The following is a 115343-nucleotide window of genomic DNA, read 5'->3' as shown; positions in this document are numbered from 1 at the left end:
CGTACCAAGTGGTATCGCAAGTACAGCGTAGCAATGCGCTATCACAAGAACGAACCCAACGCTTAAACGAAATTCAGCGTGCCATGGTGATGATGGATAACGATTTTCGTCAAATGGCGATGCGTCAAACACGTACTAATGGTGAAGAGCCTGCTAGCCGGCTAATTTTTTGGTCCGATTACCTGTTGGACTCCGATACCAAAGGACTGATGTTTGCCCGTTTAGGTTGGCACAACCCTCAGCAGCAGTTCCCTCGTGGAGAAGTAACCAAGGTTGGCTATCGCTTAAAAGAAGAAACACTGCAGCGAGTATGGTGGCGCTATCCTGATACGCCGGTTGGGCAACAAGGTACTGTTACTCCATTGCTAACGCAGGTCGAGTCATTTGATATGCGTTTCTATGATGGTAAGCAATGGAAAAAAGAGTGGGCTGAAGAAAAAGCGCTGCCGAAAGCGGTTTCTGTTGTTCTCACTCTCAAAGACTATGGAGAAATTGCCCGCACTTATCTCACTCCTGATGGCACATTGAGTCAGAAAGAGGAAAGTTCAGGAGACAGCAATAATGGTTAACCGTCAGCGCGGTGTTGCTTTGATTATAGTGTTGATGTTGCTGGCGATTATGGCGACGGTTGCCGCCAGCATGTCGGAACGTTTGTTCTTACAGTTTCAGCGAGGCGCTAATCAAATCAATTACCAGCAAGCGTACTGGTACAGCCTTGGCGTCGAGGCGCTAGCAAAAGTGGGTATCGAACAAAGTTATAAAGACACCGACACGATTAATATGAGTCAACCGTGGGCGATAAAAGAGCAAGTCTATCCGTTAGATTATGGTCAAGCGGCGGGACGAATTAGAGACAAGCAAGCGTGCTTTAATCTAAATGTATTGAGTCGTGTGCAACCAACGGGTCAGCAAATTACAAGACCATATTTAGTGAATGTATTGCAGCGCCTATTAGAAGAGTTGGATGTCGAGCCATATCAAGCAGAAATCATTGCAGACTCTACTTGGGAATACATTGATGCTGATGACTCTGTCCGTTCGACTACTGGGGTTGAAGACAGCACATATGAAGCGATGAAACCTTCCTATTTGGCATCAAATGGTTGGATGGCAGATGCTTCCGAGTTACGGGCTGTCTATCAGGTGAGTGGTGAAATTTTCCAAAAATTGGAGCCGTTGGTCTGTGCATTGCCAAGTGATGACTGGCGTTTAAACGTGAATACGATTGATGTTGAGCAAACTCCGATTTTGGTGGCAATGTTCTCACCAAACTTAAGCAGTAGTGATGCGATTCAGCTAATTGAAAAACGCCCATTTGATGGGTGGGATAGCATTGATGAATTTTTAGCAGAGTCAGAAATGGCTGGCTTAAGTGAAGATGTAAAGAAAAACGCCAAAGGCTATTTGGGTGTGGATAGCGCCTTTTTTGAATTGGATGCACAAGTGTTGGTGGATGAATCACGTGTACGTATCCGAAGCCTTTTGCAAAGTACAAATAGAGAAACGGTGACCGTAGTTCGCCGTCGTTTTGGAGGGATCAGTGAGCGAGTTTCTGACCGTTCGGCTGAGTAGCGAACAACAAAGTACCATTCCTTGGGTGGTGTGGTCGACAGATCAACAGGAAGTGATTGCTAGCGGTGAAATCGCCGGGTGGGAACACTTAGATGAATTGGTCTCATATGCTGGTCAGCGCCAAGTTGTGGCGCTGTTGGCGAGTAATGATGTGGTCCTGACGCAAGTGGATATACCGCCTGGTGCAACACGCCAATTCGAGGCGATGTTACCGTACTTAGTGGAAGACGAAGTTGCTCAGGACGTTGATGGCCTGCACTTTAGCGTGTTGGGTAAACAAGCGGATAAAGCGCAGATTTGCGCAGTTGAACGTGCTTGGATTCAGACTGTACTGCAACGTTTCTCAAGCCAAGGTATCGCTATTAAACGCATTTTACCCGATGTGCTTGCGTTACCGGTTCGTGGAGATCACAGCTGTGCTGCAATGATTGGCGAGCAATGGCTAATTCGTCACTCTGCGACAGAGGGCGCGGTTGTCGACGCTTCTTGGTTAGACCTTTACCTCTCTTCTTATCTACAAAATCATGAAGGTTGGAAGCTCGATTGCTATAGCTCGGTCCCGGAATCTGCGTTACCTGAAATATGGGAGCCGCAACCAGAAGAAATGACGATGGCTTTACTGGCGAAGGGGGTGACAGAAAGCAAAGTCAATTTGCTGACCGGGATCTTCAAGCCGAAATCTTCTTGGGGTAAATACTGGAAGCTCTGGCAAAAAGCCACCATTGCTGCGGGGGGGCTTATCGTCGTCATGGTTGCGCAGCAGTTGCTCGTGGTCCACAAGTACGAAGCACAAGCTCAAGCGTATCGTGAGGAGAGTGAGCGTATTTTCCGCCAGGTGTTCCCAAATAAACGACGCATTCCTACCGTTAGTTACCTCAAACGACAAATGAATGATGAAGAGCGCCGCTTATCTGGTGGAAGTGGTCAGCAGGCAATGTTGTCATGGTTGGCGGCATTACCCGCGACGCTTGGTCAGGTCAGTGACTTGGAGATCACTAGCTTTAAATACGACGGGCAACGTGGCGAAGTACGTATTCAGGCTCGTAGTTCAGACTTCCAACCTTTTGAGCAGGCTCGTGTGAAATTGGCAGAGAAGTTTAATGTTGAGCAAGGTCAGTTGAACCGTAGCGATAACGTTGTGGTTGGCAGCTTTGTTTTGAAGCGTTTGTGAGGTGATGATGAAAAATTTAATTTCTCAAGCTCAGGTTTGGTGGAGCAGCATCTCGCAGCGTGAGCAGCGTTTGGTCATGGGATGTGGCGCTATTGCCGTTATCGGTATTATTTATTGGGGTTTATTACAGCCAATGAGTCAACGTGCGGAGCTAGCTCAGTCACGTATTCAAAGTGAAAAGCAGTTGCTAGCTTGGGTACAAGATAAAGCGGATGGCATCACTGCACTGCGAAAAAGCAGCGGTGTGAGCTACTCTAGTCAACCGTTGAATCAGTTGGTTTCTTCTTCAGCTCGTCGTTATAAAGTTGAGTTGATTCGAGTACAACCTCGTAATGAGAGCGTTCAAGTGTGGATCAAACCACTCGCGTTTAATCAACTAGTGGATTGGTTACGTTACTTGAAAGAGCAACAGGGTATTGAAGTCGAATTTTTAGATATCGACCGAACAGAGCAAGCGGGCATGATCGATGTAAACCGCCTTCAGTTTAAGCGAGGTTAAGGTGAAGCGAGCAGTACTTTACGTTGTTATCTTTATCGTCTTTTTTTCAGTCAGTCTTTTAATGGGATTACCAGTCTCTTGGGTGTTACAACAAGCACCAACAGTGAGAGGCCTGGACATTCAAGGAGCCAACGGTTCGGTATGGCAAGGTCAAGCTTCTAGTATTCGTTGGCAGCGCCAGAACCTTGGAGAAGTTAATTGGGATTTCCAATGGTCGAGTCTACTGACAGGTAAAGCTGAGTTTGCTGTGCGCTTTGGTCGTGGTAGTGAAATAGACGTCCGTGGGCGCGGTTTTGTCGGCTATAGCTTAAGTGATGGCCCTTATGCCAAAAACTTAGTTGCCTCGATTCCGGCGGTAAAAGTTGTTGAGCAAGCGCGCCTCCCTGTGCCTGTTGGTGTTGATGGGCAGCTTGAGCTGAATATTCGTCATGCGACTTATGCTGCGCCTTGGTGTAAGGACGGTGAAGGCACTTTAGTATGGAATGCCAGTGGTATTCAAAGCCCCGTTGGCAGCTTAGATCTCGGTCCTGTGATTGCCGATATAAACTGTCAGGATAGTGTATTGACGGCAACTGGTGAGCAGAGCAGCAAACAAGTCTCTGCGGCGTTTTCCGCTGAACTGATGCCTAATCAACGGTACTCAACCAAAGCGTGGTTCAAACCTGGTGCAGAGTTCCCATCCAGCATGGGGGAGCAACTGAAATGGTTGGGTAAGCCGAATGCTCAAGGTCAATATGAGTTTAACTACCAAGGGCGCTTCTAACCTATCGTGACAAAATCCAATATCTTAAAAGAGCTGCTATTGTGCAGCTCTTTTTGCTTTTGGATCATCGTAAGCTAAAACCTCTATTCGCTGTACATTCGATCTTGATTGGGAGTGAATGAAAGTTTAAAGTCATGATTTTTAATCGATTTGTTTCTTTTGTTCAGCTTTGCAAGTAACTGGAACATGGTAGGCCAAATACTCCAAGTGCTGTACATAAGGTCAAAAAGAAAAGGCCACGAAGATATTCGTGGCCTTTCTATTACTAGAATTTTGTGCTCTAAATTTTACCGATAGGGCGCTTAATCTTTGCGTTGTAAAATCTCATTCCAAGGTAAATCCGCATCACCAAGAACAATAAAGTTCGGGTTTTCTAGTGTTTCCCGCTCGTTATATGACAGCGGTTCTAATTGCGTGCTGAGAATACGTCCGCCAGCTTCTTCAACAATGCATTGTGTCGCAGCGGTGTCCCACTCACCTGTTGGACCTAGTCGGAGATAGCAATCTACCGCCCCTTCCGCGACGAGGCATGCTTTCAATGCCGCAGAACCGAGCGGTATTAAGTCGTAATTCCAGGCGCTGCTCATACGGTTAGTAATACGATTGATGTCTTGGCGACGACTAATAGCAATTGCGATGCTTTGCTCTGGCTGTTCGTGTTTGTGTGTATGGATTTTGACGCTGTCCGACATGTCGGGAATTTTCCAGGCGCCTTTGCCATTATAAGCGTAGTAAGTCACGCCAGATACAGGACCGTAAACGACGCCCATGGTTGGTCGATTGTTGTCGACCAACGCGATAATAGTGGCAAAGTCACCACTGCGAGCGATGAATTCTTGAGTACCATCAAGAGGGTCGACTAACCAATAACGTTCCCACTGAGCGCGTTGCTCTAAGCTTATGTCTGCGTCTTCTTCTGACAACACGGGAATGTCAGGCGTCAGATCACTCAAGCGTTCAGTGATGAACTTGTGAGCTGCAATATCCGCACTTGTTACGGGAGTTTCGTCACTTTTGGTGTAGGCCTCATATTGCTTCTTTTCATATATTTCGAGGATCATTTGTCCAGCACTGCGGGCAATCTCGATGACTTGAGGAAGTAGGTGAGATAGATCTTTTGTCATTGGCATAAGTGATAGTCCTTACTCACAGTGTTATTCGGTTCTAATGACCGTTATTGGTTATGCTTGTGAGTGGTGTTTGGTAAGTGTTTCAGTGCCAACATTAGCGCTGTGATGCTTCGTGCTTCACAGAAATCCATGTGAGTTAATAACTCTTCGGCTTGCGCAAGTGGCCAACGCACAATTTCCAGTGGTTCAGGCTCATCGCCTTCTTGCTTCTCTGGATAAAGCGCCTGTCCTAAAAATAGAGTCATTTTGCTCGAAAAGTAAGATGGCGCGAGGATAACTTGTTTCAACGGGGTTAACTGATTACAGCCAAAGCCGATTTCTTCTTTTAACTCACGATCCGCAGCTTGGTGTGGTGTTTCTCCTGGGTCAATCAGCCCTTTTGGGAAACCTAGCTCGTAACGTTCAGTTCCAGCGGCGTATTCACGCACCAGTAATAAATCGCCTTGTTCTGTTACAGGAACCACCATTACAGCATCTCGTCCACTTGGCTTCATACGCTCATAAGTACGATGCTCACCATTGGAAAAACGAAGGTCGAGCGCTTCCACAGCAAACAGTTTGGATTTTGCAACCGTCTGGCATGAGAGTATCTCTGGTGGGGTTCGTTTCGGCATGACGCTGGCTCCTTGGTGTCGTTGGCGTTTACGAGATGCGTAAGATTCTTAATATATGAGAACTCCGCCTGAGTTTCTAGCGGATTTTACGAGTCGAGCTAAGCATCTCAGCATCACCTCAGTATCGATACAAAAATGGGAGACCGAAGCCTCCCATTTTCTGACAGTGTTTACTCTTAGTAGTAAGAGTGATCACCACGGTCATGTTCTGTTGCATCACGAACTGCGGTTAGTTCACCAATGAACTGGTTTAGCAGTTCTTTCTCGATGCCTTCTTTTAGTGTTACGTCAACCATAGAACAGCCATTACAACCGCCACCAAATGCAACAATTGCAACACCGTCTTCAGTGATCTCAACCAAGTTTACGTGACCACCGTGGCCAGCAAGCTGTGGGTTGACTTGGGTTTGGATAACGTACTCAACGCGCTCAACCAGTGGTGCGTCGTCCGCAACTTTACGCATTTTAGCGTTAGGTGCTTTTAGCGTTAGCTGAGAGCCCATTTTATCGGTAACAAAATCGATTTCAGCGTCTTCAAGGAATGGCAGGCTTAGCTCATCCACGTAAGCTGAAAAACCGCTGTAAGAGAGTTCAGTGTCGGTCGATTCTACTGCTTCTGGTGGACAGTAAGACACGCCACACTCAGCGTTTTGTGTACCTGGGTTCACAACGAAAATACGAATGTTAGTGCCTTCAGGTTGTTGACCTAAAAGGTTAGCGAAATGCGTTTGCGCAGTTTCTGTAATAGTAATATTTGACACGACGAATACCCGAGTAAATTTGTAGGTTACTGCTGCTATTCTACTCTTGTTGACGTATGGGTCTAGTCTTTTTGATGCTAAGGCATGGCGAAGCGATCTAGAGAGAACGAGGAGCAGGTGTTCTGCAGATGCAGTAAATATCGATGCTTTCTACGCCAACTTCAAGTAGTAAATGACATAATTGTCGGACGGTACTGCCTGTGGTGACTACATCATCGACGATGGCAACATGGGAAGAGTGAGGGCGCTTATTGAGAATAAACGCGCCTTTTAAGTTTTGTTCACGGCTTGTTTTGGTATTACCACGCTGTGATTGGGCGAGCCTTACTCGACGAAAGACCTTCGCATCAAAATTAGTCTGCAATTGCTTGGCGAGGTGTCGGGCTAAAACATCACTTTGATTAAAACCCCGGCGCAGGTAACGCTGCCAGTGCAATGGCACACTGGTAATGATTGGAGCTGGCGTGGTGATGCGCTGTGCCAGTTGCTCGGTTAATGCTTTTACATGCCAAGACTCTCCGTGATCTTTAAAGCGTTGTACTTCCCGTGAAAGGGGAAAGTCGTAATCGCCTAACGTGTATAGCCTTTGCCATGGCGGTGGCTTTGAAAGACATTCACCACAAATACTATCCGTACTCATTTCTTCTTTCTGTAATGATAAACCGCAGCGTTGACATCGTTTTACCGGAGTTAGGTATTTTAAACAGTGCTCGCACCAGCGCAGAGTATTTGTGTGGCTTGGTGTTTGAATAGGGAACCGACACAGGCCGCATTGACTGCTCAATACGCGATGCATGATGTTTTGCCAGTGATGAGATAACATAGCGTTTATTCATGGTGATATTTTACTCAGCCTAACGCTTGGCTGAAGCCGTAGGGAATAAAATAAGTGGGAGAGATTGAGAGCATGAGCACGAAATTACACTGGCAGTCATTTGGTCAGGGACCAGATTTGGTGTTACTTCATGGTTGGGGCATGAATGGTGCGGTATGGCAGCAGACAGTCGAGTCTCTTCAACCTTATTTCCGAGTTCATGTGGTTGACCTTCCGGGGTACGGACATAGCGCCGAATCTCATGCTGAAGATTTAGACCATATTGCTAACTTGGTGGTGCAAGGTGCGCCAGAGAAAGCGATTTGGCTTGGTTGGTCCCTCGGAGGTTTAGTGGCGACGCATGTGGCATTAAATATGCCCGAGCGCGTGGCTAAGTTGATTACGGTTGCCAGCTCACCTAAATTTGCCGCAGAAAAACCGTGGCGTGGCATTCAACCGAATGTACTGAGTGCGTTCACCTCTCAGTTGCTAGAAGATTTCTCACTGACCATTGAGCGCTTTATGGCGTTGCAAGCGATGGGCAGCCCATCAGCGCGTAAAGACGTTAAACAGCTCAAGCAAGCGGTACTATCGCGCCCTCAGCCAAACCCTGAATCGCTGTTGGTTGGGCTAAACATCCTTGCTGATGTGGATCTGCGCGATGCGTTGACGTCTCTTTCTGTTCCAATGTTGCGTCTTTATGGCCGTTTAGATGGGTTGGTGCCAATTAAAGTAGCTAACGATTTAAGTGAACAGTTGCCTCATACCCAGCAGTTTGTTTTTAATCAGTCCTCTCATGCGCCTTTTATCACCGAACATGACGAATTTTGTGTTCAAATCCGAGAGTTTGCTCACGATTGAGCAAGTGCGAGCGGAAACACCTCAAGTTGTTTAAAAAGTGGTCGATATAAAGGCTGGTGAGGTTTTATTAGCCAATAAAGCTAAGCCATATTGACGAGTTGGGCGACTCTGAGGAGGGTTCGCAATGATTGTGTCACCGACCAACGTAAGTGTGCCACTGATCGCCCCATCCGTGAATGTGCAGACGGAACAAGCAGCTCGCGACAATAAAGTCCGAGAGCCTGTAACGCCAACGGTCGCATTGGCCAAAACCAATGCAGAGCGAAAAGTAAAAGGTGACGACAAGCGCCGACGTCAGTCTTCTTGGGATCCTTCAGAGCATCCTGATTATGATATGGAAACGGAAGTCGACACGCGTTATCAAGAAGAGCCGGAAGATACACTAGAACGGCTTTTTAGTTTGCTTGCGCTCAAATCGTATAGTGAAGACCAGGGGAAAGGCTACGCGATCCGCTTTCGCTTACCAAAGCGCATTTTGGATGCTGCGATCAATGAAGGATTAATGGAAAAGCGCAGGAAGGTGATCAAGTTTCATTATGGTCATGCAGTCGCTCCCCATACCCCGTCAGAAGTGATAGCAGTATTATGACGACTCAATATCCTACTCAAACAAAAACGCTCCAAGCAGGTTGACTGATTGGAGCGTTTTCTTTTTAGTTATGAAAGCTCGTTAGCGGTGAAGCCTAGGTAAGGTTACTTTTTCGCTTTAGCAAACGCTGCAGCAAACGCACCGCCCATCGCGCTGTTCGATGACGAATCATCACGGCGAGGCTGACGACGCTGCGCTGCTGATGAGCGTTGGCTGCGGTTGTCTTGACCCGGTTCGTCGTTCATACGCATCGATAGACCAATACGCTTACGCTGCACGTCAACTTCCATCACTTTCACTTTGACGATGTCGCCAGCTTTCACCACTTCACGTGGGTCAGACACATAACGATCTGTCAGTGCAGAAATATGCACAAGACCATCTTGGTGAACGCCGATATCAACGAAGGCACCGAAGTTGGCTACGTTTGATACCACACCTTCTAGAATCATGCCCGGTTCCAAGTCAGATACCGAGTTTACACCTTCTGCAAAGGTCGCCGTTTTGAATTCTGGACGTGGGTCACGACCCGGCTTGTCTAACTCTTTGATGATGTCTGTAATGGTTGGAACGCCGAAGTTATCGTCGGTGTAATCGACCGCATGCAGACCTTTAAGGAAGCTTGAATCACCAATCAGTGCTTTGATGTCTTTGTTGTTCTTCTCAGAAATTGCTTTGACCACCGGGTACGCTTCTGGGTGAACCGCAGACGCATCAAGTGGGTTCTTACCATCCATGATTCGTAGGAAGCCCGCACACTGCTCGAACGCCTTAGGACCTAAACGAGGTACTTTCTTCAAGGTTGTACGTGCTTCAAAGCGACCGTTTTCATCGCGGAAGTCGACAATGTTCTGCGCGATGGTGCTTGATAAGCCTGCTACGCGTGTTAATAGTGCGGCAGAAGCGGTGTTCACATCAACACCAACCGCATTTACACAGTCTTCCACAATCGCATCTAGGCGTTTTGCCAACATAGATTGGCTTACATCGTGCTGGTATTGACCCACACCAATAGATTTCGGATCAATTTTCACGAGTTCAGCCAATGGATCTTGCAAACGACGTGCAATCGACACTGCACCACGCAGTGATACGTCCATATTCGGGAACTCTTTTGCTGCAAGCTCAGACGCTGAGTAAACCGAAGCCCCCGCTTCACTTACTATGATCTTCTGAACTTTCAGGTTGCCACGTTTGATGACGTCTGCGACAAAGCTGTCGGTTTCACGTGAAGCCGTACCGTTACCAATCGCAATCAAATCCACGTTGTACTTACGCACCAACTGCTCAACGATTTGTGCTGACTTGTCGTATTGTTTTTGTGGTGGGTGAGGGTAGATGGTTTCGGTTGCAAGCACTTTACCTGTTGAGTCGACAACCGCGATTTTTGAACCTGTACGCAGACCCGGATCGAGACCAAGTGTTGCACGAGGGCCAGCCGGTGCTGCCATCAACAAGTCTTTTAGGTTAGTGGCGAATACTTCAATCGCTTCGATTTCAGCGCGCTCTTTCATTGCGCCCATTAGCTCGGTTTCCATGTGCATCGATACTTTGATGCGCCATGCCCAGCTGATCACTTGCTTACGCCAGGTATCCGCAGGTGCGCTGCTTAGCGTTACGCCATAATGGTCGGCGATAATCGTTTCGCAGTAAGACTGACGAGCGCCTTCTTCCTGTTCTGGATCAGCGTTCATCGCCAATGTCAGGAAGCCTTCGTTACGGCCACGCAACATCGCCAGTGCTCGGTGCGATGGCACTTTGCTTAGGGGCTCGTTGTGGTTGAAGTAATCTTTAAACTTCTCGCCTTCTTGCTCTTTGCCTTCAACGACTCGTGAGACCAGTTCCGCATTGCGATTTAAGTGGTTGCGAATTTTTTCCAGTAAGTTTGCGTCTTCTGCGATGCGCTCCATGATGATCGCGCGAGCGCCATCCAATGCAGCTTTGGTGTCTGCGATGCCTTTGTCTGCATCAAGGTATTTGCTTGCTTCGCTTTCTGGCTCGGTTTGTGGGTGATTCCAAAGCTGATCTGCGAGCGGCTCAAGACCAGCCTCAATCGCGATCTGACCTTTCGTACGACGCTTGGGTTTGTAAGGTAGGTATAAGTCTTCAAGACGAGTTTTGCTGTCTGCCTGCGCGATCTCTTGTTCTAGCTCTGGCGTCAGTTTGCCTTGCTCTTGGATTGATTTGAGGATGGTTTGACGGCGATCATCCATTTCACGAAGGTAAGACAGACGGCTGTCCAAAGTACGAAGCTGGGTATCATCAAGGCCCCCCGTCACCTCTTTGCGGTAACGTGCAATAAAAGGGACAGTGTTGCCATCATCAATTAGGGTGACAGCGGCGTTGACTTGCTCTGGGCGAACATTCAGTTCTTGAGCAATCATGCGACAGATAGCTTGGCTCATCCGTGTTTTCTCTTTTAATTCGGTTTTGGTTGTATAGAACATTGGGGTCGTTCGAAGAATTTGCAATGTTTTAAATTAACGAGGCAAAAATTTACCGGGCGCTGGTGGACATCAGTCAGATTTATGTCAAAACTGTAATTAAATTGAGAACTTATATCCGCAGTTATCGACTAACCTAATTCCACGGTTGTTGATATCACTAAATGTACCTCTGCTTATACGGATAATCATGATGAAAAAAATGTCTTTGGCGTTAGCGCTTACGAGTGCCTTACTTGTCGCCCCGCTTAGTTGGGCGCAGTCTATCTCAGGAACCACACAAGCTCCCGTTTATCAGCTCGATAACAAATTGGTACTAGGGCGTGTGGAGAGCGTCTACTACAGTGACATTCCGGAACTAAAAGCGGTGCCATTTATTGGCAAGATTGATACTGGTGCAGATACGACATCGATGCATGCGGAGAATATCCATGTCAGTAGCTCACACCCAGATTACCAAGATTTGAAAGATAACGAGTTACTTTGGGCGATTGTCGATGACTTAGGTGGTACGAAGGCAAAGTGGGACGCCGACAGCTTTAAGCCATATCAAGTAAAGGTTAGCTTTACGGTTCCTCACCCTTATACAGGGAAGGAAATACAGATTACCGATGATCTGGAAAGAGTGAGCGCGATTCGCAGTCGAACAAGCAAAAAGCCCATCCTACGCCCGACAATAAAAATGCCGATGACAATCGCTGGTCACACCGTTGATACGGAAGTGAACCTGACCAAGCGTACGCAATTCTCTTCTCCTATCTTGATTGGTAAAACCTATCTCGATGATAACGCATGGGTCTTCGCTGGTTACGATTACCTTCAAGAACAGCCACGCGCAAAAATGATTGGCAAAAAAGAGACGGTTGAAGTCGAAGGTGTGCCATATAAGATCAGCATCTCAACTTCTAGCCGTTATACCAACGTCCATGCACTGGACATCAAGGTAGACAAAAAGCATAACGAAGTCTCTTTTATGTTAGAGGGCGAGAATGGCAAGCGTCATCCAATGACATTACCCTTGGTACGAATGCTGAAAACGACCAAAAGCGAGCGCCCTTTAGTCTATTTACCCGTCAAAGTCGGCGAAAATGAAACTCAACGTTGGTTGGTGTATCTGCGTGATCGCAGTAAGTTCAGTTCGCAAATTCGCTTAGGTCGGGACGTCGCGAGTCAGCACTTTGTTATTGATACGGACAGAGAAAATCTACTGGGTGGCGTAGAAAAAACGTTCAAAAGCGCACTCAAATCAAAACCTCTTGTCGTTTCACCAGAAGAACAGGTCACCATTGATGGTTATACCGTCCCTGCTTACCCCACTTTTACTGTGAAAACGCCATTACTGCGTGTAAATGGGTTTGAAGTAACAGAAAAAGGTAAGGATGAATCCGTCACGTTTTATTTAATGAACGATGAGGGGAAAGAAGAAAAAATCACCAAACCAGTGTTGAAAAAGCTCAAGGTTGGCAGCGCGGTTCGCCCTGTTGTCGAAGGAGACTTTCTTCTCGGTAGAAAAGACACATCAATGAAGTTTGCGCTCGATGTGCTTGATGAGGGTGACACTCAACCTTTTTTCGTCTTTGGTCATGACATAGCCAAGGGTGGTGTGTTGCTGAACACTCGCGCAGACCATCTACTAGATGCAAGGCCACTTTTCAAAGCTGGCCATATCGAAGTAGCTGAAGTTGAGGGGATGTCTTTCCCTGTGAAGTTAGACACGGGTGCAGATGTAAGCTCAATCAATGCTAAGAACATCAAGCAGTTTAAGAAAGACGGCAAAGACATGGTGAGCTTTACCTATGAGAACGATCTTGGCATGAAACAGGCGTTTACCAAGCCTGTTGTTGATGTCATGCGTATTAAAGCGAAGAAAGGCGAGAAAGCGAACGTACGCCCTGTGGTTGAAATGCATGTTAAGCTTGGTGAATTAGAGAAGAAGATCCGAGTCAACTTACAGGACCGAGGTCGCTTCCATTACAGCATGATTTTAGGTAAAAACTTCCTAAAACATGGCGCGGTTGTTTCGAGTGATACGAATTACATCGTGACGCAAAAACCGGATTACGAAAAGTAACACTCTGGCCGCCTTATCACCTTGATACCCAAAGCCTGAACAACATTGGATCTTTGGGTATATCATCTCCTTAATGCTGCCAAAGAGCAGCATTTTTTAGTTGAGATAGGAGTTAATTTGAAAACTAAGCTGATTACACGAGAAGGTTACAACAAACTCAAACAAGAGCATGATTACCTTTGGAATGAAAAGCGCCCGGAAATCACCAAGATCGTCACTTGGGCTGCGAGCCTGGGCGATCGCTCAGAAAATGCGGATTACACCTTCAATAAACGTTTACTCCGTCAGATCGACCGTCGTGTCCGCTTCCTTCGTAAATTCCTGCCAGAAGTCACGATCGTTGACTATTCTCCGCAACAAGAAGGCAAAGTCTTTTTTGGTGCATGGGTGGAAATAGAAAATGAGGCAGGAGAAGTGAAAAAGTTTCGTATAGTCGGGCCTGAAGAGATTTATGGCGATGCGAAAGACTACATCTCTATCGATTCACCTATGGCGCGAGCGATGTTGAAAAAACAAGTGGATGAAGAGTTCACGGTACGCACCCCAGAAGGTGAAAAAGAGTGGTTCATCAACTCAATTGAATACACTCAACCGGCCTCGGAAGACTGAGGCTTTATCACTGATTCAAGTCTCATGAAGTTCACTAGAAGTGACTTGGGTCTCAACGTCAGAATATTTGGTATAAAGGCATGGTGCCTTTCTCGGAGAAGTAAAATGAACAAAGCAGTCATGTGTAGTGCTGCACTAACAATAGGATTCTCACTTTCAGTTTTTGCTCAAGATGAAGTGAAAGGCTGTGACGCTAAAGAGTTAGCGGTAGAGCAGCAGCTTGAGTATGCAAAAGCGCAAGGTAATGAGCATCGCATTAAAGGCTTGGAGCAAGCACTTTCCGCTATCCAGAATGAATGCTCGGAAGGTGAGCTGCGCCAAGAGCTGCAAGCAGAAGTGGAAGAAAAGACTAAAGAAGTTGAGGAGCGAGAGGAAGAATTAGTCGAAGCTCAGCATTCAGGTAAAGCAGACAAAATTGAGAAAAAACGTCACAAGCTGGCTGAGGCACAGCAAGAGCTGCTTGAGGCCAAACGTGAACTGGAATGGAATTATGGTCAATAGTAGGTGCTGAAAATACCTGCTAGAGAGAGAATAAAGCGCTTAAGATAAAAAGAGTAACAATTTGCTTGAGCACGTTAGGAAAAACAGTGATACATTTTCGACAATAGACGCTTCTGAAAGGATGTTTCAATGCAAGAAAATCATAAAATTTTAGTGGTTGATGACGATGCTCGTTTACGTGCTCTATTGGAGCGTTACCTTTCTGAGCAAGGTTTTCAGGTACGAAGTGTCGCCAATGGCGAACAGATGGATCGCCTACTAACGCGCGAAAACTTTCACTTAATGGTGCTGGACCTAATGTTGCCAGGTGAAGACGGTTTGTCAATTTGTCGTCGTCTACGCCACGCGAACAATATGTTGCCAATCTTAATGCTCACCGCGAAAGGTGATGAAGTGGACCGCATCGTAGGTCTTGAGGTAGGGGCGGATGATTATTTGCCAAAACCGTTTAACCCACGCGAATTGTTGGCTCGCATCAAGGCAGTATTACGCCGCCAAACTGTAGAGTTGCCGGGTGCACCAAGCACGGAAGAAAAAGTGGTGGAGTTCGGGGAGTTCCGACTCAATCTAGGCACTCGCGAGATGTTCCGCGGTGACGAGGCAATGCCACTCACCTCTGGAGAGTTTGCTGTCCTAAAGGCGCTCGTGATGAATGCGCGTGAGCCAATGTCACGAGATAAATTGATGAACATGGCGCGTGGCCGTGAATATTCTGCAATGGAACGCTCTATTGACGTACAAATCTCACGTTTACGTCGCATGTTAGAAGACGATCCGAGCAAGCCGCGCTACATTCAAACCGTATGGGGCCTAGGTTATGTTTTCGTCCCAGACGGCAAAGAGGTGTAACCTCTTCACTCCATAGCCAGCACTTGGCTATAGCAACTTCAGCCTTCATTACCTTCCCTTTGAAGGCTGAAATTTCGCGATTAGGACCACTAGGAACGTTCCATGCGCATCCGAAGTTCACTGACACAATCTATTCTGCTGTTCATCTCTTTGCTTCTCGCGAGCCAAGTTTTCTCTTATTACGCCGTTTTTAACTACGCGTTGATGCCGAGTTTGCAGCAGTTCAATAAAATTCTCGCCCATGAGCTCAATTTGGTGCTTGATGATGAAGGACCTTTAAAGTCTGATGCACCGTTAAGGCGTCAATTGTTAGAAAGATTAGGGGTGACGGTTCATAGTCTCGATAGCGATAAGGCGATTGAATTTCATCACGCAATGTCGATTGATTTGATGTCTGAAGAAATGAGCCAAGAGCTGGGTTCGCCCACAGAAGTGCGCTTATTGCTTGGCGATGAAAGTTACATTTTGTGGATGCACATCGAAAAGTTGCCGAACTCCATCATTCGTATTCCGTTATCTGAGCTGCAAGAAGAAGATTTTGCCCCGCTGTTTCGTAACAGCTTGATTATGGCGCTGCTGATCATTGCAGGTGGTTGGTTGTTTATTCGTTTGCAAAACCGTCCACTTTTGGCTTTAGAGAGAGCCGCGAAAGACGTCGGTCGAGGTGAGATCCCGCCCCCCTTAGCAGAGAAAGGCGCATCGGAGATTCGCTCTGTAACTCGAGCCTTTAATCAAATGTCGAAAGGTATTCAAGAGCTAGAAGAAGACCGAGCCTTATTAATGGCAGGGATTAGCCATGACTTACGAACACCTCTGACGCGTATTCGCCTAGCGACAGAAATGATGTCTCCTGAGGACAGCTATCTTGCGGAGGGGATCATTAGCGATACGGAAGAATGTAATGAGATCATCAGTCAGTTTATGGATTACCTCAAACCGGTGAACCAAGAATCGTTTGAAGCGGTTGATATCAGTACGATTGCCAGTGACGTCGCCAGTTCTGAAGGTGGTTATGAGGTTGAAATTGAAACAGATCTTAATCTTAACTTGCCGCCAGCCAAAGGAAGCGCGATTGCGATTAAGCGGGCGATCAGTAACTTAGTTGTGAATGCGCTACGCTATGGCAATGGCTGGGTCAAAATCAGCACTGGTGTGACAGCAGATAAGCAGCTAGTGTGGATTTCAGTAGAGGACAACGGACCGGGTATCGAGCATTCTCAAATCGCGAGGTTATTTGAACCCTTTACGCGTGGTGACACCGCTCGCGGTAGTGAAGGCACTGGGCTAGGGTTGGCGATTGTGAAGCGTATAATCAGCCAACATTCAGGTTCTGTGGTGATGCGTAATCGCAGTGAAGGCGGTTTAATCGCTCAAATCAGCTTTCCTACCAAGTAAGTCGATGGCCCGCACCCTTTAAAACAAAAAGCCCAACCTAATTAGGTTGGGCTTTTCTTATTCTCAATAATCTTAAGACTCTTTCACTTCCTGAGGAAGTTCATCTTCGTCTTCCAGTTTCTCTGGCAGAAGTAGATTTAAAATGATCGCTGTGATGCCACCTGCTGCAACACCAGTTGAGAAAATACTCTTAATAAATTCTGGCATAAATTGCAGGATCTCTGGTTTTTGTGCGATACCAAGTCCCATTGAGAAGGATAAGGCCATGATCAGAATTGCGCGGCGATCGAGCTCAACACGAGAGATAATACGCACACCAGCGGCAGCAATCGTACCAAACATGACAATCGTTGCGCCGCCAAGTACTGGCTCAGGAATCAGCTGAACAAAGCTAGCGACGCCAGGAAACAAGCCAAGAATCACTAACATGCCAGAAATAAAGTAACCCACGTAGCGGCTCGCGACTCCTGTTAGCATGATGATGCCGTTATTCTGGCTAAACGTTGAGTTCGGGAAGCTGTTGAAAACGGCTGCGATTGCGGAGTTTAAGCCGTCTGCTAACACACCGCCCTTAATGCGTTTCATGTACACTGGGCCTTTTACTGGCTCACCAGACACTTCAGATGTTGCGGTAATATCACCGATGGCCTCTAGTGCGGTAATAAAGAAAATCAGTACCAGCGGAATGAACAGAGACCAGTCAAACGATAAGCCATATTGCATTGGTACGGGCAGTGCTACGATCTCGGTTGCGCCTAGCTGAGAAGTATCTACCATCCCCATAAAATACGCCATGATGTAGCCCACTAGCATCGCAATCACGATTGAAGCCACACGGATGTATGGGTTTTTCGAGCGGTTTAAAATCACAATTAATCCAAGTACCGTTCCAGCCAGAGCAAGTTTGTCTAAGCTGCCGAAGGTTCCTTCATTTAATGCTGCGTAGCCACCGCCCATTGATACTAAGCCGACTTGAATCAGTGTGAGACCGATAAGAGTGACGACGATGCCTGAAACGAGCGGAGTGATGATTCGGCGGGCATGCTCCAATACGCGAGATAGAAAAATTTCTGCAAATGATGCGACTAAAATCGTACCAAAAATGGCAGCCATCATGGTGCTGATGTCTGCTCCACCGGCTTTCAGCGATAGGCCTGCACCAATAATAGGACCTAAAAAGTTAAAGCTGGTGCCTTGAACAGAGAGCAAACCAGAGCCAATTGGGCCAACGGTGCGAATTTGAATAAACGAAGACACGCCTGACGCAAATAAAGACATGCTGATGATGGTGTTCGTTTGGTCTGCAGGTACACCCAAAGACTGACAGATGATCAGTGACGGAGTGATAACCGCGACGAACATCGCCAATAAGTGCTGAAGTGCGGCAAAAATGGTTTGAGGCAAAGGTGGTCGATCGTTGAGTTGATAGACCAGTTCCGAAGATCGGTTTGAAGTTGTCATTGTTTGTCTCGCTAGTCGCAATATTTCCCTAGTTCTCGCTGAATGGGAGAGCAGGGTGGAGTTGACGTCGTTACCTGTGATTGCTGTTAATCAGAGTCAACTCAGGTTGGTGGAGTGTGATCTAACACACTTAAAAATTTGTGCGCGATTATAGAGAGATTTACTCAAAAAGCAAACGTTTGCTTTGTTTTTGGCGTATTAAAAAACGAGCCATTTGGCTCGCTTTCAATCATTACGCTTTGGAGTAAATATCCCGCTCACCCAACCAGCGATCGATAATCGCTGTTGCGTTAGTCGGGTAATTGTCATGAATATGACGCGCAATACGCTGAACTTCGGGAATCAGGCGTTGATCTCGAACTAAGTCTGCGATTTTGAAATCAGCAAGACCTGTCTGCTTTGTACCCAATAGTTCTCCAGGGCCACGAATTTCTAGGTCTTTCTGCGCAATGACGAAGCCATCGTTACTTTCACGTAGTACTCCGAGACGTTTTTGCGCGGTTTTTGACAGCGGAGAGTGGTACAGCAGCACACAATGGCTAGCAACGGAACCTCGGCCCACGCGACCTCTTAACTGGTGTAATTGTGCCAAACCAAGACGTTCAGGGTTTTCTATGATCATCAAGCTAGAGTTTGGCACATCCACACCAACTTCAATCACTGTCGTTGCGACCAGCAAATGCAGTTTATTGTCTTTGAAATCTTGCATCACCGCTTGTTTCTCTGCCGGCTTCATTCGTCCGTGTACTAGACCAATTTTTACGTCCGGTAGCTTACGTTGAAGCTCTTCTGCGGTATCTGCCGCGGCTTGCGCTTCTAATACTTCCGACTCATCAATCAGGGTACACACCCAATATGCCTGCTTGCCTTCGTTTAAGCAGGCATTTCGGACACGTTCGACGATATCATTGCGTTTGGTGTCTGGAATCGCGACAGTCTGGATTGGTGTTCGACCTGGCGGTAACTCGTCAATCACCGACGTTTCTAAGTCAGCATAAGCAGTCATGGCTAACGTTCGCGGAATCGGCGTTGCTGTCATGATGAGCTGATGTGGATAAGCGCCTTGTTTTGCACCTTTTTCACGCAATTCTAATCGCTGATGGACACCGAAGCGGTGCTGTTCATCAATGATGACCAAAGCAAGGTGATGAAATTCAACGTGCTCTTGGAATAGCGCGTGAGTACCCACTACCATTTGCGCTTCACCACTGGCAATACGAGCCAGCTCGGCTTCCTTTGCCTTACCTTTGAGTTTGCCCGCTAACCAACCGACTTGAATGCCCATTCTCTCAAACCAGTTTGCGAAGTTGATAGCGTGTTGCTCGGCCAATAGTTCGGTTGGCGCCATGAGTGCCACCTGATGGCCATGCTCAATGGCTCTAACAGCGGCCAAGGCGGCAACCAATGTTTTCCCCGAACCAACATCGCCTTGCACTAATCGCATCATTGGGTGCGGTTTTTCTAGATCGGCTTCAATCTCTTGTACGACTCGGGTTTGAGCGTTTGTAGGAGAGAAAGGCAGTTGGGCTAAAAGCTGCGTTTTTAGTTTATTACAAGGACCGAGAGGTAGCGCTGAATCCTTCTGACCTTTGCTACGCACCGCCAGCATCGATAAGTTTTGTGCGAGCAATTCTTCCATGATCAAGCGGATTTGGGCAGGATGTTTGCCTTCGTCAAACTCATCTAAATTAATGGTTGGTGGTGGGCGATGAATGGTGTGCAGTGCTTGCGACATCGTGATTTGATGGTCATACAACCCCGCTGGAAGTAATTCCTGCACTGCGGTTTTATCAAGCAGGGCTAAAGCTTGTTCGGTAAGGTTGCGCAATGTGATTTGACGCAATCCATCGGTGGTGGGATAAACAGGGGTTAAGCTCTGTTCTACATCGGGCTTTTGCTCGCTGACGTAAAACTTGTAGTCAGGATGAACAATTTCCAAACCCATGCCACCGCGCTTAATTTCACCGTAAGCATGTACTAACTTACCTTGCGTGAAATTGTTCTTCATGGCTGCGGTAAAGTTGAAAAAGCGCAGCGTGATAGTGCCATTACCGTCGCTGATTTTTACCGTTAGCATTTTGCGCTTACCGAAGATGGTGTCGACTGCCATGACCTTACCTTGCACGGCCGCCCAAAGGCCAGCATGCAGTTTGGCAATAGGGTAAATACGAGTACGATCTTCGTAGCGTAACGGAAGGTGAAACAGCAAATCTTGAACGCTATGTAAGCCAACTTTGGCGAGTTTTTCTGCGACTTTCGCGCCAACTCCAGAAAGGGAGGTTAATGGGACGCCAGATAACATTTGGGCGGACATAGAGGGCTCAAGAAAATGGTTAACATAGCAGTATGTTAACCATGGAGCTGTGTTTTTGTACAGGAAAAAATAGTCATGCTTTAGTTAGTGTCATGATTTGACTGATAACCTATCATTCCGAGGAGCTTTAGCGACATCAGGATTCTATTTTCAACAAGTATGTCGCTGAAGTTAACACTATCAGCATCTGTATATTTGAGAATTAGATCCTGAACCACGCTCCTTCGCCGCCGTTCAGGATGACGAAAGTCTGTTACTTGCTTTGCATCTCTTGCCACCACGCGTCATCGGCGATGATTTGACCTTCTTCATCGAGTGGTGGGTAAACGAGCCCTTTTCGTTTCGCGACCTTTGCCAGCACTGGGTGACCACGTTCAAAGAGAATACGGTTGATTGTCTCTTTAGGCAGAGCGCTTTCTTCTCGGTCGTACATGCCTGCGGCTTCACGTTGACGTTGCGCTTCATACAAAATTACGGCACTGGCAACCGATACGTTTAGTGACTGCACCATGCCCACCATTGGGATAATAATGTCTTGATCGGCAAGCTGTTTGGCTTGCTCCGAAGCGCCAACTTTTTCACTGCCTAAAATGATTGCCGTTGGTCTGGTGTAGTCGATCTCGCGAAAATCGACGGCGGTGTCCGAAAGATTGGTCACCAAAACCTGCATACCTTGCGCTTTGAGTTCGGTAATCGCAGTTTCAATCGAATCGTGAGTATCCACTTCAACCCAGTTACGCGCGCCAGCTGAGGTATGGCTCAGCGTACGCATTTTGTCTGGCCAAATTGCGTGAACTTTGTGTAAGCCTGTCGCGTCAGCGGTGCGGATCACAGCAGAGACGTTGTTTGGCTTATGTACTTCTTCGAGACAAAGTGTCAGATCAGTTTGGCGAGTTTTTAGGACTTGGTGAATACGGTTGTAACGTTCTAGGTTCATATTTATTGAGGTATAAAAAATCGCCACCTAACAGAGTAGGTGGCGATAGAGGTTAGTTCTTTCTGCGTCTGACTCGGGTTGCTTGAGGCATTGCCTTAATCTTACGCATGATACCAGCAAGGTGGACACGATCTTTCGTCGTCAACAGCACAGTCACAGTGTATAGACGACCATCACGTTCTTCCGTTGAAAGGCCATGAATGTTTGATCCTGTTTTCGAGATCACGTTGGTAAGTTCTGCAAGAGCACCTTGGTTGTTAAGCATGTCGACTTTAAGTTCAGCAATGAACTCTTTATCGTAGTCTTCAGACCAAGCGACAGCCATATAACGGTCTGGCTCTTTCTGATAACCACGAACGTTCGGACATGTTTCTCGGTGAACAACCAAACCACGACCAGGCGATACGTGAGCAATAATGTGATCATCTGGGATAGGATGACAACAATTTGCAAACGTCAGCAATAAGCCTTCTGCGCCACGAATCGGAAGCTTCTTCTTCGAGTCCGTTGGGATTGAACTTGTTGTCGTGAGCTCTTCGGTGTCACCAAGGAGACGACGTGCGATCACAATGCTCATCAACTCACCCAATCCAATAGCAGCCAATAAATCATCGATGCTTTCTAGGCGAAGATCATTCAAGACTTCTTGGATATTTTCTGGATAAATTGAATCAATCGAGTGACGGCCAAGTGCGTGATTAAGTAGGCGACGACCTAAAGTAATCGACTCTTCACGACGCATCGTTTTCAGTACTTGTCGAATCTTAGTGCGGGCACGAGAAGTCACGACATAGTTCAGCCATGCCGCATTCGGACGCGCACCAGGGGCACTGATAATTTCCACTGTCTGACCGTTTTTCAATGCCTTACTCAATGGGTAAGGGTTACGATCAACACGAGCACCAACACAAGAGTTGCCTACATCGGTATGTACGGCATAGGCAAAGTCGACAGCCGTTGCGCCTAAAGGTAGTTCAACGATACGACCTTTTGGTGTGAAGACGTAAATCTCATCTGGGAAAAGATCGGATTTTACGTTTTCAATGAATTCGAATGAGTTACCCGCGCTTTGTTGTAGCTCTAACAGGCTTTGCATCCAACGCTGAGCTTTCACTTGCGCAGTGGTGCCAGACTTGTCGCCTTTGTCTTTATAAGACCAGTGTGCCGCGACACCTTTGTCCGCCATTTGATCCATATCTTCAGTACGGATCTGAACTTCAACAGGTACACCGTGTGGACCAACCATGGAAGTGTGTAGCGATTGGTAGCCGTTCGCCTTTGGTACCGCGATGTAATCTTTCATGCGACCAGGACGTGGCTTATACAAGCTGTGTACTTGGCCTAAAACGCGATAACAAGTATCAGCGGTATCAACAACGACTCGGAACGCATAGATATCCATGATGGTGTGAAAGCGCTGTTCTTTGGTTTTCATCTTGTTATAGATAGAGAACAGGTTTTTCTCACGACCAACGACGCGAGCATTCAAGCCAAAATCTTGCAGACGGCCTTCTATTTCGCTGTGAATGCGTTGGATCATCTCTTTACGGTTACCACGTGCGGCTTTAACCACTTCTTTCAGTACGCGGTAGCGGTTGGGATATAGCGCCTCAAAGCCCAACTCTTCGAGTTCGGTTTTGATATTGTGAATACCAAGACGATGAGCGAGGGGTGCGTAAATTTCTAACGTTTCACGAGCGATACGACGCTTTTTATCTGGTCGAAGCGCGCCAAGCGTACGCATGTTGTGCGTGCGGTCAGCCAGTTTGATCAGAATGACGCGGATATCTTGCACCATGGCCAGAACCATCTTACGAAAGTTCTCAGCCTGAGCCTCTTTCCTATCGCGGAATTTGAGTTTGTCCAGTTTAGATACACCATCAACCAATTCTGCGACAGTGTTGCCGAATTTCTCTTCGAGATCTTCTTTAGTTACATCACAGTCTTCAATGACGTCATGCAGCAAAGCAGCTTGGAGGGTTTCGATATCAAGGCGCATTTCGGCCAAGATACGAGCCACTGCGACAGGGTGGATGATGTATGGTTCACCGCTAGAGCGGGTTTGCCCTTCATGGGCATCTCTCGCTACCACATAAGATTGACGCAGAGCCTCAATCTGAGGCTCTGTTAGGTATTCTTGGGCAACGTCTTTGAGGCTATCGAATAGATACAAATTATAGGCCCGGGAGGTTGTTGAATTCTAAAGTCAGAATTAACGGTTGTGAGCGATGCTGCTTACTGCCGCTAGCTCTGCCGCTTCTTGCTCTTGCTGTTCTTGACGTTCACGAGCGTCTAGAACTTCTTTAGTAATTAAACCTTCTTCGATTTCGCGTAGAGCGATAACCGTTGGCTTATCGTTCTCTTCTGGCACTAGTGCATCTTTACCGCCAGTTTGCATTTGACGAGCGCGGCGAGCCGCAATCAGTACTAGGTCGAAACGGTTGCCAACTTTTTCAACAGCGTCTTGAACAGTTACGCGTGCCATGAGGACTCCAAATAGTTAACTAAAATTTTAGAATGACGAGAAAGTATACAACCTAACTACTTTATTTACTAGCAATTAGACAAGCCACCGTTTGTGGACTTTCTCAGGTAGTTTATTGTGTTTTTCGCACTGGGCAAAAAACGGGAAATTCTTTATGTTTTACAGCGTGACTTTTTTGAAGTTACTCTGCTAACAACGCGTCAAGCATACCTTTATATTTAGCAGCTTGCTTTTCTTCCTTCAATCTTTCAGCACGCAAGATAGCTTTAAAATCCATCAAAGCGGTATCAAAATCGTCGTTTACGATCACGTAGTCGTACTCGTTGTAATGAGAGATTTCCGACTTGGCTTCAGCCATACGCTTTGCGATCACTTCATCGCTATCTTGACCACGAGTGTTCAAGCGACGCTCTAACTCACCGTTTGATGGTGGCAGGATGAAGATGCTTTTGGCTTCTGGCATTTGTTCACGGATTTGGCGTGCGCCTTGCCAGTCGATATCTAGAAAAACGTCGATACCTTTATTTAGTGTTTCTTCAATCCATACACGAGATGTGCCGTAATAATTACCAAACACTTCTGCGTATTCTAGGAAGTCACCTTTAGCGATCAGGGCTTCAAACTCATCTTTCGCTACAAAATGGTAGTGGACACCATTTTCTTCACCAGGTCGCATGTTGCGCGTGGTGTGAGACACAGACACTTTCATTGCGTAGGTTGGGTTGCGTTCCAACATCGCTGAGATCAAGCTAGATTTACCTGCGCCGCTAGGTGCAGATACGATATAGAGAGTACCTTTGCCCATTGTACTGTTCCACTTTTGATTGGATTGATTGAGTGCCGAAGGAAAGTTCGACATTCTTATAACGATAGCACTGGCATTGAGAAATCAACCACCAAAGGGGTGGATATTGGTGATAATCCCGCCAGAAAAATGGAGGCGAAGAGTATCATGATCTCTATTTTGTTACCAGTTGATCTTTCTGTCTGTGATCGTCCCAGATGAAATAGTTACTTACGGCAGAGTGTTCCTAAACAGCGAAGAAGGAGCGTGGTACAGGACTTACCATCCGCGCACTCTGTTATTAAAACCATTTCTACAACCGTTTAGTGTGCTGATTTTAGGTTTAGAGTCCCGATTTGGCTTGCGTGAGTGACTCTGGTTAAAAATAGGGGTTAATAAAGATAAAACGGAAAAAAGGGGAAGCTTTCACTTCCCCAGGCGTGCGACTGACTCACACTTAATCTTCGAATTATCCTTGAGACTCTAGGAAATTTATCCAAGGGCTAACAGTTGACCTGAATTTTGGCGATTGAGCAGCGCCTTTCATTGCCTGCAAGGCCTTTTGTGGTTGCTTAAGCTCGAAATAGGCCATCCCGCGAATGTATTCAAGTTCTGCCTTTTGCTCTTTAGAGGCACTGGATGCCGCGCTTTCTACAAAACGAGTTGCTTCAGAATACTGCTTGTCTTGTATCATTAAGCGAGCAATCTGAATTTGCGTTTTAGCAGAAGGAGCGAGGTTATATGACTTTTTATAAGCGAGAATTGATTTATCTAGCTCTTTAGCTTGCTGCCAGAAACTGGCTAGGCGGTCATAGTTTTCCTTCGTCTTTTCAATGTTTCCAGCTGCCATTTCCTTTTCAAGAGTTTTGGCTGCTTTATATGGAATACCTTGATAAGCCAAGAAGTTTACAAAGCGTAAATATTCCTTCTCTCCTTCTAGTTTCCCCATTTTGTAAACCATTTCTAGGGTGGCTAGAGAGTTGCGCTCTTGACCTAGCTCCATGTAGACACCAGAAAGTTGCATCCAGTAACGCTTTTTCTGAGGGTACTTTGAAGTCAGAGTTTTGAGTACACTGGCAACGCTTTTCAGCTGGCCTAACTCGTAGTGAGATGCAACGAGAATTAAGTACCAAGACTCACTTGGGCTCTTGCTCATCGCGATGGCTTTTTTGGTTGGCGGGATTGCATTTCTGTAATCTTCCAACTGAACATAAGCGCTCGCTAACGTGATATAAGCATGAGCTTGAGGCTTCTCTTTGGTTGTTTCTGCAACCTTGAACCATTCCTTCATCGTTTTTACAGACAACGTATACTTTTCTTCAGCTAGGTAAAGCTGAGCCAAGCTGTAGCGAACTTGTTGAGCAACAGGAACGGGAAGTGCGTCGAGCTGTAATGCTTCGGCAAAGTATTTTGCTGCTTGCACATAATTGTCTTGTAGCGAATACAAAAAGCCAGTCTGCTGAAGTAAAACTGCTCGGTCGTATTTTTTCGAACTTGTGCTTTCTAAAGCGCTTGCTAGTTTTTCTTTCGCTGCTGAATATTTTTCAGTTGCGATCAACTCTTGCACTTTGTTAACGGTTCGAAATGTCCGATCTGATAACTGAGGAGCTTCTTTTGCCATCGTAGGAGCGGCAATTGCCACTCCTACGAAGAGAATTAAAGAAGCCACTTTGCTTTTCCATAAACTTTTCATCGTGACTCCTTAATTGGTTGAGAACTCTATTTCTTGCGATAGGCGCGAGCTAACAGGTTTCCCGTCAACCAATTTTGGTTTAAATGTCCATTTAGAGACTGTTTTTCTTGCCGCTCGACCGAGGCCTAAGCGTCGTGGTTGCTCTTTAAGAACTTTGATGTCCTCTACGGCACCACGTGCGTTGACAGTAAACTCTAATAAGACGACCCCTTTTTCTATTCCTGCTTTCGCAGCCTTCCTAGGCATTTGAGGTTGGAATGTCGCTAGAGGTGTTGGACCTCCGCTACCCGCGAGTTGCGCACCTCCACCCTGGCTATAATGTCCAAGCACCGAACCACCTGTAACATTTACGGGTAGGTCAAGCTTTGGCATATCCATTGGGGTCTGCTCCATCACCGGTTTTACTGTCGCTGTCACTTTCATTTCTGGCGGCGGCGGCGGACGCTTAGGCGGTGGTGGCTTTGGAAGTTCGCGTTTTTTCTCCTGTATTTTTTCGTCTGGTTTAATGCGAATAAACTCGACCATACGCAGGTCATCATTCGACACTAACTCGTGGCGCTCTTTGTTTACTAGCTTGTCCATCCCCCAGAACAACCCGAGGGAGACAATGAGCGCCAGTGCAATTGAGGCCAGATACCGCATAAGCTTAATCCTTATTGGTTGCGGCAATGGAGATGCTTTCTACACCTGCCATTTTGATCTGGTCCATAACCTTCACGACTACGCCAGCATTTGCTTCAGTGTCGGCTTGGATAACTACTGCGCCATCAGGGCTTTCTGCACGAAGACGTTCAATATTCGCGCGAACCGCGTCCACTTCGATGCGGCGTTTATCAACCCAAACATCACCCGCCGCACCAACTGCGACCATGATGTTACCTTTTTTCACGGTTTGCGCAGAGCTTGCTGTCGGGCGGTTTACTTCCAGACCAGCTTCTTTTACGAACGATGTTGTTACGATAAAGAAGATCAACATGATGAATACGATGTCGAGCATCGGTGTCATATCGATAGCGGTTTCATCACTGCTATCACTGCTATAGCGTCTTTTCATGACCTATACCTCTAATTCCATTTACTCAGGCAATATGCTTTAGCTTATCTTCCAGCTTTTGCGTTGTGACTTTGGCTAAATGATCAAGACGTGAACTAAAGAACAGTCCTGATAGAGAAGCCACCATCCCGGCTAAAGTTGGGATTGTTGCCTTTGAGATCCCCGAGGCCATTGCTCGAGGGCTTCCTGTTCCTGTTACCGCTAAGATGTCGAATACTTGGATCATGCCAACAACGGTGCCGAGCAAACCCAGTAAGGGACAAAGCGCAATCAACACTTTCACGATTGGCAGGCCCTTTTTATTCTCAATGTCCTGACGAGAAACAATTTCTTGTCGGATCATCTTAGCGTTCCAGCTCTGGTGCTCTGATCGCCCCTGCCATGAGCCAACGGCTTTTTTCATGGCTTTTGGAGCGACGGCAGCAAAATAGAACCAACGTTCTAACAATACTGCCCAAAGCATAAAGCTGAGGATGAAGATGGCGACGAGTACATCGCCACCCATTCCCAAGAAGCGCCTAATTGATTCAAGTTCTCCAACTAACCACCACATAACGCCTCCTTAGCTTTCGGCTTTATGTAGTTTTTCCTGATAGCGAGCGATGAAGCCTGCACTCTGTTCTTCAAGAGTTTGAACCAAACGACGACCTTTACTGTGTACGATGGTGTACAGGAACAGTAGAGGAATTGCGACAACCAGACCAAGCATCGTAGTAACAAGTGCTTCAGAGATACCGCCAGCCATTAGCTTAGGATCACCTGTACCAAATAGTGTGATTGCTTGGAACGTACCGATCATACCCATTACCGTACCCAGTAGACCTAGAAGTGGTGCTACAGAAGCGAACAGTTTGATTGAGCTGATAAAGCGTTCAATGCTCGGTGCGTTACGTAGGATGATTTCGTCCAGTTTCGCTTCAAGATCTTCAAGGTTGTCACCTTTGTGTTCTTGGTAAGCTTGGATAACTTCACCCAGAGGGTTACCAGGAATCACGGTTTCTGATTTCGCTTGCTTACGCATTTTACCGCCAATCACTTGAAGGCGTAGGAAGCAAACTAGAGCAATGATAGCGCCAACTGCACCCATACCAAGGATGACGTAACCTACAATGCCACCTTGATCAATACGTTCTTGAACGGTAGGGCTTTGTACAAGTAGAGACAGAATTACACCACGGGATGGGTCAATAAACAGTGGCTCATAGCTGTTTGACGCTGACTCAAAGCCCGCAACATGACGTGTAATATTGGTGCGAGGCTGTCGAGAGAGTTCTTCGAACTTACCTGTTTGAGGTACATAAGTAACGTACTTACCATCGGCAATCGCGTTAAATTCACCGACAAGAGTAACATCGCGAACCGCTTCTTTACCTTCGCCATAAACAACCGTTGCTTGGGTTGTTGCAGTCTCGCCTGAGGCAACCACTTGTTGAAGAATGGTATGCCAGAAAGCTTCTAGCTCTTGTGTTGATGGCAGTTCTTTACTTTCAGCCAGTTTCGTTAGTAGAGCGTCACGCTCTGGGAACTGAACAGCGTTTTGAGAGGCTGCAAATAAGCCCTTAAACTCGCCCGCATACTGGCGGACCACACCAAACATTTCGCCCAAAGTACCAGAGCGAACACGTAGGGTTTCTGTTAGTTCAGTTAGCTGCTTATCGTTTTCATCAAATGTTGCTTTAAGTTGATCGCCCAGTGCTTGCTGCGCAGCTAACTCTTCGCGAGCTTGTTGCAATAATGCCGCTTGCTTATCGCGATTGTTCTTGAACTCAGCTTCACGGGCTTTGTTCTCTTTTGACTCAACGATGCTTTCTGATTTTACGTTTTTAAGTAGTTCAGATAGGTTTTTAGGCGTTTCTGCTTGTACGCCTGAAGCCATAAATAAGCTCGCTAGTAGACCAGCGGCTAGAGTTTTGAATCCTTTCATCTCTTATTCCTCCCCAGCATATACAGGCAATTTGATTAGCGCTGGTGGCGCTTGCTTCTTCGCGATACGAAGGCCTTGCTGTACCGCTATGCGGTAGCTTTCCGGTAATGTTTCCCATTGACGTGTTTGTTGGTTCCACATACCTGTCTCACCACCGTCTGGAGATTGGAATAAAAGCGCCGTGCGACCAATACGTAGGAAATCGTAAGTCACGGTTTCCCCATTTCTATCTAGGCTAGCTTTGTAAGATTCAATTGAGCGAGAGAAGCCTTCTTCAATTTGGTAGGCTTCCATCACTTTACGGAATTTCTCAGAAGTCGTTACGTCGGCGCGATCCATGAGACGACGCAGTTCTTGGACACGTTTATTACGTTCTTTTTTCTGGAAAGGCAGATCGAGAGTCACAAACTCATCGAGTGCATCGATCATTTTAAGTGTTAGTGGCACTACTTCTGTTGCCGTTTGATCGATCTGAGCAATTTGGTTATTTAATGAGTCCAATTCACCTTGCTGTGATTGAACCATACGGTTAATTTGCTCGTTGTAGACTTTCATGCTGTCGATTTGACGTAGTAAGCCTTTGTATTCTGCCAACATGCCTTCAGTACTTTCGGCATAATTGTCGATTTTTTGTTGCGAAGCTTCTGAAGATTGATTTGCTTTTGCTTGTGTGGAAACGACAGCACCAGAGTTGGCCGCTATAGAGCTACTACTGATAGTAAGCAATGCTGCAGCTATGGCACTGAGACCAAATTCCTTGAATTTCATGGTTGCATCCTTGTCAGTGTTTTAGTCAGTCGAAAAGGGCGCGGAAAACCCGCGCCAAATATTTTTTAGAAGTCGTATGATGCCTCGACGTATAGTTGACGTCCGATTGGATCGTCATACCCAGTTGCATAGAATGGAGAGGTATCGCTTAGAGGATCTGCAGGCGGTACTTTGTCAAACATGTTGATAGCACCAAGAGTTACACGACCACTCTCGTTGAATTGGTAAGAAGCCGTTAGGTTCCACGTTGTCATACTAGCGATTTCTGCTTTGTAACCCGCTTTTTTAGCAGAATCACAGTCATCAAAGTAGTAACGGTTTGCGTAGCTTGAACACATACGGTCGCGGTATTTACCAAATAGGTTGATAGCGACATCTTCATATGCCCAGCCAAGATTTAACGTTGCGGTGTATTCAGGCATGAAATCTCTTTCATCCGTTACAGGCTCGCTGTCGTTTTCTTGATATTCAGCAATCAAGATCTTCGTTACAGCAACACGCGTGTTAAATGAGCCGAACTCATTAGTGTCGTATGCGTATTTGATCGCTAGGTCAATACCAGAACGCTCTTCATACGACTGGTTCACTGGACCATAGGATACCGACTTGATGGTGCCATCTGGGTTACGAACGACTTCAGTACCTGGGTATTTACCTGGATCGTTAATTACGTCTTGGTAAGTTGGTGCTGTTACGACGTCTTCCATCTTGATGTGGTACCAGTCAACGGTTACACCAAGATCATCCACAGGCTCCCACGCTAGACCCAAGTTAATGTTTGTACTTGTTTCTTCTTTCAGCTCTGAGTTAGGTCCATTAAGCGTATCGAAGTACTGAGTATCACACTCTGGGTACTTGTCTTTATCTTGTGGGCCGCTACCACCAGCGTTGGCACAAAGCACAGGGTCAAAACCAGAACCAAAGCCTCGAGTTTGATCACCAAATAGTCGCTTCAAGTCTGGAGCTCGGAAGCCTAGACCGTAGCTACCACGTAGCAATAGGGTGTCAGTAGGACGGTATGCTAGGGCTACTTTAGGAGTGAATGCGCCACCAGTTGCCGAGTCGTCGAAGTAGTGGTCGTAACGACCAGCGACAGTCATTTCTAAATCTTCAATGATAGGAATAAGAGCTTCAACACCAAGACCAATCTGATCACGGTCACCGCCGCCTGATGTTCCACCTAGGCCAGAGAAACCACCAGCTGCTGTTGTAGCATCAATCGTCTCATTGTAGTCAGTACGGTTCCATTCACCATAAACAGCAAAGCCAGACATACCTGCAGGAAGTTCAACCAAATCACCAGCCAGTGAGCCGTTAACAGAGTAAAGCTTTGAGTAGGCTTCTTTGCTTGAAGTGCCGCTGTATTTGTCTACAACGTCTTGAGAGATAGGCCCTAGAAGATCGACATCACCATTTTGTACAGCTTGGTCGAGAGTTAGGAAGATTGCTGGGTTGCTTGTTTCAACGCTTTGCTCAGAGTAACCAGCGGATAGGTCCCAATCATACGTATCAGCAAGCAGGCCGTTCAAGCCTAAGGTTAAGCCAAAAGAATCGGCTTCAGTGTTACTTTCGCGTGGTCCAAATTCGACCATACGGCGAGTGTATTCGCCTTCGCCGCGGAAGTGAGTGGCATCAACTTCAACGCTGTAAGGGTTAGGTTCGAATTCAGATTCTGTAGACTTGTAGCCAAAACGGGCTTCTGCCATGGCAGTGACATTGTCGTTAATGTCCATTTCACCACGTAAAAGTAGGTCTACTTGTTTGTTTTCTGGTTTTAATGTTCGGTATGCAGAGCGGTTAACACCACACTTTCCATCCGCTCGTTCAATCGCGGCATCACCAACGACTTCTTTACATGAAGAACCAGCATCAGCTGGTGTTAGAAGTGTTCCGTTGGCGCCTTCAAAGTTTGCACCGTAGCTAGAGTAGCCACTTAGCTGAGAACGGCTAGAACCGTCATCGCCAGCCCAATCATCTCGGTCAGATTGCTTTAGCATTTCGTTGCCCGCAAATTGGCCAACGAAGAGAATACGTTTGTCGTCAAAGTTTTTGCCAGCTACAACGTCTAAACGACCATTTTGGTAACCACCATCCGTCGCGTCACCCGCGCGTACTTTTACAGAAACGCCATCAAAGTCTTTCTTTAAAATGAAGTTTACGACACCACCGATTGCGTCGGAGCCGTAGATAGCAGAACCTGAGTCGGTCATTACTTCAACACGCTCAATAGCGGCGACAGGGATTTGGCCGATATCTTGGAAGTTAGATGTACCATCTTGTGCTAGCGGGTATTGAGGAAGACGACGGCCATCAATAAGAATCAATGTGCGTGACGCGCCAAGGCCACGTAAGTTGACTGACTGCGCTGCTGGTGTAAACGAGAAAGAGTCTGTTTGAGCCATTACACCACCTGTGTTTTGGGTCAAACTGTTCAATACGTCTTGCGCGCTGTTAAAGCCTTTAGACTCAATGTCTTTACTATTAATAACAGTAACTGGTGATGGACCTTCCATATCCGTCGTGGAGATACGCGAACCAGTAACTTTCATCTTTTGAAGTTTTTCAACTTGCTGCTCTTCTGCCAGTGCTGTTGCTGGGGCTGCAACTGCTGCTGTCCCCAAAGCAAGGCTTATCGCAACAGATAAAGCGGTTGTGTTTTTATACATCCTTGTTGCTCCGATTATTATTATTTCCTATGTCTGGCCGCATAGCGGCCAAATGTGACGTTAATATTTCGTTAACGTTCGGCCAATGTATAACCGAGATGAAAAAAGGAAGTCAAACCAGTGGTAAACGGGGATGCTTAAATGTAAAAAAGATGTAAATAACCAGGCTTTGTTTAAAAGGCGGAATAAAAAACCGAATAAGGTTTATGCATCGAGATTAAATTTCAATAAAACACCGTATTTTGTGTTTCTTATAAACTTTAATGACTTATCTTGCCTATGGTTTTTTAGTGGGTAATTGAATCTGGAAAAAGATATTTTTCCAGTGAATTGTTCTGAGATGAGTTTTATATCGAATCCATACTTTGTTAGCTCGAACTTATTAGGTGGTATCAAAATATGATACCCATTGCTGTTAAAGGGCTCACTCGTATTTTTAGGTCAAATATAACCTTGGATTATGTGTCTATTTATGTGTGTAGGGTGCATTTTTATGTAGGGTTTTGGCTCTAAACAGCCTAGATTGATATTCTGTATGAATTATTTTTGTGGTTTTTTATAATTTTTTACAAAAACATTTCTGTTTTTCGACATCGAAGGAAGTTTGTCATGTTTTGGTTTCAAACACTTGAAGCTGATGTGGATTCAAGATAAATATGACGCTGAAATTATTGCAGTAGTAGAAAAGTCTAGCTCTTGAGGCGCAGGGAGTGTGCTTCAACAGTTTTAGTTACTACGAGATAAATATGCACCATTTTGGGCGGAAAATATCCTCTTTCACTCCGTTTGAACTGGACAGTAGACAAGGAGCAAGTTGTATATGCTGTCGTACTTTTTACGCCGTTTGGCGTTGGTTATCCCAACGTTTCTAGGGATAACTATTCTCATCTTTGCTATCACTCGTTTCGTGCCTGGCGGACCTGTTGAACGCATGTTGTCACAAATGCAGTCTCAGGGAGATGGCGCCGCATCAATGACGTCTGCGGGTGGTAATACGGCCCTTTCTGACGATCAAATCGCGGAGCTGAATGCGTTTTATGGCCTGGATAAACCTGTAACGGAAGCGTACGTCGAGTGGTTAAGTCGTTTGGTAATGCTAGATCTTGGCGAGTCGACGCGTTACTACGAGCCTGTCTCGGACATGATCGCAGAGCGTTTGCCAGTGTCGTTGTTTTATGGCGGCATGACCTTCTTTATTAGTTATTTTATCTCGATTCCTCTTGGTTACTATAAGGCACTCAAGCACGGTTCTGTGTTTGATTCCGCTTCTTCAGTACTCATTTTCGTAGGCTACGCGCTACCAGGTTATGTGGTGGGTGTATTGCTGATCACGTTATTTAGTTATCACTTGGAATGGTTTCCGATGGGAGGTTTTGTCGGCGATGACTTCGACGATTACGAAACCTTCTTTGAACGCGCTAAAGACATTATGTGGCATGCGGTGTTGCCTTTGATCTGTTACCTCATTGGTGATTTTGCCACGCTGACGATGACAATGAAAAATAACCTGATGGAAAACCTTTCCTCAGATTACATCCGCACCGCAATTGCGAAAGGATTACCTTTCAAAAAAGCAGTTCGTAAGCACGCGTTGCGTAACAGCTTAATTCCAATCGCGAGTCACTTTGGTAACTCTTTGTTGTTCTTCATGACCGGTGCCTTCCTGATTGAAGTTATCTTCAATATTGATGGCATTGGCTTATTGGGTTACGAATCAATCATGGAGCGTGATTACCCTGTTGTTATGGGTATTGTTGCCATTAATGCGTTGTTACTGCTCATTGGTAACATCATTTCAGATATTTGTGTTGCTTTAGTCGACCCTCGTGTGAAGTTTGGAGCGTAACATGATTAAAGTTAGTCCATTAACTCAAAAGAAAATTCGTCACTTTAAAGAGATCAAACGAGGCTATTGGTCGTTTGTTGCTCTTTCTATCATGTTGCTCCTTTCTCTATTCGCCGAACTTTTGATCAACAGTAAAGCGCTAGTCGTCAAGTACGATGGTAGCTACTATTTTCCTGTTGTCAGTGACGTACGTTTAGGTAGCGAATTCGGCCAAGAGTCATCCAGTGAAGCCGATTATCGTGTACTGCAAAAAGCGTTTGAGGCTGAAGGGGGCGACAACTTTGTTATTTTGCCGCTTGTGCCGTGGAACCCATATGAACAAGATTTTAGTGGTGATTTCCCGCCAACAGCACCTAGTGCCGAAAATAAGCATTATTTAGGTACAGATGTGATAGGTCGCGATATTTTGGCGCGACTCGTCTACGGATTCAGAACTGCGATGGGATTTGCGTTGCTTACGATGGCCATTTCCTACGCGATCGGTACTGCAGTCGGTTGTGCTATGGGTTTTTGGGGCGGTAAATTTGACTTGTTTGTACAGCGACTTATCGAAATCTGGTCAATGGTACCGTTTTTGTACGTCATAATGATTCTTGTTTCAATCGTTCAACCGACGTTTGCTCTCTTTGTCGCTATTAACGTGCTTTTCACTTGGATGGGGATGACATGGTACATGCGGACCATGACCTATAAAGAAGCGGCACGAGAATACGTAATGGCGGCACGTGCTTTAGGGGCATCGACTGGACGTATCTTGTTTAATCACATCTTGCCAAATACGATGGTGATGATTGTAACCCTAGCACCTTTCACTATTGCAGCTAACATCACAGCATTGACTGCTCTCGATTACCTAGGCTTAGGCTTGATGCCACCAACACCAAGTTGGGGTGAACTACTGCAACAAGGTAAGTCAAACTTAGATTCGCCATGGATTGTTGCGTCAGTAGTGACTTCTATTGTTCTGGTTCTGGTAATGGTGACCTTTATTGGTGAAGCCATTCGAGCGGCTTTCGACCCGAAAAAATTCACACGCTATGTTTAAGCGAGCATTGTGAGCAAAACATAAAAAGGGAAGTTTTATGAAGAAATTATTTTTAGCGTCCACGCTGAGCGCCCTGAGTTTTGGTGCAATGTCAGCAACGCTTCCGACCGACTTAAACTGGCAAACAAACTGGGATGAGCCTCAATATGGTTCGCCAGAAGCGAAACGTGGAGGGACTTATCGCACCTTTATGTCAAGTTTCCCGCAGACGTTACGTAGTGTTGGTCCAGACGCTAATGCAGGGCTACGTTCTTTTATCTTAGATGAAACACCAGGCTTGGTGGTCCGCCACCCAGATACTTTAGAGTTCATCCCTGAGCTTGCTAACGAGTGGGCGTTAGCAGGTGACAACAAAACGGTCTATTTCAAACTCAACCCTGAAGCCAAATGGTCGGACGGCAAACCTGTGACTGCCGACGATTTCGTGTTCATGCTGAAGTTTTATCGTTCCAAAGACATCTTGGAACCTTGGTACAACGATTACTACAACAAAACGATTGCGGATGTTATCAAGTACGACACTCATACGTTTGCTGTTAAGGCGGCGAAAGAGTTTAATCCGGAAGAATTGCTGTTACGAATGGGGGCTCTGCGCCCACGTCCCGCACATTTTTATGCTAACCCTTCAAAAGATGAAAATGGTGACGGTATACATGACAACTTTGTCCGCTACTACAATTTTAAAAGTGAACCAACGACCAGTGCATACTACCTAGATGACATTAAAAAAGGTAAAAGTGTGACCTTCAAACATGTCGGTGAAGACTGGTGGGGTTACAGCAATAAGTATTATCAACATCGCTATAATGTCGACAAAATCCGCATCACAGTGATTCGCGACAGTGATATCGCGATGAAGCACTTTGAGAAAGGGAAGCTGGACGCATTTGGTCTTGTTTTACCAAGCTTATGGCATGATAAATCGAATACGGAACCTTACCAAAAGGGATACATTCAAAAGTTCTGGGGTTACAACCAATTTCCAGTTGGGGCTGGTGGTGTATGGATGAACACCGCGATGCCTTTGCTGGATGATTTAAACATTCGCAAGGGCATTACTTACGCGATTGACTTTGATGGCATGATAGAGAATGTCATGCGTGGCGACTACTCCCGTAAACCGAACCCGACCGGTTATGGTCATGGTAAATACACCCTACCAGATGCTAAGGCACCGAAGTTTGATCCCGCAAAAGCGGCCGAGGCATTCGAAGCCGCAGGTTTTAACAAAATTGGTTCTGATGGTATTCGTGTTAATGATAAAGGTGAGCGCTTAAGCTTCGAGCTGACCTACGGAACACCTGTTCATACTCCTCGTATTGCATTTTTGCGTGAGCAAGCCAAGCTAGCAGGGCTGGATATTGAGCTCAAGTTAGTTGATGGCTCATCTATGTTCAAATACGTACGTGAGAAAAAGCACGATTTGGCTTTCTTAGATATGGGTACGTCTGAGATCCCAACGTATTGGGAGTACTTCCATTCAGTCAATGCGAACAAGCCGCAAACTAACTCTTTCACAAACTACAGCACGCCTGAACTGGATGAAAAGATCATCGAGTATCGTTTTGGCATGGATATGGATAAAAAGATCCAGCTAGGTCATGAGATTCAGCGTGACATCATTGATGCTCACGTTATCGTCCCAGGCTACATGGTTCCTTATGTCCGCTATGGTCACTGGCGCTGGTTAAAGTTTCCAGATAAGCCAATGAATCGCATGACAGAGGCGCTGTTCAGTGGTGCAATCATAGGCGATGGCACTTACTGGATTGATAGTGATATCAAAAAAGAAACGAAACAAGCGATGAAGTCAGACAAAGCTTTTGAACCTGTCGTTGTCGTAGATGACACTTATAAGCTGTAAGGATTGGTTATGGAAAACGATGTAATCCTAAGTGTTAAAGATCTCGAAGTTGAATTTACCACCGATGATGGGCCAGTGAAGGTTCTGCATGGTGTGAACTTTGATGTGCGAGCTGGACGTACACTCGGCCTGGTGGGAGAGTCAGGTAGTGGTAAGAGCGTAACCTCAATGTCGATCATGGGGCTATTACCTAAGCCATATGGCAACATCATTAAAGGTGAAGTGAATTATCGCGGCACCAACCTAGTTGATTTGCCTGCGGAAGAGATGTACGCCATGCGTGGCGATCGCATTTCGATCATCTTCCAAGACCCGATGACGGCGCTCAACCCAGTGCACACCATTGGTCGTCAAATATGTGAAGTGCTTGAGCTCCATCGACCTGAGCTCGACAAAAAGGAGCGGGAGGCGTACTCGATTGAAATGCTGGCAAAAGTAAAAATTCCAATGCCAGAGAAGCGATTGAATGAGTATCCCCATAACCTATCTGGTGGTATGCGCCAGCGTGTCATGATCGCGATGGCATTGGCCTGTAAGCCGGATATTCTGATTTGTGATGAACCGACTACAGCGTTGGATGTTACGGTTCAGGCGTCTATCCTTGAACTGATGAACGAGCTTCAGGAAGAAACGGGCATGGCGATGATCTTCATCACTCACGATCTCGGGGTTGTGGCAGAAGTGTGTGATGATGTTGCCGTGATGTATGGCGGACGTATTGTCGAAAAAGCAGAAATTTTTGAGTTGTTTGATAACCCGCAGCACCCATACACAGAGCGTTTAATGGGATTGATGCCGAGCTTAGATAATGAGCCGAAGCAGATGATCGATATCAAGCCTATTGATGCCAGTATGTTTGCCAGTTAACTGGGCAAAGTGAACCAGTCATAAAAGAGGATGTTATGGCAAAAGAAGTATTAAGAATTGAAAATCTTAAGCAGCACTTTGTTTCTGGTAAAGGGCTGTTCAAGAAAGGCTACACCATCAAAGCGGTAGACGGGGTTTCACTGTCTGTTTCTGAAGGTGAAACACTGGGGCTAGTTGGTGAGTCAGGTTGTGGTAAAAGCACCCTTGGTCGCACGATCTTAAAGTTATACGAGCCAACAGAAGGTAAGATTTTCTTTGAAGGTAAAGACATCACTAAATTGTCTGTGAAAGAGATGCGATCGCTGCGTAAAGACATGCAAATCGTCTTTCAAGACCCAATGGAGTCACTCAATCAGCGTCATACCATCGGTATGATTCTGGAAGAACCGTTTGTTATTCATAAAATTGGCACGCCAACAGAGCGTAAACAATGGGTAAAAGAGCTTTTAATCAAAGTGGGATTACCAGAAACGGCAGTAAACCGTTATCCACATGAATTTTCAGGCGGGCAACGGCAGCGTATCGGTATCGCTCGCGCGATTGCATTGAAGCCTAAACTGCTGATTTGTGATGAATCGGTATCTGCGTTAGATGTGTCGGTACAGGCGCAAATCTTGAACCTATTGCTACAACTGCAACAAGAAATGAACTTGGCGATCATATTTATCTCTCACGATCTCTCGGTGGTGAAACATGTTTCTGACAAAGTTGCCGTGATGTATTTTGGTAAAGTGGTAGAAGCAGGCAGTGCTAAAGAAATTTATGCAAACCCGCAAAACGAATACACCAAAAAACTCCTATCTGCGATTCCGATCACTCACCCTAAATATCGGAAGAAAAAGCGCGTAGCTGAAAAAAAGCAGCAAGTGGCGTAAGTGATGCCACAGGTCCTATAACACAAAAGCGCTCCGCCAAATAAGCGGAGCGTTTTTATAAGCAAATGCCAGGACTTGGAGTCGATTTGCACTGATGTTTATTCTGATTGATTGAAGATCGTTGCATGCTAAACTCAAGGCCTATTTTCTTTGTTTGGATAATGGACCATGCCGTCGAATTTACCGAAATCCTTTAGTCGACCTTTCCTGAAAATCTTCCATATTTTGGAGGCGGTGTTATTAGTCTCTATTACCTTGGCGACGTTGTACGCCATGATGCAAGAGTTTGTGCACGTATTTGTAGAGAAGCGTGTCTTACTCACGGATATTCTGTTGATGTTTATCTATCTGGAAGTGCTCGCTATGGTGCAGCAGTTCGTGATGAACGGTAAAATTCCGGTACGCTATCCTATCTACATCGCGATGATGGCCATCGCCCGCTACATCACACTCGGAATGAAAGAGCTGGATGCAGTTTTGGTTGTGTGGTTATCTCTGGCTGCGTTTATTTTGGCTGCGGCTACTTTGCTGATCAGAATTGGACACCATTATTGGCCCTACGTTGATAACAGAACCTTGGAAAAAGATGAGTAAAAGAAAGCCCCGCACTAGCGGGGCTTTTTTGTTTCAATACTCGATGACTTTTAGATCATTCAATGTTTTGGATCTGCTCACGCATCTGTTCAATCAGAACTTTCAGTTCAACGCCCGATGCGGTGATGTCGGTGCTGATGGATTTCGACGCTAGCGTGTTCGATTCGCGGTTGAACTCTTGCATCATGAAATCTAGACGACGACCCACTGCGCCACCTTTTTTCAGAATGTTCGTGGTTTCTTTTACGTGAGAATCAAGACGGTCTAGCTCTTCTGCTACGTCTGATTTCTGTGCCAGAAGGATAAGCTCTTGCTCGATACGAGATGGATCCAGTTCCACTTTAGCGTCTTCGAACTTCGAGAATAGTCGTTCACGTTGCCACTCTAGTATTTCTGGCATGCGTGCGCGCACTTTCACAACTTCTGATGTGATCGCTTCTAGGCGTTGCTCAATCAGCGCCTTCATGTTCTCGCCTTCACGAGCGCGCGCTTCAATAAATTCATCCATTGCGCCATCAAACGCTTCTAGTAGCACTTTATTTACCGCATCCATGTCTTGCTCTGGCGTTTCCATTACCCCCGGCCATTGCATGACTTGAAATGGATTGATTCGGCTCAGTTCACCAGTCATGTGCATGACTTGTTCAGCGGCTTTAATTACCTGGCTAGCAAGCGCTTCATTGATGCTAAGCTCACCTTTTGCGGCAGGGTTTGCTTCAAAACGCAGATTACATTCTACTTTGCCTCGCGCTAAGCGCTTACGAAAGCGCTCACGTAAAACGGGCTCTAACCCGCGAAATTGTTCTGGCATGCGGAAGTATGTTTCTAAATAACGCTGGTTCACGCTGCGGATTTCCCATACCGCAGAGCCCCAATCGCCTTTTACTTCTTTGCGTGCATACGCTGTCATACTGTAAATCATCGAATTTTCCTGTCTTCATTTTTTGAAAATTACTTCAAGAGTGTATCATGCTGCGTCGATAGGTGCGCGGGATGTATGGATTGTTTATGTTGTGCCAGCGGCGTAACCTATGAATCCGGAATCGATTCCGTTATAATCTTCGCCCAACCAAATCGTCTTCTCCTCATATTTAAGGTAGATGCCCATGCGTCCAAACGATCGCAAGGCGGATCAAGTTCGCCCTATCAAAATTACTCGTAACTACACAGCTTACGCTGAAGGGTCAGTGCTAGTTGAGTTCGGTAACACCAAAGTGTTGTGTAATGCGACCGTCGAAGAATCTGTGCCACGTTGGCTAAAAGGTCAAGGTAAAGGCTGGGTTACAGCTGAATACGGCATGCTACCTCGAGCAACACATTCTCGTACTCGTCGTGAAGCGGCAAGTGGCAAACAAGGCGGCCGTACGATGGAAATTCAGCGTCTTATCGCGCGAAGCCTACGCGCTGTGGTCGATCTAAAAGCCATGGGTGAGTTCATGATCACCGTTGACTGTGACGTTATCCAAGCAGACGGCGGCACTCGCACTGCATCTATCAGCGGCGCAAGTGTTGCAATGGCCGATGCATTCCAACACCTAGTGGATAGCGGCAAGCTAAAAGCGAATCCAATGAAAGGCCACGTAGCGGCAGTTTCTGTCGGCTTACTAGGCGACGAAGTATTGTGTGATCTTGAATACGTTGAAGATTCAGCGGCAGACACAGACATGAACGTAGTAATGACCGAAGAAGGCAAGATGATTGAAATTCAGGGCACCGCAGAAGGTGAACCGTTCAGTCACGAACAGCTGATGGCATTGCTCGAGTCGGCGAAAGTCGGCATTACAGAAATTGTCGCAGCGCAGAAGGCGGCGTTAGCCAATTGATTTAGATAGCTCCCATTATGGGGGCTATTTTTTTATCTCGACAATAGAGAAATGAATGATTGTCGAGAAGAGACACAAGAAACCAAGGACATAGAGAGAAAATAATGAAAGCATACCAGCGTGAATTTATTGAGTTTGCACTTGAGAAAGAAGTTCTTAAGTTTGGTGAGTTTACTTTGAAATCTGGCCGTAAAAGCCCGTACTTCTTTAACGCTGGTCTTTTCAATACTGGTCGTGACCTAGCGCGTCTTGGTCGTTTTTACGCAGCCGCGCTCGCTGATTCAGGCATTGAGTTTGATGTGCTGTTTGGCCCTGCGTACAAAGGGATTCCAATCGCGACGACAACAGCAGTCGCGCTGGCGGATCATCATGACGTCGACACGCCTTACTGCTTCAACCGTAAAGAAGCGAAAGATCACGGCGAAGGCGGTAACCTTGTAGGCTCTGCGCTTGAAGGTCGTATCATGCTAGTAGATGACGTAATCACAGCAGGTACTGCGATTCGTGAATCGATGGAAATCATTCAAGCAAATGGCGCAGACCTTGCTGGTGTGTTGGTTGCGATTGACCGCCAAGAAAAAGGCAAAGGTGAGTTGTCTGCGATTCAAGAAGTGGAGCGTGACTTTGGTTGTGCAATCATCTCGATCGTTAGCTTGACTGACCTTGTGACTTTCCTTGAAGAGAAAGGCACAGACAAAGAGCATCTAGAAGCAGTCAAAGCATACCGCGCAGAATACGGCATTTAATTGGTTACTTTTTCTGAAAAAGTAAAAAGGGCAGATGGATATTCATCTGCCCTTTTTTGTTTTTGGATTCATCGCCTTGACCACTTACTTATAGCGAATGCCTTTCTCGACATGCTCATCTTGCATGGTTTTATAGCGTTTATGGAGCCACATCCATTGCTCTGGAGCGCGTAGAATGACTTCTTCCACATACTTGTTCATATAAGCGGCAGCGGCGACTTCGTCTTTTTGTGGATAGTCGGCTTCAATGCACTTATCGGCGATGATGTCGTATTTTCCTTCGTCATTGCGAAACCCTGAGCCTGGGATGATCGCACATTTTGAGGTATACGCCAGAATGCTCGTGCCTGTTGTTGTACACGCATCGTCTACGGCAAAGAAGGGCACAAATACTGATTTTTTGCGACCGTAATCGTGATCCGGTAAATAGAACAGACGCTCACCACTGCGTAATACACGAATCATCTTTTTTACATCTTTACGATCAATCAGTTTATTGCCGTTATGTGTCCGTCCCCAATACTGGATAAAGTTATAAGCAGGATTATTATGCGGACGAAACGCGCCGTACCCGGCCACGCCTAACACGGCGAAAGCACGCGCAGTGATCTCTAGATTAAGAGCGTGGACACAACAAAGTAGGACGCCTTTACCTTCTTTGGCTTTTTCACGCAGTGCGCCGAGATCTTTCTCGACGATCAGGTTTTTAAAGCGCCAAGTCGGCCAGAACCAAGTGATTCCGGTTTCTATCAGTGCCATACCGGTATTTTTGAAGTTCTCTTCAACAATATGTTGAATCTCTTCAGGTGTTTTGTCTGGAAAGGCCAATTCTAAGTTACGCTGAGCAACGTGGACACGCTTTTTACCGTAGCGCATGCCAAGTTTACCGAGTGAACGACCTAATGAAAGCAGCAGCCGATAAGGAAGAATATTGACGAGGATGGCCAACAGACCAAAACCAAGCCATACGCCCCAGTTACGAGGGTGAAGAAGTGAAAGAGAAAACTCGGGCTGCGTGTATTTGTCTTTACTCATAGTCTTTTACTTTATTTGTGCACTCAAAAGCGCCCAGTACTCGTCAAAGTTTGCAGTCGGCTGGTATTTAAAGTCGCTACGCACAAAGCGGTTTAGGCTCCCCTCAACTTGTCCCAGAATTTGCGCGGCTAGGATGCGCTCTTCGACAGGGAAAGACTTCCCTTCACGAATCTTACGTTCACGCAGGATTTGGCGCAATTGTGTTTCTATACGCTCAAAGAGTTGATTGATGCGTTCACGTAGACGTTCATTTTCAAACATTAGAGCATGACCCGACAAAATGCGTGTCAGACCTGGGTTACGTTCAGAGAACGCCAAAATAAGGTGCATCACCATACGAATACGCTCTAATGTATCTTTTTCGTCGTCTAGAATACGGTTGATACGTGTCATCAAGGCTTCTTCAATGAACTCAATCAACCCTTCGAACATGCGCGCTTTACTTGGGAAATGACGATACAGCGCGGCTTCTGAAACGCCGACTTGCTTGGCCAGTTTTGCCGTAGTAATGCGTGAAGCGCCATCTGTTGATTCAAGCATTTCTGCCAATGCTTGTAAGATCTCTTCACGACGGTTGGATTTTTTACTGCCGGCCATTAGTTACTTCCTTTCAAAATACAAAGTTGAGCGGAGGGGATTATAAGACGCTATTTCGCCTCAAACTAGACCACTAAAGGTGGAATGGGAGATTTAACACCCTTAGTTGTCATTTTTGTACCAAATTTATGCCAGCTTTTGTAAAAAATTGGCAGGGTTTTCAAACGTTAGTTACATCAATTGATGCATTTTTTCGAGAATTTTAAAGCTCAATGCTTCTTTTGATTCTAAAGCGAGCGCAAGTTCACCTTCAGGCCAGTAAAGGGTAATTGCGTTGTCGTTGCTATTAAATCCTTGCCCTGCAACCGAAACGTCGTTTGCACAGATCATATCGAGGTTTTTCTTTGTTAACTTGCCTCGAGCGTAGGTCTCTACATCATTGGTTTCAGCCGCAAAACCGACGGTAAACGGACGCTTCTCCGTCATTGCTGCCACAGATGCAACAATATCAGGATTTTTAACCATATTAATGACCATTTCGTCGTTGTCTTCTGTCTTTTTCAACTTTTGAGACGCGATCGTTTGTGGGCGGTAGTCGGCAACGGCAGCGCAGCTAATAAAGGAATCATGCTGGTTTGCATGTGTCATAACGGCTTCGTGCATCTCTTGTGCACTGGAAACATTTATGCGCTCAACACCTACGGGCGTATTTAAACTGACAGGACCGCTCACGAGGGTGACTTTTGCTCCCATCTGCGCTGCGGCGCTCGCCAATGCATAGCCCATTTTCCCGGAGCTATGGTTCGTAATGTAACGCACTGGATCAATCGCTTCGCGAGTTGGTCCGGCGGTAATGAGTATCGACCTACCTTCTAGCAATTTTGGTTGAAAGAACTGTTCACATAGATGTACTAGCTGCATTGGTTCCAGCATTCGACCTGGTCCTACATCACCACAGGCTTGCTCTCCTGCCGCAGGGCCCCAGATGTGCATACCACGACGCGCTAACGTAGCGATGTTCTCTTGGGTTGCGATATTGCGATACATCTGTTGATTCATCGCAGGAGAAACAGCAACAGGGGAATCCGTCGCGAGCACGAGCGTGGTAAGTAAATCGTTCCCCATGCCTGCGGACATGCGCGCGATTAAGTCCGCGGTCGCTGGCGCTAATAGCACTAAATCTGCCCATTTGGCCAATTCAATATGGCCCATAGAGGCTTCCGCTGCTGGGTCTAGTAAACTGTCCGAGACAGGACGGCCCGAAACGGCTTGCATGGTTAAAGGGGTAATGAACTCTTTTGCGGCTTTCGTCATTACAACTTGAACTTGCGCTCCTCTCTCTATGAGGCGACGGGTTAGCTCCGCACATTTATACGCGGCAATACCGCCACTGATGCCGAGTAGAATTTTCTTTCCTGCTAGTGTTTGCATGTGAGATCTCCAATTTGATGACCGGATTTTAACACAATTCAAAGTCTGACCGCCCGAGCATATATAACGAGAAGATAATTCACATCAAACTCCAGAGTATTAATCTGACCGAGGAAGGGAAAATTCTCGCCTACCTCACAGACAAGTTGCGCGGAGTTTGCAAGTCTGAAAAGAAAAAGAGGTAGTGGAAACCATGGTGTTGAAAAGTCGAAACAAATTGCTGCTGATAACCCTAATTCCGCTGTTGTTGATCACTACGTTGATCTCAGTGGTGTATTACATCAACAGCAGTAAAAGTTTGGAAGCGGAGCTGGCAAGAGACAGGCAAGAGCTCATCGAAACGAAAAAGAAAGAGTTACAAGCCTACATGATGATGGGCGTGACGGCGATAAAACCGTTATACGACGCGGATGTAAATGGAAGTAATAAAGAGGCAGCAAAAGAAATTCTGAAAGCCATGCGCTTTGAAAGCGATGGTTACTTTTTTGCCTACGACTCTCAAGGTGTGAATACGTTGCACGCTATCAAACCTGCATTAGAGGGTAAAAACCTTTACGACTTAAAAGATGAAAATGGGGTCGCAGTTATTGCGGGCTTGATTGACGCTTCTCAAAAAGGGGATGGGTTCCTCTATTTCTCGTGGCACAAACCGACCATTGACGCACAAGCTCCTAAGTTGGGCTATGCAGAATATCTATCGAAATGGGACTGGGTTTTAGGTACTGGCGTTTATATTGATGACATCGACCAGCAAGTTGCGATGCACAGAGAGTTAAAGACTCAAGAGCTAAAAGAGCATACATTATCTGCCGTGTTGATTTCCGCTATTGGATTGATCATTACCAGTGTTCTCACCAGTATCGTGGTGTCTAAAGGTATTCAGCCATTACAACATGTCGCGGCTTCATTAAAAGATGTTGCCGCAGGCGGCGGTGACTTAACGGCTCGTTTAAAAGTCGAAAGTCAGGATGAAGTCGGTGAAGTGGCGGCCGCGTTTAATGAGTTTATGGATAAGCTGCACCCACTGATGCAGGACATTCATCGCTCTGCGACGACAGTACAGACCGTTTCCCAAAGCCTGAACACTCAGACCAGCCAAGCGAGCGGTCAAATGCAGGATCACTGTTTAGAGACGGACAAAGCCGTGACGGCAGTGACGCAAATGAGCATGACTGCCAAAGAAGTAGCCAGCAATACTAATGCGACCGCGCAGGCAATTGACGATGCCAACAGTCAAGTCACCGCCGCTCAGCATGAGGTCGAGCAAGCAATAGAAGGCATTACCGAACTCGTGACGGAGATAGACAGCACGTCAGATGCAATTTCTGAGTTGAGTTTACAGACCGAAAAAATAACCAAAGTGCTGGATGTTATTGGCGAGATAGCCGAGCAAACGAATTTGTTGGCCCTAAATGCGGCGATTGAAGCGGCTAGAGCCGGTGAGCAAGGTCGAGGGTTTGCCGTCGTTGCGGATGAAGTGCGCTCGTTAGCCAGTCGTACGCAAAATAGTACTCATGAAATTGGCGACATGCTCAAGCAGCTACAAAATGGTGTATCAAGAGCGGTCAGTACGATGTCGGTGAGCCAAAAACGAGGTGTCAAAACGGCGGAAGAATCTGCGCTCATTCAGCAATCTCTTTCTGGTGTTCATCATTCTATCGGAACAATTCGAGATATGGGTATTCAAACCGCGTCTGCCGCCGAAGAGCAAAGTGCGGTTGCAGAAGACATCAACCAAAACTTAGTGGCTATTCAACAGATCGTGAACAACATTAATGAGACGTTGCAGCATGCCGAGTCAATCAGCACGCAGCTATCACAGTCTGGAACGGAAATTCACGGCTTGGTTGGCAACTTTAAACTCTGATGAACTGTTAAGTTGCATGGAAAGCACTGATGGTACGAAGAAAGCGAAAGTCATACTCGACTTTCGCTTTTTGTTTTGTGGAATAGGGACACTTTCCATATAAAGAGACATCAGATGATACTGAAAGCTTTGCCAAATGAGTCCATGCCCAGAGAGAAGCTACTGCAACGAGGGCCGCAAGCTTTGACCGATGCCGAACTGCTGGCCATCTTCTTGCGCACAGGCACCCGCGGAATGAACGTGATTGAGCTTGCAGACTTCCTTATTCAAGACTTTGGTTCGCTCAGACAACTATTTTCAGCATCAGAAGAAGAGTTTTGTCGTCACAAAGGATTAGGGCAAGCCAAGTATGTTCAGTTGCAAGCGGTACTAGAAATGACACAACGTTACTTGGCGGAGACGCTAAAGCGTGGTGATGCCTTAACCAGCCCCGACCAAACTAAGTTATATCTGTCTTCTATTTTAAGGGATCGGCAAAGAGAGGCTTTTTATATTCTTTTTCTCGATAACCAGCACCGAGTGATAAAAGATGAAATTTTATTTGAAGGAACGTTGGATGCCGCGTCGGTGTATCCGAGAGAAGTCGTCAAGCGTGCTCTGCATCATAACGCGGCGGCTTTGATTCTAGCGCACAATCATCCTTCAGGCGTCGCTGAGCCGAGCCAAGCTGACAGAAGGATTACAAGGCGTCTCACCGACGCATTAGCATTGGTGGATATTCGTATTTTGGACCATTTCGTCATCGGAGATGGGGAAAGTGTCTCTTTTGCTGAAAGAGGCTGGATATAACTGTGCGTTTTTTAGGTTGTTAGTTGCTAAAAATCTGCTATCATCCACGCCACTAAATTTTTAACTGAATTCAGCTTGGACTGCTAAAAAAATCTGCTGTCTAAAAAAAGATCACGAAAACCTGTAAAAAGGATCTGTTCGGGTCTTGAGCAATGCATATCAAGTTAGTATAATGCGCGACCTTTGATAGCCTTGTATGGATTTTCCATAGCGGTTCTTAACCTCTAACTTCTTTTCGAGAGATAGAGAGGTTCGGCCACCAAGGTTGATATCGAGCTGAAACGATTTTGGAGAAGACATTCATGTCACGAGTATGCCAAGTAACTGGTAAGCGTCCAGTAACGGGTAACAACCGTTCACACGCACGAAATGCTACTAAGCGTCGTTTTCTGCCGAACCTACAAACTCATCGTTTCTGGGTAGAGAGCGAAAAACGTTTTGTTAAACTACGTCTATCTGCTAAAGGTATGCGCATCATCGACAAGAAAGGTATTGATACTGTTCTTGCAGACATGCGTGCACGTGGCGAAAACGTTTAAGAGGAAATAAGCAATGGCAAAGAAAGGCGTTCGTGAGAAAATCCGTCTAGTATCTTCTGCAGGTACAGGCCACTTCTACACAACTGATAAGAACAAGCGTAATATGCCAGGCAAATTTGAGATCAAAAAGTTTGATCCAGTAGTTCGCCAGCACGTTATGTACAAAGAAGCAAAAATCAAATAATTGGTTTCAGTCTCTTTGATGAATTGAAAAACCCAACTTTCGAGTTGGGTTTTTTATTACCTGAATAAAAGTGCTGAAGAAAAGGTTCAGTACGTCATCGGGTTATAAGGCACTGCTGAAGTTATTCTACTGGTCCGACTCTATACTCGAATTTTTAATTTATCGTCCTATACCGCTTGGTCACCTCTTCTCTACATACTTGCACACCATTGTTCTAGTCAACCTCAATACTCTTTGGTAGTTTACTCATAACTATAAGAGAGTAGAGATGGTTATGCGTGTGAGTCCGGCTCGTCGCCGCCGATGGAACAATATTCTTATTCTGGGCATTATCGCGTTTATAGTGATCTTAAATGCGCCGATGTGGATCAAAACTTACCTATTAACAGACCAAGCAGACCCTTACCCAAATGTACTTCGCTCCGACTATACGGTGGAGTCTTTGTACTATAGTGGCTGGGAGTTTGAACTGCATGATGGACGATGGCAATCCAACATCAAAGTTGATGCACCGATCAGTGAACTTGTATCACGCTGGCAATCATTGGAAGGGACCGAGCTCACCTCAGAACAGTACGATCATTTAAAACCTAACCTGACGGTACCTGAAACGGTAGAAGTTTGGTATCAGGATCTCGAAGAGCCGCAGCGGGTGACTTTATTTCGTTTACCTGATTTTTGGCTATTTAAAACCTGGCAAGACAAATGGGTCGCTATCTCCGTCGATGAAAACTACCTTATGCCAGAGTAGAGCCTTTTTGCGCCTATACCCCTAATAAGCTTCCCTATTTATCGTTTTTCTTTTCGATTATGCTAGCAGCGAGAACTATTAGCCGGTGAATTGGAGAATCTAATGCCTGAGTTGCCAGAAGTTGAAGTGAGCCGTATGGGGATTAGCCCCCACATGGTTGGACAAACGATCCAGTCGTTTACTTTTCGAACGCCTAAATTGCGCTGGGATATTCCTACAGAGCTTAAAAAATTGGAAGGGCAGGTGATCCGTGCGATTAGCCGTCGTGCGAAATACTTACTGATCGAGACAAACACAGGTACAGCCATTGTTCACTTGGGCATGTCTGGGTCTTTACGTGTCCTAGATGCCGACTTTCCGCCAGCAAAGCACGATCATGTGGATCTCAAACTAAGCAGTGGAAAAATACTGCGTTATAACGATCCGCGTCGTTTTGGGGCATGGCTGTGGTGTGCTCCTGGTGAGTCACATGCTGTACTAGCAAACATGGGGCCTGAACCATTAACTAAAGAGTTCAATGCGGAATATGTAGCGGAGAAAGCTAAAAATAAGCGTGTTGCCGTCAAGCAGTTCATCATGGACAACAAAGTCGTGGTTGGTGTCGGGAACATCTACGCGAATGAGTCGTTGTTTAAATCTCGAATTCACCCTTCAAGGCCCGCAGGTAAGCTTACTTCTCAAGAGTGGGGGGTACTTGTTGAAAATATCAAAATGACACTTGAGATTGCCATTACGCAAGGTGGGACTACGCTGAAAGACTTTGCGCAAGCCGATGGAAAGCCGGGTTACTTCGCACAAGAGTTATTAGTTTACGGAAAAGCCGGAGAGCCATGCCCAGCATGCGGCGAACGACTTCAAGAGCTAAAAATAGGGCAGCGTAATACCTTCTTTTGTAGTGAGTGTCAGAAGTAAGACGAGCTAATATCGAGCTTAAGTTGTTGTAATCTTGCGTTCGAGCCTCAATAATTCAATCAGTTTCGAATAACTTAGTAAATTATATGAAAGTCATTTATCCGGGCACTTTTGATCCAGTGACTAATGGTCACCTCAATCTAATAGAACGTACTCACGAAATGTTTGATGAGGTTGTGATTGGCGTAGCCGCAAGCCCATCGAAGAACACTATGTTTTCATTGGAAGAGCGCGTTGCACTGATGCAGGACGTTGTAGCGCATTTACCTGGTGTGACGGTAAAAGGGTTCTCCGGGTTATTAGTGGATTTCGCGAGAAATGAGAAAGCTAAGGTTCTTATTCGTGGTTTACGAACAACGGTAGACTTTGAATACGAGTTTGGACTGACCAACATGTACCGAAAGCTATTACCAGGAATCGAGAGCGTATTTTTAACTCCTGAAGAAGAGTTTGCGTTTTTATCGTCGACTATCGTGAGAGAAGTAGCGATTCATGGCGGAAGTATCGAACAATTCGTTCCCAAGCCAGTAGCCATCGCGATTGGGGAAAAACTCAATGAAAGACAGTAAGTTCCCTTATTATTTCTCAAACGCTCTCTCGATACTTATCCCTCGCTTTGTATATCGAGCACAAGCCAAGCGTTTACTTTCGAATCTGACCGAAGCAGAGCAGCAACGCTGTATTGAGCGGGTGAACTATTACAATAAGTGTGAAACGCCGTTTTCAGTTGATAGCCGAGAACAAAGTTACTCGACCATCGATACATTCAAAAAAACGAAAGGCTGGACGTATTTTTTCGATCTTCGCCAAGTTGTACGCTATTTCCCTTCCAGTTTTGCGTTTAACTACATCAACGGCGATGTTACACACATCCCCAATGTACCGAGCTTTATAAAAAGCCGCCCTATTTTTGGTAACAACCAAAATTCAGTGGTGTTGAAACTTAATCAAGTTCGTCATTTTAAATTTATTGACGATCCTGTTCGCTATCAAGATAAAAAGGACATGGTAGCGTGGCGTGGCGTGGGTTTTCAGCCGCATCGTAAAAAGGTGATTCATGCGTTTTACAACCATCCGCAATGCAATATTGGCCAGACCCGCCCGGTAGAAGGGAAACCATGGGAAAAGGGCTTTATGAGTATTGAAGAGCAACTGCAGTATAAGTTTTTGCTCTGTATAGAAGGCAATGATGTGGCCACCAACCTTAAGTGGGCTATGTCGTCTAACTCCTTGGTTATTATGTCAAAGCCAAAATATGAGACTTGGTTTATGGAAGGTAAGTTAGAGGCAGGCGTCCACTATGTTGAAGTGAAGGATGACTATTCGGATTTGCCCGAAAAGATGGATTATTACCTAGCGAATGAGCAAGAAGCATTAGCGATCATTGAAAATGCGCACCAGTGGGTTGAGCAGTTCAAAGATAAACGTAAAGAGCGTTTGATCTCATTGATGGTTGCCGATAAGTACTTCGCTTTATCTCAGCAACAATAAAAAAGGGGCGAAACGCCCCTTTTTATAATCTTAAGCTTCTAGAAATTGATCAACACCATTCTTACAGCGTTTAAGCTTGTTTTTAATGGTGTTTTCTAAAATCTCGTCATTTTGTCCGAGTGACGCACGAGAGTTTTCTACGTGGTACAAGTGGTAGCCTACACCTGCGAATTTTAGGTAAAGACGTGACTTACCCGCATTCAACATGCGATGAACAAACTCGCTGTCTTCGCGTCCCCATCCAACAAAATCTTGGTTGAAGCCATTCACCTCGATGACATCTTGTCGCCAAAACGCCATGTTGCAGCCGCGAGTGGCTTTATCGTTATTACGCTCGTAAGAGAACCATTTCGATAGCAAGGCGTTGGTGATGCAGTTTTTACGATTACGAATGCCTTTGCTGAAAATGGAAGGCACTAAGCCGTTTTCCATGATGGCCTTGCTGCAGCTTTCATCCGTTAACACACGTCCACCCTGCACAAACCAATTTGGTTTTGCGACTTGCTTATGTGATTCAATAAACGTTTGGGACAGCACCATGTCGCCATCAATCATGATGAGGTAGTCACCTGATGCTTTGGCGATCGCACGGTTGCGGCTCATTGAAAGCTGAAAGCCATTATCCTCGTGCCAACTATGAATCAGTGGAACTGGAAAACCTTCACGCATTTGGTCAACCATTGCTTTGGTGTCTTCTCGAGAGCCATCATCTGCAACAATTACTTCGTCAGGCAAAACGGTTTGACGTTTCACGCTTTCTAACACCGCTTTTAATGCTTCTTTCCAGTTGTAAGTGGTGATAATTAAAGTCGTTTTCATGATTTTTTTGCCTGTTCACGTAAGTAGAGATCGATATATTTTACAAAAGTAGAGTGCATGCTTAGCCAAGCTAGAATGAAGCCATGCTTGCCATCAAGGAAACCTCGTTTGAGCACATACATCTTCAAAAAGCTCGCAAGAGCGTGAACGATAGCGGTCGTTAAACCCGCTTTCTTTTTACCTTCACGTTCATCCGTCCAGGCCTTGAGGTAGCCAGTGGTTTTATTGATGTAATGATGAAGGTGCTCGTAAGTGTAGTGATGCAGTCGACCATCCAGCTTTTCAGTTTGATAGTTTTTCTCATCAACTTTTTCATGAACGAGCGAATCATTATATTGTGTATATTCGGTGCGATATAAGCGCACAATCCAGTCTGGAGACCAACCAGAATGGTAGATGAACTTACCAAACGCTGAGCTTAGTCGATTAAGTTTGTATAAAACGTTCGGCTTATTGGCTGACACCGCGTGTAAGATACTTTCTTTTAGCTCTGGAGTGACTTGTTCGTCCGCATCAAGCCACAAAACGTAGTCTGCCGTAACGTATTGCTGCGCCAGTTGGCGCTGTTTACCGAATCCTGGCCAATCTAGGTTGGTGTAAAACTTATTTGTGTATTGTCGGGCGATTTCTTCAGTGCGATCAGTGCTGCCCGAGTCTAGAAGGACAATCTCATCGACCCAATCTTTTACTGTGTCTAGACAAGCTTGTAAGTGCTTCTCTTCATTTTTTACAATTAAGGCAACGGCTAAGGTTGGTTTGGACAAGGTCATTTCCTTCTTAACAAATCAAGACAGTAAGTTTACTGGTATTGAGGATACAAATCTTCTAAGACTTGATCGAACATGCTCATTACTTGAGTGCTGGTAATGCGGTTCATTGCCGTTTCATCTTTAGCGCGAGTTCGCCAGCTTAACTCGTGACTGTTTTTACCTGTTTCCGCAAAGATCGTTTCTTCATACACTGAGACAACGTATTTTAGATAACGGTAAGGTCCCACTCGCAGCGGATTATGGTGTGCATAGAGCCCGATGATTGGCGTTTTCATGGCATTCGCCATGTGTGCTGGTCCGGTATCGGGGGCGATGACCATTTCAACCTTATCTATTAACGCAAGCATTTGCAGAATTGAGCTTTGTCCAACTAAATTTAGACACGGTTCTTCCAAGCGAGATTGAATGGCCTCTGCCAGGTCCAATTCTACCTGAGCAGGGCTGCCTGCCAGAATCACGTTCCAGCCTTTTTCTCTGGCGTGATGAATCACATCCACATAACCTTCCGAGTTCCAGTTTTTATAAGCTTTGCTCGCACCAGGCACAATCAGCAGGTTAGGTTTACTACGAGAAATATGAGACTCTGCCCAAGCTTGGTCGTGGTCTGAATAAGAAAGTACCCAGTCTAGTTCTGCCTTTGGTACCCCAATTTGATGGGCAAAGGCCATTAAGCCATCTGCGACATGCAGAGATTGCGGGGAAGGCACTTTGACATTGGTAAATAGTGTTTGAAAGTCCTGGCTTCTATCAGAAGAGAAACCAAGTTTGTATTTTGCTTTAATGCCCAACGTTGCGACACTCGCTCGAATCGCGTACTGCATATGCAATAGCGCATCAAACTCTCTGCCTTTCAGCTGTCGCCAAAGTGATTTGTAGCCATCAAGTCCCGCTTTTTTATCAAAAACAATCACTTCTACACCATCGATGGCGGCTAATAACTGGGCTTCAAGTTTACCCGTTATCCAAGTAATCTGGGTCGAAGGCCAGTGTTTCTGAATAGCTTGAATTGTGGCGATAGTATTGCAAACGTCTCCGATAGCGGATAAACGCAAGACGCATAGTGACGATGGGGCAGAAGTGAACATAATTATTGTCTGATTCGATGAATAGAGGCAGGTAAATTATGCAGACATCCCCAATAAATGTAAAATACACGGCTCGAATATAGCTAAGTACTGATAAGTGTTCTGCAATGTCAAAGACAACACCACATCAATCGCAAGAATCTGGCAAGCCGGGTAATACCGGACTAAAGCGCATCGTTAAAGCGACGGGTTATTCGATCCAAGGATTAAAAGCGGCTTTTAAGCATGAAGCTGCCATTCGACAAGAGTTGGCTCTTTTGAGTATTGCTGTGATTTTGGCTTGGCTAGTGGATGTCGGCATGGTTGAGCGTATCTTAATGATCGGGGTCGTGGTATTAGTCTTGATTGTAGAGCTTGTAAACTCAGCGATTGAGGCGGTAGTGGATCGTATCGGTATTGAACGGCATGAACTCAGTGGTCGAGCTAAAGATATAGGCTCTGCTGCCGTTATGGTTGCTTTGGCGTTTGCTGCATTTACTTGGTTGTATATATTAGCCAGCCGGTATTTAGGCTAGAGGGTGAGCGTATGACTCAACAGTATAAAAACAACAACCAAGTGATCTGGTTTGATGACGAGATCATTACAGACCCTAGCCAACCGATATTTGATGCGGAATACTGGCAGTCCTCCGACAAGGTGGTTGGCAGTGCGACGGGGCGAGGCACGACATGGTTTATCCAACTAGAGAACATGCAAGCGGCACTACGTCATTACCGTCGTGGCGGTTTGTTTGGGAAGTTAGTTAACGATCATTATTGGTTCTCTGGCTGGGATAACACCCGTTGTGCGCAAGAGTTTCAGCTTTTGTTGGCGCTAATTGAGGCTGGGGTACACGTTCCTCGTCCTATTGCAGCAAGAGCCGTAAAGTCAGGACTCTTCTATCAAGCTGATTTATTAAGTGAGCGAATCCCAAACGCCAGAGATCTGGTTAGTATCTTGCAAGAACAGTCTTTATCGGTAGAAATGTATCAGAAAATAGGGCAAGAAATTGCCAAGATGCATCAGGTTGGCGTTAACCATACCGATTTGAATATCCACAATATCTTGATCGACGACAAAGATAAGGTATGGATTATCGATTTTGATAAGTGCCGCTTTGAAGCTTCTGGTGACTGGAAAGACCAAAATCTAAATAGACTCCTGCGTTCATTTAATAAAGAGCGTTTAAAGCGACAGATTATTTGGCAAGAATCCGATTTTGAGCATTTGCAGGACGGTTACGCTTCTCAAATTTAATTGGGTTTTTTATCATTTTATAATTGATTGCCCTAAGTAAGCCTTTCTTGTGTCCAACGACGCTCGAGTGAGTCCATAAACTACAATCATAAGTATTCATGTGTATCTGATGACACACAAATTAACGTAGGTAACATTCGTGAAGAAAATATTAGTAACCGGTGGAGCTGGCTTCATTGGGTCAGCTGTTGTCCGACATATCATTCGTGACACTCAAGATACTGTTATCAATTTAGATAAACTGACCTACGCAGGGAATCTAGAATCACTGGTTGATGTTTCAGATAGTGAACGTTACTACTTCGAGCAAGTAGATATCTGTGACCGAGCTGAACTAGATCGCGTGTTTTCAGAGCATCAACCCGATAGGGTGATGCATTTGGCCGCCGAGTCTCATGTCGATCGCTCTATTGATGGTCCTGCTGCTTTTATTGAGACCAACGTGATGGGCACTTACCATTTGCTTGAAGCGGCTCGTCAATATTGGTCGGGCTTAGATGAAGCGCGCCAATCGGCATTCCGTTTTCATCATATTTCTACGGATGAAGTGTATGGCGATCTAGAGGGAACGGATGATTTGTTTACTGAAACTACATCCTATGCGCCGAGTAGCCCGTACTCCGCTTCTAAAGCGTCCAGCGATCATCTTGTTCGAGCGTGGCAACGCACTTACGGTTTTCCTACGTTGGTGACCAACTGCTCGAACAACTATGGACCTTACCATTTCCCAGAGAAACTGATCCCACTGATGATTTTGAATGCCTTGGATGGCAAGCCGTTGCCTGTGTACGGTGATGGTATGCAAATCCGAGATTGGCTGTTTGTGGAAGACCATGCTCGCGCGCTTTACAAAGTGGTCAACGAAGGTGAAGTCGGTGAGACCTACAACATCGGTGGTCATAACGAAAAAGCCAACATCGAAGTGGTGAAAACCATTTGTGCTTTGCTTGAAGAGTTGCGACCAGACAAGCCGGCCGGGGTCGAGTCTTATGAATCTTTGATCACGTATGTGAAAGATCGCCCAGGTCATGATGTGCGTTACGCAATTGATGCGACCAAGATCGCTCAAGAGCTTGGCTGGACGCCAGAAGAAACGTTTGAAAGCGGCATTCGCAAAACCGTCGAATGGTACCTAAGCAATCCACAATGGTGGCAACGTGTGCTTGATGGTTCATACAGTCTTGAGAGATTAGGAGCGGGCGAATAATGAAAGGCATTATTTTAGCAGGTGGCTCGGGCACTCGACTTTACCCTATTACACGCGGTGTCTCTAAGCAGTTACTGCCGGTTTATGACAAACCAATGATTTACTACCCGTTGTCAGTACTCATGCTTGCGGGCATTCGTGAAATCTTGATCATCACCACGCCAGAAGACCAGGAGGGTTTTCAGCGCCTATTAGGTGATGGCTCAGAGTTTGGCATTGAGTTGCAATACGCGATTCAACCAAGTCCAGATGGCTTAGCTCAAGCGTTCATCATTGGCGAAGAATTCATTGGCGATGACTCAGTATGTTTAGTGCTGGGTGACAACATCTTTTATGGGCAGGGGTTCACTCCAAAGTTAAAGAAAGCGGTTGAGACGGCAGAGAGTGGCAATGGGGCTACGGTGTTTGGCTACCAAGTGAAAGACCCTGAGCGCTTTGGTGTGGTTGAGTTTGACGCCGACAGAAAAGCTATCTCTATTGAAGAAAAACCAGCTAAGCCAAAGAGCCACTATGCTGTGACGGGGCTGTACTTCTTTGACAACCAAGTCGTGAGTAGAGCTAAGCAAGTCGAACCATCAGAGCGAGGTGAGCTGGAAATTACCACATTAAATCAAATGTACCTAACAGCAAACGAGCTCAATGTTGAAATGTTAGGGCGTGGTTTTGCCTGGTTAGACACAGGTACTTACGAAAGCTTGCTCGAAGCTGCTCAATTTGTTTCGACGATAGAGAAACGACAAGGTTATAAGATTGCATGTTTGGAAGAAATTGCCTTTAACAATGGTTGGATTAGCAAACAGAAGTTAATGGCGGCAGCTGATGCCCTTAAGAAGAACAATTATGGTATCTACCTATCAAGCATTGTGAGCGAAGATGACAATTAAACTTAACAGTCCATTAGCCCCAGACTTAACTAAGCTTTCTAACTATTTATCTCAAGTAAATGAGAGTGGTTGGTATACTAACTTTGGGCCATTGCATGAAAAGCTTACTAGACGACTTGAAACGTTTTTGGGTGTTAAAAACTTATTGTTAGTTTCTAATGGTACGCTGGCACTTCAGGTGGCATGTAAAGTTTTAGGAATTGAATCCGCGATCTCTACACCATTTAGCTTTGTTGCAACTTCATCAGCGTTGATGTGGCAAGGTATTGATGTGAGCTATTGCGATATCGATTCAAAATCTTATAACTTATCTCCAGATGCTTTGAAAGTAGCTCTTGAAGCAAATTCTCAAGTAGATGGGGTTGTTGCAACACATGTATATGGAAATCCTTGTGAAGTTGAGAGTTTCAAAGAAATTGCAGAGCAATATAAGGTCAAAGTTCTATACGACGCTGCTCATGCATTTGGAGTTAAGGTTGGTCAGGAGTCTCTCTTAAACTTTGGCGATGCTAGTACATTGAGTTTTCATGCTACTAAGATATTCCATACAGTCGAAGGTGGTGCAATTGTATTCAAGCGTCATGAAGATTATTTATGTGCGAAAGAGTTAATTAACTTTGGTCTTCAAGCGAATGGACAATTAGGCGAGCCAGGTATTAATGCAAAGTTGAATGAGTACCAATGCGCAGTAGGATTAACACTACTTGACCAGATTGGAGAGGTGCTTGAGCATCGATCTCACCTATTTAGTTTGTACCGGGCGCTTTTAGAACCTTACGTTGAATTACCTCTTTGGCTACCAGAAGCGTCATACAATGGTTCTTACATGCCGATTTATATAGAAGATGCAGCTCAGCAGCAAACGCTTCTTGATGCTTTGTCGAAGCATGACATTCAACACCGACGATATTTCACTCCGTCTTTGGATGTTGCTTACCCCAACAGAAAAAGCTTTGGTTGCCCCGTAAGTCAAAAAATTTCTGAAGGCGCGATTTGTTTGCCACTTCATGCGAATATGACTGAGTCTGAGCTATTAACTGTAGTAAATGTTGTTAAGGAAGTAATGTCATGAAGTTAGCTTTAATGCAGCCATATTTGTTTCCATATATTGGATATTATCAATTAGCATACCATAGTGACTTTTTTTTGTTTTATGATGATGTTACATATATCAAGGGTGGTTACATCAATCGTAATAACATTTTGACGAAAAATGGCAAGCACTTGTTTACATTGCCGATTCATAAAGCTTCGAGTTTTACGCTAATAAAGGATTTAGAATACACTGATAAGACGGGAAAGTTATTATCAACGATATGTCAAAACTACTCTAAAGCACCATTTTTTGATGAGGTTTTTCCTATAATAGAAAAGGTTATTTGTTATAAAGATCGAAGTGTATCAAAAATATCAGCTCTTTCTATCATTGAAGTGTTTAAATATCTAGGTTTAGATTTTAAATTTGACTTTACCTCAAACATTGATTACGAAAGAGATAAGTCAGCAAAAGAAAAAATTTATAATCTTTGTCATATTTATAATTGTAATAACTACGTGAATACCCTTGGAGGGGTTAGTTTATATGATAAAGAAGAGTTTAAAAATGAAGGGATATCATTAAACTTTATAGAGTTTTGCGCAGATGAGTATTATCAGTTTAATAACAAGGATAGTTTTATTAGTCATTTGTCTATTATTGATGTGATGATGAATGAAAGTAAAGAAAATATAATAAGCATGATTGAAAAAAATATATTGAAATAGGTGTTTTATGAAAGTTCTTATTTTTGGTGTTACAGGAAACTCTGGAAGATATACAGCTAAGTTTTACTTAAATAAAGGTTATGAAGTGTTTGGTGTAGGTCGTTCAAGCACTATACCAAAGGAAGTTGAGGGAGTTAATTATATTCAAGGTGATATACAGGATATTCATTTTTATAATTCTTTACCTACAGATATAGACCTTGTTGTGAATTTTGCTGGCATTCAACCAAGTATAATTACAACTTCTGAGAATACCGATTTAGATACAACGCTAAGAAGTTATGTTGACGTAAATATTAGTGGTGTTTTTAATATATTAGAATTTGTGAGAAAAAATAAGATACCAACATATATTTATACCACGACACATAGGGATTATGAATTACATTGGGAGAATAATAAGCTTTTAGGTAATGATCTACCTTTAGCAATTAATTATCAAGGTGATCATACAATGTATGCGATTTCAAAGACCAGTGCTAAAATGATGGGCGATTACTATGGTGAGCGCTTCGGAATACGGGTATTTAACCTACGTTTACCAATGATGTTCATGGTTCCTGATGATCCTCATTACCTCGTAGATGGAAGAGAGGTAATTATGCCATTCTTGAAAATTATTAAGAATGCTATGTTTAGTAATGAGTTAGAAATCTGGGGAGATCCTGAAATGAAGCGTGATTATGTCCATATTGATAATTTGGTTTCTTTAATTGATCTTTGTTCTCGCTCAAGCTTAGATAGAGGCACATTCAATGTAGGCACTGGAGAAGCGGTGACAACAGAAGAATTTGTAAAATCTATAGGGCATACTTTTGGGCGAGAGCCAGATAAAATTAATTATAAATATTGTAATAGTAAGCGTACTTACAAATGTGCCATCTATGATATTGAAGAGCAAAAGCGCTTGTTAGGTTATGAGCCAGTCTTATTAAAAGAGATGTTGGAAAAATTGAAAAAAGAAATGGATGAGCGTGAGTCTGTGAAGTCTTGGGGATGGGTGTAGATTCATGCGAGCTAACATCCCTTATTGTTTCATCGATAATGACTTATCCTCCGTGGCAAGAGAATTTATCTGGAGCTTGAGGTATTCAACGCACTGTATTTATAGTGCATCAAATCTACACTTTGATACTGACAAATACATGTTTTGGACAACCGAAACACGAGAATATACCGAACTATCTATTACTGTAAAAGATAACAAGGTATTTTTTGGTGATTCGCTAAGTAATTACCAAGAATCTAGGTATAGAATTACATGCGAAAAACTGGAAGAGTTAGTTCCAAATTTCGAATCAATATCATTATATATATTAAGTGACTTTTCCGGTGAGAAAAAAATAGTTGGTATGGTTGGAAAAGATCATGGAGAGTGTCGTTGTTTGGATCATAACTCTGCCCAATATGCATATTTGATAAAGCAATTAGAAGATTCAATACGGACTATTCCTTGCAACCAGTTGGTACGAGTTGAGGTAAAAAAAGATAGTTTCGAATTTGATGTTTCTCAAGAGCTTGAGGCTAACGAGTTGCGTATTTTACGAGCGTGTGGAATAAACCTGGCTCTCGTTATAATTCAAAACCTCTATGAGCGGAAGGTAAGTACGTTTAAGTTTGTTGATGCTAAATATCTTGACGAGTACAAAGATTTTGATCGTATATATTTTGATCTCGATGAAACCTTGATTTGGGAAGAAGAAGCAATTACAGAAACAATTTCATTACTTGAGCGGTTGAATGAAAAAAACGCAGAACTGTATCTTATTACTCGACATAAGAAGGTAGTAAAAGATACCCTGAAAAAAATTAATGTGAACTTTAATCTTTTTAAAGAAATAATTGTTGTTCAGGATGGAGATAAAAAATCATCTTTTGTTGAGGGGAGTGGGATATTTATTGATAATGAGTTCCCTGAAAGGTTAGATGTAATGAAAAATACAAATTTGATTGCTCTCGATATTGATCAGATCGAATTTCTTAATGTTTAATAGCATATTATTCCAATAATTAAGTATAGTTGAGATTATCGATGAATAATAAAGTGTCAGTGTTGTGTATTTGTTATAACCACCAGGAGTACATAAGAACCTCTATCGAAAGTATTTTGAGCCAAGAGTCAGACTTTGATATTGAGCTGATTATTTATGATGATTGTTCAACTGACAATAGTAGAGAAATTATCGATGAAATAGTAGCGAATTATAAAGGTAAAATTAAAATAAAGTGCTGGTTTCCAAAGGAAAATCAATACTCTAAAGGCATAACAGTAGTATCATTTCTATTTCCATTAATAGAAGGTGATTATATTTCTATATGTGAAGGTGATGATTATTGGATTGATAATAAAAAATTGCAAAAGCAGTATGATCTACTAGAGGAAAATCGTGATATTGATGCCTGTTTTCACCCCGCTTTAACTCTTATTGACGATAGGTTAGAGGATAAGCGATACGGTTATGTTGGAGACTCAGTTTACAGAGTAAGTGACAAAGATGTTGTCATGAAGGGTGGTTCTATGATGCCTTTAGCGTCTATTTTGTTTAGGGCGAAGCCTTTTCTTGATATCGTATCTAAGAATCGAGAATTCTTTCACTATGAATGCTACCACTCAATTCTACAAGCAGTAATTACTCTAGGTCGAGGTGCTTTGTATACTCCTGATAAGATGTCTGTATATAGAAGTATGCATGAAGGTTCTTGGTCCTTACAGCAAAGTCTTGATCAAAAAAAACGAGATAGAGAATTTAAAGCAGCGAACCAAAGAATATGGAAACTGAACAAAATATATAATAATAAGTATTTTGGTCTATTTCTAAAATTATACTACAAAAGGAACATTAAGTTTTATAAAGATAAACTTAAGTGCATCTATAAGTAGGAGATAAGGTGAAAAACTATAAAGGCTTTCGGGGTTTTCTAAAACGTTTGTCATATAAATATGATAAATCTCAAGAAGTTGATGCAACAAAAGAAATAGCACTACATTGGTGGAATGGACGAGTTAATTTTGGCGATGTCGTAAATAAGTTTATCGTAGAGCAGTTGTCAGGGAAGAGCGCTATTTGGTCATCAGATAAATCGGATAAAGAGCATTATTTAGTCATTGGTTCTGTCTTACAATCCTCGAACGATAATGCGATTGTTTGGGGGAGTGGTATTATTTCGGATAGAAAAACGCCACTTTTCAAACCTAAAAAAGTGCATGCAGTTCGTGGTCCTAAAACCAGAGATATCTTAATCGCTCGAGGAATTGAATGCCCAGAAATTTATGGTGATCCTGCTTTAGTTCTTCCAACATTAATACAGCCCAACGAAGCAGAGTCAGCATACAAGTTAGGTATTATTCCGCACTACAACAATAAGAATGACGCGTTCTTCAAGCAAAATTTTCCTGATGATGTAAAGGTCATTGATATTGAAACTGATGATGTGCAGGCATTTATTGATGATATTGCATCTTGTGAGCTAATCGTTTCAAGCTCGTTACACGGAATTATTATTGCTGACGCTTATGGCGTACCCGCTCACCATATTTCTTTTGATGACACGGTGGAAGGAGGAGAGTTTAAATTCTTCGATTACTACCTTTCAGTGGGGCGAGAGTGTAATTTACCTATCAAAGTATCGTCTTCCACTAGTATCGAAGAGCTCTGTGAGTTGCCAAAGAGCTATGACATAAAGATAGATATTCAACCTCTTTTAGATAGCTGTCCTTTTAAACAATAAGATATGCCCCGAAACTAAAATATCGGGGCATGTTTTTCGTCATTTATCTCGGTGAACTACAAGCCTGTCTTGAATTTGTTCGTAGAGTCTAAAAAGTTCAATGTATATCTTATTGCAGAGGTTTATATCAGATTTATCTTTTCGAGAACTGCCAATTGTTGATGGAATATCGGCTCTTTTGACAATATCTGGCCTTAAAACATACGTGGATACACCATGTTTATACGGCTTTTCCATGTAGTCATCTACAGGTTCTATAAACTGAGTTGCGTTTTTTATGAATTTCGAAGCTGCATGCGGAGTTAGAATATATCCCATAATACCGCATGTGCGTTTGTTGAAGCGTACAATATTAAGTTTGTTATTAACTGAAGATATAACTTTAAATGACTTAGGCTTGGTTGCAGCAAGTTTTAGAAAGTCGTATTGCTCCGCTAATGTGTCGAAATGTGAAAACACGTCAAAAAACTTAGGCAGTAAGTCGCAGTTATCTTCTAGAACCAGTATTGGTTCGTTTACCTCCAAGCACTTTTCCCAGGCTAGGTGGTGACTAGAGAAGCAAGCAATTTCGTTCTCAACTAGCCTATAGCCAAATCGTTTTCGAGTAAGGTCATCATTGCTACGTTCAGAGTATAGAAAGTTTGGCGCAGAGGAATCTATCGCTTGTATAAATTCGAATGGTATGTTGGCTTTGTTGAGTGCATTTTCCATGCGAACTCTTCTATCAACTGAGCGTTTCAAGTTAATAACAAAAACTTTCATTTTATACTCTCAATACATCTAATTGTCTTAGTTAGCGCACCAACATTATCTTTGACAAAGCTAAGGAGGTTTTCTTGAACTACACTTTTTGCTAGCGCATCTTGAAACATAGCTTCAACCTTTAGACTCATCTCGTTAGGTGACTTAATCAGTTTGATAACTTTCTTATGAAGCATCTTCGCAACCAGATCCTGGAAGTTGTAATAGCTTGGTCCCGTGATTACAGGGACTCCCAGTGCTGCGGGTTCTAATACATTGTGCCCTCCAACCTTATCTCCAACTAGGCTACCGCCCATAAAGCAGATATCCGCTGCGCCTATCAAAGTTAGCATCTCACCCATAGTATCACCGAGATATACTTGAGTATTTATCTCGACTGCATGCGTTGAAGTACGACGCACAGTGTTAAAGCCTTGCTGTTGGCAAAGCGTGAACACATCATCAAATCGTTCTGGATGGCGAGGAACCAAAATAAGTAATGCATTTGGATGAGATTTTAAAACTTGTCTATGTGCATCTAATACCTGTTCGTCCTCGCCTTTGTGGGTGCTAGCTGCAATCCAAATCGGACGATCGTTTCCAAGTTGGGCTCGAAGCTGCTGTCCTTGCTGTTTCACTTGCTCTGATATTTGAATATCGAACTTAATCGAGCCAGTAACGGATAGTTTCTTTTTCTCAACGCCTAAGCGTTCGAAGCGCTCTGCATCTGAATCCGTTTGGCAGAGTACTTGAGTTAGGCATGGATGAAGCTGGTTAAAAAGCCGCTGTATTTTGGCGTAGTTCTGACACGATTTTTCAGATAGGCGCGCATTCACGACTGTTATAGGGATACCCGCTTTGTAAACATGGTGAAGCGTGTTTGGCCACAGCTCAGTCTCAATGATCAACATCTGTTTTGGTTGCACTGCTTTAAGAAAACCTTTGATAGCGAAACCAAAGTCAATTGGCATATAGCGGTGTTCAATTAAATCACCCAACTTAGCAATCTGTTCAGCTCCGGTACTTGTTGTTGTTGTAACTAGAATAGATTGTTCGGGGTTTTGTTCCTTAAGGGCTTTGATTAAAGGTGTTGCTGCTATGCTTTCACCAACAGATACGGCATGTATCCAAATAGGTTTGTCGTTGCTTTTTAGCTTGGGAGTGGTACCAAAGTGCTCTTTCCAGCGAGAGCCGAACTTAGGCTTATTTGGTTTGCTCTTGTACAAACCAAATAAAAGCAGCGGTGACGCTAGAGCGAGTAGTAAGGTATAAACAATACGAACTAACATGAGCTTATCGTAATGGCGTCAAGTTTTTGGATACTATCTAGCACTTGCTTAGGCGAAAGTTCTGTCAAGCACTTAAGGTGTTTGTACTGACATTCACGCTGGAAACAAGGGCGACAATCAATATCGGTATGAACAATCTCCACTTTTTCTGCGAGTGGGGGGGTGTACTTCGGTGAAGTTGAGCCATACACGGCAACAACATTACAACCAACCGCAGCTGCCACATGCATTAAGCCTGAGTCATTCGCGACAACAGTCTTACATGCAGCAAGTAAGTCGACCGCTTCAATTAAGCTGGTTTGACCTGCTAGAACGTGAATGTCCTCATGGAATTGCGTCGGAACAAGTGCGCGGATATTGTTACAAGTCTCTAAGTCTTTTTGAGAACCAAACAACCAGATTTGATGCCCAGATCGAGCCATTTGCGTCGCAACTTCAGCGTAATGTGTTTCGGGCCATTTTTTGGCAGGACCAAACTCTGCTCCTGGGCACAGTCCAATGATTGGTTGGTCTTGCGTTAAGTTGAACTTTTTGAGCGTGGCTTGTTGCTCAGCCGCGTTGATTGCAAGGCGTGGGCGAGGTAAGGTTTCAAACCCGCCAAGAGAATTAGAGTCCACCATTTCTGCTTTTGGATAAGCTAACGCTACATAGCGCTCTACCATGTACCGAAAAGACTTCATGTTAGGGCGTAAGTCATTCAATAAACCATAGCGCATTTCTCCCTTCCAGCCAGTACGAAGAGGAATGTTGGCAAACCATGGGATCAGTGCTGATTTCGCTGATTTAGGCAAGATATAGGCGTGGTCATATTGCTTTTCACGTAATGATTTACCAATTTCCCTGCGGCCTAATAAGTTAAATTCACCATGACCGATAGGCATTTCAATCGCTTGGTGGATTTCTGGCATACGCTCAAGAATCGGTTTACACCATCCTGGAGCGATAACGTCAATTTGGCTATCTGGATGACGTTGCTTTAATACGATATATAACGATTGCGACATTACCATATCGCCAACCCACGCAGGGCCAATAATTAAAATCTTTTTCATTTATTTACTTGCCAATCAGTATCATATCTAGGCTTAAAGATATTGTAATAGTTATTGCCGTCTTCTTGAGAGTGCAGCAACTGTAGTACCCACATATATTGTTCGGGTTTATCACCGACAAAATATTCAATGGCTTCATTACAGGTACGAGCGTCTTGCTCTTCGCCTTTATCCAGCTCAAACGCTGGTAAAATCTCAATATCAAACGTACCATCTTCAGTGTTCATCGACGCAAATAGAGGCAGTACTTTTGAGCGTGATAGTTTCGCAATTTTGCCTAAACCAGGTAGCGTTGCTTTACGTGTTGCAAAAAAATCCACAAACACACTATGCTCTGGGCCGTGATCTTGATCGGGTAGGTAATACCCTACATAGCCATCTCGAATGGATTTCAGGAAAGGCTTAATGCCACCTGAGCGTTCATAAACACGGCCACCGTATTGGACTCTTTGCTTGTGCATTAGCCAGTCAGCAACATCATTCTTTTGTTTCTTCGCCATTGCAGAAACTGGCATTCCCATTGACGCGAGCAAGATAGCAGGCACATCAATTGCCCAAGAGTGGGGAACCATTAAAATCACATTTTCGTTGTTATCAATGTGCTGTCGTAAAATGTTTAGGCCGCGAATTTGGCAACGGTTCTGAAGCCATTTTGGTGAGCGTAAACTTAGTAACCCGAAGCGAAAAAAGAACATGGCTGCTGTGTAGAGTGTTTTTTCTATCAAAGCTTCACGTTCTTGGAACGACTTTTCCGGAAAACACAGCTCAAAGTTAACCCTAGCTCGGTGAGCTGGCCCCTTGTGGGATTTCGACAGTTTTTTGGCTATGGTTTTCGCCAACCACTTTTGTAAACCCAGTGGCATTAATGATAAAGGTAAAAATAAGATAACACCTAACCACGTGCCCCAGTACTTAGGCGACAGAAAGTGGCGCTTAAACTCAGGGTTATATGCTTTAGGGTCGAAGTCATCACGTTTTATGGTCATGGCGTGTCTAGTTACCTATTCGTGTACGGGCGAAGTGGTTTAAATGAGAAAAAAGATAGTTAGGAATGATACAGGCTATTGCATTTGAGTAAAGGTGGCAGGTTATGGTTCTACCACCTTGTGGTGCTTAACTGTTTTGGATAGTCAAGTATTCGGCAACGCCTTCTGCAACTGTCTTGAATTCAACATCACAGCCTGCGGTGCGCAGTTTGGTCAGATCCGCTTGTGTGAATTCTTGGTAAGCGCCTTTTAGGTGCTCAGGGAATGGGATGGTTTCAATTTGGCCTTTGCCATGATGCTTGATAACTGCTTTTGCTACCTCTTCAAAAGATTCAGCACGGCCAGTACCACAGTTAAAAATGCCTGATACGCCGTTTTCTAAGAACCACAGGTTTACTTTACAGACATCACCAACGTAAACGAAGTCGCGTTTGAATGATTCGCTGCCCGCGAACAATTTAGGATTTTCACCTGCGTTAAGTTGGTTGTTTAGGTGGAACGCAACTGATGCCATGCTACCTTTGTGGTCTTCACGTGGGCCATATACGTTGAAGTAGCGGAAGCCGGTGATTTGAGAAAGGGTCTCACCATGTTCTTCAGCGTCTTGCCATAGGCGACGAACGTAGTTATCAAACTGCTGTTTCGAGTAACCGTATACATTCAGTGCGCCTTCGTATTCGCGTTCTTCAACGAAAGTATCTGTATCGCCGTAAGTGGCTGCTGAAGAAGCGTATAGGAATGGAATCTCGCGATCTAAACAGTAATGAAGCAGCTCTTTAGAGTACTCGTAGTTGTTTAGCATCATGTACTTACCATCCCACTCAGTCGTTGCAGAGCAAGCACCTTCGTGGAAAATTGCCTCAATCGGACCAAAATCATCGCCCGCCATAATTTGGGTCAGAAAGTCGTCACGATCCATGTAATCTGTGATGTCCAGATCAACTAAGTTCTTAAATTTTTTTCCATTTTTTAGGTTGTCGACAACCAGGATATCGTTAATACCAGCTTCGTTTAGTGCTTTAACAATGTTGCTGCCGATCATGCCAGCGCCACCAGTTACGATGATCATAGAACTTCCACCATAGATTAAAATTTTCTCAGGAATTCTAGCAAGAAACGAAAAGTAGCGCTATTGGAAGCAGGAAGATAGGTTTTAGTCTTCTATGACTCAGTATCTAGATATGAAAAAGGGAGCCGCAGCTCCCTTGATTACTTTATTATTCCACATCTGAACGGTTAGGCCTTTGATACCAAGGATTTCGCTCATCGGTCAATTCAATCAAGCTGTATTTACGTCCGAGTTTCTGTCCTCCGTCACGAGTAAGAGGCTGCCAACTAAAGTTCGCACGATTGTTGCTTGGCTTAACGGTCATGATGTCAAATGGAATCGACAAGTAGAAACCTTTGGTAAAGCTACCTTCACCAAATTCATCCGCAGACAAGTCTGTAAATGACGCAAAGGCACCAGCAATTACGCCACTCTTGAACTGCTTAGAAACATTGATTTGTGTACCAACATCACCAGCTAGGAACTGACCAACATCGACTTGGATCATCAAATCTTGTAGGAATTCCCATTGAGGGTAGTAGTAACCAGATACAAAACCAGTGAATCCTTTATCAATAACTTGGAACGGACGTCCATATTCTGGAACGTTTTGCCATTTCTCATCGTAAACACCGAAGTAACTTTGTGGATCACGTTGAGAAATTACGTTGACGTCAGCGCCAATCGCCCAGTTAGCTCCTTGTGGACGGTAAAGAAACTCGGTACCGACTCCAGCAAACATGCTCTCCAGATAACCCGCATAGAATTGCTGGTCCATCGTATTGGAATACTCTTGGAACCAAGTCAATTGTAGGTTTGACATGGTTACAGCATGTTCATTTTGGTAAGCACGGAACATGGTGCGAACCCGGGGAACGGTAGTGCCATCAGGTGGAGTGACATAGTTAAACTTATCGTAGTTGTTATACCAATCCCAGTATAACGAACCGCCAATTTCAAGGTTGTCCGTCAGCCAGTATGAGGCATTACCGCTTAGCCCTACACTAAAGAGATAGAAATCTTCAGCATTTCCGAGAGTTTGAACAAGTTTAGGTGCAAAGCCCCAATCAAAACGTTCAAAACCATCATAGACAGATTCTCCACTTGGTTTATTGCTAGCTTTTGCGGTTGCGTCTTCTATTTTGGGATTGATGTAATTAACTTGGGCAAAGTCGCGATATTTCTCCTTGGAAATAATCGTTTGTTCGCCGACTAAGCCTCGGCTACGTTCGTTGATAGCATAGGTATCAATATCGTCAGGCATTTCATTATGAAGTACAGCCGCCGCTTTTTCATGTGCCTCTGTACGGTCACGATATTTCTTCTGTTCACCAACGACAGTTACGGTGTTGTCATCAACATAAATGCGTGTGTTTTGGTAACCCGCAATTTTGTCTAAATCTTCCGTTACACGTTCCCAGTCAACATCAGACAGTTCTTCTGGTTGGTTATCTTCGACTTCTGGTGTAGGCTCATCTCGCCAGAATGATGGCATGTCATTGAAGTTAGTGTTGAGCGTTAAACCTGCGACCAAAGTGTCTCCGCGTTCATAACTTAAACGAAAATCGGCCATTCCTAGACGGTAGAGCACACCAAAGTTCCATGGTGTGTGTGGTGTCATGTCTACGCCACCTCTCAGCACAGGGTATTCTTCGCTGTAATCGTTACTGTCGTACTCAATCTTGAAGCGAAGAGGGGCGTGTAATGTCTGATATTCAACACCACCAAACAATGCCGCAGGTCCCTTAAACACACGGTCAAAGTTGGTTGTGCCACCGGTATCTAACACGTCGGAAGGTCGTTCACAAAATCGATCTGATAATTTGCAAGCTGGATTAGAGATATTGTCACGAGTACCTAGCGAACCCCAACCCATACCAAGAGTAAAATCAAAAGTACCTAAGTTTGGATTGGAATATCGTTTGGTTGCCGCTACGTATTCTCCGTCAAATAGGCCAGTACCAGCAAAGTCTCGAACTCCAACAGAAAGCTCTGGGAGGTATTCGGACTCATTTAATAGACGGATTTTGAAGTCAATGCCTTTATCAGTATAGTTTGTATCGTCAGAGAAGCTTGGATCACTACTATAAAGCAAATCTCGAACAGAAGTATAACGAATGGTTGTTTCTAGCCAAGGCATGAGTTGTAGAGTGACATTGTAAAAGAGGTACTCATCACTACCGGTAACAGAAAAGTTGAATTCACCTTCAGGAGCCATACGTCCGGTTGGCATTTGCATTAAACCAACACCACCGAAGTCTGTTTGGGATGGTCGTAAAGGGGGCGCCTCAAACGGCATCTCTTGAGCCCAAACCAATGCTGGGCCCATTAAAGAAAGAGTTAAGCTTTTTCTAATTGGCATCATTATGGTCTCTTCGTAGCATTTGGTATTAGTTGAGTGAGTAGGCGGACAATATCTTGGTCCATTTCGGAGTATTCAAGCTCACCAAATGGGACATATACCAATGTCAGAGGTGGTAAGTAATATTGTGTTGTTAACCAAGCTCCATGATGCGCCTCAACTACATGACCATCTGGGTAGATCAACACTGGCGGTGTTGATAACGCACCAATGCTACTTTTCAAATTCTCTATTTGTCTTTGCAAAGGTATGCCTGCTTGCGCCTTAACGGAATACACTCTATCTAGGTTTCCTAAGTAATACACCTTTTCTTCGCGTAGAGGGCTGGCGAGCACGTAATTGCCGCGCAACAGTGGGTTGTTGAATTTATTTAGTCGAACTTTATCAACATCGATCGCAGACAGTAAGCGTGGAGCAAAGTTTTGATTTTTAATGAATTTGTAGAGTGGGTGTGTAACCAAATTGTGTTGAATCATTTGATTGAGCACTGAGTTTTTCAAAGCGGTAGAGGTTTTCTCGGCGCGTTCCGATTTATCAAACAAAGTGGTACCAAGAGAGTATTGCAGAGAGACGCTTTGCTCCTTAGCTCGTGCTAACACATTTTCTAGACGAGCCGGCCCTTGGAATTGTAGCTGTTTGCCTACTTCTAGCAATTCAACATTTAATGGTTGCATAGCAGAGGTATCTGTTTGAGCGAAGCTAGGAGTGCTCAAAAGCGGCATGACCAAACCGAGTAATGTTAGTAGTCGCTTGCTCATGATTTGCTGTATCCCTTCAAAATGGTTAACTCGACCGGAATCATATTTGGCCCTAGATGTTGTATGGTTTTAACAACTTGACCTTGTTCATTGATCCAATAGTAGTTTTCGACCGATTGAGAAAGGCTGCTAAACTCAACAACTTCTTTATATACGTCGGTCATCGTGTTGGATATAGGTGTTGTTAATGTTTCTTGGCCTGAGTAAGAACGAGTTACATTTGCTGGAAAACCATAACGGTATTGTGTTGCCCAATCGTATGAGAGGGCGTAGTTGACATCGGTTGAATCTAAAGAATAATCTGGAACGTCACCGTAAACGCCCGCTAAGTCCCCACTCTGTAGACCAATCGTTTTGACAATATGCCCGTTTTCAGTAACGACCATAGCGTTGTCAGCACTTACCCATTTCAATTGTTTTTTACCACTGAGTGGGTTTCGCTCTGCAAAAGCTAGAACAACAAAGACTTGCTTTTGATTTCCAAGTTTTAAATAGGCACTGGCATAAGGAACGGCATTGATTTCTTCTGGTGTCATTTCTACATCAATGTAGTTACCGTAAGCTTCTTGGACGGTTGCTGAAACATCATTGAATTTCTGTGTGCAGCCAAAGAGTAAACCTAGTAGCGGAAGAGTGAGAAGTGGTTGTATCCATTTGGACGTTCTGAAGATGTTCATTATTCCCTCTTACAAATAAAATCGCCCTGAATCATTCAGGGCGATTGTCTTCTATCTACAAAACGGAATTAGTTAGTAGAAGTAGAAGTAGAAGTAGATGTTGAAGTAGATGTTGAATCGCTATCTGACGCTGCAACTGCTACTACAGTTACTGCTGCTGCTGCACCTACTGCTACAGCTGTTGTGCCTGTTGCAGATGCAGAAGCTGCGCCTGCTGAACCTGCTTCTTCTGCTGCAAATGCAGTTGATGCGCTTAGAGCCATAAGAATAGCTAGAGCTGTATTCTTCATTATTAATCCTTGTATATCCGGTATAAAAACATCGATGTTTGGTAGCATAAAAAATGCTCCAAAGTATATTTTAGATAAAAAAACCTTAGCATGTAAATAGTTTCTTATTTTGCCATGGCTTTCGATCTCATTTCTAACACCAACGTGACATAGCGCGGTTATCTTATTCCCTTACTTGCTGATAAACCATCAAGCGTGCATAATTTGGCGGCCTGCTTCCTCAGTATGGCTAAAGTGTTTGGAGGGAGCTAGGCGTTTTAATATAAAGAAAGCGATAAAGCGATACAGTGGCTAACGCTCAACGCCGCCGGGCGGTAGCGTGCCAAAAAATCAATAATTAGTGAGTCTTCGAGGCGTATGTTTAAGTCCGTAGCACTCATTATTACCAGTACTAGGGACTTTTACGTGATAAGAAAGCAGCATTGTTTAGGAATACTTAGTGTACTGGGCTTAAGCCTGAGTTCTTTTTCAGCGTCAGCCGATTTTTATGCTGGTGCGTTAGTGAGCTACTCAAATGCAGAATTGAAAAGCTCGTCTTCTGAGTCCGTAAAAGAGGGGAGTCCTTTCCTTCTTAGTGCGCAAGCAGGGTACTTCTTTAATGACTATATTGGTCTCGAAGGACGTTATGGGACATCAGTTCAACGTGACAGTGGGCTTGCTGTTGATAGTGCGATGAGTGGATTTTTTAAGCTAAATATGCCTGTTTCAGAGCGAGTTGCACTTTACGGTTTAGCAGGGTACTCGAGCGTTCGACTTGACCTACAAAATGTAGGCTCTTACAAAGAGCAAGGATTCAGTTTTGGGTTAGGTATGCATTACGCTTTGAACAAGCAGAGCGCAGTTGTGTTTGAGTTCGTTGATAACGTTTCAGAAGATCAAGTTCGGCTTAACTCGATTACACTGGGTTTCCAGCACAGATTCTAATTTAAATACCTAAAGCTCAAATTAGAGCTTTAGGGCCTTTTATTCAATTATTATAGTGGCATATCATGTTTAAAGGATATCTCTCCATTGCCGTTTGTGTCTTGGCAAGCATGTTTGCGTCTTACTCGACTGCGCAAACACCTACTCCAGAGCAAATAAAAATGTTTCAGAACTTACCAGCAGACCAGCAGCAAGCACTGGCGAGTAAGTATGGCTTTAGTATCCCTTCAGGTTCATCCTCCCAGTCTACGTCATACTCCAATCCGCAAATCATGCAACCTCGCCCTCAACTAAGTGGGGCGAGTTCTACTGAACTAGAAAAAATATGGGATGCCAAGAAAGAGGATGATGAATTACAACGCTTTGGCCTTGAACTTTTTGCCGGCTCTCCAAGTACCTTTGCTCCGATCAGTGATGTTCCAGTTCCAGCGAATTACACTGTTGGTGCAGGTGATGAAATCATCGTGCAGTTGTTTGGTAAGGAGAACGAAACACATCGCTTACGTGTAAATCGTGCAGGAATAATCAACTTTCCTTCTCTTGGGCCGGTAAATGTTGCCGGTATGCACTTTTCCGATGTTAGAGACTCTCTAACACAACGTGTAAAAGAGCAAATGATAGGTGTTCGTAGTGATATCTCATTAGGTGAATTACGCACCATGCAAGTATTTGTCATGGGGGATGCATATAAGCCAGGCGCGTACACGGTTAGCGCATTAACGACAATATCACAGGCTATCTACTACAGCGGTGGCTTTGGTGAAAGTGGGGCACTACGTGATATTCAGCTAAAACGTGACGGAAAAATTATTCGTAAGTTGGACATGTATGATCTGTTACTAAAAGGTGATGCGAGTGATGATGTGCGCTTACTTCCAGATGATGTTGTTTTAATCGGCTCTGTTAAAGAGACTGTGTCTATAGAAGGCGAGATTAACCGTCCTGCAATCTACGAGGTTAAGCCGGGTGAAACTTACCAACAACTTATTCAAATAGCAGGTGGTTTTACTGCCAATGCGTATAAAGAACAGTTAGAAATCAAACGTTATGCAACGCATGGGACTCGTGAAGCGGTCACTCTCGATTTTAGTAAGAGTCAAGATAAGCAAAGCAAAGTAAAAAATGGCGATGCTATTAAAGTCTTGAAAAAAAGCGAAGAGCTTACTCGATATGTTCAAATTGAAGGGGATGTCAGACACCCTGGGTATGTAGAGTGGCATCAAAATCTACGTATTGCTGATTTGTTTAAATCTGTTGACTCTGCATTCAATGCGACTGCTGATGTTAACTACGCCGTTGTTGTTCGAGAAGTAAATACTCAACGTGATATCGAAGTATTTCAGATAAATCTCGCGAATGCGATTTTATCTCCTAACAGCAAAGACAATATGTCTCTGCGTTCTCGTGACCGAGTTCTAGTCTTCAACCGTTTCAATAACGAAGATTTAGATACACTCGCTAACGATGAAGAAATTACAAAAGCGAAAACACTCGAGCAAGCCCAAAAACAAGCGGAGATGGAGCAACAGAAAGAACAGCAGCAGATGAGCTCGTCGGTTGCAATGGTTAATAACCCAGCAGGTTCGGTAATTGCAGGCAACAATGCGATGACTAGCAATAATCAGCAACAAACTAATTTTAATAACCAACAGAATCATGTTGGCTGGAACCAGCAAGAAAAAGAAGAAAGAAAAATCATTTTCCGCGGTAAAGAGATTACAGAGGAAGACTTTGAAAAGCTGAAGCAGAATACTCGTCGCACTTTACTTGCACCCGTATTGCTGCAGCTCCAACAACAGTCTCGTTTAGGTTTAGCCCCTCAAATTGCTGAAGTATTTGGTGAAGTGAAGCACCCAGGTCGATACCCAATCACACCAAGAATGACGGTATCAACGCTGATTGAAGCTGCTGGTGGTTTGACTTACAACGCATTCACAATCAATGCAGAACTAGCACGAACCGCGATTAACAGTGCAGATGAACGTGCATACATTGATGTTGAACGTATTGATTTGCGTAAAGCAATCCAAGGCAATGCTTCAGACGACGCAATTATCGTAGGTCGAGATCGTTTGAACATCCTCGAAAAGCCAAATGTGAAGCTACAAAGCACAGTCACTTTACAAGGTGAAGTTCGCTTCCCAGGAACTTACACGACCCGTCAGGGGGAGACATTGAGTGAGCTTTTGGAGCGTGCAGGAGGATTGACCGAATTTGCACACCCTCAAGGTGCAATATTTACTCGTGAAGCTTTACGTCTACAAGAGCAGAAGCTACTGAACCAATATGCGGCAGATATGCGTGCAGAAACTGCGAAGAAAACATTCAGGGCTGACAGCAATATTGGCTCAGTAATTACCGACCCTCAGAAAACCCTAACTTTTGTTGAAGAAGCAAGCAAAAGTAAGGCTCTGGGTCGTATGGTCGTACAGCTCAACCGTATTCTTGATGGCGAACGTTCAGCAGACTTTATGCTCGAGGATGGAGACTTCCTCTTTGTTCCTACCTTCCGAAATACGGTATCAATCATGGGCGAAGTTCAGGTTCCAATTACTTATTTGTTAGACAACAAACTCGATGTGGACGATTACCTAAACAAAGCGGGTGGTGCTAAAAAGCAAGCAGACGAAGATCGTATTTTTGTAGTACGTGCAGACGGTTCTGTTTACAAGCCTTCTTCTGGTTATTGGTTTGGGAATAACCAAGAGGGATTAAAAGCTGGCGATACTATCGTTGTGCCAATTGATACCGATTACCGTGATGCATTAAGTACCTGGACAGCTGCAACGCAGATCTTGTACCAAACTGGTGTTGCGATTAATGCGTTGAAGTAATAAGTGGTTGTTACCTAGGCTAATTAAAACTAGATTAGAAATATGATAGTTGTAATAGCTCGCCTTTCTGCGTTTTGGAAAGGAACTTTCGTACTAATTAAGATGATGAGGTTATGCTACAAATAACGCCAGTTATTCACTATTCGTCGTTTATCGTACAAGTATGGGTAGGTTGATTGAAGTTATCAATCAAGTAGTGTGTAATCTTGTTATATCTGAAGATAACGTAATAGATGCTCAGTTAGAAAAGGTATAGTTGACGAAATGTATAAGCTTACTGAAAAACAGACAGCAAAGCTCAATGATCTTAGAAGTTCAGGAAAACTCTGTTTTTAATATTGTTGTTCCTTCAGATATGCCTGATAAAATGAAAATTAAAGATAGTAATCATAATCCTGGTATATTGTTAGGAACACCATTTAGAGTGGCATATTTTGACAAATATGCATTTTTAGTAAAATAGTAATTTAAGGGTCAAGTATGACGGTTGTTTATGTGTCAGGAACATTTGATTTATTCCATAGTAATCATTTGAAAATGATTAACTATGGTCGTGGATTAGGAGATACTCTCATAGTTGGCGTTAGTACAGATGAACTCGTTTGTAGCTATAAAAAACCGCCAGCAGTACCATTTGAAGAAAGGATTGCGATTGTTGAGGGTTTAAAAGCTCCTGATCTGGTTATTCCACAACACACATTAGAACATAGTGAAACAGTTAAGAAGCTTAATATAGATTGTTTTGTAATTGGTGATGACTGGTTTGGTAAATATGATTATTTGAAGCAATTAGGTGTGGATGTTTTTTACTTACCTTATGGAATGGGAGTGAGTTCAACAAATTTGAAGAAGAAAATATATGAACAATATCGGGAGCTTGTAAGGGGAAGTGATGAACATCCAATTCCAGAACCAAAATAGAAAAAAAATCTTAATTACTGGTGGTAATGGTGATATTGCGAAAAAGTTGTCAGAGTTGCTAGATTATTCTATTTACGAAGCATATTTACCTCAAAGAAGTGAGCTTGATGTTAGCTCCAAAAGCAGTGTAGAGAAGTATTTTTACAACCGAAAGGGTAGTTTTGATATTGTAGTAAATGCTGCTGGAACATTGTATTCCTCGCATGTTGTTGGATCTGATCCAGATAGGTGGATTAATGATATTAACGTAAATCTTATCGGAACTTACTTGGTCTCTAAATATGCTTTAGAGAGTAACCCTCGTTGTAAAATTATAAACGTTTCATCAACCGCAGGCTTTAATAGTTATAAGGATTGGACATCATACTGTGCAGCTAAAGCTGGAGTATTGAGGCTATCTGGAGGATTGTATAAAGACTCTTTTGACGTGATAACTGCTTGCCCTGGTGCAATTCAGACGAAAATTAGGAAAAATGTCCACATTGAAAACCCTAATGTAATGACTTTAGAGGAAGGTGCTACACCAATTTTAGATATGATTAAAGGTTGCTATAAATCAGGTGATATAGTTTTTTATCGTAAAGGACAGTTGAAAATAATCAAGCAAGATGAGGTGTCTTTTTAAATCTATTTGGAAATTATCATTTATAAATTTTTTCGATGATTATGTAAAGAAAGAAGCTGTAAGAGCTTCTCCTGTATAACTTGGGGGTTTATTAAAAGGGATATAAATGGTTATATGGATAAGTAAATTGTAGCGTATTTGATTATTGCATGCGAGTATTTTTTGTTAAGATAGTGAATTTTTTGTCTACGATCCTTAATAGTATTTTGTAGACTTTGGATATATACCTTCCAACTAAGCACTTGCAGGCTAACAAACTGGATGTGAATGGCGATCTAGAAAATCAAGGCATAATCAGTTGCTATCGATACTTACTTCTTCTAAGTGCTTAAGTACTAAGGTTACAACCATTCAAATACTTCATCAAACTGGCACAGTTATTATCTATTAACATAATCATCAAGAGCAAGTACCTCTCCTAATTAAGGGGATTTATATTAAATATCACTGTTTATGATTTGGTAACCTATGGTTGAAAATAAAGAAGAGCAAAATATTCCCTCTTATAAAAATGATGATGTGGATCTCCGTGAATTAGTCATAGCTTTGTGGAAAGGTAAGTGGATTATCATTATTACTAGCGCGATGTTCGCAATTGTTGCAGTCACATATGCTATTCTTCTCCCCAATATTTATAAATCTGAAGCAATTTTGGCTCCAGCAGAGTTATCTGGTAACAGTAGTCTGTCCAAAGTTGCTGGCCAGTTTGGAGGGTTAGCTGCTTTAGCTGGTGTAAGCCTCGGAGGCAGTCAATCGAATAAAGCAGATCTAGCCGTCGAGGTAATGAAATCTAGGCAGTTTGTTGAAGGTTTTATAAAAAAACATGATTTGTTAGTTCCTATCATGGCTTCAAAAGGTTGGAAGCCGTCTTCTGATGAGCTTGTATATGATGACGAGATTTATAATACCGCTAATAACGAATGGATCCGTGAACCGTCTGGCCTTCGAGGAGTAGTCCCTACTTCTCAAGAAGCATATGATGTTTTTTCAAAAGAAATATTCAGCGTCACACAAGATAAAGAAAGTGGGCTATATAATGTCTCTGTACTTTTCTATTCGCCGCATATTGCTAAAGAGTGGGTTGATTGGTTAGTCTCCGATATTAATTCTGTGATGCGAGTAAGGGCAATTGATGAAGCTAGAAAAAACCTTCAGTACCTAGAAAATCAGCTTGTAAAAACTTCGTTTTCAGAGATGCAAAATACTTTTTACAAGCTTATCGAAGAACAAACGAAAACTTTGATGCTTGCAGAAGTTCAAGAAGAGTTTGCATTTAAAGTTATTGATCCTGCGGTTGTACCCGAAGTGAAATCTAAACCGGGAAGGGCTATGATAAGTATATTTGGCTTGGTTTTAGGTGGAATCCTTGGGGTTGCAATTGTGCTCGTTCGCTTTGCTTTTAGCAATGAAGATTAGTACTTCTAATTACCTATAAAAGAAAGCCATGATAAAGTTAAGGTTATAATTCTTGGCATATTGGTTGATGAATTAAGTTTGGTATCAAATGTATAATGACAATAAGCCATTAACTGCTACAAAAAATATAGCCACGTTGATAGTAATAACTATATCACTATTTTCACTAGGGTTGTTTTATCCATTCATAGCATTGTCTTTGGTGATGCTATTTAGTGTATTTGTTAAGATAGAAAGTAGTATTTATATCTGGGTTATATCAAGCAGTATGTTTTTTGGGATTTTATCCAGTATACTAGATCTCAATTTTACCTATTATGCTGATCTAGCAAGGTATTATGCTTTATTTGAAAATTATTCAATTCTTCAATCTGTAATCGATTTTAAAGTATTTAGAGGAATAATTTATGAGATTCTTAAGTTCTATGGTTTAAAAGTAGAATATTACTCATTAATTTCAGTATTTTTAACATTCTTTTTAATACAAATAACTTCTGTATACATAATATATAATCTTGGCTATAAGGTAGAGAGCACCAAGGAAAAGTTATTATACATATCAACTTTGTTTTGTTTACTTCCTATAGTTATGTTTTTAGGATATGAGACATTCTTAGCTATTGCTTTCTTTTTCTTTGGCGCTTATCTATTTACAAGTAAAAATAGAATGCTAGGATGCATGTCATTCTTTCTAGCATGTTTGACGCATATATTTACTATTTATTTCATAATAGTGTTTTTTGCGTCTATTCTTTTTAAGAGAAAAGGTATTCTTTTTTATATAGGTTCTCTATGTGCTTTTGTTATTTTGTTATTTGCAACTAACCACCGTTTGTCTATAGGAGTAAAATTTATAGATAAACCTTTGGTTAAGCTTTATAACTATTTCAACGGCCCTTGGTCCGAATTTTCAACGATTCATGATAAAGCTTTAATAATATATGTGCTGTTGAAGCTTATATTCATCTTTATTATTCTGATGAATGTTCGTAAAATTGAAAAGCTCAAACAACACTATTTGATTAAAATGATGATAATATCTCTTCCTCTTATTATTATATTTATGCTTTCTAGGACATTATCTCTTCGCTTGGTGGAATTTGGCTTTATAATATACTTACCGATTGTATATATATTTTATTTGCATTTTAGCACTAAGAAAATGAGAATCTTTATTCTTGTGTTTTTATTCATAAATATATTATCATATCACAACATGCTATATTCTAGGTTTGTTTTTAACTACATGAATATAGGCAACGGTTATTTCATGGTAATGAACTTTAGCGATATTAAAAATTTCAAATCTAATATGGCATCAGACAAACTTATCTTTGACATAAAAAGAAATCAATGAATTTAAAAAACAATCTATCTTGGACAGCGTTGCTTCATATAGCAAATACGCTTTTTCCTATAGTTACACTGCCTTTATTGTTATCAATATTAGATCTTAATAGCTATGGCCAGTTTCTAATTATAAGTTCATTAGTTGGTGTTTATATAATTCTCGTTGATTTTGGTACATCAGTCTATGCGCTAAAGCTCTTAAGTAAACGTAGAGAGAATAAAAAATCTTATTCAAATATTTACTCTCAAACCATTTGGATTAAAGTTATTGCATTTTTATTTTTATCCATATTTTTCTGCATGTTATGTCTATATAGTGATAACGATGAATATATATTTCCGACAATAATTCTAGCACTCTCTCAGAGCTTTACAGCCAGCTTGTTCTATCAGTCGGCGGAGAATAACAAGCCCCTAGCTATATTTACAAGTTTAATCAAAGTTTGTGTAATTGCTCCAGTGTTAGCTTTAGTATCTTTTTTGGGGTTGAATTTAGGTCTTAATGAGGTCGTCTCTTTCTACGCCTTGTCATTTTTTACTATAACTATTTTTTCTTTCTGCGGTTATTCGAAAAATTACACAATAAACAAACCAAAATCTAAGTTAATTAATACTTTAGTGAGGCATTCTAGTGGTTTTTTCTTTAGCCGAGTTTCAGTATTGTCTTATACAAAAGTGAATACTGTTATTGTTGGTGTATTATGGGGAGAGGAAATTGCGGCATTCTTTGGGACTGCAGAAAAGGTTTATAATGCTATCAGGGGAGTATTCGCGCCGGTTACAAATGCACTTTACCCCTACATGAGTCGAACTAAAAATATTTCTTTGTTTAAGAAAATATGTTTATATGCTTGCTTGGCGAATATCGTAATTATACTTACAGCAAATTTAACTATTGAATATGGGAAAGAGTTTGTACCTGTTTTAGAACTAGCAAGTCATTACTTTTATATTTTCAGTATTGCCCTTTTATTTACTATCCCTTCAATTCTATATGGTTATCCATTTCTGGGGGCTTTGGGACACAGCAAAGAAGTTAATTTATCTACATTATATGGTTCATTTATATACTATTGCTTTATTCTACTTGGTTTTTTTATCGTTGGATATCAAATAGAAATTGTAATTTATGGTATAATTGCTACAGAAATTTTCGTTTTCATCTACCGATATAAAAAAGTTCGGGGTATATTAAAATTATGATTGATGCAGTTATCTTATGGGTCGACCCTTCTGATGAAAAGTGGTTGGAAGATTATTGTAAATATACAGGAAAGGATAAAGCATCCATTTTAGATTCTAACAGATTCAAAGATTGGAATACACTACTTTACTTGTTTCGTTCAATAGACTTTTGCCTACCTTGGATCAATAAAGTTCACTTTATTACTTGTGGGCACTTGCCTCACTGGTTGAATAAAGAACATGAAAAAATAATATTCCATAGTCATAAAGATATTTTTGAAAATCACTCAGATCTACCTACTTTTAACTCTAGTGCGATCGAAATAAATATTGTTAACATACCAGAATTGGCCGAGAAATTTATATATTTTAACGATGACTTTCTAGTTTTAAAAAAAACTAACGAAGATAGATTCTTTATTGAAAACAAGCCGGTAGATTTTTTAAGGTTAGACTGGCCGAAAGATAATCCTATTATTAAATATAAGCATCGCAGGTCTGAGTGGCAATCAATGATTCTTAATAACTTAAGGTTAATCAATGAAGAATTTGACATAAAAGACATTAGTATTCCACTTAAGGACTTGAAAGGAAGGGAGTTGTTTAAACAAAAGATATTATCTATGATGCCGAAAATTACAGGGTTTGAGCATTATCATCATGTTCAACCCTACTTAAAGTCAAGTTTACAAAAAATAAATACTATATTTCGACAAGAGTACTTAGATACATCTGCTTCTAGGTTTAGAAAACATGAAAATATATCTCAAGCCCTATACAGATATTACCAGTTATGTAGTGGGGATTATTATGATAAAGACTTTAAAGACCATAAGGTCTTTAAGTTGACGACACATGACTACATAAAAAGCATAGATCTTAAATCTTGCAATATAGTTTGTTTAAATGACAACTACTCAGATTCTTGTTTTGATGAGTCTAAGCGGGTTCTTGCTCAGAAACTAGAAGAAATTTTCCCTAAAAAATCGAGCTTCGAACTATGAACTTAGACAAACTCAAAGACTATGTCGATAGTGTTCCTTTTATTCGTGACGTTATTAGAAAAGTCTATAGCTTACTTTTTAATGAGGTTCTTTCGAAAAAGAAAAAAGCTAGAATGGCTGAACATTTTGATGAACTGGTATTTGAAATATCATCTGATAGTAAAGTTTTAATGTGGCCAGCATTTGGTACTTTGTTAGGTATTTATAGAGATAATGGGATCATAGCTCATGATAATGATATCGATTTTGCAGCATGGTACGAAGACAGAGTAAAAGTACGTAACTATCTTGAAGAAAAAGGTTGCTCATTAGTGAAACGATTTTCTTCTGAAACCGTTGAATATGCTTATGAAGAGCAATACCAAAAAGATGGTGTGCAGTTTGATGTTTTTTACTTTATAAAGGATGAGGGCTCTGTCTATACACATGACTTTATGAGACATCAAAACTTAACTCGTGTTCAAACAAAAGAGTTGCTAGGTGGCTTGATAGTTCGTCGTCTATATGTGCATTTGAGCTCTATAGGTACTTATTGCTATAAAGGTGTCAATATCCATTTTCCTGAGAATGTGGAAGAACATCTAGGCCAACGCTACGGTGAAGACTTTATGACCCCAAATCCGAATTGGGTTGCTCAAGAAGAAAACCCTTATGTTGAAGAGTTGACTACTGACGGACAATTACAAAAGTTCTAGTGTAAATTTTGTATGTATCACCCTTCCTGATATGGGATGACCTTTTTAGGACAGCGCCCGATGAACTTCATCGGGCGCTTTGTATTTTAGAGCGATATGGTCTCTATTCCTATAGACCAATTGAGCTAACTGTGCTTACGAAGGCAAATTAACACAGTAGTCGACATCCGATACCGTATCACACTTATAGGCTTCTATATGGGCCATTTCGCCTCCTTTTAACTTTACTACCTACATCCGTCTGTAACTATCCTTCGTTTCGACTATCCTGTAAATTACTTATATAAAAGTTATAATTTTCTTCCCAGAAGTGAATAGGTTATTTTGTCAATAATGTTAGAATCGATGAAGAAATAGAACACATTTATGTAAGGTATCAAAAGCGAGCGGAATAAGATAAGTTGTCAGTTGATGCCCCCTTACCTTTGCTAAAGGAGCACTCAAACTACCATCTAAAAGAATGAACAAATGAACAAATGAACAAATGTGTGGCAATGTCAACGTAAATAGAGCTTATATATGTGCTTGAGTATAAAAGCAGGCATTAAACGAGATGCACTACGTGCTAAAAAGAACATGGCTGTAGTTGGTTTTCTGGCAAGCTTAAGGGCGTACATTTCTTTCATCAAGATTATTTCACTCTTCGCGTAGTTTAATCCTTTTCTTTTTTCTAGCATGCCGTTACCTACTCGAACGCTAACTAAAGGCTCAGATAAGTTATTTATCTTATAGCCATTTGCTTGGAGTCTTAGCCATAAGTAATAGTCTTCCATATATAGTAAATGTTGATAACCGCCAGAGGCTAACACAGCCTCTTTTCTGAAAATGCTTGCGGCATGGTTGAGAGGGTTTCTCTTCAGGCTGTATGCCTTTATCTCATCATCACATGGAACTTCTTTAAGACAGTTTGGATTGTCTGGGTCTGTATCAAACTCCAAAATGCTCGAGCTGACGGCGTGTATATCTGGATTATCGAGCATATATTTTACTTGTTTCTCGAATCGAACGATATGATTAATATCATCAGTATCGACGCGAACAACAAGGTTATTGGTACAGTGCTTCAAGCCTTGGTTAAGAGCCTCACCTAATCCAACATTTTCTTTTAATACTACCTCAATAATTGGGAGCTTTGATTTCCAATTTTCTAGAACTGCGTATAACTCATTCGTTAGTGGTCCATCATGCACAACAACAACTTCATTTGACTCTAATGTCTGCCATTCTATGCTTTGGAAACATTGTTCTAAATATTCAGGCTTTTCTTTAATATAAATAGAGCAGAGAACAGAAAAATTACCCATCGCCATATTATCTACCCATACCAAATAAAACAGTTTTTATAGTCAGCAAAAGAATTTTCACTTCCATTATCCAATTTTGGTGTTTGATGTAATAGACATCGTATTTATGCTTCCATATAGCATCTTCTACCGATGCGCCGTAAGGGTATTTCACTTGGGCTAAGCCAGTTACCCCAGGTTTAACGGCGTGACGAAAGCGATAGTAAGGAATGGCTTTTTCCAACTCAGAGATGAATACTTCGCGTTCTGGGCGAGGGCCTACCATTGACATCTCTCCCTTTAGTACATTGATTAACTGAGGTAGCTCATCTATGCGAGTTTTACGAATAAAACAGCCGACTTTCGTTACGCGCGCGTCGTTCTTGGTTGCCCATTGGGCACCGTTCTTTTCCGCGTCGTTTCGCATCGAGCGAAACTTGATCACTTCAAACTCTTCATTATATTGGCCAGTACGACGCTGCTTAAAGAATACCGGGCCTGGCGATTCAAGCTTAATGAGCAGTGCCGTAATAAGCCCTACTGGGATAGCAACCCACGACAGCATAAAAACAAACAAGAGGTCGATGAAGCGCTTTTGCCAGCTGTTCTTACGATTAGAGAGGATAGAAAAAGCTTTTTGGTGCAAGAAGTAGCCGCTATGCAAAAGCTCAGTTTCAGTATATCCGAGTGAACGGTCAAAATAGCTCACTAAGGGCTCAACCCAAGCACCTAGCTCAGTCGCCGCTACAAGAAACGCTTGCTGTTCAGGATCTAGATGTGAGCTTTTGAAGTGGCAAAGTGTTTTGCTCTTGAAGTCTCTAAGAGCATAGTTATTAATCTGAGCGTTAATCTCTGGATGCCTCTTAAGTACTTGAGTAATCTTTGCTTCGTCTTCTTTTGGACAGTAGATATAAAGGCAAGCATTTGATTCACTTGCGGATAACTCGTCCAATGCTGATGTTATGCTAATAGAATTATGCTTAGTTAATTCAGGTGCTTCTCGTTCTTGAAGCGTATCGCTCATACTGTCTGTCATAAGAATGGGGTAAGTTGTTATCGACTCGCCAATTGCACACAAGCCGGCAATTATAATTTATTTCGTATAGAAATTATATCCCTGAATCTAGAACATGCTCATAACTTTGTTAATTTTCTTGAACCTGGGTCTTTGCTTTTAGCTTTGTTTTGAATATGGCTTAGTTAAATCTCACAACTATAATCGAGGTCAATTAACTGTTGGTAAAGATCTCTTTTTACTTTATTTTCACCATGAATCAAATGAACTTCTTTTGGCGGCGGATTAATTCCTTCTACAAATCGAATTAGATCAGATTGATCTGCATGAGCAGAATAGCCAGACATCGTATGTATTTGAGCTTTCACTTTAATTTTCTTTCCTTCGATATCAACCTCACTCGCCCCTTCTTGAATTTCTCTCCCTAGCGTTCCCTCAGCTTGATAGCCAGCAAACAGCACATCATTACGGCTATCGGGTAACAACGCATTAAGATAATTTACCACTCGACCACCTTCACACATCCCAGAAGCAGCAACCACAATAGCTGGTTCAGACGTGCTCGCCAGACGATTCACCAGTCTCATATGTTCAGCATGAGTCTCAATCGTAATACATTGTTCAAACGCTAAAGGGTGACGATGCTGCTCCAAACGCTGTTTCGCTTCTTTACCCCAAAGCTTTTTAAAGCGCCGATAAGTCTTTGTCACCTTTCTTGCTAAAGGCGAATCAAGAATAATCGGTAGGGCTCCATGTAAAGACTCCTGGTACAAAAGCTGTTCAATATCGAATAACAGTTCTTGTGTTCTACCTACACTAAAAGCAGGAATAACAATCACACCACCATCTTCCAGTGCATGTTCGACAATAGAAAGCAGCCGAGCACTTCTACTTTTCACACTTTCATGGTGCTTATCACCATAGGTCGATTCAATAAACAAATAGTCCGCTTTTTCTGGCGGCTTAGGATCAGGGAGTAAAGGCGTATCACTTGGGCCGAGATCGCCAGAGAATACAACTACGTCATTATTTGAGAGTTTAAATTCCAAATAAGCAGAGCCTAAAATATGGCCTGCAGGTTGAAAGCGTAAATAAGCCAACCCCTTAAGAGGAAGCCATGTGTTGTACTGGCACGGCACCAATCGCTGCTTAATTAGATTTAAGATGTGCTGCCGTTGATGCTTGCCTAAACCCAGTTGTAGCTTTAATCCATCCTCTAGCATAAGAGGGACCAACTCAGCAGTAGCTTGTGTGCAGTAGATTTTACCTTTAAAACCCGCAGCGAGTAACCACGGTAATCGGCCTATGTGGTCAATATGAGCATGAGTCAGCACCAGTGCTTTTACCTTGGCTAAGGAAAACTCTATCGCCATCGAACGGTCATGACGGCCGACCAATGCATCTTTACCCTGAAATAGCCCACAATCGATCAAAATGCTCCCGTGCTCGAGTTGCAGTTCGTGACAAGAGCCTGTCACCGTATTCTTCCCACCATGATGAAGTACTTTCATAACGATCTCCTTTTCATGAGCATCAATGTAATGAATTCAAGAAAGAAGAGGGAGAGGCAACCAGCCAGATAAACACAAAAGTAGGAGTCAAAATGCTAGGAGAGTGTCAAATGGTGTTTTTAGTTGCACTAAATTGTGATGCATATTCCACATAGTCAACTTTTTGCATTTTGTAATAAATAAAAATGAATAAATGCGTATTATAAAACGCGTTTTAGGTAGGCAGAATTTACGATTTTCTGGTTAAACTGACAGTTTGCATTTTGGCCAGTTGTCATAAGAAAGCCATTTTTTTGTCAGTGTTGTGCTTTTCGTTGCAACCTGTTTGCTATACAATCCTTTGCCTTGAGCACAAATGATAAAAAAACAAATGCATTGCCTTTAGGAGCCAGACCTAAGGGCGGTAGCGTGCCAAAAAGCAAAAAAAAGTTCTCCGAGTGACATAAAAATGTCGCCAAACAATAAATACAATTAAGCACACTGTTGCATTTCTGGCAAGGTCGGCTTTTATAAAAAGTGCGCTTAAACAAATAATTAACTAAATGTCCCATAACGTCAGAGGGACAATTCAAAGCTGCGATGGCAGTTTTTGAGTGATAATTGGCTAGGCATAAGGTTTCTCCCTTCTATATACCATTCATGTATCTAGTTCCGTAGCGCGTTCTCGTTGCACATATACTCATGTGCCATATCAACGTGTCTACGGCATGCCTAAAACATCTATATTCGCTATTCGAATACAAATCACTCTAACAAGTATTAAGAATTTTTAAGGGTGCCTTGAGCGTCCTTAGTCTATCTACGCCTTTGGTTATCTTAACTAACCATACCCAAAGGCGTTATAAAATCTAAACTTGCTAGGAACTAAAAATGAACTTTTCATTAGAAAACGCCAGAGTTGGCATCATTGGCTTAGGTTACGTTGGGCTGCCACTTGCAGTGGAATTCGGCAAAAAATCACCAACGATCGGCTTCGATATCAATCAAGCCCGTATCGATGAACTCTCTGCCGGACGTGATAGCACATTAGAATGCAGCGATAATGAATTAGCAGAAGCAAAATACCTTTCTTACACTTCCTCTCTTCAAGAACTTAAAGAATGTAATGTTTACATTGTTACTGTTCCTACCCCAATTGACGAACACAAACAACCGGATTTAACCCCTCTTATTAAAGCTTCAGAAGCATTGGGTACAGTAGTCAATCAGGGTGATATCATCGTTTATGAATCAACCGTATACCCAGGTGCAACAGAAGAAGATTGCATTCCGGTTGTTGAGCGTGTTTCTGGCCTTAAGTTTAACCAAGACTTTTTCGCAGGCTACTCTCCAGAGCGAATCAACCCAGGTGATAAAGAACACCGAGTTACGAACATTCTTAAAGTAACAAGTGGCTCAACGCCAGAAGTGGCAGAGTTCGTCGACCAGCTATACAAAACCATCATCACTGCAGGTACACACAAAGCGTCATCTATAAAAGTGGCCGAAGCTGCAAAAGTCATTGAAAACACACAGCGTGATGTAAACATTGCATTAATCAACGAGCTATCAATCATCTTCAACAAGCTTGGTATCGATACGCTAGAAGTATTAGAAGCGGCAGGCACCAAATGGAACTTCTTACCATTCCGTCCAGGCTTGGTAGGCGGTCACTGTATTGGTGTTGATCCGTACTACCTAACGCATAAAGCGCAAGCAGTAGGCTACCATCCTGAAATGATTTTGGCTGGCCGACGCCTAAACGATGGTATGGGGCAATACGTTGTTTCTCAGTTGGTGAAAAAAATGCTGAAAAAACGTATTCACGTAGAAGGCGCAAACGTACTTGTTATGGGCCTAACATTTAAAGAAAACTGCCCAGACCTACGCAATACCAAAGTGGTGGATATTATCTCTGAGCTAAAAGAGTACAACATCAACGTCGATGTTATGGACCCTTGGTGTTCAAATGATGAAGCGCAGCATGAATATGGCTTAACACTTTGCGAAAAAGAAAAGCAAGGTCATTACGACGCGATCATCATGGCGGTATCTCATAACGAATTTAAAGAAATGGGTGTCGAGAAAATTCGTACTTTGGGTAAACCAGAACATGTATTGTACGACCTGAAATACGTTCTAGATAAAGAAAGCGTAGATATGCGTTTGTAAGGAACGTCCTAGGGCCTAGAAGCTATAACCTCAGAGCCGAGCCATGAAATTCGAGCAATTAGACGTTTGGAAGCGTTCATCACGTTTGGCGAGTAACGTCTATAAACTCATGCGAGATTGCCAAGATTATGGCTTTAAAGATCAAATAACGCGATCAGCTTTATCTGTTCCCTCTAATATCGCAGAAGGTCTTGAAAGAGAAACTGCGAAAGAAGAATCAAGATTTCTCTATTACGCAAAAGGCTCGTTAGGTGAACTCCTTACGCAAACCTATATTGGCATCGATATAGGTTACATCGATAAAGAAAGTGGCTTATTCATTGTTGCAGAATGCAAAGAGATAGCAGCAATGATCGCCGCTTTGATTAAAATCCGGAAAGGTTTTGTTAGGGAAGAAAAGGGAGATTATGTTTCCTAGACCCTAGACCCTAGACCCTAGACCCTAGACCCTAGACCCTAGACCCTAGACCCTAGACCCTAGACCCTAGACCTTCCCCACACGGAAAACACAATGACCAAATACGAACAAATCCAACAAGAACTAGTTGAATCACCAAAGACGTGGTTAGTAACGGGTGTTGCGGGCTTTATTGGCTCAAACCTACTGGAAAAACTACTCAAGCTTGATCAAACCGTAGTGGGTTTAGATAACTTCGCGACAGGCCATCAACACAACTTAGATGAAGTAAAAAGTCTAGTAAGTGAAGCACAGTGGGATCGTTTTACCTTTATTGAAGGAGACATCCGTGAGCCGAAAACATGCCAACAAGCCGTAAAAGGTGTTGATTACGTACTACACCAAGCAGCACTCGGTTCTGTACCACGCTCTATCGCTGATCCACTAACGACAAACGCAGCGAACATTACCGGCTTCTTAAATATGTTGGACGCCGCAAAAGAAGAAGGGGTAAGCAGCTTTACTTATGCTGCAAGCAGCTCGACATACGGTGACCATCCAGCACTGCCGAAAGTGGAAGAAAATATTGGTAACCCGCTTTCTCCTTATGCGGTAACTAAATACGTAAACGAGCTTTATGCCGGTGTATACGCCCGCACTTACGGTTTTAAAACGATAGGGCTTCGTTATTTCAATGTATTTGGTCGCCGACAAGATCCAAACGGCGCTTACGCTGCAGTAATTCCGAAATGGACCGCTGCAATGATAAATGGCGAAGATGTCTACATTAATGGTGATGGCGAAACAAGCCGAGACTTTTGCTATATCGATAACGTAGTACAAATGAACCTGCTAGCAGCAACGGCAGAAGAAGACGCAAAAGACGAAGTCTACAATGTAGCCGTTGGTGATAGAACTACGTTGAATGACTTGTTCAATGCAATTAAAAATGCGTTAAAAGAAAATAGTGTTCTGATCGATGTTGATCCTAAATATCGTGATTTCCGTGCTGGGGATGTTAGGCATTCTCAGGCAAATATTTCAAAAGCTAGTGAAATTTTATCGTATTCCCCTAAGTATAGAATTATGGATGGTGTAGTTCAAGCTATGTCGTGGTACATAGAACATTTGGAGAACAGTATCAATGATTAGTTCTATTTTACGAGATGTCGTATTGAATAACCCAAAGCTAAAAGAAATATACACGGGATATAGAAGAAAAAATGGTGAAATTCTAACTATTGAAGAATCACAAGAATTTTTAGATGAAGCTGATAAGGTATTACTCAGCCAAAAGTTATCCAAGAGTAATTTTAGGGTTGGTATTGTTTATGAGGGAACTCAATATGACAATAGCGTCAAAGTAAGAGATTACAACCCAAAATATGAGCGTTTTTGTAAAAACAATAATATTGATTACGATTACTATAATATATTGTCCAGTGATTGGATAAAAGATGCAAAGAAGTTCGACCTCATTGTTTGGCATACTGATTCTACTCCTAGTCTTCAGAAAATCGCATTAGATAAAATATATGTAATAGAAAGAAAATTAAATATTAAATGTTACCCTTCTTTTGACGAAATATGGTCATATGAAGAAAAGGTTAATTGCTCATACATGTATGAAATATATGACTTACCAAAAATAAAAACTTTCTTAAGTCATGATAAAGACGAAATATTATCATATATAGAGTCTGCTCAATACCCATTAATTTCTAAAATTAACACTGGCTCTTCTTCTTATGGGGTTCAGAAAATAAATAATAAGAGAGAGGCAGAAAAACTTGTAGGCAAGGTTTTTGGATATAAAGGTGGAAAAACTTATTTCCCTTATAGTAATCAAAAAGACTATGTTTATTTTCAAGAGTTTGTTCAAAGTGCAGGATATGACTTAAGAATTATCGTAATTGGTGATAAACTGTTTGGCTACTATAGATATCCTAAAGATAATGACTTTAAAGCGTCTGGCTCTGGAATTTATGAAAAAAAAGAAATTCCTAAATTAGCTTTGGATCTTGCATATCGCGTTAAAAATTGTTTTGGCTCTACAATGTTAGCTACAGATTTGCTGTACAACCAATCAAAGAATGAATTTCAGATAATCGAGTCATCAATATTTATTGGCATAGATTCTTGTGAACAGTTAGCCATTGATGGAGTGCCAGGCTACTATTTGAAGAAAGGTAGTGAGTATGAATTTGTTCAAGGTAAATATTGGCTCCAAGAATTGGTAATGCAAGAGCTAATGAACAACATTATAAAATAAATTAAGAGGTTAATATGAAAGTTGGCGTATTTGGTACATCACTCAAGAAGCATGAGTATAGAATTCCCTTACATCCAGAACATTTAGACAGTTTAACCGATGAAGTGTTGAAACGTCTCTACTTTGAGAAAGATTACGCTAAAAAATTTGGCTTCGATATTAAGAAATTGTCAGGAAAAGTAGGTGGCATCTTAGAAAGGGAAGAGCTTTTTGAACAATGTGATATTTTGATTTTGCCTAAAATGTGTGAAAAGGATTACTCACAGTTCAAGCAAGGCCAAACTGTCTATGGTTGGCCTCATTGTGTCCAGGGACGTGAGATCACAAAAGTAGCAATTGATAAAAAATTAACGCTTGTTGCTTTTGAGGCAATGTTTTCAGGAAGTGGTGAATATAAACATCATATTTTTCATAAAAATAATGAAATAGCTGGCTTTGCCGCAGTACAGCATGCTACGCAAATATGTGGTATTAGTGGTTACTATAATGGCAGCCTAAAAGCGGTTGTATTTGGCTTTGGCTCTACCAGTCGAGGTGTTGTTCATGCCCTACAGTCTCAAGGTGTAAGCGATATTACGGTTTTTACCCGTAGACCAAGTCATTTGGTTCAGCAGCAGATTCCAGGTGTAAAATACGAACAATTTAAAGTCGCTGATGGTAATGCCATTGACCTTAAAAATAATCGTATAAGTGAAAGACTAAAAAATATAGATATCATTGCTAACTGTATACTGCAAGATCCAAACAATCCTATTTACTTTGTAAATGAACAGAATTATTCTGATCTTAAGGAAAATAGTATTGTAATTGATGTCTCTTGTGATGAAAATATGGGCTTCTTTTTTGCTAAGCCGACTAATTTTGATGAGCCGGGATTTTATGTAGGTGAAAACAAGGTTTTTTATTACGCTGTAGATCATACGCCAAGCCTTTTTTGGAACTCTAGTTCTTACCAGTTGAGTCTCTCACTACTTCCGTATATTTATCATATGACTCATGATAAATATGGCTATAAAGGGTCGGATGTTTTATCTAAAGCCGTTGAGATTGAGAATGGTAAAATACTAAATGATGCCATAATCAAGTTTCAATCATTATAGTTAAATTTTCATGTTTATTAATATTATAAAGAGAAATAAAGTACTATTGGAAAATTTTATTTCTCTTTCATTTTTGAAAATCCTTAATTTGACAATTCCATTTTTAATTCTACCTTTTATTATTAATAGTATTGGTGTGGAATCTTATGGGAAAGTAGCGCTTATTTTAGCTATTAATACTTATTTTTTAGCATTAACATCATATGGGTTTTCGTTGTCTGCTACGCGTGACATATCAAGGTATCGAGAAAGTAAAACTAAAAAGAGCGCTATCTATTGGAAGGTTGTAACGAGTAAGGTATATCTTTACTGTGTTTCAATGCTAGGTGTTTTTATATTTGATTGTTACTTTGATTTCTTTGGTTTGGATTACTTCTTTTCATTTGTAATATTACTTTTTGGTCAAACTTTTTTTCCTGATTGGTATTTTCGTGGTTTGGAAAAAATGAAATATATCACATTATATGACTCAATATCAAAAATTGCATTTGTTATGTTGGTTTTTCTTTTTGTAAATGATGAGAATGATGGGGTGTTATATTTACTAGCAATGGGGATTACGCAGTCTATCGTTACAGTTTTTAGTAATCTTATTATCATTAAAAAGTTAGGTTTTCTATTTTTATTTGTAAGTTCCAAAAAGTTTTTAAAGGAATTGTATAATAACTTCCCTCTATTCCTTAACCAGTTTTTGCCAAATCTATATAGTAATACATCAATATTAATAGTAGGTTATTTGTTGGGCACTTATGCCGCTGGAATATTTGCGGTGTTAAGGCAGGTTTGCTCACTATATTCTGTTTTTAATAGTGTATTGTCAATGACATTCTTCCCTTATCTTAGTAATAGAAAAGATAAATTTAAGAAAATTGCTATAGTATATTTTTTGTTATCCATTACCTTTCTGGCATTCATGGTTTCTATTGCTCCACTAATACCATATTTATTTGATATTAAATATGATGGGATGTATACCTGTTATTTTATTATGGTGTTGGGAGTGTTTATGATTTCTGTTTATAGTATATTTTCCACCAATTACCTAATAACACATAAGCAAGATTCAGATGTTACTAAATTAACATTAGTTGCGTCTTTTTCTGGGTTGGTTACCAGCTACCCCATGATAGCTGAATTTGAATTAATGGGAGCTTCACTCTCTATTTTTATTGGTCAGTTTTTAATGGCAATAGGTTCTATCTATTATGCTAGAAAATATGCAATTAGCCACATTGGGAGTATAAAAGCAATATGAAGGTGGTACATGTTATCATTGGTCTGAGAGTAGGCGGTGCGGAACTAATGCTTAAGCGATTAGTAGAACACTCAGGTGGAAATATTGAACATGTGATTATTTCCCTAACCGATAAAGGAACACTTGGACAGAAAATAATAGATAATGGCATATCAGTATACTGTTTGAACTTGAATAAATTAAATTTTGCTTTCTTAGGACCTATTAGACTAATTAAGCTATTGAAACGCTTAAAACCTCAAGTCGTGCAAACATGGATGTATCACAGCGATTTAATAGGAGGTCTATGCGCAAAATATATAGGTGTTGACAAAGTTATATGGTCTATTCGAAGCACTGATATTGACAAGGGCGGAAGTAAAATTACGGTATTGATAAGGAAAGTTTTATCTCAATTATCTTACCTTATTCCTAAAAAAATAGTATGTGCAGCAAATAAATCTAAAAACATTCATATTCAAGTTGGCTATGACAAAAGTAAAATGATAGTAATTCCGAATGGATTTACTAAGGAAAAGTTTGAGCCTAATCTAGAGCGATGTGAAAGTATTAAATCTCAACTTGGTTTTCAAGGAGAGATTATTATATCTAGTATAGGACGGCATCATCCTATTAAAAACCATAAGCTTTTTATAGATTCATGCAATCTTTTATCTGAGAATAATAAAGATAAACGGTTTCTATTTGTTATGGTTGGAAGGGGGGTTAATTATAGTAATGAAGAATTGAAATACTTAATAGAAAACACCAACACTCCAGAAAAATTTATCTTACTAGATGAAAGAGACGATGTTAGGGAAATATTGAATATTAGTGACATATATTGCTTACACTCCCTTTCTGAAGGTTTTCCCAATGTCCTAGGTGAAGCTATGTGTCTTGGTAAGATTTGCGTTTCTACAGATGTAGGAGATGCAAGAGATATACTTATTAGTGATGAACTTCTAGTTGACCTATCTGATGATGATAGCGCTCTTTCATATGCTAATGCATTATCTAGAGCAGTTAAAGTTATGAGTTCACGGACAACTGTAGATAAAATTTCAAAAATGAGCATACAACGAATGGAAGAGTGTTTCTCAATCCAAAGCATAGTTAAAAGGTATGAAAAACTATATTCAGACTTGTAATAATGTTAGGTGATTAATATGGGGTATGATTTACCTTTAATTGATAATGCATGGCATGTTTTTGCTTCATTTGTTATATTTGTTTTTGGGTTATTTGTTGCTTATGCATATGGTAAGAAGTTAAAAGTTTCTACAAGGTATTCTTGTATCTTATACTTATATCATACTTTGTTTTGTATATTTTACCTAAATATGGTTAATAACAGTGGCGGAGATGCTCTTAATTATTATATTAGGTCCACAGAGGCGTTATATGATTTTAGGCCAGGAACCATTGCTATTATATATTTTTCAGCGGCAATAAATTATTTTGGAGTGGGTCCTCTTGGTATGTCGCTAATTTATAACATCTTTGGTTATTTGGGAGTCGTGTTTTTTTATGCTTCAGTTATTAAGGTTGTTTCTTATCCATCAAATACTGCATTAATATTAATTAAGCTTTTGTTTTTACTGCCCTCTATGCACTTTTGGACTTCGGGGATAGGGAAGGACTCACTGTTTTTCTTTTCTGTAGGGTTGTTGGTGTATTCAGCTATAGATATTAATAAAAATATAATTAGTATTTGTTTTATAATTGTACTGATGATGCTTATTCGACCTCACATGGCTGGTGTCTTAATCATCTCTCTATCATTCTCCCTAATGATTTCTCGTGGTACATCTTTATATTTTAGGGCGAGTTTTTTTGTTCTTTCTTTGTTATTAACCAGTCTAATTGTTCCATTCGGCCTAAAGTATGCGGGTGTTGAAGGTGGTGTTTCTGGTGTTGATTCTTATATTCAAGAGCGAGAAACTAAAAATACGTCAGGAGGAAGTTCAATTGACTTAACATCTATGTCTCCACCGGAGAAGTTTTTTTCTTACCTGTTTAGACCTTTACCATATGAAGTTAATGGAGTGTCGCAATTTTTGGCCTCTATTGATAATATGATTTTAATGTTAATATTTATTTATGCTTTGTATTGTAAGATTAGATATAAAATTAACAATTTAAATTTTCATTCTTCAATACTATGGTTTTATGCTCTTGGCTCTCTATTTATATTATCATTTACATCAGCTAATCTTGGTATAGCGGTACGCCAAAAGTGGATGTTTATACCTGTTTTTATTTTTATTTCAATGTTTTATATTTTAAATCGTAAAAAGAGCACGAATTTATGAAAATAGCAATAATTGGCGCTCTTCCTGCATCCCTATTTAATTTTAGAGGGGAGTTGTTAATTGAACTTTCAAAAAATTATAGTTCAGTTTATTCGTTAGCTTCAGGCGCTGATAAAAAAGAAATTGAAGTTATCGAATCCCTTTATACTACATATTATGATTATCCAGTTTCGCGAAATGGATTAAATCCAGTTTTAGATGTTATTACTCTATTTTCGCTATGTCGTTTCAATTTTAAGAAAAAACCAAATGTTGTCTTGTCTTATACAATCAAGCCTATTATATGGGGTGGCCTCGCAGCAAGGTTTACAAACATCGAGTCTTTTTACGCGATGATCACGGGTCTTGGCTATGCCTTTCAAAAAGGAGGGGTGGCAAAGAACTTACTCAACACTCTCGTTAAATTCCTGTACCGTTCAGCATTGAAGAAGTCTAAAGGCGTTATTTTTCAAAACAGAGACAACATGCAAGTCTTTATTGATGAAGGCATTGTCCCAAAAGAAAAATGTTTTCTCGTAAATGGTTCGGGGGTCGATCTCAGCCATTACAGCTTATCTCCTTTACCTTCTACTCCACACTTTCTGTTAATTGCCCGGTTACTAGGCGATAAAGGGATAAGAGAATACGCTCAAGCTGCTAAGTTAGTTAAGCAGAAGTATCCTGAAGCGGTATTTGAGTTAGTTGGCCCTGAAGACCCATCTCCTGATGGTATTAAGCTTGATGAGGTTCACCAATGGACTGAGTCGGGAGCGATTAAATACAGTGGCGCAACCACAGATGTGCGTCCATTTATTGAAAACTGCGCTATTTATGTACTGCCCTCTTATCATGAAGGAATGCCTCGTACAGTGTTAGAGGCGATGGCGATGGGTAGACCAATCTTAACCACTGATGTGCCAGGTTGTAGAGAAACGGTAATTGATGGCGAAAACGGTTGGTTAGTTGAAAAAGCCAATGCAGAACAGCTTGCAGAAAAAATGATCTGGTTTATCGAGAACCAAGACAAGTGGCATGAAATGGGCAAAAGCAGTCACGATATGGCATATGAAAAATTTGATGTCCATAAAGTTAATGCGGAGATTTTAAAAATCATGGGACTATCTAATGAAAAGGATATTTGATTTCACGGCTTCTTTATGTGGCCTTATTTTACTTTCGCCAATTATCGCGCTCGTGGCTTGGAAAATACGTAAGAACTTAGGCTCGCCTGTATTGTTTCGTCAAACACGTCCTGGTTTGCATGGTAAGCCGTTTGAAATGGTTAAGTTCCGTACCATGAAAGATGCGGTCGATGCACAAGGGAATCCACTTCCTGATTCCGAGCGAATGACTCCGTTTGGAGACGAGTTGAGAAATTCAAGTCTCGATGAACTTCCAGAATTGTGGAACGTGTTAAAGGGTGAGATGAGCTTAGTGGGGCCACGTCCTTTATTAATGCAGTACTTACCGCTTTATAGTAAAGAGCAAGCGAGACGTCACGAAGTCAGGCCTGGAGTAACGGGCTGGGCTCAAATTAATGGGCGTAATGCAATTAGCTGGGAAGATAAGTTTAAGCTCGATGTCTGGTATGTCGATAATCGTAACCTGTGGCTAGATATCAAAATTCTGTTCCTAACCGTTAAAAAAGTGTTTGTGAAGGAAGGAATATCGGCAGATGGCCATGTCACGATAGAACCTTTTACTGGTCAATCAAAGCAGAGCGAAGTCCATGAATAGAACTTGCGCAATTTTAGGCGCTAGTGGTCACGGGAAAGTCGTTGCTGAAATTGCGGAGCTAAATGGTTATACAAACATTGAGTTTTTTGATGACCGCTGGCCAGAGTTGCAAAATGTTGAACATTGGCCAGTCAAAGGGAATTCCGAAGCCTTGTTAAAGATAGCGGCGCAGTTTGATCTAACGGTGATAGCAATCGGCAATAATAAAATCAGGTTAGAAAAGCAGAATCAGCTTAGTACAGCTGGCGCTAAATTCTCTGTACTAGAGCATCCTAGAGCCACAATTAGTCAGCATAGTCAGCTTGATGAAGGTACGGTAGTCATGGCCGGTGCTGTCATCAATCCTTTTGTCAAAGTTGGTAAAGCATGCATTATTAACACGGCCTCAACGATAGATCATGACTGCCATTTAGCGGATGGCGTACATGTTAGCCCTGGTTGTAATCTTGCGGGCGGGGTAACTGTCGGGGAAGGTTCTTGGCTCGGTATCGGAAGCCAAGTTAAACAACTTATTTCCATTGGTACGGGCGTAATGGTAGGAGCCGGCGCGACTGTCCTGAACCATGTACCAGACTTGCAAACTGTTGTGGGTACGCCTGCACAGCTCGTAAACTCAAAATAACATTCTCAGAATAATTTTTATTTAGGTGACATCGTGCTTAATACTCCATTTTCTCCATGGCCTTCTTTTACTCAAGAAGAAGCCGACGCAGTTAGTCGTGTACTACTGTCAAACAAAGTAAACTACTGGACGGGTAGTGAGTGCCGTGAGTTCGAAAAAGAATTCGCAGCTTGGGTTGGATGTGATCATGCTGTTGCACTAAGCAACGGTACCCTTGCACTCGATGTCGCGCTTAAAGCGTTAGCGATTGGTGAAGGGGACGAGGTTATTACGACGCCTAGAACGTTTCTTGCTTCTGCGTCTTCTATTGTTACGGCTGGCGCCAACCCTGTGTTCGCGGATGTAGATCTCAATAGCCAAGCCATTACGGCAGCGTCGATTGAAGCGGTGCTAACCCCTAAGACGAAAGCGGTCATCGTTGTTCATTTGGCTGGTATGCCGGCAGAAATGGATGCCATCATGGCGCTTGCAGAAAGACATGGTTTTTATGTTATTGAAGATTGTGCTCAAGCACATGGCGCAAAATACAAAGACCGCAGTGTCGGCACAATCGGTCACATTGGTGCTTGGTCATTCTGTCAAGATAAGATCATGACGACAGGCGGTGAAGGCGGCATGGTGACCACGAATGATAAAGGTTTGTGGTCAAAAATGTGGTCTTACAAAGATCATGGTAAAAACTATGATGCGATTTATAACCGTCAGCATCCACCAGGCTTTCGCTGGTTGCACGACAGCTTTGGAACCAACTGGCGTATGACTGAGCTACAAGCTGTGGTTGGTCGTATTCAATTGACTCGCATGTCAGAGTGGACGGCAAAACGCCAAGCCAATGCGGCACAAATCGATGAGGCTGTTGCAGATCTCAATATCGTTCGACGCGTTCACGTGCCTGAGCATTCGCAGCACGCTGAATACAAACATTACCTTTTTGTTGAGCCTAAACATTTGGCAGAGGGCTGGACGAGAGATCGCATTGTGGAAACCATTGTGGAACGTGGTGTTCCGGCTTATCAAGGTAGCTGCTCTGAGGTGTATTTAGAAAAAGCATTTGATAATACGCCATGGCGACCAGAAAAACGTTTGCCGAATGCAGTGCAGTTAGGTGAAACCAGTTTAATGTTTTTGGTTCATCCAACATTATCGTCAGAAGAAGTCGCTAAAACGTGCGGTGTGATCCGTGAAGTGTTGTTAGAAGCGCAGAAGTAAACCAGTTCAGTCTAAGTGGGACGCATAAATAATAGTGCTTTAATATGTCGTTATTTATGTTTTCCTGTAACAGCGTCCCACCACTTGATGAAAATGTAAAATGTCTGCTACGCAGATTGCTTAAAAGATGCGATGCAGTGAGAGAATATGCAATTAATGGTTCTATACATAATCATCAGGTTGTATAATCTTTGCTCAGGCTATCTCATAATATTAACTAGCATTACCACCAAACTCTAAAAATAAACTTGGGGTAATGAGGCTTACATACTGTCATGATTGAAAATAATTCCAAACTTAACGTCATTTGGTCTTTACCGAGATATCAAAAGCGCCTTATTAGTATCGGAGTGGATTTCTTTATTATCTCTGCTGCTTTTATGTTTGCTTATTGGTCTCGCATTGGTGAATTCCGCCCACTTCCAGATACAAGCAGTAACTATGTACTGTTGGCAACCATTGTGTGTACGCTTGCTGTTTTTGTCTCGTTTGGCCTCTATCGAGCGGTGCTACGCTATTTAGGCTTTCATGTTCTGGCAGTCGTCGGGTTGGGTACGATTCTATCTGCGCTTTGTGTGGCCAGTTTTGCTTTCGCATTTGATGCCCAACTACCACGCTCGATTCCTTTTATTTATGCCGCTTTTCTTGCGATCGGAGTAGGGACTAGCCGTCTGCTGGTAAGGAGCTTGGTTGCTCAATCGGTACACAAAGCTGGAGCGCCAGTTCTTATTTATGGTGCTGGTAGTGCCGGTCGTGAGCTTGCGTTTGCGCTGCGACAATCAGAAACCTACCGAGTTATTGGCTTTGTCGACGAAGACAAAACGCTTCAAAACACAATGCTAATGGGTTACCGAGTCTATACAGCGGATAACGCGATGAAGGCGATTAGAAAGTATGAAGTAAAAAAAATCTTACTTGCTATTCCTAGCGCTTCAAACAAACGCCGTAAGGAAGTCTTAGATAGAATTTCGAAACTGCCTGTTGAAATCCAAACCGTTCCAGATATGAAAGATATCCTTACGGGTAAGGCGAAAATTGATGAACTGAAAGAGGTTCCGATTGGTGATTTGTTAGGTCGAGACCCTGTTCAGCCGCAACAAGTATTAATGGAAGCGAACATCAAGAATCAAGTAGTGATGGTGACGGGAGCTGGTGGTTCAATTGGCTCTGAGTTATGTCGTCAGATTTTAAACTACTCGCCAAAATCATTGATCTTATTTGAACTGTCTGAATTTGCGTTGTATCAGGTGCACAGTGAATTGAGTCAAATCATTAAAGCTAACAATCTGAGCATTGTCGTCGTTCCATTGGTTGGCTCTGTGCAGAGACAAAATCGCTTAGAAACTACCATGAAAGCCTTTGAAGTGGACACGGTTTACCATGCTGCGGCGTACAAACATGTTCCGCTGGTGGAGTACAACGTTGTTGAAGGTGTAAGAAACAATGTGTTTGGTACTTACTATACAGCGCAAGCGGCGATTGATGCAGGTGTGAAGAATTTTGTTCTTATTTCTACTGATAAGGCTGTTAGACCAACGAACGTGATGGGTGCGACTAAACGTATGGCTGAGTTAGGGCTACAGGCGTTGGCGGAGCAACAAAACCGAATTCGTGAGAGCAACCCTAATCTGGGTACGCGTTTCTGTATGGTGCGCTTTGGTAATGTTTTGGGTTCGTCTGGCTCGGTAATTCCTGTATTCAAAAAACAGATTGAGAAGCGAGAACCTATTACGGTCACCCACAAAGACATTACTCGATACTTTATGACAATTCCAGAAGCTGCCCAGTTGGTTATTCAAGCTGGGGCGATGGGTAAAGGTGGCGATGTATTTGTTCTCGATATGGGGGAGCCCGTTAAGATTGTCGATCTAGCGAAGAACTTGGTTTACCTGTCAGGACTTGAAGTTAAAGATGAAAACAATCCTCATGGCGATATAGAGATTCTCTTCACAGGTTTGAGACCGGGAGAGAAGTTATATGAAGAGCTGTTGATTGGAGATGACAATGTTTCCGAAACGGCACACGCACGTATTATGACAGCGCAAGAAAGTTACCTACCACTAAAAGAGTATGAAATCTTAATCGACAAGCTCGATGTCGCCTGTCACAACTTCCAACACGAAGTGATTCGTCGCTTGTTACTCGATGCTCCTACAGGCTTTAATCCGGTGGACGGCATTGAAGATCTCGTATGGAAGCAAAATACTCGCACTGCGGAGTTATATACTTTTGAACCAAAGCAAAGTAATGCAAGTGAAACTTGATGCTTTTGTTTGGTTGGTAAATAATAGAAAAATTAATAAGATATGTTGTCTTGGTGCTCGCAGTGGTGGTTTGTTTACTACGAGCGTAACGTGAACATGTCGTAATCTCAAAAAGGCACTTCTGAGTGCCTTTTTCTGTATTCAATACATTAACAGTGGCTAAAACTGATGGCACAGAAAACGATAAAAACAGGGATAGCAGCATTATCGCTGCCGCTATTGGTAAGTACTTCTCTTACCGCTCAGGAGTTGGCGACGCTACCTTCGAACCAAAGCTTTACCGGATTGACTTTTACGCCCAATGCACAGTCTTTAAATTACGGCGATTTTTCTTTTACGTACGCTCAAGGCTTACCATTTAGGACGGCAGTTCAAGATTTAGATTCTCTAAAATTCTCGTTCGGTATGTTTGATGGCTTGGAAGCTCACGGAAGAATTGTAACGGATGACTATACTTCAAATTGTTTTTACGATTGTGGTGATACCCGTGATTTATCTATGTCTTTCAAGTATCAGGTCCCTAACTTTTGGGGATCGGAGAATCTCGACTTTGCTCTAGGTATTCAGGACTTAGGTGGCTCAGCCAATCAGTTCAGTACGAAATATGCGGTTGCAGATTACTCGTTCGACTTTGCTCCGGTTCGCGTTTCTGCAGGTTATGGGCTTTCTGATATCGAATTAGGTGTGATGGATGGCCCATTCGGTGGTATTGAATATCAACCATTGAGCTTTTTGCAGGTTAGCGGAGAATACGATGCTGTGGAGTTTAACTCTTCGGTTAAGCTTTTTACCCCACAAGGCACATTGCCTTATGATGTGACAGCCTCGCTCAGTTATCAGCTCTACTCTGGCCACAATACTGATGAACAAAATATTTGGAACGCGGCACTTTCAGTACCTCTAGTTACTGGGTATACACGTTCTCGCGATTACTCGCGCAATAATCTCACGTTAATGGAAAAGCTGTCTTTGGAGCAGAATAAAGCTAAAGAGGCTTCTATCTCTGCTTTAGTGAGCGCGCTTCGTAATGAAGGCTTTGTGAATATTCAAATCGGTTTGCTGAATCAAACAACAGTAGTGGCGCTAGAAAACCGTCGTTATAACCATAACCAAGTAGATGGTTTAGGTGTTGCTATGGGGATCATCTCTAGCCACCTAGGTCAAAACGCGGTATCAGAAGTGGGTGGTGATTCAGAGCGTATTGAGCTATTTATGCTCGCAAACCAAAAGCCCGTTGTGAGCGTGCAAGCGAATTCAACGTGCTATCAGAGTTTTATCAATGGTTCTGCTGCGTGCGAGGATATTAAGTTCACGACACGAGATTTAGCCGAAAAACTTGAGTTGGTTAACTGGAAAACAGAGCGCGTAAATAGCGGCGCACTAGACTCTCAACTTGTCTTTTCACCAATGGTTCGTCATGCCGTTGCGACCGAGTTTGGTGTTTATGACTACTCTTTTGCGATGTCGAGTAACTTATATACCTACCTTTGGTCTGGCGCGGCTGTCGATGTTCGCCATATTTTGCCGTTAGCGGAAACTGACGATTATGAAAAATGGGGATACTTTGAGGATAGTGCTTACGAAAATGATATCGAACGCGCAATGTTGCACCAATTCTTCCGTTTACCTTATGTCGATATTGCGAACCAAGTATCCGTCGGTCTGGCGAAAACAGATTATATTGGCGCGAGAAGTGAGTCTACATGGTTTTCTCAGTCTGGTGCGCACGCTTTGAGTTTGGAAATGAGCTACTTCCAGCACGTCGATGAGAAAGATGAAAATGGCTATGAAACTCTCGATCGTCAAACTTCGCTAGCTCGCTATACTTTTTCAATGCCCGAATGGGATTGGCAGTTTAACGCGACAGCGGGTGAGTTTTGGCGGGGGGATGTTGGTGCTAAGCTAACAACATCGCATTGGTTTGAGGATATTGAGGTTTCTGCTACTTATCAGGTTACTAAGTACAAAGATACTGATGAAGAGCAGTTTGTCGCTGTGTCAGTCAAGCTACCACTAACACCTTGGCGAGATATGTCACCTGGTTTGTTGCAGGTTCGAGGCAACGAAGCTTATGACTTTAATGTGATGACGCGAGTAGGCAATGACGTCAATTTCTTAAGTGATGGACAAGGTGATGAGCTTATCATGGACAACAGCATGCTACGTCGTTACTTCAACCGTGGTCGTTATGGTAGCGATTACTTTGAAGAGAATAAGATTCGCTTACGTAACGCCTACCTGCGTTACTTATCAACTCAGTTAGACTAAACCCATAGAGTAATACTATTTGCAAAAAGCGGCCAATGAGCCGCTTTTATTTTATCTAAGTATCGAATGTGGAACACATCAAAAATGCAAATTTGTTTCGCGTCTTGATCGCTCTACCCTGTAGTTTGATGTTTTGTTATCCTACGAACAGTTTTACACTTTTAGGAATAATAAAAATGAAAGTTGCAGTTGCTGGTACCGGCTACGTAGGTCTGTCCAATGCTATGCTTTTAGCTCAAAATCATCAGGTGGTAGCAGTTGACATTATCCAAGAAAAAGTGGATTTGTTGAATAACAAGCGGTCTCCAATTGTGGATGCCGAAATTGAGCATTTTCTAGCAAACAAAGAGCTAAACTTTGTCGCAACGTTAGATAAAGAACTTGCTTACAAAGACGCAGAGTTTGTTGTCATTGCAACGCCAACGGATTATGACCCACAAAACAACTACTTTAATACTGCTTCTGTTGAAGCGGTAATTAAGGACGTGATGACCATTAATCCGAACGCAGTTATGGTGATTAAATCTACGGTACCAGTGGGCTACACTGCACGTATTAAGCAAGAGTTTGGTTGTGAAAACATTATTTTCTCGCCAGAGTTTCTTCGCGAAGGCAAAGCACTTTATGATAACTTGTATCCTTCTCGTATTATTGTTGGTGAGCGTAGTGAACGTGCTAAAACATTCGCCAATCTTCTGGTTCAAGGGGCGGTAAAAGAAGACATCCCAGTTTTGTTTACTGATTCTACAGAAGCTGAAGCGGTTAAGTTGTTCTCAAATACTTACCTTGCAATGCGCGTAGCTTATTTCAATGAGTTAGATTCTTACGCTGAGGCGCATAATCTTGATTCTCGCCAAATTATCGAAGGTGTTGGTTTGGACCCCCGTATTGGTAACCACTACAACAATCCTTCATTTGGATATGGTGGTTATTGTTTACCAAAAGATACCAAGCAACTTCGTGCAAACTATCAAGATGTCCCAAACAGTATTATTGGGGCCATAGTGGAAGCCAATCGAACTCGTAAAGACTTTATTGCTGAGTCTATTCTCAAACGAGAACCTAAAGTGGTTGGGATATACCGTTTGATAATGAAAGCTGGCTCAGATAATTTCCGCGCTTCGTCTATTCAAGGTATTATGAAGCGTATCAAGGCAAAGGGTATTGAAGTGGTGGTGTATGAACCAGTACTTCAGGAAGACGAGTTCTTTAACTCACGTGTAATCAACGACCTGAATGAGTTTAAACAAAGCGCCGATGTGATTGTTTCTAACCGTATGGTTGAAGAACTTACTGATGTGGCTGATAAGGTGTACACGCGAGACCTATTTGGTAGTGATTAGACTTTAGTTACGATGATCGTGTGTAATCTAATACACAAACAAAAAGGGATGCATGATGCATCCCTTTGTTATTTTTACTCTCAGTAAAAACGAGATTAAGCTTTTGCTTTAGCCGCTGCTTTAGCGATTGCTGCAAAGCTTTTCGCGTCTAGAGAAGCGCCGCCAACAAGAGCGCCGTCGATGTCTGGTTGTGAGAAGTAAGCTTCAGCGTTTTCTGGCTTAACAGAACCACCGTATTGGATGATTACTTGTGCTGCAACTGCTTCGTCTTTCGCTGCGATTAGTGCGCGGATAGAAGCGTGGATGCGTTGTGCATCTTCAGCTGTTGCTGCTTTACCAGTACCGATAGCCCAGATTGGTTCGTAAGCGATGATTGCGCCGTTTAGAGCTTCAACACCGTAAGTGTCGATAACTGCGTTGATTTGACGTGCACATACTGCTTCAGTTTCGCCAGCTTCGTTTTGCGCTTCAGATTCACCGATACAGAAAACTGGAGTTAGACCGTTTTCTTTTAGGAAATTGAATTTCTTAGCGATGAACTCGTCAGATTCGTTGTGGTATTCACGACGCTCTGAGTGACCGATGATGATGTGAGTAGCACCGAAATCTTTCAGCATTTCTGGAGACATATCGCCAGTGAACGCACCGCTGTTGTTTAGGTCAGTGTTTTGAGCACCTAGGATGATCTTGTTACCGCCTTCAGCGATTACGCGCTCTGCTAGGTCGATGTAAAGTGCTGGTGGAGCGACTGCTACGTCAACACCGTCAACGCCTTCAAGTTCAGCGTTAAGACCAGTTAGCAGCTCAGTTACCATTGCTTTGCTGCCGTTTAGTTTCCAGTTACCCATCACTACAGGACGACGCATAGGAATATCTCCCTTATCTTTAATGTAAATAGTCAATTAATGTAAAAAATCTACGTAGGAATATAACAGAATAATGTGAACAGATCATGATTGGCGTCATGTCTTGTCCGGCTTTCTTTGTTGATTCGACCAAGCATCGATCCTGTTATTTTTGTCAAAAGCAACCGATTGGTGATCGCGTAGACAGAATGATAGTTCATTCCTCGGAAATTGCTGCTGAGATTGGTATTACTACGCGCTGGAATTAATTGTTGTAGAAAGGAATCAAAATGCCAAATCTCGTTTTAGAGTATTCAAACTCGGTGGAAGAACGCGTCAATGTTCAGGGGTTGCTGGAGGATTTACATAAAACGGCGTTAGAAAGTGGCCTCTTTGAACTCGCGTCAGTGAAATCTAGAACGCTCCGGTGCCACAATTGGTTAATAGGAGAGGAGGGTGATAGCCTCGACTTTATCCATATCAACTTTGATTTGTTATCTGGTCGCTCCCAAGAACAAAAGCGAGAACTGTCACGAGCCTTGATGGCGACACTTCAAGAGCAAGCCAGTCACGTGCACAGTTTAACAGTCAATATCCGAGACATGGATATAGATAGCTTCCAAAAGGTCGTGAACTAGGTTGCGCTGAATTGCCCGAGAATAGCGAGGGGTTATTGCTACGAATTCTCAGCCTGGCTCTGCTTATTGTAAGGTCGTTGTGGGCACCCAAGCTATCGGTGTCCTTTCCAAACTATATCGACTCGGCTAATCTATAACCTTTCTACTTTGGGGTAAAATTTGATGTCGACTAAAGAGTTACTGTTTTCTTTTCAAGGACGTATAAACCGTAAAACCTACTGGATTTGGAACGTCATTTACTATGTGTCCATTCTAGGCTTTGGTGCCGGTATCAGCCAACTGCTTCCTACTCTCTCCTATGTGCTTCTTCCTATTTTCTTGGTGGTTCTGTTGATCCCTGATTTGGCGATCACCACCAAGCGTTGGCACGACCGCAACAAATCGATCTATTGGCTAGCACTAAATATTCCGCTGATTATCGGACGAATTGCCACGCCAATGACCAGCCCTGCCGCGCAAGAGCCGTCGACCCCACAGATGTTCGTCGCTTCCATTTCTCTGATTTGTGGTTTATGGATTCTAATTGAATGTGGTTTCTTAAAGGGAACATCAGGACCAAATCAATATGGCCCTGAGCCGGAGTAATTGCTTCAAGTATCGTGCGTGCTGAAAGTAGATTCTTAGTCTCGCTAAGGCTCGCTAGAATGACGATCCTTTTTGGTTTGGAGGCTGTTAAAGTCATCATCATTCTGAACAGCGAGGGACGAGTGTGATTCAGAATCTATCGTCCGCTTGAGCAGTGTTTAAGCTGAGTGGGAAAGAATAGGAGCTTGCTGTTACTAGATTCTTAGTCTCGCTAAGGCTCGCTAGAATGACGAACTCTTTTGATTTAGAAACTGTTAAAGCCATCGTCATTCTGAACAGCGAGGAACGAGGTGATTCAGAATCTATCATCCGGTTGAGCAGTGGTTAAGCTGAGCGGGAAAGAGTAGGAGCTTGCTGATACCAGATTCTTAGTTTCGCTACAGCTCGATTGAGTGACGAGCTCCTTTGATTTAGAGTCTGTGAAAGCCATCGTCATTCTGAACAACGAAGCACGAGTGTGATTCAGAATCTATCGTCCGCTTGAGCCCTGGTTAAGCTGTGTGTGAAAGAGTAGGAGTTTGCTGTTACCAGATCCTTAGTCTCGCTAAGGCTCGCTAGAATGACGAACTCTTTTGATTTAGAGGCTGTTAAACTTACCGTCATTCTGAACTGCGAGGGACGAGCGTGATTCAGAATCTATCATCCGGTTGAGCAGTGGTTAAGCTGAGCGGGAAAGAATAGGAGCTTGCTGTTACGAGATTCTTAGTCTCGCTAAGGCTCGCTAGAATGACGAACTCTTTTGGTTTAGAGGCTGTTAAACTCACCGTCATTCTAAACAACGAGGAACGAGGTGATTCAGAATCTACGCACAGAGTGCTCCGAGTTTGAAATAAACTGACTGAGCTCGCGAATTACAATGGAAAAGTAACAGCGAATAATGAAGGAGAATGAATCATCGATAAGGCACCTTGCGTTTATATCCTAACGTCAAATAACAACGCCGTTCTCTACATAGGCGTTACCAGTCAGCTGCCCCAAAGAATATGGCAACATAAAAATGGAGTAGTGGAAGGATTTACTAAGAAATACAACGTTCATAAGCTCGTTTACTTTGAGTTATTCGACGATATGGCTATGGCTATAAACCGAGAAAAGCAGCTCAAGCAGTGGAAGCGTGAGTGGAAGTTAGCCTTGGTAAGAGAAACGAACCCTAACTTTCTCGATCTATCTACTGAGTATCAGTAAAAGTCATTCCTATCTTTAAACGCATTTAAGCTAACCACATCCGCTTTTTGTGTCGGTGCCGCTTCCCCTTCTAGCGCTGATTTGAACTTTACGACCTGTTTTTGCAACTCGTTCATCAATACCACATTGGTGTGATGAGGGTTTTTACACGTGCTGATGACTCTATCAATGTGGCTTTGTTGAGCCCACAATCTTTCTTTCATATCTTCTGATGCGCTCTCGATCATCTCTTTCGCCATCTCATGACGAAATTGCTCAAAAGCTTCTGGGTCTCGCTCTGCCATTCGAACCATTTCATCGAATGGAGGAAGCGTTTGGGATGGGATATGACGTAGATTAGACATCGATGCTCTCCAAATCCTTATGGAAATTGCCTTTAGTTACTAAAAGCCTATACCACTAGAAAGAGGAGAGAGGATGAATTCTTCAGCCGTCTCACTTATAAGAGAAGCTTTCAAGCTTGAGATTGAATAAGTGCGGCATGTCGATGTTTGGTTGTGGTGGTTACTGCAGTTGTTGGATGCGGTAAACGCAGCGTCTTTGGCCACTAATGATGTGTTCGGTACGCTCTACTTTGGTGTCACGTCCAAGTAAAGACTGAAAGACACTTAATTCTGATTGGCACAAGCTTGGGCAGCGAGTTGCGGCTTTACAAATCGGACAGTGATTTTCGATCAAGATGAATCCGTTCTCATCTTTCTCGAGCTCTGCCATATAGCCTTCTTGCTCTCTTAATGTGACAAGTGTTTCTAGTTTGCTTTGCAGAGAGTCGCATTGCTCAAGATGCTGACGATAACTTTGTAACGTGAGTTTTTCCCTTTCTGATGTGACTTTTTCCAGTCCATCTTTGCCAAAGATATGTTCGACAGCTTCTATAAACTGAATGGTCAACTCACCGTGACGGTCAGTAAATTGCTCATGACCTTTTTGAGTGAGAGACCAATGACGAGCAGGGCGACCAACTTTTACTTTTACGTCATGGATAGAAAGAATGCCATCATCTTCTAAACTTTGCAGGTGCTGACGAGCCCCCATGGTTGTCATACCTAGCTCAGAGGAGAGTTGTTTTGCAGTGACGGAGCCATCACGCTTAACGATTTGCAATATCCTATCTACGGTCTTCATATACCCACCATTTATACGTCAGTACATATTATGCGCGATAGGGTTAGTAAAGAAAAGTGTTGACTTAATTTGAGTGTGGATTTATAGGGGGCTATGTTCATATGAGCCAATATATGTCGTCATTCTGAACAGCGAGGAACGAGGTGATTCAGAATCTATCGTCCGGTTGAGCAGTGGTTAAGGTGACCAGGAAAGAATAGGAGTCTGCTGTTACCAGATTCTTAGTCTCGCTGGGGCTCGCTAGAATGACGAGTTCTTTTGATTTAGAGCTTGCTATGGTAACCGTCACTCTGAACGGCGAGGGACGAGGTGATTCAGAATCTATCTTTTGGTTGAGCAGTGGCTAAGGTGAGCGGGAAAGAATAGGAGTTTGCTGTTACCTGATTCTTAGTCTCGCTGGAACTGGCTAGAATGACGAGTTCTTTTGATTTAGGGCTAATTAAAGTCACCGTCATTCTGAACAACGAGGAACGAGAGTGATTCAGAATCTACTGTCCGGCTGTGTAGTGGTTAAGGCGAGCAGGAAGAATAGGGGTTTGCTGTTACCAGATTCTTAGTCTCCCTGGGGCTCGCTAGAGTGACGAGTTCTTTTGATTTAGAGCTTGTTATGGTAACCGTCATTCTGAACGGCGAGGGACGAGGTGATTCAGAATCTACTGTCCGGCTGTGCGGAAAGAAAGGCTCAAACTCAGATTGAGCTAGAGCCTCGAGAAATGCTTAAAGAATAATATCGCGTACTTCTGGATCTTTACGATCTAGGTAGTGAGTCGACTTAATGCGACGAATAGTACGGCATCGACCGCGCACGAGCAGCGTTTCTGTGGTCGCTATATTGCCTTGACGAGAGATACCTTCTAGCAAGTCACCTTTAGTAATGCCTGTTGCTGAAAATACCACATTGTCGCTACGAGCCATGTCTTCCATTTTGAGGACAACATTCGCTTTTACGCCCATTTCATCGCAGCGTTTTAGTTCATCTGCACCGTAAATGCGGTTTTCTTCAGTATCGCCTTTTACCTCATGACGAGGAAGCAGGCGACCGTGCATGTCACCGTCTAGCGCTCGAATTACCGCTGCTGATACAACCCCTTCTGGCGCACCGCCAATACAGTACATCATGTCCACTTCACTGTCTGGCATACAAGTTAGAATAGAGGCAGCGACGTCACCATCAGGCACCGCAAAAACACGTACGCCCATTGCTTGCATTTCTGCAATAACGTCATCGTGGCGAGGTTTCGCAAGGGTAATAACGACTAGGGTATCAAGTGGCTTGTTCAGGGCTTTTGCTACGTTCTCTAGGTTTTCTTTTAACGGCTTTTCTAAGTCAATTACGCCTTTTGCACCAGGGCCAACAACCAGTTTTTCCATGTACATATCTGGCGCTTTAAGAAAGCTGCCTTTCTCACCTGCGGCAAGTACGGCTAGTGCGTTCGATTGTCCCATTGCCGTCATACGCGTTCCTTCAATCGGGTCGACTGCAATATCCACTTCATCACCACCAATACCCACTTGCTCACCAATGTACAGCATTGGCGCATCATCGATTTCACCCTCACCAATGACAATTTCACCACTGATATCTGTTTTGTTCAGTAGCGTGCGCATAACTTCAACAGCTGCGCCATCGGCTGCGTTTTTATCGCCACGGCCAAGCCATTTGTAACCAGCCAGAGCTGCACCTTCAGTCACACGGGAAAATGCCATTGCTAAATCGCGTTTCATGATGTCTCCAAGTAAGCAAGAGGGAAGAAGAATTTGCGCGGCGATTCTATCACAAGGTCGAGTAAACGTTTGCCTTTTTGCGAGGCTTTTACTTTATCTAACTTGAATTTGATCAATACTTAGGGCGATTTTCAGAGTAGCGGGACGCAAAATCCTTGCTCAAAAATGCTTCGGCGACAAGAAAAGTCAGCGTTTAGTGAGATTGCGCTGATTTTTTGACCGAATGATGCAAAATATCGAATATAGTGAGTGTTTCTCATCGCGACGCTGAGTAGAATGAACCTTATATAGGTTAGGTGTGCATCAATCTCGCACATCGTCCCAACGGAATAACATAGGTAGGCCAAGATGTCTTTTGAAGTACTAGAACAACTAGAATCTAAAATTCAAACTGCAGTTGACACAATCACTCTTCTTCAGATGGAAGTCGAAGAGCTGAAAGAAGATAAAGCTAAACTTGCGGAAGAAGCTAACGAGCTTCGCTCTCAACGTGAAGAGCTAGAGCAAAAAGCACAACAAGCACAGCAAGAGCACGCACAATGGCAAGAGCGCATTCGTGCACTACTTGGCAAAATGGACGAAGTGGAATAATTCGGCTTCTTCATTCCAAATTAAAAACACCCGCGTTAAGCGGGTGTTTGTATTTTAGGGAAGTAGAAAATGTTAAGACAAGGCTAGGCGCTGATAGCTAAGAGAAGACCCTATAACTTAGACACCTAAGACTCGCTATGCTTCTTCATCCAACTCTAAATCAATATTCAATGGTTCAGGCGACAGGATAATTCCGGTGCTATCAGCATAAATGTAATCTTCTGGAAGGAAGCTAACGCCGCCAAAGTTGACTGGTACATCCAATTCGCCAATACCCTGACTTGTCGCTCCAACAGGAATAGAAGCGAGGGCTTGAATGCCTAAGTTCATATCTTCAAGTTCATCTACTTCACGAACACAGCCGTAAACGACAATGCCTTCCCACTCGTTTTCTTCCGCAATGGTTGCGATTTCTGCATCGATAAGGGCTTTACGTAGGGAACCGCCACCGTCAATTAACAAAACGCGACCAAGTCCATCTTGCTCTAATGTCTCGCGGATCAACGAATTATCTTCAAAACACTTGATGGTGGTGATTTGCCCGGCAAATGAAGCGCGACCGCCAAAGTTACTGAACATTGGTTCAACCACATCTACCTGATCGAGGTAGATATCACAGAGTGCTGAGGTATTGTATTCCATAGCGTACCTTTCTAAACAGAAATTGGTTGTCTTTGAGTATATCTAGGCATTAAGTCAATGCAATGACAATCCTTTTTTAACTTACTAGAGTTTGAGCTACCACAATTGTTGCAAACAAAACGTTGGTGACTAGAGAGCATTTCACGATGACTGGCATCATTGGTGCTATTTGAGCAGGCTTTTGTGTATGCCAAACCGCTTTACCATGATCGGCCACGAAATAAATACTAAGTAAGAATGGCAAGCTAATCCAAACGGGTTTGTCTTGAATTAACAAGTAAGCCGCAAAGGCAAGGATAGCTCCGCCAAGTAAAATAAAGTGGTACTGTTTGGCTTTACGTTGACCTAAGCGTACCGCCACCGTGTGTTTACCACACTCTCGGTCGTTCTCTATATCACGCATATTGTTGATATTGAGTACTGCAACGGCGAGTAAACCGCAGCCTAAAGCAGGTAAGAATAGCGTGGTGTCTACGTGACCGGTATGCAAGAAGTAGGTACCGGATACGCCGAGTAAACCAAAAAACAAGAACACTGATATATCGCCAAGCCCCACGTAACCGTATGGTTTGCTACCCATGGTATAAGCAATGGCTGCGAGAATGGCCAAAATTCCCAGCCCGATAAAAGTGACAATGCTTTCCAGTGAACTTAGTGAATAGAAAACTAACACCAAGCCTGAGATTGCGGTCAGAACGATGTTAAAGATAATCGCTTGTTTCATCTGTTTAGCACTTACCGCGCCAGACTGCATCGCTCGTAATGGGCCAAGGCGTTTGTCGTTATCTGTACCTTGAACGGCATCGCCGTAGTCGTTCGCAAGATTGGATAGAATTTGCAGCAACGTCGCGGTTACGAAAGCCATGATGGCAATTGTCGGTGAAAAATGACCCGCCGAGTAGGCGAGTACACTACCCGTTAAGATAGAGACTAATGCCAGAGGTAGTGTTTTTGGGCGAGCGGCTTCAAGCCAGATCTGTAAAGATTGTTTCATGGAAATTTCGTGCTAGTAACCAATGTGCCCAGTATAAGCACAAAGAGGCAGATACGCTATTGACCTAAAACAACTCAACTAGAAGTCAAAGGGTTATTCAGAATCTATCGTCCGGTTGTGCGGTGGTGAAGGCGAGTGAGGAAAGAAAGGCGTTTGCTGTTAGCAGATTCTTAGTCTCGCTTGAGCTCGCCAGAATGACGAGATCTTTTTGATTTAGGTGTTGTCAAAGTCACCGCCATTCTGAACAACGAGTGTGATTCAGAATCGATCATCCGATTGTGCGGTGGTGAAGGGGAGTGGGAAAGAATAGGCGTCTGCTGTTGCCAGATTCTTAGTCTCGCTTGAGCTCGCTAGAATGACCAGGTCTTTTGATTTAGATGTTGTCAAAGTCACCGTCATTCTGAACAGCGAGGAACGAGTGTGATTCAGAATCGATCATCCGATTGTGCGGTGGTGAAGGCGAGTGGGGAAAGAAAGGCGTTTGCTGTTAGCAGATTCTTAGTCTCGCTTAAGCTCGCTAGAATGACGAGCTCTTTTGATTTAGATGTTGTCTAAGTCACCGTCATTCTGAACAGCGAGGAACGAGGTGATTCAGAATCTATCGTCCCAATAGTGCCGTGGTTAAGGTGAGTTGGAAAGAATAGGCGTCTGCTGTTAGCAGATTCTTAGTCTCGCTTGAGCTCGCTAGAATGACGAGAGCTTTTGATCTAGATGTTGTCTAAGTCACCGTCATTCT

General features: G+C 42.9%; 109 protein-coding genes and 1 pseudogene (1 of these 110 cut by a window edge). 67 read left to right on the top strand and 43 right to left on the bottom strand.

Features of this window, described 5'->3' with window-relative positions:
• The 5 genes in view from gspJ to R7P80_RS13340 are tightly spaced (at most 7 nt apart) and all read left to right on the top strand, a layout consistent with a single transcriptional unit that may run on beyond the window.
• On the top strand, positions 1-569 hold the 3' portion of the coding sequence (gspJ, locus tag R7P80_RS13360) for a type II secretion system minor pseudopilin GspJ (RefSeq protein ID WP_047103742.1). 109 nt of this gene lie to the left of the window's left edge; 569 of the gene's 678 nt are visible here — the last part of the coding sequence; its start codon lies beyond the left edge, outside the window; its stop codon occupies positions 567-569.
• On the top strand, positions 562-1572 hold the full coding sequence (gspK, locus tag R7P80_RS13355) for a type II secretion system minor pseudopilin GspK (protein ID WP_005382999.1): 1011 nt from the start codon (positions 562-564) through the stop codon (positions 1570-1572). Before gspJ ends, gspK begins: the two co-directional genes overlap by 8 nt.
• Positions 1541-2743 carry a type II secretion system protein GspL gene (gspL, locus tag R7P80_RS13350; protein WP_161444171.1) on the top strand — a complete coding sequence of 401 codons (1203 nt, stop codon included), beginning with the start codon at positions 1541-1543 and terminating at the stop codon, positions 2741-2743. Before gspK ends, gspL begins: the two co-directional genes overlap by 32 nt.
• 7 nt (positions 2744-2750) lie before the next feature.
• Positions 2751-3242: a type II secretion system protein M gene (locus R7P80_RS13345; protein ID WP_005383002.1), complete on the top strand. Its 492-nt coding sequence runs from the start codon at positions 2751-2753 to the stop codon at positions 3240-3242.
• A gap of 1 nt (position 3243) precedes the next feature.
• Positions 3244-4005 (top strand): type II secretion system protein N, encoded by a 762-nt coding sequence (locus R7P80_RS13340; protein ID WP_158157102.1) that lies wholly within the window; start codon positions 3244-3246, stop codon positions 4003-4005.
• Between the two features lie 302 nt (positions 4006-4307).
• Here the strand turns inward: R7P80_RS13340 and cysQ are convergent, their stop codons facing one another.
• The 4 genes from cysQ to R7P80_RS13320 all read right to left on the bottom strand — a co-directional run bounded on the left by cysQ (position 4308) and on the right by R7P80_RS13320 (position 7333).
• A complete protein-coding gene (gene cysQ, locus R7P80_RS13335; protein ID WP_005379308.1) occupies positions 4308-5135 on the bottom strand; it encodes a 3'(2'),5'-bisphosphate nucleotidase CysQ in 828 nt (275 codons plus the stop codon).
• A 44-nt stretch (positions 5136-5179) separates the two neighbouring features.
• On the bottom strand, positions 5180-5749 hold the full coding sequence (nudE, locus tag R7P80_RS13330) for an ADP compounds hydrolase NudE (protein WP_005379309.1): 570 nt from the start codon (positions 5747-5749) through the stop codon (positions 5180-5182).
• Positions 5750-5925: 176 nt separating this feature from the next.
• Complete coding sequence (gene nfuA, locus R7P80_RS13325; RefSeq protein WP_005379313.1) at positions 5926-6510, bottom strand: Fe-S biogenesis protein NfuA; 585 nt, start codon at positions 6508-6510, stop codon at positions 5926-5928.
• Positions 6511-6607: 97 nt separating this feature from the next.
• Positions 6608-7333 (bottom strand): amidophosphoribosyltransferase, encoded by a 726-nt coding sequence (locus tag R7P80_RS13320; protein ID WP_033905914.1) that lies wholly within the window; start codon positions 7331-7333, stop codon positions 6608-6610.
• A gap of 84 nt (positions 7334-7417) precedes the next feature.
• Between R7P80_RS13320 and bioH the strand changes: the two genes are divergently transcribed.
• Together bioH and R7P80_RS13310 are read left to right on the top strand one after the other, a co-directional pair.
• Positions 7418-8185: a pimeloyl-ACP methyl ester esterase BioH gene (gene bioH / locus R7P80_RS13315; protein ID WP_005384724.1), complete on the top strand. Its 768-nt coding sequence runs from the start codon at positions 7418-7420 to the stop codon at positions 8183-8185.
• A 124-nt stretch (positions 8186-8309) separates the two neighbouring features.
• On the top strand, positions 8310-8774 hold the full coding sequence (locus R7P80_RS13310) for a hypothetical protein (protein WP_005379316.1): 465 nt from the start codon (positions 8310-8312) through the stop codon (positions 8772-8774).
• A gap of 104 nt (positions 8775-8878) precedes the next feature.
• Here the strand turns inward: R7P80_RS13310 and R7P80_RS13305 are convergent, their stop codons facing one another.
• Positions 8879-11179: a Tex family protein gene (locus tag R7P80_RS13305; protein ID WP_161444165.1), complete on the bottom strand. Its 2301-nt coding sequence runs from the start codon at positions 11177-11179 to the stop codon at positions 8879-8881.
• A gap of 229 nt (positions 11180-11408) precedes the next feature.
• On the opposite strand from R7P80_RS13305, the gene R7P80_RS13300 reads away from it, so the two are divergent.
• From R7P80_RS13300 to envZ, 5 genes are all read left to right on the top strand, one after another.
• Positions 11409-13289 carry an ATP-dependent zinc protease gene (locus R7P80_RS13300; protein ID WP_086013892.1) on the top strand — a complete coding sequence of 627 codons (1881 nt, stop codon included), beginning with the start codon at positions 11409-11411 and terminating at the stop codon, positions 13287-13289.
• A 117-nt stretch (positions 13290-13406) separates the two neighbouring features.
• Positions 13407-13898, top strand: a complete 492-nt coding sequence (gene greB / locus R7P80_RS13295) for a transcription elongation factor GreB (protein WP_005379321.1) — start codon at positions 13407-13409, stop codon at positions 13896-13898.
• 105 nt (positions 13899-14003) lie between these two features.
• Positions 14004-14399: a DUF1090 domain-containing protein gene (locus tag R7P80_RS13290; RefSeq protein ID WP_017635004.1), complete on the top strand. Its 396-nt coding sequence runs from the start codon at positions 14004-14006 to the stop codon at positions 14397-14399.
• Positions 14400-14528: 129 nt separating this feature from the next.
• Positions 14529-15248: a two-component system response regulator OmpR gene (gene ompR / locus R7P80_RS13285; RefSeq protein ID WP_005379333.1), complete on the top strand. Its 720-nt coding sequence runs from the start codon at positions 14529-14531 to the stop codon at positions 15246-15248.
• 102 nt (positions 15249-15350) lie between these two features.
• Positions 15351-16643 carry a two-component system sensor histidine kinase EnvZ gene (gene envZ, locus R7P80_RS13280; RefSeq protein ID WP_017820700.1) on the top strand — a complete coding sequence of 431 codons (1293 nt, stop codon included), beginning with the start codon at positions 15351-15353 and terminating at the stop codon, positions 16641-16643.
• Between the two features lie 72 nt (positions 16644-16715).
• On the opposite strand, the gene R7P80_RS13275 is transcribed toward envZ, so the two are convergent.
• From R7P80_RS13275 to R7P80_RS13215, 13 genes are all read right to left on the bottom strand, one after another.
• On the bottom strand, positions 16716-18104 hold the full coding sequence (locus R7P80_RS13275; protein ID WP_005379335.1) for a uracil-xanthine permease family protein: 1389 nt from the start codon (positions 18102-18104) through the stop codon (positions 16716-16718).
• Positions 18105-18336: 232 nt separating this feature from the next.
• On the bottom strand, positions 18337-20418 hold the full coding sequence (gene recG, locus R7P80_RS13270) for an ATP-dependent DNA helicase RecG (protein ID WP_033905919.1): 2082 nt from the start codon (positions 20416-20418) through the stop codon (positions 18337-18339).
• Positions 20419-20671: 253 nt separating this feature from the next.
• Entirely contained in the window at positions 20672-21355 is a 684-nt protein-coding gene (trmH, locus tag R7P80_RS13265; protein ID WP_017635001.1) for a tRNA (guanosine(18)-2'-O)-methyltransferase TrmH, read from the bottom strand.
• Between the two features lie 52 nt (positions 21356-21407).
• Positions 21408-23528: a bifunctional GTP diphosphokinase/guanosine-3',5'-bis pyrophosphate 3'-pyrophosphohydrolase gene (spoT, locus tag R7P80_RS13260; RefSeq protein WP_005379340.1), complete on the bottom strand. Its 2121-nt coding sequence runs from the start codon at positions 23526-23528 to the stop codon at positions 21408-21410.
• Between the two features lie 39 nt (positions 23529-23567).
• Positions 23568-23840, bottom strand: a complete 273-nt coding sequence (gene rpoZ / locus R7P80_RS13255) for a DNA-directed RNA polymerase subunit omega (RefSeq protein WP_005379346.1) — start codon at positions 23838-23840, stop codon at positions 23568-23570.
• Positions 23841-24021: 181 nt separating this feature from the next.
• Entirely contained in the window at positions 24022-24645 is a 624-nt protein-coding gene (gmk, locus tag R7P80_RS13250; RefSeq protein ID WP_005379347.1) for a guanylate kinase, read from the bottom strand.
• A 448-nt stretch (positions 24646-25093) separates the two neighbouring features.
• A complete protein-coding gene (locus tag R7P80_RS13245) occupies positions 25094-26317 on the bottom strand; it encodes a tetratricopeptide repeat protein (protein ID WP_213874597.1) in 1224 nt (407 codons plus the stop codon).
• A 9-nt stretch (positions 26318-26326) separates the two neighbouring features.
• A complete protein-coding gene (locus R7P80_RS13240) occupies positions 26327-26959 on the bottom strand; it encodes an energy transducer TonB (protein WP_005379353.1) in 633 nt (210 codons plus the stop codon).
• Between the two features lie 4 nt (positions 26960-26963).
• Positions 26964-27371 (bottom strand): ExbD/TolR family protein, encoded by a 408-nt coding sequence (locus tag R7P80_RS13235; protein ID WP_005379359.1) that lies wholly within the window; start codon positions 27369-27371, stop codon positions 26964-26966.
• Between the two features lie 25 nt (positions 27372-27396).
• On the bottom strand, positions 27397-27924 hold the full coding sequence (locus R7P80_RS13230) for a MotA/TolQ/ExbB proton channel family protein (RefSeq protein WP_005379363.1): 528 nt from the start codon (positions 27922-27924) through the stop codon (positions 27397-27399).
• A gap of 9 nt (positions 27925-27933) precedes the next feature.
• Positions 27934-29295, bottom strand: a complete 1362-nt coding sequence (locus R7P80_RS13225; protein WP_054574186.1) for a MotA/TolQ/ExbB proton channel family protein — start codon at positions 29293-29295, stop codon at positions 27934-27936.
• 3 nt (positions 29296-29298) lie between these two features.
• Positions 29299-30063, bottom strand: a complete 765-nt coding sequence (locus R7P80_RS13220; RefSeq protein ID WP_005379365.1) for a DUF3450 domain-containing protein — start codon at positions 30061-30063, stop codon at positions 29299-29301.
• Positions 30064-30128: 65 nt separating this feature from the next.
• Positions 30129-32729, bottom strand: coding sequence for a TonB-dependent receptor plug domain-containing protein (locus R7P80_RS13215; RefSeq protein ID WP_017634998.1), 2601 nt, complete (start codon positions 32727-32729; stop codon positions 30129-30131).
• Between the two features lie 820 nt (positions 32730-33549).
• On the opposite strand from R7P80_RS13215, the gene R7P80_RS13210 reads away from it, so the two are divergent.
• From R7P80_RS13210 to R7P80_RS13185, 6 genes are all read left to right on the top strand, one after another.
• Complete coding sequence (locus R7P80_RS13210) at positions 33550-34575, top strand: ABC transporter permease subunit (RefSeq protein WP_005384771.1); 1026 nt, start codon at positions 33550-33552, stop codon at positions 34573-34575.
• A gap of 1 nt (position 34576) precedes the next feature.
• Complete coding sequence (locus R7P80_RS13205; protein ID WP_053303397.1) at positions 34577-35620, top strand: ABC transporter permease; 1044 nt, start codon at positions 34577-34579, stop codon at positions 35618-35620.
• A 37-nt stretch (positions 35621-35657) separates the two neighbouring features.
• Positions 35658-37484, top strand: a complete 1827-nt coding sequence (locus R7P80_RS13200; RefSeq protein ID WP_047103768.1) for an extracellular solute-binding protein — start codon at positions 35658-35660, stop codon at positions 37482-37484.
• 9 nt (positions 37485-37493) lie between these two features.
• Entirely contained in the window at positions 37494-38351 is an 858-nt protein-coding gene (locus tag R7P80_RS13195; RefSeq protein WP_005379371.1) for an ABC transporter ATP-binding protein, read from the top strand.
• Positions 38352-38386: 35 nt separating this feature from the next.
• Positions 38387-39226 (top strand): ABC transporter ATP-binding protein, encoded by an 840-nt coding sequence (locus tag R7P80_RS13190; RefSeq protein ID WP_005379372.1) that lies wholly within the window; start codon positions 38387-38389, stop codon positions 39224-39226.
• A 168-nt stretch (positions 39227-39394) separates the two neighbouring features.
• Positions 39395-39820 (top strand): phosphate-starvation-inducible protein PsiE, encoded by a 426-nt coding sequence (locus R7P80_RS13185; protein ID WP_047103769.1) that lies wholly within the window; start codon positions 39395-39397, stop codon positions 39818-39820.
• 55 nt (positions 39821-39875) lie between these two features.
• Here the strand turns inward: R7P80_RS13185 and R7P80_RS13180 are convergent, their stop codons facing one another.
• Entirely contained in the window at positions 39876-40742 is an 867-nt protein-coding gene (locus R7P80_RS13180) for a YicC/YloC family endoribonuclease (RefSeq protein ID WP_005379378.1), read from the bottom strand.
• A gap of 184 nt (positions 40743-40926) precedes the next feature.
• Here R7P80_RS13180 and rph point away from each other — a divergent pair, with 184 nt between their 5' ends.
• Positions 40927-41643, top strand: a complete 717-nt coding sequence (gene rph / locus R7P80_RS13175) for a ribonuclease PH (RefSeq protein ID WP_031780917.1) — start codon at positions 40927-40929, stop codon at positions 41641-41643.
• Between the two features lie 104 nt (positions 41644-41747).
• Complete coding sequence (gene pyrE, locus R7P80_RS13170; RefSeq protein WP_026000307.1) at positions 41748-42389, top strand: orotate phosphoribosyltransferase; 642 nt, start codon at positions 41748-41750, stop codon at positions 42387-42389.
• An 84-nt stretch (positions 42390-42473) separates the two neighbouring features.
• Here pyrE and R7P80_RS13165 read toward each other — a convergent pair whose 3' ends face one another.
• From R7P80_RS13165 to coaBC, 3 genes are all read right to left on the bottom strand, one after another.
• On the bottom strand, positions 42474-43424 hold the full coding sequence (locus tag R7P80_RS13165; RefSeq protein ID WP_033905948.1) for a Kdo(2)-lipid IV(A) acyltransferase: 951 nt from the start codon (positions 43422-43424) through the stop codon (positions 42474-42476).
• 6 nt (positions 43425-43430) lie between these two features.
• Entirely contained in the window at positions 43431-44021 is a 591-nt protein-coding gene (gene slmA, locus R7P80_RS13160) for a nucleoid occlusion factor SlmA (RefSeq protein ID WP_005379386.1), read from the bottom strand.
• Positions 44022-44192: 171 nt separating this feature from the next.
• A complete protein-coding gene (coaBC, locus tag R7P80_RS13155; RefSeq protein WP_213960906.1) occupies positions 44193-45392 on the bottom strand; it encodes a bifunctional phosphopantothenoylcysteine decarboxylase/phosphopantothenate--cysteine ligase CoaBC in 1200 nt (399 codons plus the stop codon).
• A gap of 193 nt (positions 45393-45585) precedes the next feature.
• Between coaBC and R7P80_RS13150 the strand changes: the two genes are divergently transcribed.
• From R7P80_RS13150 to R7P80_RS13115, 8 genes are all read left to right on the top strand, one after another.
• A complete protein-coding gene (locus tag R7P80_RS13150; RefSeq protein ID WP_225491693.1) occupies positions 45586-47259 on the top strand; it encodes a methyl-accepting chemotaxis protein in 1674 nt (557 codons plus the stop codon).
• 114 nt (positions 47260-47373) lie between these two features.
• Positions 47374-48048: a RadC family protein gene (radC, locus tag R7P80_RS13145; RefSeq protein WP_025768320.1), complete on the top strand. Its 675-nt coding sequence runs from the start codon at positions 47374-47376 to the stop codon at positions 48046-48048.
• A 302-nt stretch (positions 48049-48350) separates the two neighbouring features.
• Positions 48351-48587: a 50S ribosomal protein L28 gene (gene rpmB / locus R7P80_RS13140; protein WP_005384783.1), complete on the top strand. Its 237-nt coding sequence runs from the start codon at positions 48351-48353 to the stop codon at positions 48585-48587.
• Positions 48588-48600: 13 nt separating this feature from the next.
• A complete protein-coding gene (gene rpmG, locus R7P80_RS13135) occupies positions 48601-48771 on the top strand; it encodes a 50S ribosomal protein L33 (RefSeq protein WP_004410866.1) in 171 nt (56 codons plus the stop codon).
• Between the two features lie 274 nt (positions 48772-49045).
• Complete coding sequence (locus R7P80_RS13130) at positions 49046-49522, top strand: hypothetical protein (protein ID WP_225491694.1); 477 nt, start codon at positions 49046-49048, stop codon at positions 49520-49522.
• A gap of 102 nt (positions 49523-49624) precedes the next feature.
• Entirely contained in the window at positions 49625-50434 is an 810-nt protein-coding gene (gene mutM, locus R7P80_RS13125) for a bifunctional DNA-formamidopyrimidine glycosylase/DNA-(apurinic or apyrimidinic site) lyase (protein WP_053303393.1), read from the top strand.
• Between the two features lie 86 nt (positions 50435-50520).
• Positions 50521-51003 (top strand): pantetheine-phosphate adenylyltransferase, encoded by a 483-nt coding sequence (coaD, locus tag R7P80_RS13120; protein WP_017820709.1) that lies wholly within the window; start codon positions 50521-50523, stop codon positions 51001-51003.
• Positions 50990-51925: a glycosyl transferase family 90 gene (locus R7P80_RS13115; protein WP_053303391.1), complete on the top strand. Its 936-nt coding sequence runs from the start codon at positions 50990-50992 to the stop codon at positions 51923-51925. The genes coaD and R7P80_RS13115 overlap by 14 nt, the downstream gene beginning before the upstream one ends.
• 30 nt (positions 51926-51955) lie before the next feature.
• On the opposite strand, the gene R7P80_RS13110 is transcribed toward R7P80_RS13115, so the two are convergent.
• The 3 genes from R7P80_RS13110 to R7P80_RS13100 are packed head-to-tail and all read right to left on the bottom strand — an operon-like array spanning position 51956 to position 54599.
• A complete protein-coding gene (locus tag R7P80_RS13110) occupies positions 51956-52744 on the bottom strand; it encodes a glycosyltransferase family 2 protein (RefSeq protein ID WP_137281652.1) in 789 nt (262 codons plus the stop codon).
• Positions 52741-53508: a glycosyltransferase family 2 protein gene (locus R7P80_RS13105; protein ID WP_225491695.1), complete on the bottom strand. Its 768-nt coding sequence runs from the start codon at positions 53506-53508 to the stop codon at positions 52741-52743. Before R7P80_RS13105 ends, R7P80_RS13110 begins: the two co-directional genes overlap by 4 nt.
• 35 nt (positions 53509-53543) lie before the next feature.
• Positions 53544-54599 carry a glycosyltransferase family 9 protein gene (locus R7P80_RS13100; RefSeq protein WP_225491696.1) on the bottom strand — a complete coding sequence of 352 codons (1056 nt, stop codon included), beginning with the start codon at positions 54597-54599 and terminating at the stop codon, positions 53544-53546.
• Between the two features lie 107 nt (positions 54600-54706).
• Here R7P80_RS13100 and R7P80_RS13095 point away from each other — a divergent pair, with 107 nt between their 5' ends.
• The 10 genes from R7P80_RS13095 to R7P80_RS13050 all read left to right on the top strand — a co-directional run bounded on the left by R7P80_RS13095 (position 54707) and on the right by R7P80_RS13050 (position 63420).
• A complete protein-coding gene (locus tag R7P80_RS13095) occupies positions 54707-55114 on the top strand; it encodes a diacylglycerol kinase (protein ID WP_005395798.1) in 408 nt (135 codons plus the stop codon).
• A gap of 11 nt (positions 55115-55125) precedes the next feature.
• The gene (locus R7P80_RS13090) at positions 55126-55836 is read left to right on the top strand and encodes a 3-deoxy-D-manno-octulosonic acid kinase (protein ID WP_225491697.1); all 711 of its coding nucleotides are present in this window, start codon (positions 55126-55128) and stop codon (positions 55834-55836) included.
• A gap of 139 nt (positions 55837-55975) precedes the next feature.
• The gene (rfbB, locus tag R7P80_RS13085; protein WP_225491698.1) at positions 55976-57043 is read left to right on the top strand and encodes a dTDP-glucose 4,6-dehydratase; all 1068 of its coding nucleotides are present in this window, start codon (positions 55976-55978) and stop codon (positions 57041-57043) included.
• Entirely contained in the window at positions 57043-57927 is an 885-nt protein-coding gene (gene rfbA / locus R7P80_RS13080; protein WP_054576842.1) for a glucose-1-phosphate thymidylyltransferase RfbA, read from the top strand. Before rfbB ends, rfbA begins: the two co-directional genes overlap by 1 nt.
• Positions 57917-58999, top strand: a complete 1083-nt coding sequence (locus tag R7P80_RS13075; protein ID WP_225491699.1) for a DegT/DnrJ/EryC1/StrS family aminotransferase — start codon at positions 57917-57919, stop codon at positions 58997-58999. Before rfbA ends, R7P80_RS13075 begins: the two co-directional genes overlap by 11 nt.
• Complete coding sequence (locus R7P80_RS13070; protein WP_225491700.1) at positions 58996-59691, top strand: WbqC family protein; 696 nt, start codon at positions 58996-58998, stop codon at positions 59689-59691. Before R7P80_RS13075 ends, R7P80_RS13070 begins: the two co-directional genes overlap by 4 nt.
• A gap of 7 nt (positions 59692-59698) precedes the next feature.
• The gene (locus tag R7P80_RS13065; RefSeq protein WP_225491701.1) at positions 59699-60697 is read left to right on the top strand and encodes an NAD-dependent epimerase/dehydratase family protein; all 999 of its coding nucleotides are present in this window, start codon (positions 59699-59701) and stop codon (positions 60695-60697) included.
• A gap of 4 nt (positions 60698-60701) precedes the next feature.
• Positions 60702-61682, top strand: a complete 981-nt coding sequence (locus R7P80_RS13060; RefSeq protein ID WP_225491702.1) for a hypothetical protein — start codon at positions 60702-60704, stop codon at positions 61680-61682.
• A 41-nt stretch (positions 61683-61723) separates the two neighbouring features.
• Positions 61724-62572, top strand: coding sequence for a glycosyltransferase family 2 protein (locus R7P80_RS13055; RefSeq protein WP_138939705.1), 849 nt, complete (start codon positions 61724-61726; stop codon positions 62570-62572).
• Positions 62573-62580: 8 nt separating this feature from the next.
• Complete coding sequence (locus tag R7P80_RS13050) at positions 62581-63420, top strand: polysaccharide pyruvyl transferase family protein (RefSeq protein WP_138939706.1); 840 nt, start codon at positions 62581-62583, stop codon at positions 63418-63420.
• A 39-nt stretch (positions 63421-63459) separates the two neighbouring features.
• Here R7P80_RS13050 and R7P80_RS13045 read toward each other — a convergent pair whose 3' ends face one another.
• The 9 genes from R7P80_RS13045 to R7P80_RS13005 all read right to left on the bottom strand — a co-directional run bounded on the left by R7P80_RS13045 (position 63460) and on the right by R7P80_RS13005 (position 72623).
• The gene (locus R7P80_RS13045) at positions 63460-64182 is read right to left on the bottom strand and encodes a glycosyltransferase family 25 protein (protein ID WP_225491703.1); all 723 of its coding nucleotides are present in this window, start codon (positions 64180-64182) and stop codon (positions 63460-63462) included.
• A complete protein-coding gene (waaA, locus tag R7P80_RS13040; protein WP_225491704.1) occupies positions 64179-65450 on the bottom strand; it encodes a lipid IV(A) 3-deoxy-D-manno-octulosonic acid transferase in 1272 nt (423 codons plus the stop codon). Before waaA ends, R7P80_RS13045 begins: the two co-directional genes overlap by 4 nt.
• Positions 65444-66502, bottom strand: a complete 1059-nt coding sequence (waaF, locus tag R7P80_RS13035) for a lipopolysaccharide heptosyltransferase II (RefSeq protein ID WP_225491705.1) — start codon at positions 66500-66502, stop codon at positions 65444-65446. Before waaF ends, waaA begins: the two co-directional genes overlap by 7 nt.
• Positions 66499-67488 (bottom strand): lauroyl-Kdo(2)-lipid IV(A) myristoyltransferase, encoded by a 990-nt coding sequence (lpxM, locus tag R7P80_RS13030; protein WP_225491706.1) that lies wholly within the window; start codon positions 67486-67488, stop codon positions 66499-66501. The genes waaF and lpxM overlap by 4 nt, the downstream gene beginning before the upstream one ends.
• A gap of 127 nt (positions 67489-67615) precedes the next feature.
• Complete coding sequence (gene rfaD / locus R7P80_RS13025) at positions 67616-68557, bottom strand: ADP-glyceromanno-heptose 6-epimerase (protein ID WP_017634969.1); 942 nt, start codon at positions 68555-68557, stop codon at positions 67616-67618.
• A gap of 148 nt (positions 68558-68705) precedes the next feature.
• A complete protein-coding gene (locus R7P80_RS13020) occupies positions 68706-70901 on the bottom strand; it encodes a YjbH domain-containing protein (RefSeq protein ID WP_170897482.1) in 2196 nt (731 codons plus the stop codon).
• Entirely contained in the window at positions 70901-71656 is a 756-nt protein-coding gene (locus R7P80_RS13015; protein WP_170897483.1) for a capsule biosynthesis GfcC family protein, read from the bottom strand. Before R7P80_RS13015 ends, R7P80_RS13020 begins: the two co-directional genes overlap by 1 nt.
• Positions 71653-72333 carry a YjbF family lipoprotein gene (locus R7P80_RS13010; RefSeq protein WP_138939712.1) on the bottom strand — a complete coding sequence of 227 codons (681 nt, stop codon included), beginning with the start codon at positions 72331-72333 and terminating at the stop codon, positions 71653-71655. Before R7P80_RS13010 ends, R7P80_RS13015 begins: the two co-directional genes overlap by 4 nt.
• A gap of 68 nt (positions 72334-72401) precedes the next feature.
• Positions 72402-72623 carry a hypothetical protein gene (locus R7P80_RS13005; protein ID WP_005535462.1) on the bottom strand — a complete coding sequence of 74 codons (222 nt, stop codon included), beginning with the start codon at positions 72621-72623 and terminating at the stop codon, positions 72402-72404.
• A gap of 357 nt (positions 72624-72980) precedes the next feature.
• Here R7P80_RS13005 and R7P80_RS13000 point away from each other — a divergent pair, with 357 nt between their 5' ends.
• From R7P80_RS13000 to R7P80_RS12955, 10 genes and pseudogenes are all read left to right on the top strand, one after another.
• Entirely contained in the window at positions 72981-73547 is a 567-nt protein-coding gene (locus R7P80_RS13000) for an outer membrane beta-barrel protein (RefSeq protein ID WP_212756283.1), read from the top strand.
• A 353-nt stretch (positions 73548-73900) separates the two neighbouring features.
• Positions 73901-76381 (top strand): annotated as a pseudogene (locus R7P80_RS12995) (SLBB domain-containing protein); the annotation flags it as partial.
• A gap of 301 nt (positions 76382-76682) precedes the next feature.
• Positions 76683-76844 carry a hypothetical protein gene (locus tag R7P80_RS12990; RefSeq protein WP_170894419.1) on the top strand — a complete coding sequence of 54 codons (162 nt, stop codon included), beginning with the start codon at positions 76683-76685 and terminating at the stop codon, positions 76842-76844.
• A gap of 17 nt (positions 76845-76861) precedes the next feature.
• Positions 76862-77302, top strand: a complete 441-nt coding sequence (locus R7P80_RS12985) for an adenylyltransferase/cytidyltransferase family protein (RefSeq protein ID WP_170894420.1) — start codon at positions 76862-76864, stop codon at positions 77300-77302.
• Complete coding sequence (locus tag R7P80_RS12980) at positions 77274-77927, top strand: SDR family NAD(P)-dependent oxidoreductase (protein ID WP_170897486.1); 654 nt, start codon at positions 77274-77276, stop codon at positions 77925-77927. Before R7P80_RS12985 ends, R7P80_RS12980 begins: the two co-directional genes overlap by 29 nt.
• A 468-nt stretch (positions 77928-78395) precedes the next feature.
• Positions 78396-79343, top strand: coding sequence for a Wzz/FepE/Etk N-terminal domain-containing protein (locus tag R7P80_RS12975; protein WP_170897487.1), 948 nt, complete (start codon positions 78396-78398; stop codon positions 79341-79343).
• A gap of 88 nt (positions 79344-79431) precedes the next feature.
• A complete protein-coding gene (locus R7P80_RS12970) occupies positions 79432-80700 on the top strand; it encodes an EpsG family protein (RefSeq protein WP_225491707.1) in 1269 nt (422 codons plus the stop codon).
• Positions 80697-81896 (top strand): oligosaccharide flippase family protein, encoded by a 1200-nt coding sequence (locus R7P80_RS12965; protein WP_170897489.1) that lies wholly within the window; start codon positions 80697-80699, stop codon positions 81894-81896. The genes R7P80_RS12970 and R7P80_RS12965 overlap by 4 nt, the downstream gene beginning before the upstream one ends.
• Positions 81893-82882 carry a Stealth CR1 domain-containing protein gene (locus R7P80_RS12960; protein ID WP_170897490.1) on the top strand — a complete coding sequence of 330 codons (990 nt, stop codon included), beginning with the start codon at positions 81893-81895 and terminating at the stop codon, positions 82880-82882. Before R7P80_RS12965 ends, R7P80_RS12960 begins: the two co-directional genes overlap by 4 nt.
• Complete coding sequence (locus R7P80_RS12955; RefSeq protein WP_170897491.1) at positions 82879-83577, top strand: hypothetical protein; 699 nt, start codon at positions 82879-82881, stop codon at positions 83575-83577. The genes R7P80_RS12960 and R7P80_RS12955 overlap by 4 nt, the downstream gene beginning before the upstream one ends.
• A gap of 497 nt (positions 83578-84074) precedes the next feature.
• On the opposite strand, the gene R7P80_RS12950 is transcribed toward R7P80_RS12955, so the two are convergent.
• The 3 genes from R7P80_RS12950 to R7P80_RS12940 form a co-directional block, all read right to left on the bottom strand.
• On the bottom strand, positions 84075-84887 hold the full coding sequence (locus R7P80_RS12950; protein ID WP_170897492.1) for a glycosyltransferase: 813 nt from the start codon (positions 84885-84887) through the stop codon (positions 84075-84077).
• A gap of 1 nt (position 84888) precedes the next feature.
• Positions 84889-85896, bottom strand: a complete 1008-nt coding sequence (locus tag R7P80_RS12945) for a sugar transferase (RefSeq protein ID WP_170897493.1) — start codon at positions 85894-85896, stop codon at positions 84889-84891.
• 164 nt (positions 85897-86060) lie between these two features.
• The gene (locus tag R7P80_RS12940; RefSeq protein ID WP_225491708.1) at positions 86061-87386 is read right to left on the bottom strand and encodes an MBL fold metallo-hydrolase RNA specificity domain-containing protein; all 1326 of its coding nucleotides are present in this window, start codon (positions 87384-87386) and stop codon (positions 86061-86063) included.
• A gap of 870 nt (positions 87387-88256) precedes the next feature.
• Here R7P80_RS12940 and tviB point away from each other — a divergent pair.
• The 15 genes from tviB to R7P80_RS12865 all read left to right on the top strand — a co-directional run bounded on the left by tviB (position 88257) and on the right by R7P80_RS12865 (position 106277).
• Positions 88257-89537, top strand: a complete 1281-nt coding sequence (gene tviB, locus R7P80_RS12935; protein WP_154204889.1) for a Vi polysaccharide biosynthesis UDP-N-acetylglucosamine C-6 dehydrogenase TviB — start codon at positions 88257-88259, stop codon at positions 89535-89537.
• 43 nt (positions 89538-89580) lie between these two features.
• Positions 89581-89955 carry a four helix bundle protein gene (locus R7P80_RS12930; protein ID WP_047009463.1) on the top strand — a complete coding sequence of 125 codons (375 nt, stop codon included), beginning with the start codon at positions 89581-89583 and terminating at the stop codon, positions 89953-89955.
• A gap of 93 nt (positions 89956-90048) precedes the next feature.
• The gene (locus R7P80_RS12925) at positions 90049-91086 is read left to right on the top strand and encodes an NAD-dependent epimerase/dehydratase family protein (RefSeq protein WP_170893651.1); all 1038 of its coding nucleotides are present in this window, start codon (positions 90049-90051) and stop codon (positions 91084-91086) included.
• A complete protein-coding gene (locus R7P80_RS12920) occupies positions 91079-92206 on the top strand; it encodes an ATP-grasp domain-containing protein (RefSeq protein ID WP_170893652.1) in 1128 nt (375 codons plus the stop codon). Before R7P80_RS12925 ends, R7P80_RS12920 begins: the two co-directional genes overlap by 8 nt.
• 14 nt (positions 92207-92220) lie before the next feature.
• A complete protein-coding gene (locus R7P80_RS12915; RefSeq protein WP_170893653.1) occupies positions 92221-93306 on the top strand; it encodes an alanine dehydrogenase in 1086 nt (361 codons plus the stop codon).
• 10 nt (positions 93307-93316) lie between these two features.
• Positions 93317-94561 carry an oligosaccharide flippase family protein gene (locus tag R7P80_RS12910; RefSeq protein ID WP_225491709.1) on the top strand — a complete coding sequence of 415 codons (1245 nt, stop codon included), beginning with the start codon at positions 93317-93319 and terminating at the stop codon, positions 94559-94561.
• Complete coding sequence (locus tag R7P80_RS12905; protein WP_170893655.1) at positions 94558-95691, top strand: glycosyltransferase family 4 protein; 1134 nt, start codon at positions 94558-94560, stop codon at positions 95689-95691. Before R7P80_RS12910 ends, R7P80_RS12905 begins: the two co-directional genes overlap by 4 nt.
• Before the next feature lie 18 nt (positions 95692-95709).
• Positions 95710-96855: a hypothetical protein gene (locus R7P80_RS12900; RefSeq protein ID WP_170893656.1), complete on the top strand. Its 1146-nt coding sequence runs from the start codon at positions 95710-95712 to the stop codon at positions 96853-96855.
• Positions 96852-97976, top strand: a complete 1125-nt coding sequence (locus R7P80_RS12895) for a glycosyltransferase family 4 protein (protein ID WP_225491710.1) — start codon at positions 96852-96854, stop codon at positions 97974-97976. Before R7P80_RS12900 ends, R7P80_RS12895 begins: the two co-directional genes overlap by 4 nt.
• Positions 97960-98571: a sugar transferase gene (locus R7P80_RS12890; RefSeq protein ID WP_170893658.1), complete on the top strand. Its 612-nt coding sequence runs from the start codon at positions 97960-97962 to the stop codon at positions 98569-98571. Before R7P80_RS12895 ends, R7P80_RS12890 begins: the two co-directional genes overlap by 17 nt.
• Entirely contained in the window at positions 98564-99193 is a 630-nt protein-coding gene (locus R7P80_RS12885) for an acetyltransferase (protein WP_170893659.1), read from the top strand. Before R7P80_RS12890 ends, R7P80_RS12885 begins: the two co-directional genes overlap by 8 nt.
• A gap of 33 nt (positions 99194-99226) precedes the next feature.
• The gene (locus R7P80_RS12880) at positions 99227-100402 is read left to right on the top strand and encodes a DegT/DnrJ/EryC1/StrS family aminotransferase (RefSeq protein WP_225491711.1); all 1176 of its coding nucleotides are present in this window, start codon (positions 99227-99229) and stop codon (positions 100400-100402) included.
• Positions 100403-100677: 275 nt separating this feature from the next.
• The gene (locus R7P80_RS12875; protein WP_130544807.1) at positions 100678-102666 is read left to right on the top strand and encodes a polysaccharide biosynthesis protein; all 1989 of its coding nucleotides are present in this window, start codon (positions 100678-100680) and stop codon (positions 102664-102666) included.
• A 168-nt stretch (positions 102667-102834) separates the two neighbouring features.
• Positions 102835-104934 carry a YjbH domain-containing protein gene (locus R7P80_RS12870; RefSeq protein WP_225491712.1) on the top strand — a complete coding sequence of 700 codons (2100 nt, stop codon included), beginning with the start codon at positions 102835-102837 and terminating at the stop codon, positions 104932-104934.
• 176 nt (positions 104935-105110) lie between these two features.
• Complete coding sequence (locus tag R7P80_RS12865) at positions 105111-106277, top strand: nucleotide sugar dehydrogenase (protein ID WP_225491713.1); 1167 nt, start codon at positions 105111-105113, stop codon at positions 106275-106277.
• A gap of 95 nt (positions 106278-106372) precedes the next feature.
• Here R7P80_RS12865 and tpiA read toward each other — a convergent pair whose 3' ends face one another.
• The gene (tpiA, locus tag R7P80_RS12860) at positions 106373-107143 is read right to left on the bottom strand and encodes a triose-phosphate isomerase (RefSeq protein WP_054579277.1); all 771 of its coding nucleotides are present in this window, start codon (positions 107141-107143) and stop codon (positions 106373-106375) included.
• 269 nt (positions 107144-107412) lie between these two features.
• On the opposite strand from tpiA, the gene R7P80_RS12855 reads away from it, so the two are divergent.
• From R7P80_RS12855 to R7P80_RS12845, 3 genes are all read left to right on the top strand, one after another.
• The gene (locus R7P80_RS12855; RefSeq protein ID WP_017820736.1) at positions 107413-107760 is read left to right on the top strand and encodes a 5-carboxymethyl-2-hydroxymuconate Delta-isomerase; all 348 of its coding nucleotides are present in this window, start codon (positions 107413-107415) and stop codon (positions 107758-107760) included.
• A 162-nt stretch (positions 107761-107922) separates the two neighbouring features.
• A complete protein-coding gene (locus tag R7P80_RS12850) occupies positions 107923-108345 on the top strand; it encodes a DUF805 domain-containing protein (protein WP_005384868.1) in 423 nt (140 codons plus the stop codon).
• An 891-nt stretch (positions 108346-109236) separates the two neighbouring features.
• Positions 109237-109530, top strand: coding sequence for a GIY-YIG nuclease family protein (locus R7P80_RS12845; protein WP_054574236.1), 294 nt, complete (start codon positions 109237-109239; stop codon positions 109528-109530).
• Here R7P80_RS12845 and R7P80_RS12840 read toward each other — a convergent pair.
• From R7P80_RS12840 to glpX, 3 genes are all read right to left on the bottom strand, one after another.
• Positions 109524-109874, bottom strand: a complete 351-nt coding sequence (locus R7P80_RS12840; RefSeq protein WP_225491714.1) for a DUF3135 domain-containing protein — start codon at positions 109872-109874, stop codon at positions 109524-109526. The two genes, R7P80_RS12845 and R7P80_RS12840, sit on opposite strands and share 7 nt — an antisense overlap.
• Positions 109875-110034: 160 nt before the next feature.
• Positions 110035-110655 carry a helix-turn-helix transcriptional regulator gene (locus R7P80_RS12835; RefSeq protein WP_054701039.1) on the bottom strand — a complete coding sequence of 207 codons (621 nt, stop codon included), beginning with the start codon at positions 110653-110655 and terminating at the stop codon, positions 110035-110037.
• Between the two features lie 717 nt (positions 110656-111372).
• Positions 111373-112380: a class II fructose-bisphosphatase gene (gene glpX / locus R7P80_RS12830; RefSeq protein ID WP_005383180.1), complete on the bottom strand. Its 1008-nt coding sequence runs from the start codon at positions 112378-112380 to the stop codon at positions 111373-111375.
• A gap of 348 nt (positions 112381-112728) precedes the next feature.
• Here glpX and zapB point away from each other — a divergent pair, with 348 nt between their 5' ends.
• Positions 112729-112971: a cell division protein ZapB gene (zapB, locus tag R7P80_RS12825; protein ID WP_005379536.1), complete on the top strand. Its 243-nt coding sequence runs from the start codon at positions 112729-112731 to the stop codon at positions 112969-112971.
• Between the two features lie 135 nt (positions 112972-113106).
• Here zapB and rraA read toward each other — a convergent pair whose 3' ends face one another.
• Together rraA and R7P80_RS12815 are read right to left on the bottom strand one after the other, a co-directional pair.
• Positions 113107-113613, bottom strand: coding sequence for a ribonuclease E activity regulator RraA (gene rraA, locus R7P80_RS12820; RefSeq protein ID WP_005379537.1), 507 nt, complete (start codon positions 113611-113613; stop codon positions 113107-113109).
• Between the two features lie 76 nt (positions 113614-113689).
• Entirely contained in the window at positions 113690-114607 is a 918-nt protein-coding gene (locus tag R7P80_RS12815; protein WP_225491715.1) for a 1,4-dihydroxy-2-naphthoate polyprenyltransferase, read from the bottom strand.
• Between the last annotated feature and the right edge of the window lie 736 nt (positions 114608-115343).

The sequence above is a fragment of the Vibrio sp. 2092 genome (assembly GCF_033339635.1).
GTDB lineage: Bacteria > Pseudomonadota > Gammaproteobacteria > Enterobacterales > Vibrionaceae > Vibrio > Vibrio alginolyticus.
Note: the sequence above shows the minus strand (reverse complement) of the source record. Positions and strands in the feature narration are given on the sequence as shown.

Excerpts from the sequence above, each read along its gene's own strand:
- gspK (WP_005382999.1), top strand. The coding sequence starts at position 562 with ATGGTTAACCGTCAGCGCGGTGTTGCTTTGATTATAGTGTTGATGTTG.
- R7P80_RS13345 (WP_005383002.1), top strand. The coding sequence starts at position 2,751 with ATGAAAAATTTAATTTCTCAAGCTCAGGTTTGGTGGAGCAGCATCTCG.
- cysQ (WP_005379308.1), bottom strand. The coding sequence starts at position 5,135 with ATGCCAATGACAAAAGATCTATCTCACCTACTTCCTCAAGTCATCGAG.
- nudE (WP_005379309.1), bottom strand. The coding sequence starts at position 5,749 with ATGCCGAAACGAACCCCACCAGAGATACTCTCATGCCAGACGGTTGCA.
- R7P80_RS13320 (WP_033905914.1), bottom strand. The coding sequence starts at position 7,333 with ATGTTATCTCATCACTGGCAAAACATCATGCATCGCGTATTGAGCAGT.
- bioH (WP_005384724.1), top strand. The coding sequence starts at position 7,418 with ATGAGCACGAAATTACACTGGCAGTCATTTGGTCAGGGACCAGATTTG.
- R7P80_RS13310 (WP_005379316.1), top strand. The coding sequence starts at position 8,310 with ATGATTGTGTCACCGACCAACGTAAGTGTGCCACTGATCGCCCCATCC.
- R7P80_RS13305 (WP_161444165.1), bottom strand. The coding sequence starts at position 11,179 with ATGAGCCAAGCTATCTGTCGCATGATTGCTCAAGAACTGAATGTTCGC.
- R7P80_RS13300 (WP_086013892.1), top strand. The coding sequence starts at position 11,409 with ATGATGAAAAAAATGTCTTTGGCGTTAGCGCTTACGAGTGCCTTACTT.
- R7P80_RS13290 (WP_017635004.1), top strand. The coding sequence starts at position 14,004 with ATGAACAAAGCAGTCATGTGTAGTGCTGCACTAACAATAGGATTCTCA.
- ompR (WP_005379333.1), top strand. The coding sequence starts at position 14,529 with ATGCAAGAAAATCATAAAATTTTAGTGGTTGATGACGATGCTCGTTTA.
- envZ (WP_017820700.1), top strand. The coding sequence starts at position 15,351 with ATGCGCATCCGAAGTTCACTGACACAATCTATTCTGCTGTTCATCTCT.
- R7P80_RS13275 (WP_005379335.1), bottom strand. The coding sequence starts at position 18,104 with ATGACAACTTCAAACCGATCTTCGGAACTGGTCTATCAACTCAACGAT.
- recG (WP_033905919.1), bottom strand. The coding sequence starts at position 20,418 with ATGTCCGCCCAAATGTTATCTGGCGTCCCATTAACCTCCCTTTCTGGA.
- trmH (WP_017635001.1), bottom strand. The coding sequence starts at position 21,355 with ATGAACCTAGAACGTTACAACCGTATTCACCAAGTCCTAAAAACTCGC.
- rpoZ (WP_005379346.1), bottom strand. The coding sequence starts at position 23,840 with ATGGCACGCGTAACTGTTCAAGACGCTGTTGAAAAAGTTGGCAACCGT.
- gmk (WP_005379347.1), bottom strand. The coding sequence starts at position 24,645 with ATGGGCAAAGGTACTCTCTATATCGTATCTGCACCTAGCGGCGCAGGT.
- R7P80_RS13245 (WP_213874597.1), bottom strand. The coding sequence starts at position 26,317 with ATGAAAAGTTTATGGAAAAGCAAAGTGGCTTCTTTAATTCTCTTCGTA.
- R7P80_RS13240 (WP_005379353.1), bottom strand. The coding sequence starts at position 26,959 with ATGCGGTATCTGGCCTCAATTGCACTGGCGCTCATTGTCTCCCTCGGG.
- R7P80_RS13235 (WP_005379359.1), bottom strand. The coding sequence starts at position 27,371 with ATGAAAAGACGCTATAGCAGTGATAGCAGTGATGAAACCGCTATCGAT.
- R7P80_RS13230 (WP_005379363.1), bottom strand. The coding sequence starts at position 27,924 with ATGTGGTGGTTAGTTGGAGAACTTGAATCAATTAGGCGCTTCTTGGGA.
- R7P80_RS13225 (WP_054574186.1), bottom strand. The coding sequence starts at position 29,295 with ATGAAAGGATTCAAAACTCTAGCCGCTGGTCTACTAGCGAGCTTATTT.
- R7P80_RS13220 (WP_005379365.1), bottom strand. The coding sequence starts at position 30,063 with ATGAAATTCAAGGAATTTGGTCTCAGTGCCATAGCTGCAGCATTGCTT.
- R7P80_RS13215 (WP_017634998.1), bottom strand. The coding sequence starts at position 32,729 with ATGTATAAAAACACAACCGCTTTATCTGTTGCGATAAGCCTTGCTTTG.
- R7P80_RS13210 (WP_005384771.1), top strand. The coding sequence starts at position 33,550 with ATGCTGTCGTACTTTTTACGCCGTTTGGCGTTGGTTATCCCAACGTTT.
- R7P80_RS13205 (WP_053303397.1), top strand. The coding sequence starts at position 34,577 with ATGATTAAAGTTAGTCCATTAACTCAAAAGAAAATTCGTCACTTTAAA.
- R7P80_RS13200 (WP_047103768.1), top strand. The coding sequence starts at position 35,658 with ATGAAGAAATTATTTTTAGCGTCCACGCTGAGCGCCCTGAGTTTTGGT.
- R7P80_RS13195 (WP_005379371.1), top strand. The coding sequence starts at position 37,494 with ATGGAAAACGATGTAATCCTAAGTGTTAAAGATCTCGAAGTTGAATTT.
- R7P80_RS13190 (WP_005379372.1), top strand. The coding sequence starts at position 38,387 with ATGGCAAAAGAAGTATTAAGAATTGAAAATCTTAAGCAGCACTTTGTT.
- R7P80_RS13185 (WP_047103769.1), top strand. The coding sequence starts at position 39,395 with ATGCCGTCGAATTTACCGAAATCCTTTAGTCGACCTTTCCTGAAAATC.
- R7P80_RS13180 (WP_005379378.1), bottom strand. The coding sequence starts at position 40,742 with ATGATTTACAGTATGACAGCGTATGCACGCAAAGAAGTAAAAGGCGAT.
- rph (WP_031780917.1), top strand. The coding sequence starts at position 40,927 with ATGCGTCCAAACGATCGCAAGGCGGATCAAGTTCGCCCTATCAAAATT.
- pyrE (WP_026000307.1), top strand. The coding sequence starts at position 41,748 with ATGAAAGCATACCAGCGTGAATTTATTGAGTTTGCACTTGAGAAAGAA.
- R7P80_RS13165 (WP_033905948.1), bottom strand. The coding sequence starts at position 43,424 with ATGAGTAAAGACAAATACACGCAGCCCGAGTTTTCTCTTTCACTTCTT.
- slmA (WP_005379386.1), bottom strand. The coding sequence starts at position 44,021 with ATGGCCGGCAGTAAAAAATCCAACCGTCGTGAAGAGATCTTACAAGCA.
- coaBC (WP_213960906.1), bottom strand. The coding sequence starts at position 45,392 with ATGCAAACACTAGCAGGAAAGAAAATTCTACTCGGCATCAGTGGCGGT.
- R7P80_RS13150 (WP_225491693.1), top strand. The coding sequence starts at position 45,586 with ATGGTGTTGAAAAGTCGAAACAAATTGCTGCTGATAACCCTAATTCCG.
- radC (WP_025768320.1), top strand. The coding sequence starts at position 47,374 with ATGATACTGAAAGCTTTGCCAAATGAGTCCATGCCCAGAGAGAAGCTA.
- rpmB (WP_005384783.1), top strand. The coding sequence starts at position 48,351 with ATGTCACGAGTATGCCAAGTAACTGGTAAGCGTCCAGTAACGGGTAAC.
- rpmG (WP_004410866.1), top strand. The coding sequence starts at position 48,601 with ATGGCAAAGAAAGGCGTTCGTGAGAAAATCCGTCTAGTATCTTCTGCA.
- R7P80_RS13130 (WP_225491694.1), top strand. The coding sequence starts at position 49,046 with ATGCGTGTGAGTCCGGCTCGTCGCCGCCGATGGAACAATATTCTTATT.
- mutM (WP_053303393.1), top strand. The coding sequence starts at position 49,625 with ATGCCTGAGTTGCCAGAAGTTGAAGTGAGCCGTATGGGGATTAGCCCC.
- coaD (WP_017820709.1), top strand. The coding sequence starts at position 50,521 with ATGAAAGTCATTTATCCGGGCACTTTTGATCCAGTGACTAATGGTCAC.
- R7P80_RS13115 (WP_053303391.1), top strand. The coding sequence starts at position 50,990 with ATGAAAGACAGTAAGTTCCCTTATTATTTCTCAAACGCTCTCTCGATA.
- R7P80_RS13110 (WP_137281652.1), bottom strand. The coding sequence starts at position 52,744 with ATGAAAACGACTTTAATTATCACCACTTACAACTGGAAAGAAGCATTA.
- R7P80_RS13100 (WP_225491696.1), bottom strand. The coding sequence starts at position 54,599 with ATGTTCACTTCTGCCCCATCGTCACTATGCGTCTTGCGTTTATCCGCT.
- R7P80_RS13095 (WP_005395798.1), top strand. The coding sequence starts at position 54,707 with ATGTCAAAGACAACACCACATCAATCGCAAGAATCTGGCAAGCCGGGT.
- R7P80_RS13090 (WP_225491697.1), top strand. The coding sequence starts at position 55,126 with ATGACTCAACAGTATAAAAACAACAACCAAGTGATCTGGTTTGATGAC.
- rfbA (WP_054576842.1), top strand. The coding sequence starts at position 57,043 with ATGAAAGGCATTATTTTAGCAGGTGGCTCGGGCACTCGACTTTACCCT.
- R7P80_RS13075 (WP_225491699.1), top strand. The coding sequence starts at position 57,917 with ATGACAATTAAACTTAACAGTCCATTAGCCCCAGACTTAACTAAGCTT.
- R7P80_RS13070 (WP_225491700.1), top strand. The coding sequence starts at position 58,996 with ATGAAGTTAGCTTTAATGCAGCCATATTTGTTTCCATATATTGGATAT.
- R7P80_RS13065 (WP_225491701.1), top strand. The coding sequence starts at position 59,699 with ATGAAAGTTCTTATTTTTGGTGTTACAGGAAACTCTGGAAGATATACA.
- R7P80_RS13060 (WP_225491702.1), top strand. The coding sequence starts at position 60,702 with ATGCGAGCTAACATCCCTTATTGTTTCATCGATAATGACTTATCCTCC.
- R7P80_RS13055 (WP_138939705.1), top strand. The coding sequence starts at position 61,724 with ATGAATAATAAAGTGTCAGTGTTGTGTATTTGTTATAACCACCAGGAG.
- R7P80_RS13045 (WP_225491703.1), bottom strand. The coding sequence starts at position 64,182 with ATGAAAGTTTTTGTTATTAACTTGAAACGCTCAGTTGATAGAAGAGTT.
- waaA (WP_225491704.1), bottom strand. The coding sequence starts at position 65,450 with ATGTTAGTTCGTATTGTTTATACCTTACTACTCGCTCTAGCGTCACCG.
- waaF (WP_225491705.1), bottom strand. The coding sequence starts at position 66,502 with ATGAAAAAGATTTTAATTATTGGCCCTGCGTGGGTTGGCGATATGGTA.
- lpxM (WP_225491706.1), bottom strand. The coding sequence starts at position 67,488 with ATGACCATAAAACGTGATGACTTCGACCCTAAAGCATATAACCCTGAG.
- rfaD (WP_017634969.1), bottom strand. The coding sequence starts at position 68,557 with ATGATCATCGTAACTGGTGGCGCTGGCATGATCGGCAGCAACATTGTT.
- R7P80_RS13020 (WP_170897482.1), bottom strand. The coding sequence starts at position 70,901 with ATGATGCCAATTAGAAAAAGCTTAACTCTTTCTTTAATGGGCCCAGCA.
- R7P80_RS13015 (WP_170897483.1), bottom strand. The coding sequence starts at position 71,656 with ATGAGCAAGCGACTACTAACATTACTCGGTTTGGTCATGCCGCTTTTG.
- R7P80_RS13010 (WP_138939712.1), bottom strand. The coding sequence starts at position 72,333 with ATGAACATCTTCAGAACGTCCAAATGGATACAACCACTTCTCACTCTT.
- R7P80_RS13005 (WP_005535462.1), bottom strand. The coding sequence starts at position 72,623 with ATGAAGAATACAGCTCTAGCTATTCTTATGGCTCTAAGCGCATCAACT.
- R7P80_RS13000 (WP_212756283.1), top strand. The coding sequence starts at position 72,981 with ATGTTTAAGTCCGTAGCACTCATTATTACCAGTACTAGGGACTTTTAC.
- R7P80_RS12990 (WP_170894419.1), top strand. The coding sequence starts at position 76,683 with ATGATCTTAGAAGTTCAGGAAAACTCTGTTTTTAATATTGTTGTTCCT.
- R7P80_RS12985 (WP_170894420.1), top strand. The coding sequence starts at position 76,862 with ATGACGGTTGTTTATGTGTCAGGAACATTTGATTTATTCCATAGTAAT.
- R7P80_RS12980 (WP_170897486.1), top strand. The coding sequence starts at position 77,274 with ATGAACATCCAATTCCAGAACCAAAATAGAAAAAAAATCTTAATTACT.
- R7P80_RS12975 (WP_170897487.1), top strand. The coding sequence starts at position 78,396 with ATGGTTGAAAATAAAGAAGAGCAAAATATTCCCTCTTATAAAAATGAT.
- R7P80_RS12970 (WP_225491707.1), top strand. The coding sequence starts at position 79,432 with ATGTATAATGACAATAAGCCATTAACTGCTACAAAAAATATAGCCACG.
- R7P80_RS12965 (WP_170897489.1), top strand. The coding sequence starts at position 80,697 with ATGAATTTAAAAAACAATCTATCTTGGACAGCGTTGCTTCATATAGCA.
- R7P80_RS12960 (WP_170897490.1), top strand. The coding sequence starts at position 81,893 with ATGATTGATGCAGTTATCTTATGGGTCGACCCTTCTGATGAAAAGTGG.
- R7P80_RS12955 (WP_170897491.1), top strand. The coding sequence starts at position 82,879 with ATGAACTTAGACAAACTCAAAGACTATGTCGATAGTGTTCCTTTTATT.
- R7P80_RS12950 (WP_170897492.1), bottom strand. The coding sequence starts at position 84,887 with ATGGCGATGGGTAATTTTTCTGTTCTCTGCTCTATTTATATTAAAGAA.
- R7P80_RS12945 (WP_170897493.1), bottom strand. The coding sequence starts at position 85,896 with ATGACAGACAGTATGAGCGATACGCTTCAAGAACGAGAAGCACCTGAA.
- R7P80_RS12940 (WP_225491708.1), bottom strand. The coding sequence starts at position 87,386 with ATGAAAGTACTTCATCATGGTGGGAAGAATACGGTGACAGGCTCTTGT.
- tviB (WP_154204889.1), top strand. The coding sequence starts at position 88,257 with ATGAACTTTTCATTAGAAAACGCCAGAGTTGGCATCATTGGCTTAGGT.
- R7P80_RS12930 (WP_047009463.1), top strand. The coding sequence starts at position 89,581 with ATGAAATTCGAGCAATTAGACGTTTGGAAGCGTTCATCACGTTTGGCG.
- R7P80_RS12925 (WP_170893651.1), top strand. The coding sequence starts at position 90,049 with ATGACCAAATACGAACAAATCCAACAAGAACTAGTTGAATCACCAAAG.
- R7P80_RS12920 (WP_170893652.1), top strand. The coding sequence starts at position 91,079 with ATGATTAGTTCTATTTTACGAGATGTCGTATTGAATAACCCAAAGCTA.
- R7P80_RS12915 (WP_170893653.1), top strand. The coding sequence starts at position 92,221 with ATGAAAGTTGGCGTATTTGGTACATCACTCAAGAAGCATGAGTATAGA.
- R7P80_RS12910 (WP_225491709.1), top strand. The coding sequence starts at position 93,317 with ATGTTTATTAATATTATAAAGAGAAATAAAGTACTATTGGAAAATTTT.
- R7P80_RS12905 (WP_170893655.1), top strand. The coding sequence starts at position 94,558 with ATGAAGGTGGTACATGTTATCATTGGTCTGAGAGTAGGCGGTGCGGAA.
- R7P80_RS12900 (WP_170893656.1), top strand. The coding sequence starts at position 95,710 with ATGGGGTATGATTTACCTTTAATTGATAATGCATGGCATGTTTTTGCT.
- R7P80_RS12895 (WP_225491710.1), top strand. The coding sequence starts at position 96,852 with ATGAAAATAGCAATAATTGGCGCTCTTCCTGCATCCCTATTTAATTTT.
- R7P80_RS12890 (WP_170893658.1), top strand. The coding sequence starts at position 97,960 with ATGAAAAGGATATTTGATTTCACGGCTTCTTTATGTGGCCTTATTTTA.
- R7P80_RS12885 (WP_170893659.1), top strand. The coding sequence starts at position 98,564 with ATGAATAGAACTTGCGCAATTTTAGGCGCTAGTGGTCACGGGAAAGTC.
- R7P80_RS12875 (WP_130544807.1), top strand. The coding sequence starts at position 100,678 with ATGATTGAAAATAATTCCAAACTTAACGTCATTTGGTCTTTACCGAGA.
- R7P80_RS12870 (WP_225491712.1), top strand. The coding sequence starts at position 102,835 with ATGGCACAGAAAACGATAAAAACAGGGATAGCAGCATTATCGCTGCCG.
- R7P80_RS12865 (WP_225491713.1), top strand. The coding sequence starts at position 105,111 with ATGAAAGTTGCAGTTGCTGGTACCGGCTACGTAGGTCTGTCCAATGCT.
- tpiA (WP_054579277.1), bottom strand. The coding sequence starts at position 107,143 with ATGCGTCGTCCTGTAGTGATGGGTAACTGGAAACTAAACGGCAGCAAA.
- R7P80_RS12855 (WP_017820736.1), top strand. The coding sequence starts at position 107,413 with ATGCCAAATCTCGTTTTAGAGTATTCAAACTCGGTGGAAGAACGCGTC.
- R7P80_RS12850 (WP_005384868.1), top strand. The coding sequence starts at position 107,923 with ATGTCGACTAAAGAGTTACTGTTTTCTTTTCAAGGACGTATAAACCGT.
- R7P80_RS12840 (WP_225491714.1), bottom strand. The coding sequence starts at position 109,874 with ATGTCTAATCTACGTCATATCCCATCCCAAACGCTTCCTCCATTCGAT.
- R7P80_RS12835 (WP_054701039.1), bottom strand. The coding sequence starts at position 110,655 with ATGAAGACCGTAGATAGGATATTGCAAATCGTTAAGCGTGATGGCTCC.
- glpX (WP_005383180.1), bottom strand. The coding sequence starts at position 112,380 with ATGAAACGCGATTTAGCAATGGCATTTTCCCGTGTGACTGAAGGTGCA.
- zapB (WP_005379536.1), top strand. The coding sequence starts at position 112,729 with ATGTCTTTTGAAGTACTAGAACAACTAGAATCTAAAATTCAAACTGCA.
- rraA (WP_005379537.1), bottom strand. The coding sequence starts at position 113,613 with ATGGAATACAATACCTCAGCACTCTGTGATATCTACCTCGATCAGGTA.
- R7P80_RS12815 (WP_225491715.1), bottom strand. The coding sequence starts at position 114,607 with ATGAAACAATCTTTACAGATCTGGCTTGAAGCCGCTCGCCCAAAAACA.